Annotated in this window: 103 protein-coding genes (1 of these 103 only partly in view); 46 read left to right on the top strand and 57 right to left on the bottom strand. The window is 69.6% G+C overall.

The window, feature by feature from the left end:
• The 6 genes from ftsW to O1R50_RS00490 all read right to left on the bottom strand — a co-directional run.
• Positions 1–1,289, bottom strand: partial view of a putative lipid II flippase FtsW gene (gene ftsW / locus O1R50_RS00515; RefSeq protein ID WP_270107863.1) — the 5' portion only. The gene continues 7 nt to the left of window position 1, outside the view; only the first 1,289 of its 1,296 coding nucleotides appear in the window; it begins with the start codon at positions 1,287–1,289; the stop codon falls past the left edge of the window.
• Positions 1,286–2,650: a UDP-N-acetylmuramoyl-L-alanine--D-glutamate ligase gene (gene murD, locus O1R50_RS00510; protein WP_270107862.1), complete on the bottom strand. Its 1,365-nt coding sequence runs from the start codon at positions 2,648–2,650 to the stop codon at positions 1,286–1,288. Before murD ends, ftsW begins: the two co-directional genes overlap by 4 nt.
• Before the next feature lie 3 nt (positions 2,651–2,653).
• Positions 2,654–3,778, bottom strand: coding sequence for a phospho-N-acetylmuramoyl-pentapeptide-transferase (gene mraY, locus O1R50_RS00505; RefSeq protein ID WP_270107861.1), 1,125 nt, complete (start codon positions 3,776–3,778; stop codon positions 2,654–2,656).
• Positions 3,775–5,145 carry a UDP-N-acetylmuramoyl-tripeptide--D-alanyl-D-alanine ligase gene (locus O1R50_RS00500; RefSeq protein ID WP_408612556.1) on the bottom strand — a complete coding sequence of 457 codons (1,371 nt, stop codon included), beginning with the start codon at positions 5,143–5,145 and terminating at the stop codon, positions 3,775–3,777. The genes mraY and O1R50_RS00500 overlap by 4 nt, the downstream gene beginning before the upstream one ends.
• A 45-nt stretch (positions 5,146–5,190) precedes the next feature.
• Positions 5,191–6,693: a UDP-N-acetylmuramoyl-L-alanyl-D-glutamate--2,6-diaminopimelate ligase gene (locus tag O1R50_RS00495; RefSeq protein WP_270107860.1), complete on the bottom strand. Its 1,503-nt coding sequence runs from the start codon at positions 6,691–6,693 to the stop codon at positions 5,191–5,193.
• 65 nt (positions 6,694–6,758) lie between these two features.
• Complete coding sequence (locus tag O1R50_RS00490) at positions 6,759–7,277, bottom strand: MarR family winged helix-turn-helix transcriptional regulator (protein WP_270107859.1); 519 nt, start codon at positions 7,275–7,277, stop codon at positions 6,759–6,761.
• Positions 7,278–7,528: 251 nt separating this feature from the next.
• Here O1R50_RS00490 and O1R50_RS00485 point away from each other — a divergent pair, with 251 nt between their 5' ends.
• Together O1R50_RS00485 and O1R50_RS00480 are read left to right on the top strand one after the other, a co-directional pair.
• Positions 7,529–8,557, top strand: a complete 1,029-nt coding sequence (locus tag O1R50_RS00485) for a hypothetical protein (protein WP_270107858.1) — start codon at positions 7,529–7,531, stop codon at positions 8,555–8,557.
• An 88-nt stretch (positions 8,558–8,645) separates the two neighbouring features.
• Positions 8,646–9,863 (top strand): L,D-transpeptidase, encoded by a 1,218-nt coding sequence (locus O1R50_RS00480; RefSeq protein WP_270107857.1) that lies wholly within the window; start codon positions 8,646–8,648, stop codon positions 9,861–9,863.
• A 55-nt stretch (positions 9,864–9,918) separates the two neighbouring features.
• Here the strand turns inward: O1R50_RS00480 and O1R50_RS00475 are convergent, their stop codons facing one another.
• Both O1R50_RS00475 and O1R50_RS00470 read right to left on the bottom strand, forming a co-directional pair.
• Positions 9,919–10,263 (bottom strand): DUF3817 domain-containing protein, encoded by a 345-nt coding sequence (locus O1R50_RS00475; protein WP_270107856.1) that lies wholly within the window; start codon positions 10,261–10,263, stop codon positions 9,919–9,921.
• The gene (locus O1R50_RS00470; RefSeq protein WP_270107855.1) at positions 10,260–10,589 is read right to left on the bottom strand and encodes a hypothetical protein; all 330 of its coding nucleotides are present in this window, start codon (positions 10,587–10,589) and stop codon (positions 10,260–10,262) included. Before O1R50_RS00470 ends, O1R50_RS00475 begins: the two co-directional genes overlap by 4 nt.
• A gap of 66 nt (positions 10,590–10,655) precedes the next feature.
• Between O1R50_RS00470 and O1R50_RS00465 the strand changes: the two genes are divergently transcribed.
• Positions 10,656–11,564: an acyltransferase domain-containing protein gene (locus O1R50_RS00465; RefSeq protein WP_270107854.1), complete on the top strand. Its 909-nt coding sequence runs from the start codon at positions 10,656–10,658 to the stop codon at positions 11,562–11,564.
• A gap of 74 nt (positions 11,565–11,638) precedes the next feature.
• On the opposite strand, the gene O1R50_RS00460 is transcribed toward O1R50_RS00465, so the two are convergent.
• Complete coding sequence (locus O1R50_RS00460; protein WP_270107853.1) at positions 11,639–12,130, bottom strand: cupin domain-containing protein; 492 nt, start codon at positions 12,128–12,130, stop codon at positions 11,639–11,641.
• A gap of 131 nt (positions 12,131–12,261) precedes the next feature.
• On the opposite strand from O1R50_RS00460, the gene O1R50_RS00455 reads away from it, so the two are divergent.
• The 6 genes from O1R50_RS00455 to O1R50_RS00430 all read left to right on the top strand — a co-directional run bounded on the left by O1R50_RS00455 (position 12,262) and on the right by O1R50_RS00430 (position 16,472).
• Positions 12,262–12,750 (top strand): RrF2 family transcriptional regulator, encoded by a 489-nt coding sequence (locus tag O1R50_RS00455; RefSeq protein ID WP_270107852.1) that lies wholly within the window; start codon positions 12,262–12,264, stop codon positions 12,748–12,750.
• A 9-nt stretch (positions 12,751–12,759) separates the two neighbouring features.
• Positions 12,760–13,653, top strand: a complete 894-nt coding sequence (locus tag O1R50_RS00450) for a TIGR01777 family oxidoreductase (protein WP_270107851.1) — start codon at positions 12,760–12,762, stop codon at positions 13,651–13,653.
• Positions 13,654–14,081: 428 nt separating this feature from the next.
• The gene (locus O1R50_RS00445) at positions 14,082–14,612 is read left to right on the top strand and encodes a hypothetical protein (RefSeq protein WP_270107850.1); all 531 of its coding nucleotides are present in this window, start codon (positions 14,082–14,084) and stop codon (positions 14,610–14,612) included.
• 198 nt (positions 14,613–14,810) lie between these two features.
• On the top strand, positions 14,811–15,323 hold the full coding sequence (locus O1R50_RS00440) for a hypothetical protein (RefSeq protein WP_270107849.1): 513 nt from the start codon (positions 14,811–14,813) through the stop codon (positions 15,321–15,323).
• A 4-nt stretch (positions 15,324–15,327) separates the two neighbouring features.
• Positions 15,328–15,819: a hypothetical protein gene (locus O1R50_RS00435; protein ID WP_270107848.1), complete on the top strand. Its 492-nt coding sequence runs from the start codon at positions 15,328–15,330 to the stop codon at positions 15,817–15,819.
• Positions 15,820–15,884: 65 nt separating this feature from the next.
• Entirely contained in the window at positions 15,885–16,472 is a 588-nt protein-coding gene (locus O1R50_RS00430; protein ID WP_270107847.1) for a hypothetical protein, read from the top strand.
• On the opposite strand, the gene O1R50_RS00425 is transcribed toward O1R50_RS00430, so the two are convergent.
• Both O1R50_RS00425 and O1R50_RS00420 read right to left on the bottom strand, forming a co-directional pair.
• Positions 16,420–17,451, bottom strand: coding sequence for an LLM class flavin-dependent oxidoreductase (locus tag O1R50_RS00425; protein WP_270107846.1), 1,032 nt, complete (start codon positions 17,449–17,451; stop codon positions 16,420–16,422). The genes O1R50_RS00430 and O1R50_RS00425 overlap by 53 nt on opposite strands.
• A 38-nt stretch (positions 17,452–17,489) precedes the next feature.
• Positions 17,490–18,851 (bottom strand): class II 3-deoxy-7-phosphoheptulonate synthase, encoded by a 1,362-nt coding sequence (locus O1R50_RS00420; RefSeq protein ID WP_408612563.1) that lies wholly within the window; start codon positions 18,849–18,851, stop codon positions 17,490–17,492.
• A 169-nt stretch (positions 18,852–19,020) separates the two neighbouring features.
• On the opposite strand from O1R50_RS00420, the gene O1R50_RS00415 reads away from it, so the two are divergent.
• The 3 genes from O1R50_RS00415 (at position 19,021) to O1R50_RS00405 (ending at position 21,276) form a co-directional block, all read left to right on the top strand.
• On the top strand, positions 19,021–19,644 hold the full coding sequence (locus O1R50_RS00415; protein WP_205323992.1) for a cyclodeaminase/cyclohydrolase family protein: 624 nt from the start codon (positions 19,021–19,023) through the stop codon (positions 19,642–19,644).
• Positions 19,641–20,489 (top strand): bifunctional 5,10-methylenetetrahydrofolate dehydrogenase/5,10-methenyltetrahydrofolate cyclohydrolase, encoded by an 849-nt coding sequence (locus O1R50_RS00410; protein WP_270107844.1) that lies wholly within the window; start codon positions 19,641–19,643, stop codon positions 20,487–20,489. Before O1R50_RS00415 ends, O1R50_RS00410 begins: the two co-directional genes overlap by 4 nt.
• A 190-nt stretch (positions 20,490–20,679) precedes the next feature.
• Positions 20,680–21,276 carry a hypothetical protein gene (locus tag O1R50_RS00405; protein ID WP_270107843.1) on the top strand — a complete coding sequence of 199 codons (597 nt, stop codon included), beginning with the start codon at positions 20,680–20,682 and terminating at the stop codon, positions 21,274–21,276.
• 5 nt (positions 21,277–21,281) lie between these two features.
• On the opposite strand, the gene O1R50_RS00400 is transcribed toward O1R50_RS00405, so the two are convergent.
• Positions 21,282–22,043 (bottom strand): hypothetical protein, encoded by a 762-nt coding sequence (locus O1R50_RS00400; protein ID WP_270107842.1) that lies wholly within the window; start codon positions 22,041–22,043, stop codon positions 21,282–21,284.
• Between the two features lie 213 nt (positions 22,044–22,256).
• On the opposite strand from O1R50_RS00400, the gene O1R50_RS00395 reads away from it, so the two are divergent.
• Together O1R50_RS00395 and O1R50_RS00390 are read left to right on the top strand one after the other, a co-directional pair.
• Entirely contained in the window at positions 22,257–22,661 is a 405-nt protein-coding gene (locus O1R50_RS00395) for a hypothetical protein (protein ID WP_270107841.1), read from the top strand.
• A gap of 117 nt (positions 22,662–22,778) precedes the next feature.
• Positions 22,779–23,186, top strand: a complete 408-nt coding sequence (locus O1R50_RS00390; RefSeq protein ID WP_270107840.1) for a hypothetical protein — start codon at positions 22,779–22,781, stop codon at positions 23,184–23,186.
• Here the strand turns inward: O1R50_RS00390 and O1R50_RS00385 are convergent.
• Complete coding sequence (locus O1R50_RS00385; protein ID WP_270107838.1) at positions 23,153–24,178, bottom strand: 6-phosphofructokinase; 1,026 nt, start codon at positions 24,176–24,178, stop codon at positions 23,153–23,155. The two genes, O1R50_RS00390 and O1R50_RS00385, sit on opposite strands and share 34 nt — an antisense overlap.
• A 109-nt stretch (positions 24,179–24,287) precedes the next feature.
• Positions 24,288–24,842 (bottom strand): polyadenylate-specific 3'-exoribonuclease AS, encoded by a 555-nt coding sequence (locus tag O1R50_RS00380; RefSeq protein WP_270107837.1) that lies wholly within the window; start codon positions 24,840–24,842, stop codon positions 24,288–24,290.
• A gap of 370 nt (positions 24,843–25,212) precedes the next feature.
• Here O1R50_RS00380 and O1R50_RS00375 point away from each other — a divergent pair, with 370 nt between their 5' ends.
• On the top strand, positions 25,213–25,860 hold the full coding sequence (locus O1R50_RS00375; protein WP_133884518.1) for a Crp/Fnr family transcriptional regulator: 648 nt from the start codon (positions 25,213–25,215) through the stop codon (positions 25,858–25,860).
• Between the two features lie 175 nt (positions 25,861–26,035).
• On the opposite strand, the gene O1R50_RS00370 is transcribed toward O1R50_RS00375, so the two are convergent.
• Positions 26,036–26,710 (bottom strand): lysophospholipid acyltransferase family protein, encoded by a 675-nt coding sequence (locus O1R50_RS00370; protein WP_270107835.1) that lies wholly within the window; start codon positions 26,708–26,710, stop codon positions 26,036–26,038.
• 225 nt (positions 26,711–26,935) lie between these two features.
• Between O1R50_RS00370 and O1R50_RS00365 the strand changes: the two genes are divergently transcribed.
• Both O1R50_RS00365 and O1R50_RS00360 read left to right on the top strand, forming a co-directional pair.
• On the top strand, positions 26,936–27,706 hold the full coding sequence (locus tag O1R50_RS00365; RefSeq protein WP_270107834.1) for an alpha/beta hydrolase: 771 nt from the start codon (positions 26,936–26,938) through the stop codon (positions 27,704–27,706).
• A complete protein-coding gene (locus tag O1R50_RS00360; protein WP_270107833.1) occupies positions 27,699–28,208 on the top strand; it encodes a DUF308 domain-containing protein in 510 nt (169 codons plus the stop codon). Before O1R50_RS00365 ends, O1R50_RS00360 begins: the two co-directional genes overlap by 8 nt.
• Positions 28,209–28,319: 111 nt before the next feature.
• On the opposite strand, the gene O1R50_RS00355 is transcribed toward O1R50_RS00360, so the two are convergent.
• Both O1R50_RS00355 and O1R50_RS00350 read right to left on the bottom strand, forming a co-directional pair.
• The gene (locus tag O1R50_RS00355; RefSeq protein ID WP_270107832.1) at positions 28,320–28,952 is read right to left on the bottom strand and encodes an alpha/beta fold hydrolase; all 633 of its coding nucleotides are present in this window, start codon (positions 28,950–28,952) and stop codon (positions 28,320–28,322) included.
• Complete coding sequence (locus O1R50_RS00350) at positions 28,949–30,304, bottom strand: flavin-containing monooxygenase (protein WP_270107831.1); 1,356 nt, start codon at positions 30,302–30,304, stop codon at positions 28,949–28,951. The genes O1R50_RS00355 and O1R50_RS00350 overlap by 4 nt, the downstream gene beginning before the upstream one ends.
• Before the next feature lie 153 nt (positions 30,305–30,457).
• Here O1R50_RS00350 and O1R50_RS00345 point away from each other — a divergent pair, with 153 nt between their 5' ends.
• Positions 30,458–31,582 carry a cytochrome P450 gene (locus tag O1R50_RS00345; RefSeq protein ID WP_270107830.1) on the top strand — a complete coding sequence of 375 codons (1,125 nt, stop codon included), beginning with the start codon at positions 30,458–30,460 and terminating at the stop codon, positions 31,580–31,582.
• Positions 31,583–31,622: 40 nt separating this feature from the next.
• Positions 31,623–32,114, top strand: coding sequence for an NUDIX domain-containing protein (locus tag O1R50_RS00340; RefSeq protein WP_270107829.1), 492 nt, complete (start codon positions 31,623–31,625; stop codon positions 32,112–32,114).
• Between the two features lie 233 nt (positions 32,115–32,347).
• Here O1R50_RS00340 and bioD read toward each other — a convergent pair whose 3' ends face one another.
• The 3 genes from bioD to bioA all read right to left on the bottom strand — a co-directional run bounded on the left by bioD (position 32,348) and on the right by bioA (position 36,301).
• Positions 32,348–33,001, bottom strand: coding sequence for a dethiobiotin synthase (gene bioD / locus O1R50_RS00335; RefSeq protein ID WP_408612562.1), 654 nt, complete (start codon positions 32,999–33,001; stop codon positions 32,348–32,350).
• Positions 33,002–33,863: 862 nt separating this feature from the next.
• Entirely contained in the window at positions 33,864–34,982 is a 1,119-nt protein-coding gene (locus O1R50_RS00330; RefSeq protein ID WP_270107827.1) for an aminotransferase class I/II-fold pyridoxal phosphate-dependent enzyme, read from the bottom strand.
• Positions 34,979–36,301 carry an adenosylmethionine--8-amino-7-oxononanoate transaminase gene (bioA, locus tag O1R50_RS00325; protein WP_270107826.1) on the bottom strand — a complete coding sequence of 441 codons (1,323 nt, stop codon included), beginning with the start codon at positions 36,299–36,301 and terminating at the stop codon, positions 34,979–34,981. Before bioA ends, O1R50_RS00330 begins: the two co-directional genes overlap by 4 nt.
• Before the next feature lie 487 nt (positions 36,302–36,788).
• On the opposite strand from bioA, the gene O1R50_RS00320 reads away from it, so the two are divergent.
• The 4 genes from O1R50_RS00320 to O1R50_RS00305 all read left to right on the top strand — a co-directional run bounded on the left by O1R50_RS00320 (position 36,789) and on the right by O1R50_RS00305 (position 43,934).
• The gene (locus tag O1R50_RS00320; protein ID WP_270107825.1) at positions 36,789–38,090 is read left to right on the top strand and encodes an MFS transporter; all 1,302 of its coding nucleotides are present in this window, start codon (positions 36,789–36,791) and stop codon (positions 38,088–38,090) included.
• 87 nt (positions 38,091–38,177) lie between these two features.
• Positions 38,178–39,422, top strand: a complete 1,245-nt coding sequence (locus O1R50_RS00315) for an ornithine cyclodeaminase, nickel-pincer nucleotide-dependent (RefSeq protein ID WP_270107824.1) — start codon at positions 38,178–38,180, stop codon at positions 39,420–39,422.
• 327 nt (positions 39,423–39,749) lie between these two features.
• Positions 39,750–42,461 (top strand): cellulose binding domain-containing protein, encoded by a 2,712-nt coding sequence (locus O1R50_RS00310; RefSeq protein ID WP_270107823.1) that lies wholly within the window; start codon positions 39,750–39,752, stop codon positions 42,459–42,461.
• Between the two features lie 330 nt (positions 42,462–42,791).
• Positions 42,792–43,934, top strand: a complete 1,143-nt coding sequence (locus tag O1R50_RS00305) for a right-handed parallel beta-helix repeat-containing protein (RefSeq protein WP_270107822.1) — start codon at positions 42,792–42,794, stop codon at positions 43,932–43,934.
• 79 nt (positions 43,935–44,013) lie between these two features.
• On the opposite strand, the gene O1R50_RS00300 is transcribed toward O1R50_RS00305, so the two are convergent.
• Positions 44,014–44,973, bottom strand: a complete 960-nt coding sequence (locus tag O1R50_RS00300; RefSeq protein ID WP_270107821.1) for an ROK family glucokinase — start codon at positions 44,971–44,973, stop codon at positions 44,014–44,016.
• A gap of 330 nt (positions 44,974–45,303) precedes the next feature.
• On the opposite strand from O1R50_RS00300, the gene O1R50_RS00295 reads away from it, so the two are divergent.
• From O1R50_RS00295 to O1R50_RS00285, 3 genes are read left to right on the top strand one after another with little or no spacing between them, the layout of a single operon-like run.
• Positions 45,304–47,118, top strand: a complete 1,815-nt coding sequence (locus O1R50_RS00295; protein WP_270107820.1) for an AMP-dependent synthetase/ligase — start codon at positions 45,304–45,306, stop codon at positions 47,116–47,118.
• Between the two features lie 13 nt (positions 47,119–47,131).
• Positions 47,132–48,880 carry a sensor histidine kinase gene (locus O1R50_RS00290; RefSeq protein WP_270107819.1) on the top strand — a complete coding sequence of 583 codons (1,749 nt, stop codon included), beginning with the start codon at positions 47,132–47,134 and terminating at the stop codon, positions 48,878–48,880.
• A gap of 55 nt (positions 48,881–48,935) precedes the next feature.
• A complete protein-coding gene (locus tag O1R50_RS00285) occupies positions 48,936–49,607 on the top strand; it encodes a response regulator transcription factor (protein WP_205324017.1) in 672 nt (223 codons plus the stop codon).
• A 245-nt stretch (positions 49,608–49,852) separates the two neighbouring features.
• On the opposite strand, the gene O1R50_RS00280 is transcribed toward O1R50_RS00285, so the two are convergent.
• On the bottom strand, positions 49,853–50,989 hold the full coding sequence (locus O1R50_RS00280) for a glycosyltransferase family 4 protein (RefSeq protein ID WP_408612561.1): 1,137 nt from the start codon (positions 50,987–50,989) through the stop codon (positions 49,853–49,855).
• Between the two features lie 130 nt (positions 50,990–51,119).
• On the opposite strand from O1R50_RS00280, the gene O1R50_RS00275 reads away from it, so the two are divergent.
• Positions 51,120–52,550: an NYN domain-containing protein gene (locus tag O1R50_RS00275; protein ID WP_270107816.1), complete on the top strand. Its 1,431-nt coding sequence runs from the start codon at positions 51,120–51,122 to the stop codon at positions 52,548–52,550.
• Between the two features lie 14 nt (positions 52,551–52,564).
• Here O1R50_RS00275 and O1R50_RS00270 read toward each other — a convergent pair whose 3' ends face one another.
• Positions 52,565–52,999, bottom strand: coding sequence for an RDD family protein (locus O1R50_RS00270; protein ID WP_270107815.1), 435 nt, complete (start codon positions 52,997–52,999; stop codon positions 52,565–52,567).
• A 278-nt stretch (positions 53,000–53,277) separates the two neighbouring features.
• On the opposite strand from O1R50_RS00270, the gene glnA reads away from it, so the two are divergent.
• The 3 genes from glnA (at position 53,278) to O1R50_RS00255 (ending at position 55,829) form a co-directional block, all read left to right on the top strand.
• Positions 53,278–54,702: a type I glutamate--ammonia ligase gene (glnA, locus tag O1R50_RS00265; protein WP_270107814.1), complete on the top strand. Its 1,425-nt coding sequence runs from the start codon at positions 53,278–53,280 to the stop codon at positions 54,700–54,702.
• 126 nt (positions 54,703–54,828) lie between these two features.
• Positions 54,829–55,524: an AzlC family ABC transporter permease gene (locus tag O1R50_RS00260; RefSeq protein ID WP_270107813.1), complete on the top strand. Its 696-nt coding sequence runs from the start codon at positions 54,829–54,831 to the stop codon at positions 55,522–55,524.
• Complete coding sequence (locus tag O1R50_RS00255) at positions 55,521–55,829, top strand: AzlD domain-containing protein (RefSeq protein WP_270107812.1); 309 nt, start codon at positions 55,521–55,523, stop codon at positions 55,827–55,829. The genes O1R50_RS00260 and O1R50_RS00255 overlap by 4 nt, the downstream gene beginning before the upstream one ends.
• A gap of 84 nt (positions 55,830–55,913) precedes the next feature.
• Here the strand turns inward: O1R50_RS00255 and O1R50_RS00250 are convergent, their stop codons facing one another.
• Positions 55,914–57,002, bottom strand: a complete 1,089-nt coding sequence (locus tag O1R50_RS00250; protein ID WP_270107811.1) for an LPXTG cell wall anchor domain-containing protein — start codon at positions 57,000–57,002, stop codon at positions 55,914–55,916.
• Between the two features lie 242 nt (positions 57,003–57,244).
• Positions 57,245–58,348: a substrate-binding domain-containing protein gene (locus O1R50_RS00245; protein ID WP_270107810.1), complete on the bottom strand. Its 1,104-nt coding sequence runs from the start codon at positions 58,346–58,348 to the stop codon at positions 57,245–57,247.
• A 327-nt stretch (positions 58,349–58,675) separates the two neighbouring features.
• Between O1R50_RS00245 and O1R50_RS00240 the strand changes: the two genes are divergently transcribed.
• Positions 58,676–59,584, top strand: coding sequence for an MBL fold metallo-hydrolase (locus O1R50_RS00240; RefSeq protein WP_270107809.1), 909 nt, complete (start codon positions 58,676–58,678; stop codon positions 59,582–59,584).
• A 31-nt stretch (positions 59,585–59,615) separates the two neighbouring features.
• Here O1R50_RS00240 and O1R50_RS00235 read toward each other — a convergent pair whose 3' ends face one another.
• Complete coding sequence (locus tag O1R50_RS00235; protein ID WP_270107808.1) at positions 59,616–60,119, bottom strand: MarR family winged helix-turn-helix transcriptional regulator; 504 nt, start codon at positions 60,117–60,119, stop codon at positions 59,616–59,618.
• A 131-nt stretch (positions 60,120–60,250) separates the two neighbouring features.
• Between O1R50_RS00235 and O1R50_RS00230 the strand changes: the two genes are divergently transcribed.
• Positions 60,251–61,159 (top strand): EamA family transporter, encoded by a 909-nt coding sequence (locus O1R50_RS00230; protein ID WP_270107807.1) that lies wholly within the window; start codon positions 60,251–60,253, stop codon positions 61,157–61,159.
• 186 nt (positions 61,160–61,345) lie between these two features.
• Here O1R50_RS00230 and O1R50_RS00225 read toward each other — a convergent pair whose 3' ends face one another.
• The 9 genes from O1R50_RS00225 to O1R50_RS00185 form a co-directional block, all read right to left on the bottom strand.
• Entirely contained in the window at positions 61,346–62,008 is a 663-nt protein-coding gene (locus O1R50_RS00225; RefSeq protein WP_270107806.1) for a hypothetical protein, read from the bottom strand.
• An 80-nt stretch (positions 62,009–62,088) separates the two neighbouring features.
• Positions 62,089–62,454 (bottom strand): DUF5655 domain-containing protein, encoded by a 366-nt coding sequence (locus O1R50_RS00220; protein ID WP_270107805.1) that lies wholly within the window; start codon positions 62,452–62,454, stop codon positions 62,089–62,091.
• A 33-nt stretch (positions 62,455–62,487) separates the two neighbouring features.
• Positions 62,488–63,291, bottom strand: coding sequence for an ABC transporter permease (locus tag O1R50_RS00215; protein ID WP_270107804.1), 804 nt, complete (start codon positions 63,289–63,291; stop codon positions 62,488–62,490).
• Positions 63,288–64,265, bottom strand: a complete 978-nt coding sequence (locus O1R50_RS00210; protein ID WP_270107803.1) for an ATP-binding cassette domain-containing protein — start codon at positions 64,263–64,265, stop codon at positions 63,288–63,290. Before O1R50_RS00210 ends, O1R50_RS00215 begins: the two co-directional genes overlap by 4 nt.
• Before the next feature lie 186 nt (positions 64,266–64,451).
• Positions 64,452–68,345 (bottom strand): ATP-dependent RNA helicase HrpA, encoded by a 3,894-nt coding sequence (gene hrpA, locus O1R50_RS00205; RefSeq protein WP_270107802.1) that lies wholly within the window; start codon positions 68,343–68,345, stop codon positions 64,452–64,454.
• 71 nt (positions 68,346–68,416) lie between these two features.
• Complete coding sequence (locus O1R50_RS00200) at positions 68,417–68,923, bottom strand: hypothetical protein (protein ID WP_270107801.1); 507 nt, start codon at positions 68,921–68,923, stop codon at positions 68,417–68,419.
• Between the two features lie 99 nt (positions 68,924–69,022).
• The gene (locus O1R50_RS00195) at positions 69,023–70,618 is read right to left on the bottom strand and encodes an ABC-F family ATP-binding cassette domain-containing protein (protein WP_270107800.1); all 1,596 of its coding nucleotides are present in this window, start codon (positions 70,616–70,618) and stop codon (positions 69,023–69,025) included.
• 420 nt (positions 70,619–71,038) lie between these two features.
• The gene (locus O1R50_RS00190) at positions 71,039–71,149 is read right to left on the bottom strand and encodes a methionine/alanine import family NSS transporter small subunit (protein ID WP_270107799.1); all 111 of its coding nucleotides are present in this window, start codon (positions 71,147–71,149) and stop codon (positions 71,039–71,041) included.
• Complete coding sequence (locus O1R50_RS00185) at positions 71,146–72,711, bottom strand: sodium-dependent transporter (protein ID WP_270107798.1); 1,566 nt, start codon at positions 72,709–72,711, stop codon at positions 71,146–71,148. Before O1R50_RS00185 ends, O1R50_RS00190 begins: the two co-directional genes overlap by 4 nt.
• Positions 72,712–72,983: 272 nt before the next feature.
• On the opposite strand from O1R50_RS00185, the gene O1R50_RS00180 reads away from it, so the two are divergent.
• Entirely contained in the window at positions 72,984–75,197 is a 2,214-nt protein-coding gene (locus tag O1R50_RS00180; protein ID WP_270107797.1) for a HelD family protein, read from the top strand.
• 81 nt (positions 75,198–75,278) lie between these two features.
• The gene (locus O1R50_RS00175) at positions 75,279–77,078 is read left to right on the top strand and encodes a Stk1 family PASTA domain-containing Ser/Thr kinase (protein ID WP_270107795.1); all 1,800 of its coding nucleotides are present in this window, start codon (positions 75,279–75,281) and stop codon (positions 77,076–77,078) included.
• A 54-nt stretch (positions 77,079–77,132) separates the two neighbouring features.
• Here O1R50_RS00175 and pyrE read toward each other — a convergent pair whose 3' ends face one another.
• The 6 genes from pyrE to O1R50_RS00145 form a co-directional block, all read right to left on the bottom strand.
• A complete protein-coding gene (pyrE, locus tag O1R50_RS00170; RefSeq protein WP_270107794.1) occupies positions 77,133–77,669 on the bottom strand; it encodes an orotate phosphoribosyltransferase in 537 nt (178 codons plus the stop codon).
• Positions 77,670–77,695: 26 nt separating this feature from the next.
• A complete protein-coding gene (locus O1R50_RS00165; RefSeq protein ID WP_270107792.1) occupies positions 77,696–78,574 on the bottom strand; it encodes a phytanoyl-CoA dioxygenase family protein in 879 nt (292 codons plus the stop codon).
• 220 nt (positions 78,575–78,794) lie between these two features.
• The gene (locus O1R50_RS00160; RefSeq protein ID WP_270107791.1) at positions 78,795–80,465 is read right to left on the bottom strand and encodes a serine/threonine protein kinase; all 1,671 of its coding nucleotides are present in this window, start codon (positions 80,463–80,465) and stop codon (positions 78,795–78,797) included.
• Between the two features lie 167 nt (positions 80,466–80,632).
• Positions 80,633–81,064 (bottom strand): hypothetical protein, encoded by a 432-nt coding sequence (locus O1R50_RS00155; RefSeq protein WP_270107790.1) that lies wholly within the window; start codon positions 81,062–81,064, stop codon positions 80,633–80,635.
• 120 nt (positions 81,065–81,184) lie between these two features.
• Positions 81,185–81,652 (bottom strand): ribose-5-phosphate isomerase, encoded by a 468-nt coding sequence (locus tag O1R50_RS00150; RefSeq protein ID WP_270107789.1) that lies wholly within the window; start codon positions 81,650–81,652, stop codon positions 81,185–81,187.
• 9 nt (positions 81,653–81,661) lie between these two features.
• Positions 81,662–82,867, bottom strand: a complete 1,206-nt coding sequence (locus O1R50_RS00145; RefSeq protein ID WP_270107788.1) for a DUF1015 family protein — start codon at positions 82,865–82,867, stop codon at positions 81,662–81,664.
• Positions 82,868–83,187: 320 nt separating this feature from the next.
• Here O1R50_RS00145 and pepN point away from each other — a divergent pair, with 320 nt between their 5' ends.
• Both pepN and O1R50_RS00135 read left to right on the top strand, forming a co-directional pair.
• On the top strand, positions 83,188–85,728 hold the full coding sequence (gene pepN, locus O1R50_RS00140; RefSeq protein ID WP_270107787.1) for an aminopeptidase N: 2,541 nt from the start codon (positions 83,188–83,190) through the stop codon (positions 85,726–85,728).
• A 179-nt stretch (positions 85,729–85,907) separates the two neighbouring features.
• A complete protein-coding gene (locus tag O1R50_RS00135; RefSeq protein ID WP_270107786.1) occupies positions 85,908–86,840 on the top strand; it encodes a hypothetical protein in 933 nt (310 codons plus the stop codon).
• A gap of 53 nt (positions 86,841–86,893) precedes the next feature.
• Here the strand turns inward: O1R50_RS00135 and O1R50_RS00130 are convergent, their stop codons facing one another.
• The 3 genes from O1R50_RS00130 to O1R50_RS00120 all read right to left on the bottom strand — a co-directional run bounded on the left by O1R50_RS00130 (position 86,894) and on the right by O1R50_RS00120 (position 88,371).
• The gene (locus tag O1R50_RS00130; protein WP_408612560.1) at positions 86,894–87,259 is read right to left on the bottom strand and encodes a DUF5130 family protein; all 366 of its coding nucleotides are present in this window, start codon (positions 87,257–87,259) and stop codon (positions 86,894–86,896) included.
• Between the two features lie 55 nt (positions 87,260–87,314).
• Positions 87,315–87,575, bottom strand: a complete 261-nt coding sequence (gene ctaJ / locus O1R50_RS00125; protein ID WP_270107784.1) for an aa3-type cytochrome oxidase subunit CtaJ — start codon at positions 87,573–87,575, stop codon at positions 87,315–87,317.
• A 274-nt stretch (positions 87,576–87,849) separates the two neighbouring features.
• Entirely contained in the window at positions 87,850–88,371 is a 522-nt protein-coding gene (locus O1R50_RS00120; protein WP_344469212.1) for an HNH endonuclease, read from the bottom strand.
• 293 nt (positions 88,372–88,664) lie between these two features.
• Here O1R50_RS00120 and O1R50_RS00115 point away from each other — a divergent pair, with 293 nt between their 5' ends.
• Both O1R50_RS00115 and O1R50_RS00110 read left to right on the top strand, forming a co-directional pair.
• A complete protein-coding gene (locus tag O1R50_RS00115; protein ID WP_270107782.1) occupies positions 88,665–89,696 on the top strand; it encodes a mechanosensitive ion channel family protein in 1,032 nt (343 codons plus the stop codon).
• Positions 89,697–89,772: 76 nt separating this feature from the next.
• Positions 89,773–90,201 (top strand): globin, encoded by a 429-nt coding sequence (locus O1R50_RS00110; protein ID WP_270107781.1) that lies wholly within the window; start codon positions 89,773–89,775, stop codon positions 90,199–90,201.
• 259 nt (positions 90,202–90,460) lie between these two features.
• Here the strand turns inward: O1R50_RS00110 and O1R50_RS00105 are convergent, their stop codons facing one another.
• From O1R50_RS00105 to ettA, 5 genes are all read right to left on the bottom strand, one after another.
• The gene (locus O1R50_RS00105) at positions 90,461–91,366 is read right to left on the bottom strand and encodes a hypothetical protein (protein WP_270107780.1); all 906 of its coding nucleotides are present in this window, start codon (positions 91,364–91,366) and stop codon (positions 90,461–90,463) included.
• 138 nt (positions 91,367–91,504) lie between these two features.
• A complete protein-coding gene (locus tag O1R50_RS00100) occupies positions 91,505–92,302 on the bottom strand; it encodes a type III secretion system chaperone family protein (RefSeq protein ID WP_270107779.1) in 798 nt (265 codons plus the stop codon).
• A gap of 341 nt (positions 92,303–92,643) precedes the next feature.
• Positions 92,644–93,207 (bottom strand): hypothetical protein, encoded by a 564-nt coding sequence (locus O1R50_RS00095; RefSeq protein WP_270107778.1) that lies wholly within the window; start codon positions 93,205–93,207, stop codon positions 92,644–92,646.
• 7 nt (positions 93,208–93,214) lie between these two features.
• A complete protein-coding gene (locus O1R50_RS00090; RefSeq protein ID WP_270107777.1) occupies positions 93,215–93,616 on the bottom strand; it encodes an acyl-CoA thioesterase in 402 nt (133 codons plus the stop codon).
• Between the two features lie 2 nt (positions 93,617–93,618).
• Positions 93,619–95,298 carry an energy-dependent translational throttle protein EttA gene (gene ettA, locus O1R50_RS00085; protein ID WP_270107776.1) on the bottom strand — a complete coding sequence of 560 codons (1,680 nt, stop codon included), beginning with the start codon at positions 95,296–95,298 and terminating at the stop codon, positions 93,619–93,621.
• 162 nt (positions 95,299–95,460) lie between these two features.
• Here ettA and O1R50_RS00080 point away from each other — a divergent pair, with 162 nt between their 5' ends.
• From O1R50_RS00080 to O1R50_RS00070, 3 genes are all read left to right on the top strand, one after another.
• Positions 95,461–96,891 (top strand): alpha,alpha-trehalose-phosphate synthase (UDP-forming), encoded by a 1,431-nt coding sequence (locus O1R50_RS00080; protein WP_270107775.1) that lies wholly within the window; start codon positions 95,461–95,463, stop codon positions 96,889–96,891.
• Positions 96,892–96,956: 65 nt separating this feature from the next.
• A complete protein-coding gene (gene otsB, locus O1R50_RS00075; protein WP_270107774.1) occupies positions 96,957–99,551 on the top strand; it encodes a trehalose-phosphatase in 2,595 nt (864 codons plus the stop codon).
• Between the two features lie 67 nt (positions 99,552–99,618).
• Positions 99,619–101,451: a protein kinase domain-containing protein gene (locus O1R50_RS00070; RefSeq protein ID WP_270107773.1), complete on the top strand. Its 1,833-nt coding sequence runs from the start codon at positions 99,619–99,621 to the stop codon at positions 101,449–101,451.
• Positions 101,452–101,660: 209 nt separating this feature from the next.
• Here O1R50_RS00070 and O1R50_RS00065 read toward each other — a convergent pair whose 3' ends face one another.
• Positions 101,661–102,008, bottom strand: coding sequence for a hypothetical protein (locus O1R50_RS00065; RefSeq protein ID WP_205327699.1), 348 nt, complete (start codon positions 102,006–102,008; stop codon positions 101,661–101,663).
• Between the two features lie 394 nt (positions 102,009–102,402).
• Here O1R50_RS00065 and O1R50_RS00060 point away from each other — a divergent pair, with 394 nt between their 5' ends.
• Positions 102,403–102,915 carry a DUF3145 domain-containing protein gene (locus O1R50_RS00060; protein ID WP_270107772.1) on the top strand — a complete coding sequence of 171 codons (513 nt, stop codon included), beginning with the start codon at positions 102,403–102,405 and terminating at the stop codon, positions 102,913–102,915.
• A 113-nt stretch (positions 102,916–103,028) separates the two neighbouring features.
• On the opposite strand, the gene O1R50_RS00055 is transcribed toward O1R50_RS00060, so the two are convergent.
• Entirely contained in the window at positions 103,029–103,676 is a 648-nt protein-coding gene (locus O1R50_RS00055; RefSeq protein ID WP_270107771.1) for a mycothiol-dependent nitroreductase Rv2466c family protein, read from the bottom strand.
• Positions 103,677–103,778: 102 nt separating this feature from the next.
• Here O1R50_RS00055 and O1R50_RS00050 point away from each other — a divergent pair, with 102 nt between their 5' ends.
• Complete coding sequence (locus tag O1R50_RS00050) at positions 103,779–104,672, top strand: helix-turn-helix domain-containing protein (RefSeq protein ID WP_270107770.1); 894 nt, start codon at positions 103,779–103,781, stop codon at positions 104,670–104,672.
• A 248-nt stretch (positions 104,673–104,920) separates the two neighbouring features.
• Here O1R50_RS00050 and truB read toward each other — a convergent pair whose 3' ends face one another.
• The 4 genes from truB to O1R50_RS00030 form a co-directional block, all read right to left on the bottom strand.
• Positions 104,921–105,853 (bottom strand): tRNA pseudouridine(55) synthase TruB, encoded by a 933-nt coding sequence (gene truB / locus O1R50_RS00045; RefSeq protein WP_270107769.1) that lies wholly within the window; start codon positions 105,851–105,853, stop codon positions 104,921–104,923.
• A 228-nt stretch (positions 105,854–106,081) separates the two neighbouring features.
• Complete coding sequence (locus O1R50_RS00040; RefSeq protein WP_270107768.1) at positions 106,082–107,407, bottom strand: MATE family efflux transporter; 1,326 nt, start codon at positions 107,405–107,407, stop codon at positions 106,082–106,084.
• Positions 107,404–107,850 (bottom strand): 30S ribosome-binding factor RbfA, encoded by a 447-nt coding sequence (rbfA, locus tag O1R50_RS00035; RefSeq protein WP_270107767.1) that lies wholly within the window; start codon positions 107,848–107,850, stop codon positions 107,404–107,406. The genes O1R50_RS00040 and rbfA overlap by 4 nt, the downstream gene beginning before the upstream one ends.
• Positions 107,851–107,986: 136 nt before the next feature.
• Complete coding sequence (locus O1R50_RS00030) at positions 107,987–108,283, bottom strand: DUF503 domain-containing protein (protein ID WP_270107766.1); 297 nt, start codon at positions 108,281–108,283, stop codon at positions 107,987–107,989.
• 154 nt (positions 108,284–108,437) lie between these two features.
• Between O1R50_RS00030 and O1R50_RS00025 the strand changes: the two genes are divergently transcribed.
• From O1R50_RS00025 to O1R50_RS00015, 3 genes are all read left to right on the top strand, one after another.
• Positions 108,438–108,962, top strand: coding sequence for a DUF6069 family protein (locus O1R50_RS00025; protein WP_270107765.1), 525 nt, complete (start codon positions 108,438–108,440; stop codon positions 108,960–108,962).
• 75 nt (positions 108,963–109,037) lie between these two features.
• Entirely contained in the window at positions 109,038–110,303 is a 1,266-nt protein-coding gene (locus tag O1R50_RS00020; RefSeq protein ID WP_270107764.1) for a sensor histidine kinase, read from the top strand.
• A complete protein-coding gene (locus O1R50_RS00015) occupies positions 110,294–110,941 on the top strand; it encodes a response regulator (protein WP_270107763.1) in 648 nt (215 codons plus the stop codon). The genes O1R50_RS00020 and O1R50_RS00015 overlap by 10 nt, the downstream gene beginning before the upstream one ends.
• Positions 110,942–110,966: 25 nt before the next feature.
• Here the strand turns inward: O1R50_RS00015 and O1R50_RS00010 are convergent, their stop codons facing one another.
• A complete protein-coding gene (locus O1R50_RS00010) occupies positions 110,967–112,397 on the bottom strand; it encodes a DUF7782 domain-containing protein (protein WP_270107762.1) in 1,431 nt (476 codons plus the stop codon).
• Positions 112,398–114,519 (bottom strand): translation initiation factor IF-2 (infB, locus tag O1R50_RS00005; RefSeq protein WP_270107760.1); only part of this gene is annotated, 2,122 nt, incomplete at its 5' end.

The raw sequence follows: 114,519 nt of genomic DNA, 5'->3' as shown, positions 1-114,519 counted from the left end.
TTTCTGGTCGTAGTTTTCTTCTTGGTGGGCTCCGAGTCGGACTCGGAGCGGGGTGCGGGCGGCAGGGGGGCCCACAGCAAGCGTACGAGACGCGAGGGATTGCGAGCCCGCAGCGCCGTGGCTGCGTCGGGTTCGGCACGCGCGAACCCGGCGAGCATCCCGACCGCCGCGAGGATGACGACCAGCGCCGTGCCGCCGTCGGAGATGAACGGCAGCGGCACCCCGGTCATGGGGATGAGGCCGAGCACGCCGCCGATGTTGATGAAGGCCTGGCCCGCGATCCAGATGGTGACGCCCGCGGCGACGAGCGCCCGGAACGGGTCGTCGGAGCGCCGCGCGATGCGGAAGCCGGTGTAGACGAGCACGGCGAACAGCGCCAGGATCACCAGGCACCCGACGACGCCGAGCTCCTCGGCGATGAGCGCGAAGATGAAGTCGTTGTGGCCGTTGGGGAGCCAGTCCCATTTCTGGCGGCTCTCGCCGAGGCCGAGGCCGAACCAGCCGCCGTCGGCGATCGCGTAGTAGCCCTGGATGGCCTGGTAGCCCCAGCTGTCGGCGAAGTCCTCGGGCCGCGAGAACGAGATGATGCGCTGCATCCGGTAGCCCTCGAACGCGATGAGGACCGCGGAGCCGAGCAGGCCCATGGCGACGAGCACGCCGAGGATGCGCAGCGGCACCCCCGAGGCCCACAGGAGGCCGAGGAACATCGCCAGGATGATGAGCATCGTGCCGAGGTCGGCGTAGCCGATGATGATGAGCAGGAGCCCGGCGATGGGGAACATCGGGATCGCGAGATCGCGCCAGGACGCGATGCGCGGGCCGAGGCGCACCAGCGAATCGGCGGCCCACAGGAGCAGCGCGAACTTGGCGATCTCGGCGGGCTGGAACTGGAAGGGCCCCAGGTCGATCCACAACTGGTCGGTGGCGAGGCCGCCGGTGGAGTCGCCTCCGGCGGCCTCCTGCTGCTTCTGGCGGATCGACATGACGACCAGGACGAGGCCGAGCAGGATCGCCACGACCAGGAGCGGGCGCGACACGGCCCGGTAGGTGCGCGAGGGGAGGCGCTGGGCGACCCAGAAGCAGACGAGGCCGACCACGGCCCAGACGACCTGCTGGAGGATCACCGCGAACGCGTTCCCGGTCGCCTCGTAGGACTCGACCATGGTGGCCGAGAAGACCATCACGAGGCCGATGGTGAGCAGCAGTGCCGAGGAGGAGAGCAGCAGGTAGTACGAGGCCAGCGGCCGGTCGAGCAGACCGCGCAGCAGCTCGGTGAACCCGCTCCTCACTCGGCCTCACCCTCGATCAGGGCGCGTGCGGCGGCGGCGAACGCGTCGCCGCGGTGCGCGTAGGAGGTGAACATGTCGTAGGAGGCCCCGGCCGGGGAGAGCAGCACCGTGTCCCCCGGTTCGGCCAGTGCCGCGGCGTGCGAGGCGACTTCGGTCATCACCGCATCGTCCCGGCCGTCGAGCACGACCACGGGGAGGCCGGGGGCGTGTCGCGCCAGCGCGTCGGCCACGAGGGCGCGGTCCTGTCCGATGAGGACGGCGCCGCGCATCTTCGGGGCGTACTGGGCGACGAGGCCGTCGACGTCGACCCCTTTGAGCTGGCCGCCCGCGACCCACACGATCGAGTCGTAGGAGGCGAGCGCGGCCGCCGCGGCGTGCGGGTTGGTGGCCTTGGAGTCGTCGACCCAGGTGACGCCGCCGTGCTCGACCAGCGTGACGTTGCGGTGCGGTTCGGGCACGTACTTGCGCAGGGCGTCGCCGATGTCGGCGTGGGCGACCCCGACCTGGCGGGCGAGCGCCGCCGCCGCGAGGGCGTTGGCGACGTTGTGCCACCCGGCGGGGTGCACGTCGTCGACCGAGCAGATCTGCACCGGCTCGGGGCCGGTGTAGTCGACCAGGAATCCCAGGGCCACCCCGAACTGCCCGCGCTCGGGGTGGTTGAGGGTGAACCCGGTGGCCTCGGCGTCGGTGTGCTTGGCGAGGGCGACCACGGACGGGTCGTCGAGGTTGACGACGGCCTGCCCGCCTCGCCAGACCGCGGCCTTGGCCTCGGCGTAGGCGTCGAAGCTGCCGTGCCAGTCGAGGTGGTCGGGCGCGAGGTTGAGCACCGCCCCGGCGGTCGGGGCGAGCTCGGAGGACCAGTGGAGCTGGTAGCTGGAGAGCTCGACGGCGATCACGTCGAAGGGGCCGTTGGCGGCGTGCACGAGCGGGACGCCGATGTTGCCGAGCGCGGCGGTGCGAAGACCGGCGGTCTCGAGCATCGCGGCGAGCATCGTGGTGGTCGTGGTCTTGCCGTTGGTGCCGGTGACGGCGAGCCAGCGGGCGGCGCCGGGTCCGCGCAGCCGCCAGGCGAGTTCGGGTTCGGAGAACGTCTCGATCCCGGCTTCCCCTGCGGCCTTGGCGATCGGGTGGTGCGGCGGGAAGCCCGGGGAGAGCACCACCTGCTCGACGCCCGCGAGGAGCGCGGGGTCGAACTCGTCGGCGACCACGCACCTCGCGCCGCGCGCGGCGAGCTCGCGCATCCGCTCGGAGTCGGTTCGGTCGTAGACGGTGACCGTGGCGCCGCGGTCGAGCAGCACGTCGGCGCAGGCGGCACCGGCGACGCGGGCGCCCGCGACGAGTACGTTGTCGGCGATCCTCACCCGCTACCCCGCGATCCGCAGGAAGTCGGCGAAGAAGAAGCCGAGGGCGATGGCGACGCCGATGCCGGCGATGATCCAGAACCGGACGACGATGGTCACTTCCGACCACCCGGCGAGCTCGAAGTGGTGCTGGATCGGCGACATGCGGAAGACTCTTCGGCCCGTGAGCTTGAACGAGGTCACCTGGATCATGACGCTGGCGGTCGTGATGACGAACAGGGCGCCGATGATCGGCAGGAGCAGGATCGTCTTGGAGGCGAAGGCGAGTCCGGCGATGAGCGCGCCGAGGCTGAGCGAACCGGAGTCGCCCATGAAGATCTGGGCGGGCGAGGTGTTCCACCAGAGGAACCCGAACATGGCCCCGGCGGCGGCCCCGGCGATGAGGGCGAGCTCGAGCGGGTCGCGGACGTCGTAGCAGAGGTTGTCGGCGGGCTGGGCGCCGCCGCACCAGTGGCGGTACTCCCAGAAGCCGATGATCATGAACGCCAGGAAGGCCATCATGGAGGCGCCGGTGGCGAGGCCGTCGAGGCCGTCGGTGAGGTTGACGCCGTTGGCGGTGGCGTTGACGAGGAGGACGATCAGCAGGACCATGCCGACCTTGGTGAGGTTCGGGCCGATGTCGCTGGTGAAGGAGAGGTACGGGGTGGCGACGGTCTCGGAGATCTCCTTGGAGTCGATCGAGCCGGTGTAGTAGACGGCGAGGATGCCGAAGATCGTGGCGGCGATGGAGAGGCCGACGACCTTGGCCCGGCCGGAGATGCCGCCGGAGTGCTTGCGGCGGATCTTGAGCCAGTCGTCGATGAAGCCGACGAAGCCGCAGGCGACGAAGAGTCCGATGAGGACGATGCCGGTGGCGGTGAAGCCGGTGGGGCGGTTGAAGGTGACGCCGTTGACCCGCTCGGGCAGGGCCATGAGGACCAGGTGGCCGCTGATGTAGGCGAGCACGGTGGTGAAGATGAAGACGACGCCGCCCATGGTGGGGGTGCCGGCCTTGGCGAGGTGGGTCTGGGGGCCGTCGGAGCGGATGGGCTGCCCCGCCTTCAAGCGGCGGAACAGCCTCGCCGCGAGCGGCGTGAGCGCCATGGTGAGCGCGAACGCCACGAAAGCGGCGACGATTACGGCTCTCACTGGTCTTTGTCCTCCTTGGCGCGCAGGTAGTCGGCGACGTCCCAGGTCCGGTATCGGGAACCCTTCACCAGGACGGCGTCGCCGGGGCGCAGCCGGCTTTGCAGCAGCGCGATGGCCGCCGCTTGATCGGGTACGTGGGTTGCGGTGACGCCTTCGGCACCTTCGATGATGGGTTCGGTGCCTTCGGCTACGGCGATGACCTCGTCGATGCCGGCTTCGCGGACCTGTTCGCCGAGGCGGCGGTGGCAGGTCTCGCTCTGCTCTTCGAGGTCGGCCATGAGTCCGAGGACCGCGATGCGGCGGCCCTCGGTGGGGAGCTGCCCGAGGGTGCGGACGGCCGCGCCCATCGAGGCGGGGTTGGCGTTGTAGGAGTCGTCGATGACGGTGGTGCCGTCGGGTCGGGTGAAGACGTCCATGCGGCGCTCGGAGAGGCGACCGGCGCGGGACAGTCCCTCGGCGATCTTCTCGGTGGTCTGGCCGAGCTTCCAGAGGACGCCGGCGGCTGCCAGCGCGTTGTAGACGTGGTGGTCGCCCCACAGGCCCAGTCGGACGCGGGCCTCGCCGTCGGGTGTGACGAGGGTGAAGGCGTGGCGGCCGTCGCCGGGGTCGATGTCGGCGGCGGTGATCTCGGCGGGTTCGCGGATGCCGTACCGCCACCCGGTGGCCGCGGAGACGGCCTCCATGTCGGCGACGCGCGGGTCGTCGGCGTTGAGGAACAGGTGGTCTTCGGCGCCGAGGAACTGCGGCAGTTCGCTCTTGGCCTTCGCGGTGGTCTCGATCGAGCCGAAGCCGTCGAGGTGGGAGATGCCGACGTTGAGGACCACGCCGATCGTGGGCGGGGCGATCTCGCAGAGCTGGGTGATGTGCCCGAGCCCGCGCGCGGCCAACTCGAGGACCAGGTACTCGGTGTCGGGTTCGACGCGGCAGACCGTGTACGGGTGCCCGAGTTCGTTGTTGAAGTTGCCTTCGGTGGCCACGGTGGGACCGAGGTCGGCGCAGAGCTGGCCGATCAGGTCCTTGGTGGAGGTCTTGCCGTTGGAGCCGGTGACGCCGATGATCCGCGCATTGGAAGCGGCGGCGACGTGCTTGGCGAGCTTCGTGAGGGCGTCGATCCCGTTGTCCACGTATATCGCGGGCGTCTCGATCGGGCGGGTCGCGATGGTCGCGACCGCACCCTGGGCGGCGGCTTTCGCGGCGAAGTCGTGGCCGTCGACCTTGTCGCCGGGGATCGCCAGGAACAGTCCGCCGGGCCCGGCCTTGCGGGAGTCGAACTCGACGCCGCCGGTGACGACCGCTTCAGGATCGGCGGTCTCGCTGAGCTTGCCGTCCATGACGGCGGCGACCTGGGCCAGGCTCATGGGGATCACGCGGCGGTCTCCTCCTGTTGTGGGTGCGTTCGCTTTACGGGACTATCACGCTTCAAGGTCGTGCGCCGGTTTCACCCTCGCGGCATCGCGTAGCGCACGGGCGAGCAGTTCCCGGTCGTCGCTGGCGACGAGTCCTGCGGCGGTCTCGGTGGCCGTCTCGTGGCCCTTGCCGAGGAGGGCGATCGTGTCACCGGGGACGGCCAGCGCGGCGGCCTCGTGGACGGCGGCCTCCCGTCCGGCGATATTACGGCAGGGGACGCCCTGGACGGCGGCCGCCACCTCGTCGCGGATGCGGGCCGGGTCCTCGGTGCGCGGGTTGTCGTCGGTGACGATGACCAGGTCGGCGGCGCGCGCGGCGGCCGCGCCCATGAGGGGGCGCTTGGAGCGGTCGCGGTCGCCGCCGGCGCCGAGGATGGCGATGACCTTGCCGGGGGTGGAGTCGCGGAGCGCTTCGAGGACGGCGGTGATGGCCTCGGGCTTGTGGGCGTAGTCGACGACGCCTCTGACCGGGTTGTCGCGGGAGACGAGCTCCATGCGGCCGGGCACGCCGGTGCAGGAGGAGACCCCGGCCAGGGCGGTTTCGGTGCTGAGGCCGACCGATTCGAGGAGCGCTACGGCGAGTGCGGCATTGGCGACGTTGTGGCGGCCGGGCATGTTGACCAGGCCGTCGCCGGCGCCGTGCGGGCTCTCGAGGTGGAATCGCTGTGTGAAGCCGTCAGTGGTGATGTCGGAGGCGTAATAGTCGGCGCTGGAGTCGGTGAGGGAGAAGACGAGGTTGTCGTCGTTGGCGAGGGTTGCGACGCGCTTGTCGTCGTCGTTGAGGATCTCGATGTCGGCGCGGCCGTCGAAGAGGCGGGCCTTGGCGTTGAAGTAGTCGTCGAGGTCGGCGTGGAAGTCGAGGTGGTCGGTGCCGAACATGGTGAACCCGGCGGCGCGGAAGCGGCAGCCTTCGACGCGGCCGAGCACGAGGGCGTGGCTGGAGACCTCCATGACCACGTCCGTGACGCCCTTCTCCAGGGCGACGGCGAGGAGTGCCTGGAGCTCGGGGGCTTCGGGGGTGGTGCGGGCCGACTCGATGCGCTCGCCCGCGATGCGGGTCTCGACCGTGCCGATGATCCCGGTGGTGTGTCCGGCGTAGGAGAGCCCGGCCTCGACCAGGTAAGCGGTGGAGGTCTTGCCATTGGTGCCGGTGATGCCGAGGAGGTTGAGGTGCTCGGAGGGGCGGCCCCAGACGCGGGCGGCGATCTCGCCGGTGAGGGTGCGGGGGTCTTCGGTGACGAGGACCGGCAGCGCTCCTTCGACGAGTTCGGCGCCGCGGGCGTCGGTGAGGACGGCGACCGCGCCGCGCTCGGCGGCCTGGGCGCAGAATTCGGCGCCGTGGCGGTTGGCGCCGGGGAGGGCCGCGAAGAGGTCGCCCGGTTCCACGGCGTCGGCGGCGAGACTCACCCCGGTGACGTCGAAGCCCAGCTCCTTGGCCTCGGGGAGGAGGTCGGCGAGGCCGTCGATTCGGTAGGGGACGGTCGTCTCAGGACGCGGAAAGCTCGGCACGGCCTGACCCTACACCGGTACGCACCGTCTGCGAGTCTTACACCGGCGGGGCGCACCGAAAGCGTTTACGCGGCTTGCGGGCCCGCGTGCTCGGGAGGGCCGATCGGGTTGCGGTCGTGCTCGTCGAGGTTGTCCGACCACGTGCCGAGGAGCTTGTCGAGCTCGGCGGCCTGGTCGCAGTTGATCGCGTCGAGGAACAGCTCCCGCACCAGCGAGAGGATGCAGGGCGCGGCGTGCTCGAGGCGTTCGGCGCCGTCCTCGGTGAGGTGCACCCAGATGCCGCGGTTGTCGCGGCCGCACTTCTTGCGCGAGACCAGGCCCATCTCGGAGAGCTTGTTGATCTGGTAGGTGACGGCGCTCTTGGCGGTCACGATGCTCTCGGCGAGGTCGCTCATGCGCATCGCGCGCTCGTCGCTGTCGGCCAGGCGCACCAGGATCTCGTACTGGGTGTGGGTGATGCCGTGCTGCTCCTGGAGCCGCCGGTCGATGTGGTGCTCGAGGCGGTGGGTGACATGGAGGAACCGGGTCCACACGGCGTTCACGTCAGGTGCGAGCCAGCGGCTCTCGTAATCTCCCGCGCTCATCGGCGGCCCTCCTTCCTCGGTTTCGGCACCCGCCCGGACGGCTGGTTCGAATTCGAACAATCCTATCAGGCGGAACGAGGATGAACAGCCGATGAGTTACCCACGCCATAGCCCGTATCGGCACTTCGTAGCGCCGCGACTACCAGTGGTTACGCAGAACGGCCCGTTGCATTCGAGGAATCCTTCCGTTCTAGGCTGTACGCCGACCATCCCGTCCAATCGGCTCCGAGCAACCGAAGGACCCCCAAGTCTTGAACGCCGGCAGTTCCTCCCCCGCGCGAGCCCGCGGCACGCGACCGTTCCTCAGCGGCGCCAAGCGCCTGCTCTCGCTCCCCATCGTGGCGCTCGCCGGCGTGGTCTTCCTGGTCGCGCCCGCCTCGCAGTCCTCTGCGCAGGAGGAGGAGGGGAACGTCTCGGAAAAGCTCAGCGAGGCCATCTCGGCCTACCTCGACGCGAAGGACGAACTGGCCGCGCTCAAGCAGCAGCAGGAGGACCTCGAGCAGGAGCTCGACGACTCTGAGGCCGAGTCCGCCGAACTCCAGGCCGAACTGGAGAAGTACGCGTACGTCGCGTCCACGACCTCCGACTTCCAGTCCACGGCCGCCCTCATGGCCTCGGGCGACCCGCAGGACGCCATCGCCGCCATGGAGCTGCTGCAGTTCCTCGGCGAATCCCGCGCCGACCGGTTGAACGAGCTCGTCACCCGACTCGCGGAGATCGAGGCGACCCGCGAGACGCTCGCGGACAACATCGAGCAGCAGGAAGACGCCACCGAGGAGATGGAAGCGGCCCGCGACGCGGCCGCCCGCGAACTCGCGGCCTCGGGCGGCGACGACGCCGTGGGCCCCACGGCCTCGGACGCGCCCGCGGCCGAGCCCTTCGAAGGCGAGAGCAACGGCTGCACCGAGGACGATCCGACCAACCCCGGCTGCCTCACCCCGCGCACGCTCCATGCCCTGGAACAGGCCCAGATCGTCGGCTTCACCCGGTATGTGAAGTGCTACCGGCCGTCCTCGTTCGGCGAGCACGGCAAGGGCCGGGCCTGCGACTTCGCCGCCCAGCCCGACGGGTTCGGCGGCGACGCCGGCGGTGACGACTACGACTACGGGCAGAACCTCGCGGCCTGGTTCGTCGAGAACGCCGACGCGCTCGGTGTGCAGTACGTCATCTGGTACCGCCAGATCTGGATGCCCAGCAGCGGCTGGAAGTCCTACTCAGGCGCGTACGGCGACCCGAACACCGACCACACGAACCACGTGCATCTGAGCATTCGCTCCTGACCGCCGCTCGGGTCGACTTGAGCTGGGGCCGGACAGGTCACAGGTGCGAAGTAGACGACGTGTCGCCGCCCCTGTGTACCGTGGTGCCATGAGTTTCGGACCGTCCTCCCTCTCCCGCCGCGGCGCCCTGACCGCCGGAGGCCTCGCCGTGGTGGGCCTCGCCGCCGCGGCCTGCACGAAGGAATCGGGCACCATCGGCGAAGGCGACGGCGACGCCTCCTCCGAGGCGCCGCAGAGCGCCGCGAAGGTGCAGATCACGCCTGCCGACGGCGCCACGGACGCGACCGCCGCCACCGAGATCTCCTGGACCGTCGAAGCCGGCGAGTTCAAGGAGTTCAAGCTCACCGACGCCTCCGGCGCCGAGGTCGAGGGGGCCATGCACCCCGACGGGACCACCTGGGTCCCCTCCAGCCCGCTCGAATGGGAGGGCACCTACACGGCCACGGTCACCGCCGACGACGCGGAAGGCCTCACCGCCACCGCGACCTCGACGTTCACCACGATCGCCTCCCCGGGCAACCGGGTCTCCATCGAGAACTACCTGCCGAACCCGGACGCGGTGGTCGGCATGGGCGCGATCCTCGCGTTCCGCTTCTCCGACTACGAGATCCCCGAAGACCTGCGGGCCTCGGTCGAGCGGCGCCTCTTCGTCACCTCCGAACCGGCCCAGGAAGGCTCCTGGCACTGGATCACCGGGCGCGCCCTGGAGTACCGGCCGAAGGAGTTCTGGCAGCCCGACACCAGCATCACGGTGCGCCTCGCCCTCGGCGGGCTCGACATCGGCGACGGCCGCTACGGCGAGTTCGACGCCGAGACCAGCTTCACGACCGACCCCGAGTCGCGGTACCTGGAAGCGGACGACAACACCAAGCAGATGCGGGCCTTCCGCGACGGCTCCATCGTGCAGACCATCCCGATCTCCTTGGGCGCCAACGAGATCGACGGAAACGACGCGCGGTCGTTCTCGGGCACCATGACGATCATGAGCCGCGAGGAGGAGTCGACCTTCGTCTCCGACCTCTACGACTACGAGACCGACGTCAAGTGGGCGATGCGCCTGACCTTCTCGGGCCAGTTCATCCACGGCGCGCCCTGGGCGGCCGACCGGCTCGGCAAGTCCAACGGCTCCCACGGCTGCATCAACGTCTCCGACGAGATGGGCGAGTGGATCTACAACTTCGTGCGCTGGGGCGACCCGGTGATCGTGAAGAACACCGGCCTCGACGTGCCGCAGGGCGACGGCTTCACCGGCTGGAGCCTCGACTGGGAAACGTTCAAGGCAGGGTCGTACCTGCAGGAGTCCTGAGCGAACGCGAAAAGCCCGGCGAGCCGAAGCTCGCCGGGCTTTTCCGATGCCTGGATCAGACCGGCTCTTCGGTGCGGACCTTCGGATCGGCGGCCTGCGGGTGCTCCGCGAGGATGCGGCGGTGCGCCCAGCGCTCCACGAAGAACGAGCCGACCGGGATCGTGCCGCCGAGCATGAGGCCCACCGTCTGCGGCCAGAACTTCCAGCCCGCCTGCTGGGCGAGGTGGAAGGCGAGCACCAGGTAGACCATGTAGCAGAGTCCGTGGATCGGGCTGATCGCCGTCACCAGGAAGTCGTTGTCGCCGAAGTACTTGAGCGGCATCGCCACGAACATGAGCAGGATCAGGAACGTGCCGACGATCCAGGCGACGATCCGGAAGCGTTTCAGAGCGGCGTTCATGCATGGCTCCCATGGGACGGTTCGATATCGGTCTGCCGGGCTTTCAGGATGTCCGACTCAAAAGGCGAGGTCATCGGGGGCGGCTCGGGCTTCACGCGACCAGACCCCTCGGGGAGGTCCTTGCGCAGTTCCAGGCGCATCTGCCGGATCCACAGCGCGAGCGTGAAGAGCGCGAACAGCGGCCACTCGAAGGCGTAACCCCAGCTGATGGCGTTGCCGCCCTGGGCGCGGGAGAGCTGCCACCAGCCGAGCAGCCCGAAAGCGACCGTCAACACCACCGCGAAGCAGTGGAGGACGATCCAGGGAGGCGTCAGCAACCGTCGCACAAAGCCCAGACTAGGGTGACCGACCCGATGTTGCCGCCGGGGGGCCGGGCGTGGTGACATAGGCCGGTGACTCAGGATCTGCCGCTCCCCGGCGCCGTGAAGGCTTACCGCGAACCCGACGCCGACGAGGTGCGCGAACTCCTCCTCGACTGGTGCGGCGCCGATGCCGAGGACGCCGACGACGCCGTGAAGGCCCTCGGCGCGCTCGACTCCGCTGCGCGACTGGCTGCCGACCGCCTCTACCAGTCCATCGCCGCCGACATGGGCGGGCGCAAATGGCTGTCGTGGCCCAGAGTCACCGGGCCGCACCCGCTGATCGGCCTGTACCCGCTGCTCGCGGCTGTCCCGGACATGCTCGCCTACCACCGCGACCACGGCGTCGATGAAGAGCTCTCGCGGCGGCTGCTGCTCGACGTGGGCGAGAAGCTGCGGCTCAACCGGCGGATCTACGGCAGGGCCGGCCTCGACGTCGCCAACTGGTTCACCGGGCATGTGCGCGGATCGCTCTACCAGCTCGGGCGGCTCCAGTTCTGCGTCGAGGGCGAGGGCCCGAACCCGTTCGTGGGCATGCACATCCGCGGCGAAGGCGGGCCGCTCACGCTCGACGCCGTGCGCGACTCGGTCGAATGGGCCCTGGAGTTCTTCCCGGCGGTCTTCCCTGAGCGCTACGACGGCCCCGAGGACATGGTGTTCAAGTGCGATTCGTGGCTGCTCGACCCGCAGCTGCGCGACTGGCTGCCCGAGCGGTCGAACATCACCGGTTTCGGCGCCCTCTTCGACCTCGAAGGCCCGGGCGGGCCAGCCGGCAACCGCACCGACCTGTGGCGCTTCGTCTTCGCCCGCACCGAGGACACTCCGGTCGAGGAGCTGCCGCAGGACAACACCCTCCAGCGCTCGGTGCTCGCCGGGATCAAGGCGGAGGTGCCGTGGCGCAGCCGCGTCGGACGCCTGAACCTCGCCAAGCTCGGCCTCTGAACCGACTCCAACGGCCGCGGCACACTGCGCCCGACTCGCAAGAGTCGTCGTGAGTGTGTTGCGGCCGTTGGCATCTACTCCCCCGAACGGGCCTGCTGCCAGGCCTCGCTCGCCACATAGTGGTTGTCGTACCGCTCGCCCGAAGCGGGAATCTCGGCCGGGTCCGCTTCGCCGGCGACGACACGTTCAAGGAGCCGGTAGTAGTCGAAGCGGTCGGCGGCCGGAGTGAAGACGGCCAGGACGTCGGCGTCGTGCCCGGCGGCGGCGCCGAACGCGTGCGGCAGGCCCGGCGGGATCGTCACGAAATCCCCGGCCTCCAGGACGATGACCTCGTCGCCGGTCAGGACCTGCAACCTGCCCGAGATGACGAACAGCGATTCGCTGGTGCCGGTGTGGAAGTGCGAGGGCGCGCCGTCGCCGCCGTCCGGGAAGGTCGAGCGATGGACCGAGAGGGCCCCGCCGGTCTGCGAGGAGTCGGCGAGCAGGGTCATGACCGAGTGCTGGGCGTGGGCGAGCCGCTCGGCGGTGGCGGCGCGGGCGACGACGGGTGCGGGGACGGTGTCCATGGGTGCTCCTCCGGTAAGTGTTCCGGCCCTCGCCGGAACTCATATCTAGATACTACATGTCTAGATAAAGATCCGCAACCGCGGCCCTCAACCTCATCAGGCCACCGAACCAGGACAGCTAAGATCGAGGTATGAAGATCAGCGAAGGCGTCGAATGGGCCGCGCACTGCTGCCTCCTCCTCGACTGGATGGGCGTCGACGAGCCCGTGTCCACCGCCCGGCTCGCCGCCGGATACGGGCTCCCGCCCGCCTACCTCAACAAGCAGCTCCAACCGCTCGTCAAGGCCGGCATCCTCACCTCCACCGCGGGCAAGAAGGGCGGCTTCCGTCTTGCCAAGAGCCTCAAGGACATCACGCTCATGGACGTCCTGACCGCCATCGAGGGTCCCGCTGAGGCGTTCCAGTGCAAGGAGATCCGCCAGCACGGCGTCTGGGGCGACGAGCCCGCCTCGGTCTTCCGAGCGCCCTGCGCGATCGACACCGCCATGCGCGGCGCCGAACTCGAATGGCGGCGGGCCCTCGCCGCCCAGAGCCTCGCGGCGATCCAGCAGAACGCCGAACTGCAGGCCCCGCGACTCCGCGCCCAGGTTCAAGACTGGTACCGCGAGCCGAGGCCATAGGCTGTCGGTATGCGGATCGTCATCGCCGGGTCGAGCGGCTATCTCGGCAAGCCCCTGATGGAAGCCCTCGAAAGCGTCGGCGAAGGGCACGACCTCGTGCGGCTGGTGCGGCACAGGCCCGACGAGGAGAACGAGATCCGCTGGGACCCGTACCAGGGGCCTCTGGACCCGCAGATCCTCGACGGCGTCGACGTCGTCGTGAACCTGAGCGGCGTGAACGTGGGCAGCCAGCGCTGGAACGCCGCGTTCAAGAAGCGCATCGAGGCGAGCCGCGTGATCCCGACGAAGGTCCTGGCCGAAGCGGTGGCGGCGGCCAAGGTCCCGGCGATGGTGAACGCCTCGGCCGCGGGGTGGTACGGCGACCGCGCCGACGTCGAGGTGGACGAGTCGACCCCGGCGGCGGCCGACTTCCTCGGGCGCCTCTGCCTCAAGTGGGAGTCGGCGACGGCCCCCGCGGAAGCGGCGGGCGCACGGGTCGTCAGGCTGCGAACCGGCCATGTGTTGGGGCCCGACAGCGTCCTGCTCGATCGTTTCGTGCCCGCATGGAAGTGGTTCCTGGGGGGCCGCTTCGGCAGCGGCAAGCAGTACCTGCCCTGGATCTCCTTGCGCGACTGGGTGGGCGCGGCCGTGACCGCGATCGAGGACGAATCAGTGCGCGGCCCGGTCAACATGGTCGGCCCGAACCCGACGACGAACCGCGAGTTCACGAAGGCACTGGGCGCGGCGGTCCACCGCCCGACCCCGTGGATCATCCCCGGCTGGGCGGTCAAACTCGTCGCCGGAGAAGCCGCAGTAGAGCTGCTGCGCGGTGCCAAGATCAAGCCGGGGGCCTTGCAGGCCAACGGATACGAGTACCAGGACCAGACGGTCTTCGAAGCCTTGAGGTACGCCCTCAACTCCTGATCACCGCACCACCCGAACGGCTCCGCCCATGCGCGGGGCCGTTTTTCCGCGTGCCCTCCAAGAGGCGGGCGCAGCTCACAGCGTCCCGCCCTTCCACAAAGGGGCCGGCACGAGTTAAGTTGAACATGTTCAATCTTGAACACGTTCAATTAGTTCTTCTGAACGGATCCCCCCATGGAACCTATGCCCCCTGCCCCGGGCCCCGCACCCGGCACGGTCATCACCGCTCAATTGCGACGCTGGGCGCGTACGGCGACACTCGTGTTCAACGGCATCTGGATCGCCCTCGCCCTGATCAGCTTGATCACCGCCCTCGCATTGGCTCCGGCTGCCGCCATTCAGCCTGTGCTCGCCATCGGGTACGAGGGATCCCGTGGCGACTCGGCAATCCCTCTCGTGGCGGCCCAAGCCGAAGGAAGGAGCTGACGATGCCTTCTCAAGATCCGATCGACCCCGACAGCCAGCCAGAAACGGCCGCATCCGCTCCCGAGATGCCGATCCTGGTTCGCCCCATTCCCCGCCCCAAGCGGCCGAAGGTCATCAGCACCGTGCGGATCCTCACCGGGGTACAGGTCGCGCTGGTCATGGTCACCGGGAATTGCTCATTCGGGATTCCGCTCGCCGGCGCGATCGCCTGGCCCGCCGAGCGATTCAACTGGCATGAAGATCCCGGCGGGATCGCGATTCTCTGGGCCTGGGTCATCGGTTTCGCCGCGATCTTCACTTACGCCTGCTTCACCAACCGCTGGGCGGGCGAGGCGGATCGCCGAGCGCGGACCACGATCATCATCGGAACAGCGGTGCTGGTCGGCCTCACCGCTTTGACCATTCCGATCATGGTGTGGGAACCGGCTCTGACAACCATCATCCTCATCGCTGCCGCACCGTCCCTTATCCTCCAGGCAATCGTTCTGCGGTGCGCCTACGGCCCGCAAGGCCGCCGCTGGTTCAACGGATGACCGTTCCTGCGCAGAAGAGCGCGGCGGCTTGGAGGCCGACAAACATGCTGCGGCACGTTGCCCGTGTTCGCCTGGTGGCCCGCGTTCATGGCGGCCGTCGCGTACTACCTGCCCGGTCTCGGCGGGTTGGATTCCCGACCAGAACCCTTAGGCGTCGCATCACATCAGGCACTTCAATCTCGAAGGAGCACTTGCATCATGGCCCCTATTGACCGCATTCCTCCGGTGGAGACTTCACACGGCCCGGATCGACCGCAGACGATCAAAGTTGCGCAGCGGCTGGTAGTGGCCCAGGCGGTCGTCTCGCTCTTCTGCGGTTTCAACCCGTTCTACATAATGATCTACTCGTTCGGTTTTCCAATCGTGTGGCTGTTCTCGGTGCCCACCGGCGACATCGGGATCGGCTTCCTCGCGACGTTGGTGGTCGCTCCCGCTTGCGGGATTGCGTACGCGACAGTCCTCTACCGTTGGATCGGCTGTGCGGATCGTCGCGCCCACCCGGCCGTGGTGGTGGGAACGGTGGTGCTCGTCGCGCTCGTGGCAAGCTACCCGATGGTGATGGGCTGGCAGTTCCTCGAAATCGCTCTCTTCACCGGTGCTCCGTCGCTCGTCATGCAGGCGGTCCTGCTGTACCAGGTATTCGGGCCCGCGGGCCGACGCTGGTTCGGCAGCGGCGGTGTCCCCGCTTCGTCGACTTCTGCGGGAGACTGAGTCGATGGACCCCTCATCCAGCCCCGCCGGTGACCCGGTTCCGCCGCCGCGCGGTGGGGAGCCCCGGTCGATTCGGATCGCGAAGACTGCGATCTGGCTCCAGTTCGTCTACTTCGTCTGCGGCGGCCTGCTGCCGTTCATCATGCTGCTCTTCCCGTTCGGTGTGCTCATGATCGGCGTCCCGGCCATGATCGTCGGCGATTGGATCCTGTGGCCGCTGCTGTTCGTGTTCACCATCGGGCTCGCCCTCGGTGCAGCGTGGCTCTCGCTCCGGATAAGCGAAGGCGATCCGTCGGGGCGCACTGGCGCAACAGTCGCGTCACTGGCGCTCGCGGCATACGCGGTCGCGGTCGGTTTCACCTCACCGTTCCCGGAGATCACGCTCGGCACCGCCGCGCCCTGGATCGCGATCCAGGTCGTGACCCTGGTCAACCTCCATACGCCGGAGGCCGATCGGTGGTTCCGGAACGACAGCGATGCGGGCGACTCCATCTGATCCACGCCCCGATGCCCTGGCGGGGCCTGCTTACACTTGGTGGCCCCGCCCTCGGAGGACTGCCCATGTACACGCCGCCTGCCACGCCGCCCTCGACGCCGCTGCCTCCTGAGTTGCTGCGCCGAAAGCCGGGGACGGTGACCACGGCCCAGGTGATGCTCTGGCTGCAGTTCTCGTTCCTGATCTGTTGCGGGGCCGGCGGCGGGTTGACCGCGTTGTTCTGGTCGGAGGCGTTGGATTTCAGCGATTTCGAGTTCGAGGACGACCTGTCTCAGGGCTTCGAGGACCTGGCGGCGGTCGTCACCGTCGTCATCGCCGTGACGATCGCGCTCGTGGTCCTCTTCGGCGTGCTCGCGGTCAAGATCGGCGTCGGCCGCCGGTGGGCGCAGGTGACGACGATCGCGATCATGCTGCTGGCCTTCGTGTCCGGCTTCATCGGGATCTACACCGGGTTCGAGACGGCCGGCCAGGCGGGTGCGCCCGCCGACGGTTCGCGGTTGATCTGGACGCTGCTCAGCCTCGCGATGCCGCTGGTCACTCTCATCTGCCTGTTCACGGGCTCGGCGAACCAGTGGTTCCGCCAGCGCGGGCGGGATCCGCTCAGGGGGCTGCCGCCGCAGAGCCCTCCGGCACCGCAGTACCGGTCCTACTGAGGACGTCGCCGAGGGCGGCGATGTTGTCCCCCACCGCGTTCGGGTCTCCGGTGCCCTCGACCATGAGCAGCTGTCGGCGGACGCCGGTCTTCTCGGCGGACTGAGCCAGCCGCTCCGCCACGTGGTCGGCGGGTCCGACCGCGTGGCGTTCGATCATCCAGTCGACGTAGGCGGCGTGGTCGCGAGTGCCCCGGCCCGGTTTGAGGCTCACGTATTGGCCGACGCCCCTGGTGAGCAGTTCGGTGAGTGACGACCGCAGCAGGTCGATCATGGCGGGCCGGTCGGCGATCTGCGCGAGGTGGGTCGAGACGTGTTCGGCCGCATCCGGGTCGAATCCGGCGGCTTCGGCTTCGCGCCGCCAGGCCTCGAGGAGCGCGACGTGGTCCTCGTCGGGGGCGTGCATGCCGAGCAGGAGCGGGAGGCCGAGCCGTCCGGCGAGTCGGGCGGTGCCTTCGCCGGTGGCGGCGACCCAGACGGGCCGTCCGGTGCCTGGGGGCATGACGCGCACGGGCAGGACGTCGAAGAACTCGCCCGCGTGGGCGACTTCGGTGTCGCCGGAGAGCCAGCGCGTGAGGAGCCCGAGTCCTTCTTCGAAGCCGCGTTCGTAGCGGTCGAGGCTGGAGCCGAACACGTCGAGGTCGATCCAGGGCCCGCCGCGGCCGACGCCGAGGCGGAAGCGTCCGGGTGCCAAAGCGTCAAGGGTGGCGGCCTCCTCCCCGAGGGCGACGGGGTGCCGGTTGGAGAGGACCGCGACGGCGGTGCCGATCTGGAGGCGTTCGGTGGCGGCCAGGAGGTGGGCCGCCATGAGCGTCGCGGAGGGGCTCGCGCCGTATTCGATGAAATGGTGCTCGGCGGTCCACACGCCGTCGAGTCCGGCCGCTTCCGCTTGCCGCGCATAGGAGACGACTCGGCGGAGTGCCGCCGCCGGCGCGATGCCGGGGAACACTCCACCGAGGAGGAAGAGATCGTGTGCGCTCATGCGCTCACTCTATGGGCCGAACCGCTTGGAAGGCACCGCTAGTGGCGCAGCATCTCCGCGACGAGGAACGCGAGCTCGAGCGACTGCTGCGTGTTCAGGCGCGGGTCGCAGGCGGTCTCGTAGCGGTCGGAGAGCTGGTCGTCGCGGATCTCCTGGGCGCCGCCGACGCATTCGGTGACATCCTCGCCGGTGAGCTCGATGTGGATGCCGCCCGGGTGGGTCCCGGTCTGGCGGTGCACTTCGAAGAAGCCGAGGACCTCGTCTACGACCTGGTCGAACGCGCGGGTCTTGTAGCCCGAGGCGGACTCGTAGGTGTTGCCGTGCATCGGGTCGCACTGCCACACGACCTTGCACCCGGCGGCCTGGACCTTCTCGACGATCGGCGGCAGGACGGTGCGGACGTTCTTGTGGCCCATGCGGGTGATGACAACGAGTTTCCCGGGGGCGTTGTCCGGGTTGAGCTTCTGGCACATCTCTACCACGCCCTCGGGCGTGGCGGTCGGGCCGATCTTGCAGCCGACCGGGTTCGCGACGCGGGAGAGGAAGTCGATGTGGGCGCCGCCGAGCTGGCGGGTGCGCTCGCCGTTCCAGAGCATGTGGCCGGAGAGCGCGTAGGCCTTGCCGTTGAAGATGCGGGTGAGCGCCCGGTCGTATTCGATGGCGAGCATCTCGTGGGAGGCGAAGACCTCGGCGGTGTGGAGGTTCTCGTCCTCGACGCCGCAGGCGGCCATGAAGCGCACGGCGCGGTCGATCTCGCGGCCGATAGCCTCGTAGCGCTCGCCGGCCGGGGAGGTGCGGACGAAGTCCTTGTTCCAGTCGTGCACGGCCATGAGGTCGGCGAGGCCGCCGCGCAGGTAGGCGCGGAGCATGTTCATGGTGGCGGCGGAGTTCGCGTAGGCGCGGATCATCCGCTGCGGGTCGCAGACGCGGGCCTCTTCGGTCGCTTCGAGCGAGTTGAACATGTCGCCGCGGTAGACGGGCAGGCCGAGCGAGTCGAGCGCGGCCGAGCGCGGCTTCGAGTACTGGCCGGCGACGCGGCCGACCTTGACGACCGGGAGCGAGGCGCCGTAGGTGAGCACGACCGCCATCTGCAGGAGCGTGCGCATGTTGGCGAGCACGTGGTGCTCGGTGTTGTCGATGAACGTCTCGGCGCAGTCGCCGCCCTGCATGAGGAAGGCGCGGCCTTCGCAGACCTCGGCGAGGAGCTCGCGGAGGTGCTCGACCTCGTAGGGCGCGACGATCGGCGGGACCCCGGCGAGCACACCGGCCACGTCTTCGACCTCGGCGTAGTCGTCCCAGGGGGGAACCTGCTCGCGGGGCAGGTTCCGCCAGGCGTCGAGCTGATAGCGCTCGGCTTCCTCCGCGTCGGCGACGACGGGAACGAGGCCAGGGTTTCGCAGATCATGCCATTGGCGGTTCACGCGGTAATGGTACGTGGCGGCGGGGCGAGGGGACCACGCTGATTTGCGTGTCTCAATGGGTGAACCCTCACAGGCGCGGGGCGGGCGGCGCGACACACCGGGACCGGCGAAGACATCCCACCTTTGGGGTCGCGTCTAGGCTGGCCGGGTGCGCAAGACGACTATTGAAGACTGGCTGACCGATCTCGCTTCGGAGCTTCCGGCGCCTGGCGGCGGCGCGGCGGCGGGGATGAGCGCGGCCATGGCCGCCGCCCTGGTGTCCATGGTGTGCAACCTGACCATCGGCAAGCCGAAGTTCGCCGAACACGAGGCGGTGATGCGGGAGGCCCTGGCCGAGGCCGAGCGGCTGCGGCTGGAGGCGCTGCAGCTCGCCGAGGACGACGCGGAGGCCTTCTCGGGCGTCGTCGCCGCTTACAAGCTGCCGAAGTCCTCGGATGAGGAGAAGGCGGCGCGGACCGCGGCGATCCAGGCGGGCCTGGTCGAGGCGGCGGCGGTGCCGCTCGCGGTGGCGCGGGTGTCGGCCGAGGTGATCAAGCTGTCGGGACGGATCCTGGAGGGTTCGAACCCGAACGTGGTCTCGGATGTGGCAGTGGCGGCGTCGGCGGCGAAGTCGGCACTGGAGTCGGCGGCGCTGAACGTGGACATCAACGTGGTCGCGATCAAGGACCCGGCCGAGCGGGAGCGGCTCGCGAGCACGCTCAACGAGGCGCTCCAGGCGAAGGTGCAGGCTGAGGCGATCATGCAGATCGTGGCGAAGAGGATTCGGGCATGAGTGACATCGACGGGCGCGCGGTCGCCGCGGCACTGCGCGCGGAGGTCGCCGCCGACGCGGCGCGGCTGCGCGAGGAGGGCATCGTGCCGACGCTGGCGGTCGTGGTGCCGACTGACGACGAGGGCACGGCCTGGTACGTGCGCTCGATCGGGAAGGCCGCCGAGAAAGAGGGCATCGACTGCAGGATCGAGCACCTCAAGGACCCCGGCAGGGACGAGATCGTCGCGAAGCTGCAGGAGCTCTCCGCGGATCCCGCGGTGCACGGCGTCATCTGCCAGACGCCGCTGCCGGAGGGCGTGACGCTCTCGCAGGTGGGCGGATACATCAGCCCGTACAAGGACGTCGACGGCGCGAACTCGGAGAGCCTCGGCCGGTTGGCCGCGGGCCTGCGGACGTTCCCTCCGGCGACGGCCGCGGCGGTGCTGGAGCTGCTCAAGCGCGAGGACCTGGTCCTCGATGGCGCGAAGGCAGTCGTGGTCGGCCGGTCCACCGTGGTGGGCAAGCCCGCGGCGCTGCTGCTGCTGAACGAGTCGGCGACGGTGACGGTGTGCCACTCGCGCACCAAGGAGCTGGCGGCGGTCTGCCGCGAAGCCGACGTGCTGGTCGCGGCCGTGGGCCGCGCCGGAATGATCAACGCGGACTTCGTGAAGCCCGGCGCCACGGTGATCGACGTGGGCACCAACCCGACCGCGGACGGCGGCCTGGTCGGCGACGTCGACTACGCGTCGGTCGCCCCGATCGCCGGAAGACTGACCCCGGTGCCGCGAGGCGTCGGACCGGTGACCACGGCGATCCTGCTGCGCCACACGGTCATCGCCGCTGAACTGACGAAGACCCACGGCTGACCGTCACGAGGACTTCGAACGGCCGATCGCCCATGATGGGCGGTCGGCCGTTTCGCCGCCTCGGGAACTGTCGGTTTCCCGACAACGTGCGTTCCCGATCGCGATCTTCATGGGAATTGCCCGGAAACGCCGGAAGCCGACGAGCCGATCGATGCCCTGGTCAACGCCCTGACCTCGATAAACTCTGCCCATGAACGACTCCTCCGCGAAGAACTTCTGGGCCGCCGTGAGCGCCATCGCGGCCGTGGCCGGCGTCCTGGTCACCATCCTGATCTGGCGGAGCCAAGGCCCCGCGGACGGCTCCGGCGCCGAGCAGAGCGCCTCCCCGGAAGCCGACGGGGGCGGGGACGGCACCTGGCAGGAGTCCGACGCCTATACCGTCCGGCTGCCCGCGACCTTCCAAGGGGACGACTGCTGGGACCGGCACGTAGACCTGGACGAGCAGGGCGAGAGCGACGCCTTCCACGGCGACAGCGCCCCCGCCGAATGGGCGGACCTCATCTGGTACTCGTGCGGCACCTGGCAGACCGGCTACCTCTACAGCCCCATCAGCGCCTCCGGGACCGCGGCGCTCGGCGAAGACCTCGAACCCGGCGGCTGCGCCTCCGCGACCAGCGGCGAAACGTCATTCGGGATGGAGGTCGACCCCGACGCCCCGCCGACCGGGCACGGGTGCCTCATCACCACCTCCGGCGCACTCGCCGGAGTCTCGCTCACCGCACTCGAATGGGTCGGCGAGGCGGCCGAAGCCGAACTGACCGTGGTCCTCTGGAACCGCCGCGAATAGCGGCCTCAGCCGAGCGCCGCCTTGTCGAGGCAGTCGGCGAGGGCCGGAAGGAAATCCATGAAGCGGGCGCGCTGGAGGTGGGTGTCGGCGCCGTTGCCGTCGCTCTTCCACACCGCGAGCCAGCCGTCCTTCGCGGCCCACGACCAGCGGAACAGATCCAGGCCCGCGGCTTCCGCGGTCGCGGCCACCTTCGCCGCGTACGCCGGGTCGTCGGTGTGGAGCTGCCGGGGCACCGGCCGGAAGAACCGGTCCAGCGCATCGGCGGTGAACCGCCCGATGCGGCCGCGCGGGCGCGCTTGCGGGCGCGGCAGATCGGGCAGGACGAGCGTCGTGTAGCGCGCCCGGTTCGGATGCCAGTTCCCGGCCATGGAGGCATCGCCGTCGAGGAGCCGGTGCTGCACCACGTCGGGCCCGAGGCGCCGCAGCCGCATCGCGTTGCACCGCAGCTGGTAGATCGAGCCCGCCGCGGTCGCGTCGAGCGCGCTGAACCCGAAGCTCGGCCGGCCGCCCCACGCCCCGTACATCCACCCGCGCACCCGCGCGACCGGGATGCCCAGGCGTCCGAGGGAGTCCAGCACTTCCGCGGTCTCGCCGCCGAGGTCCTCGGACTGGAGTTCGGCGCGGAACGCCAGCCGGTACTTGCGGGCGAACTGCTGCCAGCCCGCGAGCGCCGCGCGGGCCTCGCGTTCGGCCGCCGGATCGAGCCCGCTCGCGGACTCGATCGCGGCGCCCGCCCAGCCGGTGCCGCTTTGGCCGACCTGACCCACCACAGGTTCCTCCCACTGTCGATTCACGAGCACTGTATGGCGGCGCGGCAAGGCCGTCCTCCCCCAAACCGCGCCGCGTCGCACCCCCCTCGGCCACCGCCTCCTGAGTTCAGGCCTGTGGCCTCGGAAAATAACTCCAAGTGGCGGATACCCGACAGACACGAACGGTTACCGGACGTAGCGTTAAGGCTTCCTACGCAGAGGAGGTTGCGTATGACACGTCGTCTCGCATTCGTGGCGACCGCCGCCGCCATGATCGTCTCGATCTCGAGTCCGGCGATGGCGTTCCAGCATGACAGGGTACAGAACCCGTTGGTGCACTGGGCAATCGACATCGCGATCCTCGCCATTGTGGTCGCTCCGATCTGGACGGCGCTGCTCTGGGGCAAGGGACGCAGCAAATGGCTGCTGGCCGGCCTGATCGCCTTCGTGCAGCTGCCCGTGGCGGTCCTGGGCTTCTCACCGAGCGCCTCGGCACTGTTCGCCGGCAGCGGCCTGTTCCTCGGCCTCGCGGTCACGACCGCCGCGATCGTCTACACCCGCAGCGTGACCCGTCAAGAGCGGGCCCGGGCCGCCGAAGCCGCGGCTCAGGAAGAACTGCCGGGCGAGGCCGCCTGAGCCGAGCGCGAAACCTGAGAGCCGACCGCCTTCGCGCAGCAGTCGGAGCTCGGGGCAGCCTCGGAAGGGGCCGTCGAACCCGCCGGTGACAGGGTTCCGGTAAGCGTGCCAGGAGCAGTGCTCCTCGCCGACCCAGCCCCAGGCCCGGTGCGTCTCGGCCCCGCCGAAGCGGTACACGCCGACACTGAGCGTCCGGCCGCCGACCGGGCGCCGGTAGAAGTCGGCGTCGAGACCCGGAACGGGGATCGACTCGAAGTCGATGTCCGGCAGGGTCTTGTGATACGTGAAATCGGCGAGATGCGGGATCTCGCCGATTTCCTCCAGATAAGCCACGGGCACACCTGGTCTAACGACCGGGCGTGCCCGTGGTTGCGCTATGAGAGTGCTTTACGGCCGGTCCGGCTTCAGCTCCCCTTCAGGTTTTCCCAACTACTGTGGAAAGCCGGGGGCCCTAACCCAACCGACGACACCGCTGTCGGAGTGCCCGTCGGCTACACGCCGAAGAACACCTCGGCGTCGGCATAGCGCTCGACCGGAACGGTCTTGAGCACGTCGGTGCCTTCGTTGATCGGGATGCGCACGACGTTGGTGCCCTGGAGCGCCATCATCTTGCCGAAGTCGCCCTCGTTGACGGCCGCGGCGGCCTCGAGGCCCAGACGGGTGGCGAGCACGCGGTCGAACGCGGTCGGGGTGCCGCCGCGCTGCAGGTGGCCGAGGATGATCGCGCGAGTCTCGATGTCCGCGCGCTCCTTGATCTCCTTGGCGACCCAGTCGCCGACGCCGCCGAGCTTGACGTGGCCGAACGCGTCGACCTCGCCGTCCTTGAGGACCATGCCCTCCTGGGCGTGCGCGCCCTCGGAGACGGCGACGATGGTGGCCTTGCCGGCCTCCTTGCGCTCCTTGACGAAGTTCGCGACCTTCTCGATGTCGAAGGCGACCTCGGGAATGAGGGTCACGTTCGCGCCGCCGGCGATGCCCGCGTGGAGCGTCATCCAGCCGGCGTGGCGGCCCATGATCTCGACGACGATGCAGCGGTCGTGCGAGTCGGCGGTCGTCCACAGGCGGTCGATGGCCTCGGTCGCGATGTTCACCGCGGTGTCGAAGCCGAAGGTGTAGTCGGTGCCCGAGAGGTCGTTGTCGATCGTCTTCGGCACGCCGACGCAGTTGACGCCGTCGGCGGTCAGCTTCGTGGCGACACCCAGGGTGTCCTCGCCGCCGATCGCGATGAGCGCGTCGACGCCCAGCGCGGCCATGTTCTTCTTGATGGCCTCGACGCCGCCCTCGATCTTGTAAGGGTTGGTGCGCGAGGAGTGGAGGATCGTGCCGCCCTGGTCGAGGATGTTCTCGACCGAGTCCCAGTCCAGGGGCTGGGTGATGCCCTCGATCGGGCCCCGCCAGCCGTAGCGGAAGCCCACGAACTCGTGGCCGTATTCCTTGCTGCCCTTGCGGACCGCGGCACGAATGACCGCGTTGAGACCGGGGCAGTCACCGCCGCCGGTGAGCACGCCAATGCGCATGTGTCTTACTCCCTGGAGTGAGGACTGTTAACTGGGCGGCCCCATTGCCGAAACACGCCCAGCCTATATCGGGACCATGGGTCGGCGACCAGGGGTTCGGCAGGTCGGTCTAGTGGTGGGATTCGACCGGGCCGTACGCGGCGCGCTGGGCGCGGAACGATTCGAGCGCCTTCCAGCGGGCGAGGTTGAGCTTCGCGTCGGTGAGGGCGTCGTGCATGTCGGCGTCGGGCGTGGTCGGCAGTTCGGGGCGGCCGAGGTCCTCCCAGCGCTGGCGCAGGTCCTTGGTCATGCGCGGCAGCGCCCGCGGCAGGTCGGGCATCGTGCCCCACAGCTGCGCGAGCACGACGTGGTCGTACGCGCCGATCCAGGCCCAGAGCTCGATGCGCTCCCCCGGGTGCGAGCCGGATTTGCGGCGCACCGGGGCGACGAGGAACTCGTAGAGCTCGTCGCGGATCGTGGCGCGGTCCTTCCACAGGGAGCTCGCCGGCGGGGGGAGCTTGTCGAGGACGTTGCGGCGTACCCAGTCGATGGCGCGGGACGGGTCGAACTCGGTCGACACGGCGTAGTACTCGCGTCCTTGCTCGTCGACGACGGCGATCGAGACCAGGTCGATCGTGCGACCGTCCTCGATGAACTCGGTGTCGTAGAAGTAGCGGTACGCCACGCATCGGCCTTTCGTATGATCTCGAGCGGTCGTTTCGGCCGTTCTTGAGCCGCACCCGTATGTCGCCGGACTGGAGTCGACGCTACGCCATACGATCAGGCAGCCCGAATCTGACCTCGCGTCCGGCACGCGAGCCACGTGATACCGGACAATCAACGCGAAAGCACGTAGAGTTGATCGTACACTCGGTCGAGTGACAAGTGCGCCGTCTGGACACACGACCCAACGGAGCGTGAAGTTTCCGACACTGGGCTCTGTACAACGACGGAAAAGACAGCGATCATCGGAGGGAACCCGCGGACCCGGGACCCACCGAAGGGGGAGAAACATGGGTGTGAGCCCATCTGAAGACCCGCTTGCAGGCGTCGCCATGTTCGCCGGCCTCGACCCGCAGGCACGGCGGCAGATCGCCGGGGTGGCGGTACAACGCCACTACCGGCGTGGGCACCTCCTGTTCTTCGAAGGCGAGCCGGGCGAATCGCTCATCATGATCCGGTCGGGTGCGGTGAGCGTCTTCCGGACGGCGGCCACCGGCGAGCGCGCAATGCTCCACGTAGCCCGCGCCCCCGAGGTGCTCGGCGAGGTCTCCCTGCTGGACGGATCGCCCCGGTCGGCCAGTGCGGAGGCGCTCGAGGACACGTCGGCGCTGGCACTGGCGCGGTCGTCGTTCCTCGAACTGGTGCACGGGAACCCGAAGATGCTCGACGCGGTACTGCGGTCGATGGGCATGATCGTGCGGCGGTTGACGGAGCAGTCCTCCGACCACGTGTTCCTGGATCTGCCGGGTCGGGTGGCGAAGACGCTGGTGCGGCTCGCGGAGCAGCACTCGTCGCCGATGACGACGATCGAGTTGAACCAGACGCAGTTGGCGGAGATGGCCGGGGGTTCGCGTCAGAGCGTGAACCAGGCGATCGGGATCTTCGCGAACCGGGGCTGGCTGCGTACAGAGGGCCGCAAGATCGTCGTGGTGGATCTGCCTGCGCTTCGGCGGCGGGCAGGCTTCGGCGGAGCCGAATAGGAAATACAGGGGCGGAGCCGAATAGGAAATACAGGGGCGGAGCCGAATAAGAAGCACATGGGCCGAGCCGAACAGGAAATACAGGGGCGGAAGCCGAACAGGAAGCACCGTGGCGGAATAAGAAGCTCGGTGGCGGAGCCGAAAAAGCAGCGCGGTGAAGGGCTGCCGGGCCCGGTTACTTTCCCTTGTCCTTGAACTTCGCGGCGTACTCGTCGACGTAGTCCTGGCCCGAGAGCGCCCTGAGCGCGTCCATGACCTCGTCGGTGACGGCGCGTTCGATGAAGCGGTCCCCCACGAGATCGCGGTAGCGGTTGAAGTCGAGCGAGGGCCCGAACCTGATCTTGACGCGGCCGATGCGCGGGATGCGCCGCCCGATCGGCTGCAGCTCACCGGTGTTGAGCATGGCGACGGGCACGACCGGGGATCCGGTCTGGAGCGCGAGGCGGGCGACGCCGGTCTTGCCGCGGTAGAGGCGGCCGTCGGGCGAGCGGGTGCCCTCGGGGTAGATGCCGAAGAGGCGGCCTTCAGAGAGGACGCGCTTGCCGGTGTCGAGCGAGGCGCTGGCGGCGTCGCCGCCGGCCCGGTCGACGGGGATGGCGCCGACGGCGTTCATGAAGGTGCGTACGAACCAGCCTTTGAAGCCGGTACCGGTGAAGTACTCCTCTTTCGCGATGAACGTGACCCGGCGTTTGACCACGAGTGGCATGAAGAAGGAGTCGGTGACGGCGAGGTGGTTGGAGGCCAGGATCGCCGGGCCGTCCTCGGGCACGTGTTCGAGCCCTTCGACCTGTGGCCGGTAGACGACCCACAGCAGCGAGCCCAGCGTCGCCTTCAGCACCCAGTAGATCACGCGTTCAAGGGTATCGGTACCGGTCGATCCGCTTCGAATCGAAGGCTCTCGGGGCGGGAATGGGTGCGGTGGGGTGCTCCCGCGCGGTGGCGGCGGTCGGCGGACGCGTGCGAGAATGGGCAAGCGGCGCGAAACGGGACCGCCCGGCCGCCGGTTCGACCGGCGGGCCGTGCATGAGCCCTGCCGATTCCCCGCGACCCGTCATTCAGCGACCCGGGAGGCGACGTGACGAACGATTCCGAGGAGTTCACGTTCGACCTCGGCTCCGACGCCAAGGCCACGATGGTGCTGTGCCACGGCTTCACCTCCGATCCAGCGAGCATGCGCCCGTGGGGCGAGTACCTGCGGGACGAGGGCTTCAACGTGGTCTCGCCGCTGCTGCCGGGCCATGGCGACACGTGGCAGGTGCTGGCGAAGGCGACGTGGCAGCAGTGGTACCGGCGGCTCGAGGAAGCGCTGGACGAGGCGATGGCACTGGGCCGTCCAGTGTTCGCGGGCGGTCTGTCGATGGGCGGGTCGCTGTGTCTGCGGCTGGCGGAGCAGCGCGGTGCCGACCTGTCGGGGCTGGTGCTGGTGAATCCGGCGATCTTCGACGACAAGCCGCAGGGGTTCCTGGCGCCGATGCTGCGGTACGTGATGCCGAGCGTGTCGTCGATCGGCTCCGACGTGAACAAGCCGGATGTGCGGGAGAAGACGACGTCGCGGACGCCGGTGGCGGCCTATGCGTCGCTGCGGCGGTTGTGGCAGGTGACGCGGCCCGAGCTGGCGCGGGTGACGGTGCCGCTGCGGATCTTCACGAGCGCGGAGGACCATGTCGTGAGTCCGCGGAACAGTGCGGTGATCCGGGCGGGCGTACGTTCGAAGGAAGTCGAGTCGACGGTGCTGCCGCGGAGCTTCCATGTGGCGACGCTCGACTACGACGCTGAGACGATCTTCTCCGGGAGTGTCGAGTTCATGAACCGGCAGCTGGTCAAGACCCGAGGTGTCCATGACTGACCGCAGTGAGCAGGAGGGCAACGGCGAGCCCGACAGCGGCGAGCAGAAGGACGGACGTCCGGAGCTGCGTCCCGAGGACGTCGACCGGCGTTTCAACGAGCTCATCAAGGGCTTGGGGGACACCGGGACCGGGCTCGTGAAGGGGCTCGACGCCGAGGAGCACCCGACGGAGGTGGTGCCGATGACGCCTCCGGTCACGTCGTCGGACGACGAGCCGACGCTGCTGGATTTGTGGGACGCGGAACTGCCGGACGACGACGAGGACGACTACGAGCCGCCGGAGCCGCCGCCCGTGCCGTGGCCGAGCCTGCCGGCGATCGGCGGGGTGCTGCTCATCATCGGCGGCATCGCGCTGCTGGTGAATCCGAGCATCGCGCCGCTGGGGACGACCCCGGGGCGCCTGGTCGGGTTCGTAGGGTTCCTGATCGGCGTGTGGCTGCTCATCAGCCGACTGCGCCCCGACAAGGAACCGGACGACACCGACGACGGCGCGGTCGTCTGAGGCACGGCCGACCGGACCGCTCTTCAGCTCCCCTTCAGGTTCGCCCCGCTACCGTGGAAAACCGGGGAACCAAACCCAACCCGCAGCAGTGCTTTCGGCGTGCGCCGGGGATCACCGCTTCTGCGCGTCGAGCCAGGAGAGGACCGCGTCGAGGAGTCCTTCGGCCGGCGCGCCTTTGAACACGTCGTCGGGGGCGCCCGCGAAGGTCAGCGGTGTGATGCCGTACTCGTCGGCGACCGCCTGGACCTCCTTCGACTGCGTTTCGGATTCGCTCACCACCAGCAGGATCGGCGGCTCGCCCACCGGTTTCGGCAGCTGCTTCGGGAAGCGCTGCGGCGACACGAGCACCAGGCCCGCCGCGGGGTAGCGTCCAGCGGCGAGCGCGGCCCAGGCCGCGCCCTCGCCGTGTCCGATGAGGACTGTCTGCCGGGGTACGGTGACCGCGGCCTGCACCACGTCGTGGGCGCGGGCCTCCGGCCCGCCGTCGGCGGCGGGCGTGCCGCCCTGGCCGCGGACGCTCACGGCCGCCGCGTACCTGCCCGACGAAGCGATTCGCTTGAGCCACAAGGCATTGAAAGCCGCCGCTCCGGCCGAGTCGCCGGTGCAGCACAGCACCGGGTTCGTCTCGGGGTTGTCCTTGATCTCGATGTCGAAGAGGTCGGCGGGCTCGAAGACGGCGATCTCGCGCCGGACCGGCACCGGCTCGGGGGTGCGGGCGCGCCGGATCCAGGCGGTGAGGCTCATTTGGCGGGCTCCTGTTCGAGGGTGTCGATGATGCGGCCCAGGCTGGCCAGGTACTCCTCGGCGTCCACGACGAGCCGACGGCGCGGGGAATCGTCGGCCGCACTCACCGCGTTGTGGCTGGATTCGGCGTTGACCTGCAGCTTGAAGCTCTCGGCGCGTTCGGGGTCGCTCTTGCGGACCTGGAGCCAGCGCGCGATCGCGTGGGTCTGCCAGTGGACGATCGGCAGCACGCCGACACCGGGTTCGACGAGCCCGGCGACGGCCAGGGTCTGCGCCTTCGGGGAGAACATGCGCGCGAACAGCTTCGGGGCGGGCTGGTCGCGGGTGCCGCCGAGCAGTTCGGGTGCGACGCAGGCGATCTTCGGCTGGTAGCCGGTGGCGAGGACGACGAGGTCGGGGCGGATCTCGGTGCCGTCGGCGAACGCGACGTCGTATCCGTCGAAGCGGGCGACCTCGCCGCGGCGCTTGATGGAGCCGTCGCCGACGTGCTCGAGGTAGCGGCCGTTGCGCACCGGCTCTTCGTCACCGGGGCCGTGGCCGGGCGTCTCGATGCCCATGCGCTGGGCGAGTCGCTTGGGGCCCTTGAGGATGCGGTCAGTGAGGAAGCGCCGCAGGAGCTTCGGGCGTGAGGCGAGCCGCGCGAGCGCGTAGTCGGAGGGTTCACCGCCGAGGTATTTCGGCAGGTGCCAGGAGCCGCGGCGCACGGAGTGGACGCAGCTGGCGGCGTTCACGGCGGCCTCGCAGGCGATGTCGACGCCGGAGTTGCCGCCGCCGATGACCAGGACGTGCTTGCCGCGCAGGCGAGACGGGTCCTTGAGCTGCGAGGAGTGCATCACGGTGCCGCGGAAGTCGTCGAGGCCCGGGTAGGAGGGCAGGTTCGGGGCCCAGTGGTGGCCGGTCGCGATGATGACCGCGCCGTAGCGCAGGCGGCGGGCGGCGCTCCCGGCGGCGGGTTTGACGACGACCTCGAAGCGGGCGCCTTCGACCGTTTCGAGATGGGAGATCTCGGAGCCGTACCAGATGTGCTCGGAGAGCCCGAAGTGCTTCGCGTACGAGGTCAGGTACTCGAGCATCTGGGCCGCGGACGGGTAGTCCGGCCAGTCGTCGGGCATCGGGAAGTCGGGGATCTCGGTCTGGGACCGGGAGGTCACGAGGTGGGTGTTGGGGTAGAGCGGGCTGTGCTGGTTCTGCGGGTTCCACAGGCCGCCGAGCACGGTGTCGCGCTCGTAGCAGTCCACTTCGAAGCCGTTCTCGCGGAGGTTCTTGACAGCGATGAGGCCGGACGCTCCGGCGCCGATCACGCAGACGGCCTCGCCGCGGTCGTAGGCGGCCTGGGAGGAGTACTCCTGCAAAGGACTGGCTCCTTACGGTGGGCATGCAGTCAGGTGCCGGACGGCGGCCCCGCGGGGTGCCCGCCGGGGCGGGACTGGATGCGGGGCGCCGAAAGACTGAGAGCAGATTACCGTGAACGGGACTCGTACTTTCGGGGGAGGTAGGCTGCGCGCGTGCTCTTCGAGCTGTGGAAACATCCCCGCCCCGACGCCCCGGTCCTCCGCCGCGACGGCCAGGTGGTGGTGTCCTCGCACCGTCTCGCCAGGCAGGTGCTGGCCGACCGCGAACGGTTCTCGGCCGCGAACGCGCTCGACGCGGTCACCCCGATCCCCGTTGACGCCCTGCGGGAGCTGACGCGGCACCGGTTCCGGCTGCCCGCGACCCTCGCGAACAACGACACCGAATCGCACGAGCGGATCCGCGCGGCCTTCGGTGCGGTCTTCGCGCCCGCGAACGTGGAGGCGCTGCGCCCCTGGCTGACCGGTCTCACCCGCCGGACCGCGGCCCAGGTCGCCTGGCGGCTGCGGACGGGCGAGACCGTGGACGTCGACGCGGCCGTCTCGTCGGAGATCCCGCTGGCGGCGCTGGCGCGGCTCCTCGGCCTGGAGGTCGAGGCGACCTTGGAGGTCAAGCACTTCAGCCGTGCCGCGCTCGAGCTGTTCTGGGGCGACCCCACCGTGGAACGCCAGCGCGAGCTGGCCGGGGTGGTGGGGCCTTTCCATGCGCTGCTGCGGGGTTGGACGGCCGGGTCGACGGGTGCGACACGGGAGCTCTTGGACGAGTACGGCGAGGACGCGGCGACGGCGGCACTGTTCTTCCTGCTGGTGGCGGGTCAGGAGACGACGTCGCAGTTCCTGACGCTGCTGCTGCACCGCCTGATCGAGGAGCCGGGGCTGCTGGAGTCGGCGCCGGCGGCGATCGTGGAGGAGGGCCTGCGGCTGCTGCCGCCGATCACGTCGTGGCGGCGGGTCGCGAAGCGGGACACGGAGCTCGGCGGTCTGGAGGTGCGCGCGGGCGAGTCGGTGCTGGTGTGGCTGGGGGCCGCGGGCACGGATGAGGACGTGGCCGAGTGCCCTATGAGGATGGTGCCGGGGCAGCGGGGTTCGCGGCGGCACTTGGCGTTCGGGGCGGGGGCGCACCGCTGCTTGGGGAGCCAGTTGTCGCGGATGGAGGCCGAGGTGGTGGTGGCGGAGTTCGCGCCGCTGCTCCCCCGGCTCCGGGTGGCGGCCGCCCCGGTGAGCGAGCCGAATCTGTCGTTCCGGATGCCGAGTCCGCTGGTGGTGCGGTTGGCCGTTTAACGCCTTGCGGTGCGGCGCATGCGCTTGCCAAGCTGTCGGGATGCCTGAATTCCTGGAGTTCCGCCAACGCGGGACCGCTTACGTCCTCCGCGACCTGCCCGAACGGCCCGGCCTCGAGGTGCTCGTGATGCTGCACCGGGACCAGCCGGAGGCCGGGGTGCAAGTGCCCGGCGGCGGGGCGCGGCCCGGGGAGACGCCGGGCGAGACGGCGATGCGCGAGGCGGTCGAGGAGACCGGCGTGCGCGGCCTCGTGTTCGGGGAGGTGCTGGGCAGCAAGCTGATGGCGGTGCCGGACTGGCGCGACCACGACTACCAGGTGACCACGTACTCGTGGATGGTCACGGAGGACCCGCGGGACGCGTGGGACCACACGGTGGCCGAGACGGGCGACGAGGACGACGGGATCCGGATGCGGTGCGAGTTCAGGCCGGTCGAGGCGTCGGGCATCGACTGGGGGCTGGACTTCCTGCTGGGCCTCGCCATTCCGAGGTTCGAGGCGCGGCGCGGGGCCGGGCTCGGCGTGCCCGCTTAGCGTGGCCCGCCGGGCTGGCGCTCGGGGCGACGGCTTTGGTGCGATGCGGGCGCCGGGGGTAGAGGCGCCCGCATCGCACTGATTCGGCACCTATTGGGCCGGTTCGCTGCCAAGGTACTGCGTGGCGTCAAGGCTGGTGGGAGCGAGCGCCATGACTGTGACGGACCGGGTCCGTCACGCGGGCAGGGGGAACCGCGCCGCGGGCGGAATGCCGGGCGGCCGGGCGGTTTGCGTTAGGCGTCGGTGCCGAAGCGGCGGAGGTCGCCTTCGAGGTCGAACCATTCGGAGGCGCTGAGGCGGAAGACCTCGGGGTCGAGCCCGGCGGCGTCGGCGGGGATCCAGCCGAGGCGGCGGCCGGGGAGGTCCTTCAGGTTCTCGTGCTCGGCGAGGCCCGGCTCGAGCGGCCACGATCCGATGAGGACGGACGCTTCGATGCCGCGCCGCGCCAGCGCCTCCAGTGTGAGGGCGGTGTGGTTGAGCGTGCCGAGTCCGGCGCGCGCGACGACGACAGCGGGGCAGCCGAGCTCGACGGCCAGGTCACGGGCGGTCCAGCCGCCGGCGCCGAGCTGCACGAGCAGGCCACCGGCGCCTTCGAGGAGGACGACTTCGGATTTCGCTTCGAGGACCGTCTCGGCGACGTCGTGCAGTTCGAGCATCGGAAGGCCGCTGCGGCGCGCTGCGGCGAAGGGCGCCAACGGATCCGGGTACGAGGCGAGCGCCCGGGCCGGGGCGCCCGAAAGCCGGGTGACCTCGGCGGCGTCATCGTCGTCGCCGGTCTGCGCGATCTTGACGACCTCGACACTGCGGCCCTGCCGCATGAGGAACGCCGCCAGCGCTGCAGTGGCGACGGTCTTGCCGACCCCGGTGTCGGTGCCGGTGACGAGCACGGGTCCTTCGAAGGCGATCACCCCGACAACATAGTGGGGGACGCCGACCGCCCACCGATCGGCCGGGCGCTCCGGTCTCGGGCGGCTGGCGCTCAAACCGCTCAGCGACGGCGCGAGCGGATCGGGGGATGCGGGGCCAGGCGCCCGGCTTTCGGGTTCGTGCGGCTGACCGCGCGTGGCGGCGCTGTCGGACCCTTCGGGAGGGTTGTATCGCGGGCCTGGACGGGCGACGCTCCCGACCGCGGGGGCGGGGCGGCCGGGTTGCGTTGCGGTGCAAGCGGTTCGATGCGGAACGTGAAGGTTCTATCCCCGTATGGGTGTTGCCGGTCGTTCCGTTTGGCGGATCATTGAGGTACGCACAAGGGTAGGGAATCCGTACAGGAGTCTGGTAGGTGCAAGCAGACTACGCCAAGCCTATGGCCGACCGGCTGACCTGACGGTTCCGAGCACACCGCCCCTATTGACTGGAGCGGGGGTCTCGCCCCTGGGTGCTATCGGGTCCCGCAGCGAACCGACCCCCTTCTCTTGGGGGTCCTTGGGTGGGAGACGGATCGGTCGGAATCACCTCGACCGGACCGCGAGTGTCCTGAACGAGGCGCATCATGTCCAGATGGATGCAACGCCGACCATAGCGGGAGTCCGGACATCACCAGGCCACGTTGGTGAACGTAGCGGCAAGGACCGCCCAAGCGAGGGCGGCAACCGTGTGCACGCCGATCAGCCGCACTCCCACCCGGCAGCCACGCCTAATACGGGCGCCTGCCCCGACGCAGAAAGGAGCACCAGCCAGCGCCTCCCGCCGGCCGGACACCGCACCGGGAAGGGGACTCCGTCCTCGAGCGAACCGTATTGGGCTCATGGACTAGCGAGTCTTCCGCACCACCGCGATCGCCCGGTCGAAATCCTCCGCAGGCACACCTGTATTGATCGTGATCCGCAAGCGTGAGCGATGATCCGGTGTGGATGGGGGACGGAAGCAGCCGACCGCCACACCTTCTTCGGCGCATCTGGCGGCCCAAGCCGTCGCCGCGTGGGCGTCGCCGGCCGGGGGCGATAGCACTCCCGCCGCCGGGACCGGCATCTCCAGCGCCTCGGCCGCCAGCGTGGCCCGGCGTGCGAGCTCAGCCCTCGCCGCGTCGGATTCGCGTGCGACCGCCAGGGCCGCGCTCGCACCCGACACCACTGCGGGCGGTGGCGCTGTGTCGAAGATGAAGGTGCGGCCCGTGTCGTGGAGGTGCCGCCGGAGGACCGCCGGTCCGGCGATCACTCCCCCGGCCGCGCCGAGCGCTTTCGAGAGCGTCGCCGTCAGCACGACTCCCGGGTCTCCGGCGAGTCCGGCCGCAGGCACGCCGCCCGATCCGGCGTCGCCGATCGTGCCGATCGCGTGGGCCTCGTCGACGAGCAGCAATGCGCCGTGCGCACTCGTGAGTGCGTGGATCTCGCGCAGCGGCGCCGCGTCGCCGAGGACGGAGTAGACCGACTCGACGGCGACGAGCGAGGGCCGAACTTCCCTCAGCTGGCGTTCGAGGTCGTCGAGGTCGTTGTGCGCGAAGGTTTCCGAGGGCCGCCCGGCCAGGCGGGCCGCGTCGTGGAGCGACGCGTGGGCGTGGGCGTCGAGCAGGACCGGGCCGGCGAGTGCGGCGACGGCGCCGAGGTTGGCCATGTAGCCGGAGGAGTAGAGGACGGCGGTCTCGGTGCCGGTGTGGCGGGCGAAGTCGGTTTCGAAGGCCTCGTGGATCTCGGTCGTGCCGCGCACGAGGCGCGAGCCGCTGGCGCCGAGTCCGTGCTCGGTGAGCGCGGCGGCCGCAGCGGCCAGGACGGCGGGGTGGCGGGAGAGCCCGAGGTAGTCGTTGCCGGCGAGGTCGATCGCGTCGGTGCGGGTCCGGACCGTGCGGGTGAGCCCGGCTTTGGCGCGGAGGTCCGCTTTGCGGCCCAGGCGGTTCCACAGGTCGGCGGTGTCGGCGAGCACTGCGTCGCTCATGCGAGGACCTCGTCGACCGCTTCGGTGAGGGCGTCCACGAGCAGGTCGGTCTCGGCTTCGCCGAGGTTCAGCGGCGGCATCAGGACCACGGTGTCGCCGAGCGGGCGCAGCCACACGCCCCGTTCGCGCGCGGCCTGGCAGACCGCGAAACCCGTGCGCTCACCGACAGAGGCGACCTCGACGCCGATCATCGTCCCCAGCTGGCGGATCTCGAGCACGCCTTCCTTGGCGCCCAATGGTTCCAGCAGTTTCGCGAGCCGTTCGCCGAGTCTGGCGGCCTGGCCGATCACGTCCTGCTCCCCCATCACCCGCAGGTTCGCCAGCGCCGCGGCGCAGCACAGCGGGTTCGCGGTGTAGGTGTGGCCGTGGAAGAAGGTGCGCGGGGCGGTGTCGCCGGGGCGGGTCAGGAAGGCCTCGTAGACGTGTTCGGCGGCGAGCACCGCCGAGAGCGGCAGGTACCCGCCGGTGATGCCTTTACCGCAGGTGAGGAGGTCGGGGACGACGCCGGCGTGCTCGGCGGCCCACATCTCGCCGGTGCGGCCGAAACCGGTCGCGACCTCGTCGAAGATGAGGAGGGCGCCGTTGGCGTCGGCGAGTTCCCTTGCGGTGCGCAGGAACTCGGGGCCGTAGTCGAGCATCCCGGCCGCGCCCTGGATCATCGGCTCGACGATGATCGCGCACACCTGGTCGCCCTGGTCGTTCATGGCGGCGTGCAGTTCGGCGATGGCGACGGCTTCGCGGTCGCTCCCGTTGGCGCGGTTGCCCGGTGAGGCCACGCCGATGGTGTCGAGCAGCAGGGGCTTGTAGGCCTGGTGGAAGAGGTCGTGGCCGCCGACGGCGACGGCGCCGAGGGTGTCGCCGTGGTAGGCCTGGTCGAGGCGGACGAACTTGGGGCGGGAGCGGCCGGTCTGGGTCGAGTACTGGTAGGCGATCTTGAGGGCGGCCTCGACCGCCGAGGAGCCGTCGCCCGCGTAGAAGACCTTGGTCAGCGGCGGTCCGTCTCCCTTGGGGGCCGAGTCCACGAGGACTTCGGAGAGTTCGATGCCGGGGGTGTGGGTGGTGCCGAGGAACGTGGAGTGGTCGAGCTTCGCGAGCTGGGCGGTGATGGCGGCGTTGATGTCGGGGTGGCCGTGCCCGAGGGTGGTGGTCCACAGTGAGGAGACGCCGTCGAGGTAGCGGCGGCCGTCGACGTCGATGAGCCAGGGGCCTTCGGCGCGGTCGACGACGACGGGCCGGTCGCCGGTCCATTGGGTGTGCTGCGTGAAGGGGTGCCACACGGTCGACGCGTCGCGGGCGGTCCATTCGGCGCTGGCGGTCATCGCTCGACTCCCTAGATGGTTCCTACAAGGCGTATTGGAGGATACCGCCGGGGCGGTTCGGCGGGGAAGGGGCGCGCGATCGTTTCCCTTTCGGCGGTGCCGCCGGGCGATCCTCTTGACTCCACCGTTATCGAACCGAGGCCGCCGCCGTCCTCTTGAGGCACGGGGCGTAGTTTTGGGCGGTCATAACGGACCCTCCGGCTCCGTCCGGGTTTTTACACTTTGAACACAGTGGGACGCTTGACAACCACATGCGCCACGGGCAGACTAGTGACACTTGCGGCAATCGCGGAGGATTGTCACTTACCGCCCTTCAGGTATCACTGCACTCCAGGGGCGGAGGCTCGGCGAATCCCTGCGCCGACACACGGCCCCTACCGTGTCCGACGCCGGCGGCGCCGCATCACGACCCCGCGGCGGCCAGCTGCAACGGTGGAGACCGGCGCCCGAGGCCGACGCTCGCGGAGCCGAGAACGAGGAAGGCCCTGTGTCGAACCAGAACCCCCCGCCGGCTCCGGCCGGACCCGCCGACGAGGCGCCGGAATCCGACCGCAGGCCATCGTTCTCCCAGGTCTTCGGCGACCGCGAGGCCGCGGCGTTCCTCCTCGCGTTCTGCATCTCCAACGCCGGCGCGATGCTCAACCGGGTCGCCGTCACCTTCCTCGTGTGGCAGCAGACCGAGTCCTCGGCGCTCGCCGCCGCCTCGTTCGCCATCAGCTTCGCGCCCTACCTCGGCCTCGCCCAGGTCCTCGGGGCCATTGTGGACCGCTACTCGTACCGCAACGTCATGATCGTGTGCGACGTGCTGCGCGCCGGCCTCATCGCGCTGCTGCTCATCCCGGGACTCCCGATCGCGGTGATGATCGCGATCGTCTTCGCCGTCGCCGCCGTCCAGCCCGCCTACAACGCCGCCCGCGTCGCGACCCTCGCCCAGATCCTCACCGGCGACGCCCTGTCGGTCGCCATCGCACTCACCTTCAGCGCCGCCGCGACCGCCCAGATCATCGGCTACCTCGCCGGAGGCCTGCTCGCGGCGCTCGACCCGCACACCGCACTGGCGATCAACGCCGGGCTCTTCGTGGTCAGCGCGATCGCGATCTCCATGCTCGTGCGGTACCGGCCCCCGGTCAACAAGCGCGAAGAGCGCCGCCACGTGCTCGTCGAGACCGCCGACGGCCTGCGGATGCTGCGCGACAACAAGGTCCTGCGCACCGTCTCCTTCGGCATCTGGGGCCTGTTCGCGCTCACCGCCGTCCCCGAGGGCGTCGCGGTCCTGTGGTCGGTGCACCTCAACGGCGACTCCAGGACGCAGGGCCTCATCATGGCGGTCGACGCGGCCGCCGCGGTCGTCGCGACCCTCCTGTTCACGCGGTTCGTACGGCCCTCGGTGCGCGACAAGCTCATCCGGCCGCTCGCGTTCATCGGCCCCGTGGTCCTGACGACCGCGCTCCTCGACCCGCCGCTGGCCGGGGTGCTCCTCATCGCCATGGGCGCGGGCGTCGCGAACATGATCATGGCCCCGATGAACGCGACCCTCGCCCACTGCATCCCCGACGGCTGGCGCGGCCGGGTGGTCGCCGCCGCCAACTCCGGACTGCAGCTGAGCCAGGGCATCGCCATCGCCGGGATCGGCCTCATCGTCGAGTTCGGCGCGACCCTGCCGTACGTGGTCGGCGCCTGGGGCCTCTGCGGGTTCCTGATCCAGTACCTGGTCACCCGCAACTGGCCCGCACCCGCGGAGATCGAGGCCGCCAAGGCCGCCGCCGCACCGCCGCCCGCCGCGGTCTGACCCCGAGGAGCCTGCCGCCGCGCCCCCGCGCCGAGAGCTAGGCTCGTCTCGGCACACTCGAGGCCGGAAGCAACAGGAGCACCAAACGTGGAACACGCAAAGACCGTCGAGCTGCGCGGACACCTCATCGACCAGGGCGTCTTCGCCCGCGTCATGGACGACGTCCTCGAATACTCGGGGGCCTACACGATCGACCGCTTCGACGTGGGACGCCACCACACCGACGAGTCCTACGTCCAGCTCACCGTCTCCGCCGAGACGCCCGAGCAGGTCGAACGCATCATCATGCGCCTCCAGACGCACGGCGCGAACCCGCTCGACCCCGGCATCGCGGTGCTCAAGCCGGCCCCGCGCGACGGCGTCTTCCCCGAGGACTTCTACTCGACCACCAACTTCGACACCCAGATCCGCCTCAACGGCAACTGGATGGACGTCGAGAACTCCGAAATGGACTGCGGCATCATCGTCACCGAGGACCGCTCCAGTGCCAAGACCCTCCCGGTCTCCGACGTCAAGGAGGGCGAGCTGGTCGTCTGCGGCGGCGAAGGCGTGAAGGTCCTCCCGCTGCCCGAGCCCGAGCGCAAGAGCCCCGAGTCCTCGAACTTCGAGTTCATGAGCGGCGGCGTCTCCTCCGAACGGCCCCAAGCGCTCCAGGTGCGCCAGATCGCCGAGCGGATGCGCGAGGTCAAGGCCCGCGGCGAGAAGATCCTGTGGGTCGGCGGCCCCGCCATCGTCCACACCGGAGCCGGGAAGGCCCTCGAAGCGCTCATCAACGAGGGCTACGCCGACGTCGTCTTCGCCGGGAACGCCCTTGCCGCGCATGACATCGAGTCGAACCTGTTCGGCACCTCGCTGGGCGTGGACCTCGACAAGGGACACGGCGTCCCGCACGGTCACGAGCACCACATCCGGGCCATCAACAAGATCCGCACCTGCGGGTCGATCGCCGAGGCCGTAGAGCAGGGCGTCCTCAAGGGCGGCATCATGCACGCACTGGTCAAGAACAAGAAGGACTTCGTGCTCGTCGGCTCCGTGCGCGACGACGGCCCGCTGCCCGACGTCTACACCGACGTCATCGAAGGCCAGCGCGCCATGCGCGCCGCGCTGCCGGGTGTGGGCTTCGCGATCATGGTCGCGACGATGCTGCACTCGATCGCGACCGGCAACATCCTGCCCGCGAAGGTGCCGCTCGTGAGCGTGGACATCAACCCCGCGACGGTCACGAAACTCGCCGACCGGGGTTCGGCGCAGGCCATCGGCGTGATCACCGACATCGGCCTGTTCTGCGAGCAGCTCGCCGGCGAGCTCGTGGTCGGCTACAAGCGCGATTAAGACTCGGTCGCACCAGGCGACATATGACATGTGATATGCCACTGGCATGTCGAGGAGGGCGGTCGACGCGGTCGGCCGCCCTTTCGCGCTGGTGGCGATTGACATCACATTGATGGACGTTTATATTTTGACGACCAACCAATTCCGGCATCCCTTCGGCGACTTCGGTTCTCGGCGCACCGGCGCCTTGGCGTTCTCGGGCGCCTCGGATCGGTCGGCGCTCCTTCTTCCCCGCCTTCGATGCCCCCTCGGCGACGCCCTCGAGCCGCACGCCGGCCCAGGGCGACGCGATCGCGCCATGCATTGGCGCAGAAGGAAAGCAGTCCCATGAAACGAACCAGAGCCATCGGCCTCCTCACGGTGGGAGCGGTTACATTGGCGACCGCGGCCGTCGCCACCGTGACCGCCCACTCCCAAGACCTCGAAGCGCAAGCCGAGACCTACACCTGGAGCAACGCCCAGGTCGCCGGCGGCGGCTTCGTCCCCGGCATCGTCTTCAACGAGACCGAGCCCGACCTCATCTACGCCCGCACCGACATCGGCGGCCTCTACCGCTGGCAGCAGAGCAGCGCGACCTGGAAGCCCCTCCTCGACTGGGTCGGCTGGGACGACTGGGGTTACACCGGCGTCGTCTCCGTCGCCACGGACCCCGTCGAACCCGAGCGCGTCTACGCGGCCGTCGGCACCTACACCAACGACTGGGACCCCGGCAGCGGCGCGATCCTCTACTCCGACGACTACGGCGAGACCTGGGGCGTCGCCGAACTCCCCTTCAAGCAGGGCGGCAACATGCCCGGCCGCGGCATGGGCGAGCGCCTCGCGATCGACCCCGCCGACAACTCCACCCTCTACCTCGGCACGCCCAGCGGCAACGGCCTCTGGCGCTCCACCGACTACGGCCGCACCTGGGCCGAAGTCCAGAGCTTCCCCAACCCCGGGAACTTCGTCGTCACCCCCGGCGACTCCTACCTCGGCGACAACCAGGGCGTGCTCTGGACCGAGTTCTACGGGGACGACATCTATGTGGGCGTGGCCGATCCGGCCAATCCCGTCTACGTCTCCACGAACGACGGCGCCACCTGGTCGCCGCTCCCCGGTGCTTCCCAGATCGGCACCGTGGACGGCTACGACAACGTGCCGAAGCAGGCCGCGATCGACGCCGTGAACGGCTACATGTACGTCATCACCTCATGGGATCCCGGTCCCTACAACGGGAACCCGGCCGAAGGCGCGCGCGGCGGCTCGGTGTGGCGGTACGCGATCGCCGCCGGCACCTGGACCGAGATCCACCCCGGCCCGAACGGCGCCTCCTACGAGGGCTTCGGCTTCGGCGGCCTGACCCTGGACGCGCAGGACCCCGGCACCCTCATGGTCACCAGCGTCAACGCCTGGTGGCCCGAGGAGACCACCTACCGCTCCACCGACTCAGGCGCGACGTGGACCCAGTCCTGGACCTTCGAGGGCTGGCCGAACCGCGTCGACCGCTTCGCCATCGACCACTCGTCAGTGGGCTGGCTCGACTGGGGCGTCACCAACCCGGCGCAGGGCGAGAAGAGCCCCAAGTACGGCTGGATGATCGACTCGATGGCCATCGACCCGCACGACTCGGACCGGGTCATGTGGGGCACCGGTGCGACCATCTACGGCTCGGAGAACCTCACCGATTGGGACGCGGGCCAGACCTTCACCGTGACCCCGATGGTCCACGGCCTCGAGGAGACCTCCGTGCAGGACCTCGCCGCGCCGCCCACCGGGCCCGAGCTGTACAGCGCCCTCGGCGACATCGGCGGGTTCGCGCACACCGACCTCGACGCGGTGCCCGACTCGTTCTTCACCGCCCCGACCATGACGACCGCCCGCTCGATCGACTTCGCCGAGCTCAACTCGAGCGTGGTCGTGCGGGTCGGCGAACTCGACGGCACGGTGAACATGGGGATCTCCTCCAACAGCGGCGGCTCCTGGTGGGCCGGGCAGCTGCCGAGCGGCGCTACCGGCGGCGGCACCGTGGCCGTCACCGCGAACGCGGGCGCGATCGTCTGGGCCCCTGACGGTCTCGCTCCGCAGCGCTCCACTACCTACGGTTCATCGTGGACGGTGGTGGCGGGCCTGCCGACCGGCGCGCGCGTCGAATCCGACCGCGCCGACGCGAACCGGGTCTACGGCTTCGCGGCCGGGAAGTTCTACACCAGCACGGACGGGGGTGCGAGCTTCACCGCCGCCTCGTACGCGGGCTTCCCGGCGAGCGGCAACGTGCGGTTCGGGGCCGTCCCCGGCAAAGCCGGGCACGTGTGGCTCGCCGGCGGCGCCGACGACGGCACGTACGGGATGTGGCGCTCCACCGACGGGGGCGCCACCTGGTCGCAGGTCGGCGGGTTCGACGCGGCCGACACCGTGGGCTTCGGCGCCGCGGCCCCCGGCCAGAGCTACCCGGCGATCTACGCCAGCGCCTCGCGCGGCGGTGAACGCGGGATCTGGCGCTCGGTCGACCAGGGTGCGACCTGGACGCGGATCAATGACGATGCGCACCAGTGGGGTTGGACCGGCTCGGCGATCACGGGCGACCCGAACGTGTTCGGGCGCGTCTACATCGGCACGAACGGGCGCGGCGTGATCGTGGGCGAGTCCTCGGACTACGTGCCTACCGATCCGACGAGTTCGGCCACGGTCTCGCCGACCGGGTCGGCGACGCCCAGTGAGACCCCGAGCGAGACGCCCACGGAGGGGCCGACGACGGGCGGCTGCACGGCGACGTGGTCGTCGACGAACGCGTGGCCCGGCGGCTACCAGGGCAGCGTGGTCGTCAAGAACGACTCGGGCTCGGCGAAGTCCGGGTGGACCCTCACGTGGACGTTCCCGGGCGGCGAGCAGGTCGGAAGCCTGTGGGGCGGCAGGTGGTCGCAGACGGGGGCTCAGGTGACGGTGGCCAACGAGAACTGGAACGGGTCGCTGGCGAGCGGCGCGTCGGTCACGGTGGGCTACACGGCGACGATGTCGGGGAGCGCCCCGGCGAGGCTGACGCCGACGTGCACGCTGCGGTGACGGCGGTGAGCCGGTGGCCGCGGCGGAAAGCGTTGCGGCCCTGGTGAACCGGTGCGCGGGGCCGGGGGATGTTCGACCTCCGGCCCCGTTACACCGTCGGCCGTCCACAAGCCCCCACCCACCACGAGAGGGGAAAGGACTGTAGGGACCAGCGTCCCGCGCGGGTCCGACAAGAACCGCCCCGCTCGGGCCCCGTGTCACCCGAAAGTGGTCGGATTGGGACGGGGTAGCGCTTTCCAAACCGTGATCCGCCCGCTATGATCCCAATAAATCGATTCATATCGATATCTCAATTGAATCGTTTCACCGGAACCACTCTCAGGAGTACCCATGTCCCTCGCACCGAAGCGAAGACTCCGCACTCTCCTCGCGACCGCCGCCGCCTGCATCGCGGGCGCCGCAAGCGCCGTCACCTTCCCCGTGCTCGACGTCGTCGTCGAACCCGGTGCCGCCGTCGCCCAGACCGCGTGCGGCGCCAACTCCCCCCACGCCACCGTCACCGGATCCAGCGGCGCCTACGTCACCAGGGAAGGCTCCACCACCGTCTACTCCGGCGGCGACTACCGCGCGGCCGTGCAGGCGGGCGTCGACACCATCTCCAGCGGCCAGCGCGTCGCCGTCATGGCCTCCGGCTCGATCGGCGCGAGCACCATCACCATCCAGAGCGGCAAGACCTTCGAAGGCTGCGGCACCATCAACGTGGGCAACCGCTCCGGCCGCGGCGCGATCGAGGCGATCAACACCACCGACGTCAACATCGCGTTCCTGAAGATGACCGGCAACCCGTACTTCGGGCTGCGGTTCTCCGGGACCAACGGCCTCAAGCTCGGCGACATCGACCTGAACCTGAGCGGCGGCCTGGGCATCCGCTTCGACCGCGACGCCGCCTGGAACTACAACGTGACCATGAACGACATCTACGTGTCGGGCGCGGGCTCCCACGCCGTCGAGACCTGGAACATCGACGGCTTCAACATCACCAAGGTGACGGCGCGGAACGTCGGCGAGTCGGGCCTGCTGATCCAGAACTCGCGGAACGGCTGGGTCGGCACGGTCGACGGCAACAACGTCGGCGCGGGCACCGGTTACGCGACCTTCCGGATGGCGAACACCAACGGCAAGACCGCGAGCGGCGGCTACGCCACCAACATCTGGGTCGACAACGTGATCTCCCGCGGCGGCGGGCGCGGCGTCTTCTGCGTCTCCCAGTCGGGCGGCGTGGTCATCAAGAACGTGGACCTGGCGAGCAATGGGAACAACGCGATCCTGATCGAGAACTGCTACAACGTGTCGATCAGGGGCGGGACGGTCAACGGCGGCGGCGAGGTGCGCCTCGCGGCCCGCACGGAGTTCGCCAACAACAAGGACATCTGGATCACCTTGAGGGTCGACAACACATCGGTGCGCGAGTCGCCGTGCGGCGAGAACACCAACTGGACCCTGAGCGGCAACGGCGCGCGGAACATCTGCTGACGCGCTGATCGAGGACGACCGACAAGCGCATAGGGAAAGGGCCGGAGCACCAGCTCCGGCCCTGCCCATGTCGGTGTCCCTAGGGGACGATCTCGCGGTGGCGGGCGAGGTCGGCCGCGCCGATGACGCCGGCCTTGGAGCCGAGTTCGGCGGCGCGGACCTCGGCCACGGGCACCTGGGCCCGGTTGCCGAGGGCCTCCTGGTAGTGCTTGCGGATCGGGTCGAGGAGCAGGTCGCCCGCGTCCACGACGCCGCCGGCGACGAGGATGACGCCGGGGTCGATCAGGTTGACCATGTCCGCGGCGGAGTTGCCGAGGTAGTAGCCGATGAAGTCGAAGGCGCCCAAGGCGACCTCGTCGCCCTGGCGGGCGGCCTCGGTGACCTGGCGGCCGGTGATCGACTCGGGGTCGCCGCCGGCGAGCTTGAGGAGGATCGCGGCCTTTTCGGGGTGCTCGGCGGCGCCTTCCTGGGCGGCGCGGGTCAGGGCCCGGCCGGAGGCGTACTGCTCGAGGCAGCCGGTGCGGCCGCAGCCGCACTGGCGGCCGTCGGGCATCACGGAGCGGGTGTGGCCGATCTCGGCCGCGACACCGTTGGTGCCGCGGAGGAGGTTGTCCTTGACGACGATGCCGCCGCCGACGCCGGTGCCGATCGTGTAGAGCACGGAGGAGCGGTGGCGCTTGGCGGCGCCGAACTTGTGCTCGCCCCAGATGGCGACGTTGGCGTCGTTCTCGACGACGACGGGGAGGTCGATGGCCTCGGCGACCTTGTCGCGCAGGGGCTCGTTCTTCCAGGAGAGGTTGGGGGCGAGCATCACCGTGGAGCGGTCGGAGGAGATCCAGCCCGCCGCGCCGATGCCGACGGCCTCGATGTCGTGGCTTTGGCGCAGCTCCTCGACGACTTCCTTGACGGCCTGGATGACGCCTGGCGTGTCGTCCGCTGGGGTGGGGCGCCGGGTCGTGGCGAGGACGTTGCCGTTCTCGTCGACGACGCCGCCGCCGACTTTGGTGCCCCCGATGTCGACTCCGATAGTCAGACTCACTGCTGTACCCTCCAGCGGATCACGGTTTGAGGCGTGGGATGCCGCGCGACGCTGCGGGCCACCGAGGACTTTACAGCGCGATGACCTGGAGATGAAATCGGCCGTTCCGTCCCACTCGGCGAAGGTATCACCGAGCGGAATCTTCGACGGCCGCTTGGGTGACTGTCCGCAGCCGTCATTCGACGCTCCGGGCCCTGCTCCGCTAAGCTGCCCTTAGCATCATGGTCTGCCTCACAGTCCCTCTTCCGAAGGAAGTTGACCCACCGGTAACATGATCTGTGAGCCACTTTACAAAGCCGTGAACATGGCGTCTTGAACGGAGCCCTATCCATGCGCGAGTTCGCCGTCCCCCCCGTGGTGACTGTGCCCGACGAAGACAACACCCTCACCGCGCTGTGGGACGCGGCCGAGAACCACCCCGCCTCCATCCTCTTCATGCGCACCTTCGACGGGGGCGCCACCTGGCGGGACGTCACGTCCGTCGAATTCCGCGCTCAGGTCATCGCCGCCGCGAAGGGCCTGGCCGCGGCCGGGATCCAGCCCGGCGACCGCGTCGCCATCATGTCGGCCACCCGCTACGAGTGGACCCTCCTCGACTACGCGATCTGGGCCGCCGGCGGCGTCACCGTCACCATCTACGAGACCTCCTCCGCCGACCAGGCGAAGTTCATCCTCGAAGACTCCGGCGCGGTCGCCGTCATCGTCGAGGACGCCGAGATGACCGCGATGGTCGAAAGCCTCGGCACGCAGGTCAAGCACGTGTGGACCATCGACGCCGAGCACGGCGCGATCGACGCCCTGAACGAGCTCGGCGCCGGCGCCGACGTGGACATCGAGGAGCGCCGCACCTCCCGCAGGGCCGACGACCTGGCCACGATCGTCTACACCTCCGGCACCACCGGCCGCCCCAAGGGCTGCATGCTCACCCACCGGAACCTCCTCGCCGACATCCGCAACGTCATCCCCGAGGTGCCCGGCGTCCTCTTCGACGGCGCCCGGATGCTGCTGTTCCTGTCCCTCGCGCACGTGCTGGCCCGCATCCTCCAGCTCGCCGGCATCGAATCGCGCACCACCATCGCGCACGCCGACCGCACCAAGCTCACCAAGATCATGCCCGTGGTCAAGCCGACCACCCTGCTCGCGATCCCCCGCGTCTTCGAGAAGGTCTACGCCGGGGCCTACCAGAAGGCCGTCGACGGCGGCAAGGGCGCGATCTTCGAGAAGGCGGCGGCCTGCGCCAAGGAGTACAGCCGCGCCCTCGACAAGCCCGGCGGGCCCGGCCTCGCCCTCAAGCTCCGCCACAAGCTGTTCGACCTGCTCGTCTACGGCAAGATCCGGGCCGCGATCGGCGGCGAGTGCAACTCCGCCGTCTCCGGCGGCGCGGCCCTCGGCCCCGAGCTCGGCCACTTCTTCCGCGGCATCGGCGTCACCATCTACGAGGGCTACGGCCTCACCGAGACCTCCCCCGTGCTCTCGCTCAACCTCCAGACCGCCATCAAGGTCGGCTCGATCGGCCGCCCCACCCCCGGCACCGCGCTGCGCGTCGCCGACGACGGCGAACTCCAGGCCAAGGGCCCGCAGGTCTTCCCCGGGTACTGGAACAACGACGCCGCCACCGCCGAGGTCCTCGACGCCGACGGCTGGTTCTCCACCGGCGACATCGCCGAGATCGACGACGACGGGTACGTCACCATCACCGGCCGCAAGAAGGACATCATCGTCACCGCGGGCGGCAAGAACGTCGCCCCCGGACCGCTCGAGAAGATCCTCGACGCGCACCCGCTCATCGCGTACGCCATGGTCGTGGGCGAGGGCCGCCCCTACATCGGCTGCCTCATCTCCCTCGACGGCGAGATGCTCCGCGACTGGCTCACCCGCCACGGCAAGGACGCGGACACCCCGATCAGCGCCCTCACCGAGGACCCCGAGCTGCTCACCGAGCTGCAGGCGAAGGTCGACGAGGCCAACCGGACGGTCTCCAAGGCCGAGCAGATCAAGCAGTTCAGGGTCATGCCGGTCGAACTGAGCGAGGACGCCGGGGAAATCACCCCGTCAGTCAAGGTCAAACGTCACGTCGTCATGGAAAAATACTCAAGCGAGATCAACGCGCTCTACGACACGGCGAAGGCGCGACGAAACGAGTAAGCGAGGTGCCCGCATGGGCGATGAGGCGGTGCTGGAGCGCCAGTGGCGACTGCCCGCCGTCGCGCTGCGGGGCGTGCTGTTCGCGCTGGTCGCGGTCTTCGGCTGGGCTTCGGAAGGGCTCGCCGACGCCCTGACGTGGTGCGGCATCCTGGCCCTCGCGGCGCTGCCCGGCGTCGTCCTCCCCCGCCACCGGCTCCTGGCCCCCGCCGGGCAGCTCGCCGAGGTCGCCGTCGTCGTGCTCGGCACGCTCGCCACCGACGGGCTGCCCGCGTGGATGCTGCCCTACCTGATCGCGCCGTTCGCCACGGCCGCGTTCGACGCGGCCGACCCGACCGGCGAGGACGACCGCTACGGCCGCCTGCGCAGCTGGGTCCCGCCCGTGCTCGTCGCCGTCGCCGCGATCGGCCTCATCGCGCAGACTCCGCGGATCTCCGCGTACGACCGCGGCACCTACGTGACCACGGTCGCCGTGGCGCTCGCCTTCGGGCTCGCCTCGGCCGTCGGCGCCTGGTGGCTGCGCCGCTCCCGCTCCTCGGACATGCACCACTCGCAGCTGCCGTACGCGGAAGCGGCCGCGCTGCTCACGCAGCTGCGCGTCGTGGCACGTCAACTGCCGGGGTCCACACTGGACCCGGGCGGGATCGCGACCGAGATCGTCGACACCGCCTCCCGCATCCCCGGCGTGGCCCGAGCCGCCGTGCTCTCCGCGGCCTCCGGCAGGCGGCTCGTCGTGCTCGCCCAGCACGCCGACGAACGCGTCGACTGGGAGACCTCCCCCCAGTTGAACTCGCTCCTCGCCGACGCGTGGGCCGGGCAGAAGCCCCAAGCCGGGCAGGTACCGCTGTCGCGCTCGACCCAAGGACCCGTCGCGTCCCTGGTCATCCCGCTGGTTGCCGAAGGCCGCACGGTGGGTCTCGTCGCCATAGAATCCGACGACCCGGCCGCGTTCGGCCCCGAGGCCATCACCGCCGCCGAGGACCGCACCAAGGGCGCGGCCCTGCGCCTGGAGACCGCGCTGCTGTTCGAGGACGTGCGGTCCATGGCCACCACAGAGGAGCGGCAGCGCCTCGCCCGCGAGATCCACGACGGCATCGCCCAGGAGCTGGCGATGCTCGGGTACGGGATCGACAACGCCATGGCGATCCTGCCGCCCGATGCCGGGGAGGCCAAGGGCGAGCTGGAGGACCTCCGCTCGGAGGTGACGCGGCTCGTGACCGAGCTGCGGTTCTCCCTCTTCGAACTGCGTTCGAACGTCGACCGTCAGGGCGGGCTGGCCTCCGCAATTGCGGACTATGCTCGTACTGTGGGCGCTTCCGCCGGCCTCAGAGTGCATTTGTCGCTCGACGAGGGCGGCGCGAGGCTCCCCGCGAGTACCGAAGCGGAGTTGCTGCGGATCGCGCAGGAGGCGATCACCAACGCCCGTAAGCACGCCCGGGCCGAGAATCTGTGGGTGACGTGCGAGGTAGACCCGCCTTACACGCGCATCGAGGTGACCGATGACGGCCAGGGCCTCTCCGGCGAGGCTCCGGAGGGACGCTACGGGCTCGCGATCATGAGCGAGCGGGCGGAGCGGATCCGCGGATCTCTGGAGATCCGGCCGCACCAGCCGCACGGTACGACGGTGGCGGTGGTGCTCAACGCCGGCGCACGGCCGACGCCCCGCGCCGAGACCCCTCGCCCGGGCTCCGCGGCCTGGGCCGCCGCCGACCGCACGTCGACAACTGAACAGCCGGCCCGACGGCCCGACCACGACAACAATTGAAGGCTCGCAAGCTGCGCCTTGAGTGGCCGGGGCAGCCAATGAGGAGAGAGACGACATGAACGCTGAGGCGCAGGAGACGACCGGTCAGACGACCGTGCTCATCGTCGACGACCACGACCTGATCCGCAAGGGTCTCCGGCATGCCTTCGACCGCGACCCCGAGTTCGAGGTGGTCGGCGAGGCCGACACTGCCGCGGACGCCCTCCGGCACGCCGCTTCCCTCATGCCTTCGGTGGTGATCATGGACCTGCGCCTGCCCGACGGCTCGGGCCTGGACGCGACCCGGAAGCTGCGCAAGGCGCACCCGAACATGGGGATCGTGGTGCTGACGATGTACGCGGGCGACGACCAGCTGTTCGGTGCGCTCGACGCGGGCGCTTCGGCGTTCGTGCCGAAGTCGGCCCCGGCGAACGACGTGGTCTCGGCGGCGCGGCACGCGGCGGCGAACCCGACGGCGTTCAGCGCCGCGGACCTGGCCGAGGCGATGCAGCGGCGGCTCACGCCTACGGGACCGCAGCTCTCCCCGCGCGAATCGCAGGTGCTGAAGCTCCTCGCCGACGGCCTCTCGGTGGCGGGGATCGCGAAGCAGCTGTACGTCTCGGAGTCGACCGCGAAGACGCACATCTCGAAGCTCTACGAGAAGCTCGGCGCGGGCAACCGCGCCCAGGCCCTCATGACCGCCCTGAAGCTCGGCCTCCTGGAAGCCCCCGACCAGCCGAAGTTCTAGGCGAAACGGCCCCGGGCAACCTCGATCGCCATCCTCGGGCGGCTCGCACGAGCCGCCCGCAGCGTATGCCCCCGCCCCGCCGAAGTCGGCGCGACTCGCCGCTCCTCAGGCCGCTGACCTGCCGAAACGCTCGAGTGTCGGACCCTTGTGGGAGAGTGGTCCTTTTCGGTTGGTCGGAGGTGGCTGCGGGTGGGTACGGGGCATCCCCTACGCCCGCCGCGCAGCGGCCGCCGCGCCCGCCCCGCTCAGACCGTCTCGCCGTACAGCATGCCCTCGAGCCTCTCGGCCTGGCGGTCCCAGGTCCATTCGCTCAGGGCCCATTCGCGACTGGCCTCGCCGAGCTTTCGCGCCAGCGAAGGGTCGGCGAGGACCTGCGAGAGCCGGAACGTGATCTCGCCGAGGTCGCGGCCGTCGACCACCCACCCGGACTGGTCGTGCAGGACCGTGTCCGGCGCCCCGCCCGAATCCCCGGCGATCACCGGCAGCCCGCACGCAGCCGCCTCCAGGAACACCGCGCCGAGCCCTTCCACGTCGAGGCCGCGGCGCCGCGTCCGGCACGGCATCGCGAACACGTCCCCGGCCGCGAAGTGCGCGGCCAGTTCGTGTTCGGGCACGCCGCCGGTGAACACCACCTGCCGTTCCACGCCGTGCGACCGCGCGAGCGCGCGCAGCCGGGCCTCGTAGGGGCCCTGGCCGACGATGAGCAGCCGCACGTCCTGCCCCACCTGGTCGCGGACGTGAGGGAGGGCCGCGATGAGCATGTCCTGGCCCTTGCGCGGCACGAGCCGCGAAACGCACACGATCACCGGCAGGCCCTCGAGGCCGTACCGCTCGCGCACGAGGTTGCCGTCGACGCCGGGGTGGAACATCTCGGTGTCGATGCCGAACGTCAACTGCTCCAGGCGGGTCAGGTGCCCGGCGACCGGCGCGATCCGCCGGTGCGTGTAGTCGCCCAGGTAGGTCATGACGTCGAGCGATCCGGCGATGCGCCGCAGGGCGCCGCGGGTGCCGGGCATCATCGCCCAGCCGACCTCGTGTCCATGGGTGAGGGCGATGGCGCGTTCGATCCCGGTGTCGTGCTTGAGTCCCGCGGCGAGCAGGCCGAGCGGGGCGGCGGCGCCGAACCAGACGCGGTCACAGCGGTGCTCGCGGGCGAGGTCGGTGACGGCGCGGGCGACCCGGGGCGTGGGCAGCAGCATCGCGGTGCGGTCGCGCACCACGGTGAAGGGCTGGGCCGCGTCGAACTCGGCCCAGCCGGGCGACGTCGAGGTGTATACGACCAGGTCATCGGAGGGCAATCGCAGGGCCATGCCGTGCACAAAGGTCTGTATGCCGCCCCGGCGGGGCGGGAAGTCGTTCGTCACCAGCAGCGTCCGGCTCATCATGACCCCCTTCATGATCCGACCAGTCTGTCACGCCTGCCCGGACGTGCGCGGGGATCCGGGATGACCCGGGGGTGAAGAGCAGCGGTCGGCACTTCCTGCCTGTGACGGCGGTGGCACACTGGTGCCTATGTTGAGCGGCCAGGAAAGCGGCGACGAAGGCCCTGAACCGACGGCCTCCGGAGACGGCGGCAGCGGGGACGGAACGTCCGAAGAGGACCCCGCCGAACCGGGGGCCGGGGTCCCCGGCGACGCGGCCGAGGAGGGCGACGGTCCGGCCGTGTTCCTCACAGAGCCGGTGCGGCGCAGGGCCGTCGAGATCGCCGCGGTGGCCATGCCCGGGCTCGGCCCGGGAAAGGTCCCGGCCAGGCTCCGCCGCTTTCTCAAGTTCAGTCCGGTCAAGCGCGCGAAGCTCGCGAAGTCCGAGCTCGTGGTGGCCCTGGCCTCCGACACCGCGTTCCGCGAGGACCTCGCCGAGGTGCTCACGTCCACCGATTCGCCGCTCATCGGGGCCATCGCCACCGGCGGGGAGGTCTCGCCGATGGCCGACCCGGCCGAGGTCGCCGCGCTCGCCTACCTGCTCCGGCCCGAGGGCTGGAGGGAGCTCATCGCCACCGCGACGCAGGCCGTGCCAGAGACCGCGGAGGCCCCGGTCGCCGAGAGGGCGCCGGAGGGCGACCCGAAGCGGTTGGCGGCGCTGGAGAAGGAGAACGGGAAGCTCCGCGGGGCACTCGCCGAGCAGCGTTCGGCCGCCTCGGTCCTGCAGGAGGAGCTGCGGCGGATGCGCCGCGAGTTGAAGGACGCCGAGGACCGGGCCGCCAAGGCTGCCGGGGACCTCGCGGCCGAGCGCGGCCGGCTCAAGCACCTCGACACCGAGCGCCGCTCCGAGCGCCGCCGCTTGGAGTCCGAAGTGGAGTCGATGAAGACGCAGCTCGAGCGGGTTCGCAAAGCCGACAGGGAGCACGAGCGCCTCACGTCGGCGCGGCTGTGGCTGCTCATGGAGACCCTCTCGGGCACGGCCACCGGCCTGCGCCGCGAACTCGGGCTCGAACCGGTCGGGGACCGCCCGGCCGACTACATCGCCGACGAGCTCTGCGCCGAACCCGAAGAGCGCACCGCCGAGGGCTCGCGGGGCCTCGACCAGACCGACCCGCAGCGCCTCGACCACCTGCTGTCGCTGCCGAACCCGCACCTCATCGTCGACGGCTACAACGTCACCATCTCGGCCTGGGGTGAGACGCTGACCCTCGAGCAGCAGCGCAACCGGCTCGTGCAGGGCCTCGGCGCGGTCGCGGCGCAGACGAACGCCGAGATCACCGTCGTCTTCGACGGGGCCGACGCGATCTTCGGCGCCAAGCCGAGCGCCCGCGGCGTGCGGGTCCTGTTCAGCGCCAAGGGGCAGATCGCCGACGACGTGGTGGTCGAACTCGCCCGGGTCGAGCCCGAAGGCAGGCCGGTCATCGTCGTGTCCTCGGACCAGGAGGTCGCGATGCGCGTGCGGCGCGAGGGCGCTTACCCGGTGCCGTCACCGCTGCTCGTCCGGTGGCTGCAGCGGAGTTGAGGTCGACCGCGGGCCTATGCCCGCCGCGGGGGCACCTTCAGCACCACCGAGGCGGCGGCGAGGTCGTGGAGGCCCCGTCGGTACGGGTGGGCCAGCGCGGTCAGTGCCGGGAGCGCGAGTGAGAGCAGGATCGCGCGGACGAGGGAGCGCAGGGGTCCTATCGGCCCGCCGTGATCCGCAGAGACGCAGGCGATGCGCATGAGCATCATGCCGAGCGTCTGGGTGCCGAAGGCGAGCAGGGCCGTGCAGTACGCGGCGAAGAGCACTGCGCGCACCAGGGCTTGGCCGAAGGGGTCTGCCGTGACGAGGTCGAGCCAGCTCAGCGCGATGGCGACGACCGTGCAGGCGATCCAGTCGATGAACAGCGCCACGAACCGGGAGCCGAAGGTCGCCAGGTCCTGGCCGGAGCCGGTGGTTTCGGGGGTGTTCGCACCGCGTTCGCTCGTCATGGCGCGAGTCTACTGGTGGGCCCGAATGGCGGCTTCTGCGCCGCCGTGAGCAGTGGTTTCTGTCAATGTGGAACAGGCTTGAACAACGCAAGTAACACGTACGAAACATTTGATTTACGGTGGGGCAACTGATCGCGGTTAGCGTTTCGCCTAATAAGCTTAGACGTCGACAGCGAGGTCGGCCTGCCTGGCGAAGCTTCGCGAGCCGGCACTGAGTACGGGATCGGGGGAACCGGCCACGGGCCCTCCGGCACTCACCTACCGAGAGGAATACCTTCGTGTTCTCCAGCCCTGAAGAGCTCCTCGGCTACGTCCGCGACAACGACGTGAAGTTCATCGACGTCCGCTTCTGCGACCTGCCCGGCGTCATGCAGCACTTCAACATCCCGGCCGAGTCCTTCGACGACGACCTCCTCGAGGAGGGCCTCGCCTTCGACGGCTCCTCGATCCGCGGGTTCCAAGAGATCCACGAGTCGGACATGCTGCTGCTGCCCGACGTGGCGACCGCGTTCATCGACCCGTTCCGCGAGCAGAAGACGCTCGCCCTGAACTTCTTCGTCCACGACCCCTTCACCCGCGAGGCCTACAGCCGCGACCCCCGCAACGTCGCCAAGAAGGCGGAGCAGTACCTGGCCGGGTCCGGCATCGCCGACACCGCCTACTTCGGGGCCGAGGCCGAGTTCTACATCTTCGACTCGATCCGCTTCGACCAGACCGCCAACCAGGCGTTCTACGAGATCGACTCGGTCGAGGGCGCCTGGAACACCGGCGCCGACGAGCCCGGCGGGAACCTCGGCTACAAGCCGCGCCACAAGGGCGGGTACTTCCCGGTCGGCCCCGTCGACCACTTCGCCGACCTGCGCGACCGCATGGTCACCAACCTCATCGAGGGCGGCCTCACCATCGAGCGCGCCCACCACGAGGTCGGCACCGCGGGCCAGTCCGAGATCAACTACCGCTTCGACACGCTGCTGCACTCCGGCGACGACGTCCAGAAGTTCAAGTACATCATCAAGAACACCGCCACCCAGGCCGGCAAGACGGTGACGTTCATGCCGAAGCCGCTGTTCGGCGACAACGGCTCGGGCATGCACACCCACCAGTCGCTGTGGGCGAACGGCGACCCGCTGTTCTACGACGAGACCGGTTACGCCGGCCTCTCGGACACCGCCCGCTTCTACATCGGCGGCCTGCTCAAGCACGCCCCGAGCCTCCTCGCCTTCACCAACCCGTCGGTGAACTCCTACCGCCGCCTGGTGCCGGGCTTCGAAGCGCCGGTCAACCTGGTCTACTCGCAGCGCAACCGCTCCGCGTGCACCCGCATCCCGGTGACCGGTTCGAACGCGAAGGCCAAGCGCGTCGAGTTCCGCGTGCCGGACCCGTCGAGCAACCCCTACCTGGCGTTCTCGGCCATGCTCATGGCGGGTCTGGACGGCATCAAGAACAAGATCGAGCCGCCGGCGCCGGTCGACAAGGACCTGTACGAGCTCGGCCCGGAGGAGTACGGCGACATCCAGCAGGTCCCCGGCTCGCTCGACCAGGTCCTCGACCACCTCGAGAAGGACCACGACTTCCTCACCGAGGGCGGCGTGTTCACGCCCGACCTCATCGAGACGTGGATCCAGTACAAGCGCGAGAACGAGATCGACCCGATCCGTCTCCGTCCGACCCCGCACGAGTTCGACTTGTACTACGAAGTGTAACGAGTAGTACCAAAAGGTCCGGCCTACGAGGTCTGACGGGCGCAGGGGGCGCGGCGGGTGTGTGATGCACCTGCCGCGCCCCTTGAACGTTTGTTCACCGCATCGGCCGCGGGGGATACTCGCCCGGTGCCTCCCCGCTTCCTCCCCGAACGCGACCGGGACGTCTTCCGCGACGCCCTGGCGATGTCGATCGGCATCGGCATTGTCGGCGTCTCCTTCGGCGCCCTGGCCACCTCGGCCGGGCTGCCCTGGTGGATCCCGGTCGCCATGTCGTTCCTGACCTTCGCGGCCACCTCCCAGTTCGCGATGCTCGCCGTCGTCATGGCCGGAGGCGGCGTCCTTGCCGGACTCGCCGCGGGCGTGCTCGTCCACCTGCGGCACATCCCCTACGGCCTCGCCGTCGGCAACCTCTACTGGGACAAGTGGTGGACGCGGTTCCTCGGCACGTTCATGCTCATCGACCAGTCGACCGCGTTCGCCCTCGCGGCCGGTGACGACCGGCGGCGCGCCAAGGCCGCCTACTGGATCACCACCTCGATCATGTTCGTGGCGTGGAACGTCGGCACCGTGGTCGGCGTCCTCGCGGGCGGCTTCATCCCCGACCCGAACGTGTTCGGCCTCGACGCCGCGTTCCCCGCGCTCCTGCTCGCACTGGTGATGCCCGCCCTGAAGGACCGCGACACGCTCCTCGCCGCCCTGGTCGGCGCCGCGATCGCCGCGGCGACCGCGCCGTTCCTGCCCACCGGCATCCCGGTCCTGCTGGCCCTCGTCGGGCTCCTCGCGACCTGGCCGCGCCGCAAGCCGAAGGAGGACGCGGCATGACCATGACCGCCGTGCTCGCCCTCGCCGTGGGCGTCTTCCTGGTCCGGCTCGCCGGGCCGCTCATGCGCAGCCGCATCAACGTCTCCGAGCGCACCGAGACCCTCATGAAGCGCGGCGCGATCGTGGTCCTCGCGGCCCTTGTGATCACCGGCGCGCTGTTCGCCGACGGCGGCTTCGCGGGCTGGGCCCTCCCGGCCGGCGTCCTCGTCGGCGGGCTGCTCGCCTGGCGCAGGGCCCCGATCCTGGTCGTCGTCATCGCCGCCGCCGCGACCACGGCGCTGCTGCGACTGGGCGGCATCGCCTGAGGGGCAAGCGAAAGGGCCGCACAGTGCGAACTGTGCGGCCCTTCCTCTATGCGGTCGGGCTCAGCGCCCTGAACCGCGTGGTGTCTACCAGTCCTGCGCGGCGCGGCGGCGGCGCATGATCAGGAAGATGGCGGCGGCGGCCACGATGAGCGCGGCGGCCGAGCCGATCATGATCGTCATCGAGCTACCGGTGGTGGGCAGCTGCGGCTGAGCGGACGGGGTGTCACTCGGCGAGGGGGTCTCCTCGTCGCACGGGATCCAGGAGACGCCACCGCTGGTGGAGTCCTTGGGTCCCTCGATGTAGTAGTCGACCCAGAGTTCCTCGTCGCCTTCGGCCTTGAACGTGAACGTCGCCGACTCGCCTTCGGCGAGCTCGACCTCGGTCGGCTCTTCGCTGAGGCTGGTCCAGAGGACGAACAAGGTCTCCTCGCCGTCCTGGGGAACGGTCAGTGTAAAGATCAGGCCCTCGCAGTCGGCCTCGACCTCGACGTAGCTGCACAGCACCTTGTCGACCCACTCGATGGTCTCGACCAGTTCCTCGCCGGCGTAGATGTCGACGACCAGTTCCTCGGCGCCATCTTCAAGAACGAAGTAGTGGCTGAACTCCTCGTCGATGCCGGGAGTACCGGAGACCTCTTCGCCAGTGCTCGAGACGAAGGTGAACTCCTGGAGGTCATCGGGGTTCTTGTTCCATGCCCGGGCCTCGATGCCGACGCAGTCGGCCTGTCCGCCGAAGCCGACCACGGGGCCTTCTTCGCCGTCGCAGCCGTCCATCGGGGGACCGACGGGGAGGCTTACGGTCGTGCCCTTGGCGCCGTTGGTCCACTCGGCGGAGACCGACAGGGTGACCTCGTCGGTCTGGTCCGCGGTGAAGCTCTGCGTGCCTTCCAGGACCTCCTCCGAGCCGTACGCCGGAAGGGCGGCGCCGACGAAGATGTCGCCGTCCTCGTCGAGATCGCCGACGACGGCGGTGATCGTGCCGGTCGCGTTCTGGGTGCCTTCCCAATCCTCGACCAGCCAAGTGACGGTCCAGCCGCCATCCTTGGCGCAGGTGCTGAAGCCCGAAACGGTCGGGTGGTGGGCTTGGGCGGCGGAAGCGAAGGTGACCGCTCCTGCGAGGCCGAGGACGACGCTGCCGCTCAGTCCCAGCACCCGCTTGAGGGTACGGTTCATGGTTCTCCTAAGGATGCTTTTGCATTGGGGGATCGGAGCCGCGCGGTCGAGGGTGTGAGGGTACGACCGGCTTTAGGCAACTTACCAAAGGAGACACGTCCCGATGCGAGGAGAGGTCGCATAACGATCGCGTAACGGAACTCCTGTGACCCACAGTGGCGCAGCGAGAACCGAAGGGACACACTGAAACGGCCGGGCGATTGCCCGGCCGTCCTCGCTGTGTCCGCTTTGGAGCGCTCAGCCTAGTCGGCGGGGGCGTTGTCGATCGCCTCTTCGGTGGCGTAGCCCGAGGCGACGACGACCTCCTTGTAGTTCTCGGCGGTCACGTCGACCGGGTCGAGGAGGTAGGAGGGGATGAACTTGAAGCCGTTGTCGTAGGTGCCGAGGTCGTTCACGTCGGGGGTGGAACCCTCGACGATCGACTTCACCATGTCGACGGCGACCTCGGCGAGCAGGCGGGTGTCCTTGAAGACCGTCTCGGTCTGACCGGTGCCCTCCTTGATCGCCTTGAGGGACCGCAACTCGGCGTCCTGGCCGGTGATGACCGGGAAGTCGTCCGAGCCGGGCTCGAAGTCGGCGGCGACGAGCGCCTCGACGATGCCGCGGCTGATGCCGTCGTAGGGCGAGAGCACGGCGTGAAGCGGCTGGTCCTGGTAGAACTCCTCGAGCAGGCCGGCCATGCGATCGCGCGCCACGTCGCGGCTCCACTTGTCCGTGGAGGTCGGCTCGAGCTCGGTCTGGTTGGAGGGGATCACGACCGAGCCGCCGTAGATGTAGGGCTCGAGGGTGTCGAGGCCGCCCTGGAAGAAGTGCTGGGAGTTGTTGTCGTCCGTCGAGCCCGAGAACAGCTCGATGTTGAACTTCTCGGTGCTGGTCTCGGTGATGCCGAGTCGCGAGATGATGTGCTTGGCCTGGAGCACGCCGACTTGGTAGTTGTTGAAGGACGCATAGTAGTCGACGTCGGGGGTCTCGAGGATGAGGCGGTCGTACGAGATGATCGTGACGCCCTTGTCCTTGGCCTTGCTGAGGACTTCACCGAGGGAGGTGTTGCCGATGGCGGCGATGATGAGGAACTCGACGCCCTGGTCGATCATCGACTGGATCTGGCTGACCTGCGTCGGGATGTCGTCCTCGCCGTTCTCGAGGATGGTCTTGTAGCCGAGGTCCTTCAGTCGCTTCTCCAGGTCGGCGCCCTCCAGCACCCACCGGTCGGAGGTCGTGGTAGGCATGGAGATGCCGGTGAATCCGCTGAGCTGCTTCGTATCCTCGCCCGCGCCGCATCCGGCGAGCGATACGGCTGCGAGCCCTGCCGTTCCGAACAGCAGGCCGCGACGACTGAGTTGCATGGGCGAGGTGCTCCTTCGTACAGGTGAGGGGTTTAATTCATCTTCGAAAACTTACACCAGTGGAAAGCTCGCTAAACCGGGTCATTCCGTGATCGAATCGTGTCCGTGAAGGAGGGACGAAACAGGATTCGGCGGCTCATCGCGCCGCATTCCCCCGCTGCGTTCAAGGACCGTGATCGACGATTTCGGCGCCTCCCTAACGAACGTAGAACCTGCCGGAAAGGCACTTCCCGGCGGCCCTCCGCAAAGCGACGCGCCTCGCTCCCCCCTGTGTACGCGGTGATCGGCGTCGATATGTTCGCGCATGGACCGCATACCATTGCGCCCATGAGTGATCGGTGGATCGAGGTGGCCCCGCGCGTGTGGGCGCGGCGCCTGAAGGAACTGGACCAGACGCTGGGACTGGTGATCGGCGACGACTGCTGCCTGGTGATCGACACCGGCATCAGCGCCGAGGCCGGGTTCGAGTACGCGACGGCGATCCGCGAGAAGACGGACCTGCCGTGGCAGGTGGCGTACACGCACGACCACTTCGACCACTGGTTCGGGACCTCCGCGTTCGGCGAGTCCGCGGTCTGGGCGGTGGGCGACGGCGCGCAGTACATCGGCCGGGGCGACGAGCAGCGCACGGCCTGGGCCGCGCGGTACCGGCGGGAGGGCCGCGAGGAGGACGCGCGGCGCATCGCCCGGTCGAAGCTCGTGCCGCCGAACTGCCAGGTGAAGGGCGCGATCGGGCTGAACCTGGGCGGGCGCACGGTGGTGCTGCGCCAGGTCGGCCCGGCGCACAGCGACAACGACATGGTGATCGAGGTGCCCGACGCGGGCGTCCTGTTCGCCGGGGACCTCTTGGAGAACGGGGCGGCGCCCTCGTACGACGGGGCGTTCCCGTACGAGTGGCCGCAGGCGGCCGAATACCTGCTGAGCTGGAAGCCGAAGGTGGTCGTCCCGGGCCACGGGGACCCGGCGGACTACTGGTGGGCGAGGGCGCAGGCGCGCGACCTGGCCGAGATGGCGCGGCTGTGCGCCGAGGTGGCGCAGGGGTTCCTCTCCGAGGAGGAAGCGTTGGCGCACAATCCGTTCGGTGAAGCGCAGATGCGGGCGGCGCTCGACCGCTGCAAGGCCCTCACTCCCCCGCCGCCGGAGCCGCAGGCGGCCGTCGCGGAGCCCGGTCCGAGCCTGCCGCCGCCCGTGATCGTCTACGACGTCCTGGACTACGACATCGACATGCGCCGGTGAACCGGCGGCGGCTCCGGCCGCCGCCCGGTCTCTAGCCGAAGGGCTGATCCTCGAAGTTCGCGTGCAGCTTGCGCAGGAGTGCGTCCAGTTGGCGGCGCTCGTCCGCGTTCAGGACCGAGAGCTTCTCCGAGTGGAACGCGACGCCGGCGCGCGCGGCGGCCTCGATCGCTTCTCGGCCCTGCTCGGTCATGCGGACCTTGAGGCCGCGCCGGTCGGCGGGGTCGGGCAGGCGCTCGATGAACCCGGCCGCCTCCAGCTTGTCCAGACGGCCGGTGAGGCCACCGGAGCTGAGCATCAGGGTCGCACTGATCTCCTTGGGCGACAGGGTGAACGGTTCGCCTGAGCGGCGGATGGCGGAGAGCACGTCGAATTCGTTGCGCGCGATGCCGTACTCGGCGTAGAGGCGGTGGAGCCGCTCGCCGAGCTTCGTGGAGATCCGGTGGATGCGGCCGAAGATCGCCATGGACTCGAGCGGGAGGTCGGGCAGCTCCCGATGCCACTGCTCGGTGATCCGGTCGACCGCGTCCTGCTCCATGGCCTCATTCTGCCCTGCCGGGCGCCCGGGGTCGGCGGTACCTCAACGTGAGGCAACTCAATCGGAAGTATCTTGACTTCAAGTAGCTTGAGAGTAAGCTACTTATTGACAAGCTACCCCAAGGAGCCACCATGAACCGCAGCACGAAGGACCTCCTCCTCACGGCCCTCGCCCCCGTCATGTGGGGCACCACCTACGTGGTGACCACCGAATTCCTTCCCGCCGACCGCCCGTTCCTCACCGCGATGCTCCGGGCGCTCCCCGCCGGACTCCTGCTCGTACTCCTGTCACGAAGGCTCCCAAGAGGTTCCTGGTGGTGGAAGTCGGCCGTGATCGGCACCCTGAACATCGCCGCGTTCTTCGCCCTGCTCTTCATCGCGACCTACCGCCTCCCGGGCGGCGTCGCGGCGGTGGCCGCGGCCGTCGGGCCGCTGGCGACGGCCGGGGCGACGCTGCTGATCCTGCACCAGAAGGTGCGCCTGCGCACCTGGCTGCTGGGCCTGGCCGGCGTCGGCGGCGTGGCGATGGTCGTCCTCACGGCCGAGGCGGCGCTCGACCCGATCGGCGCCGCCGCGGGCATCGGCGGCGCGGTCTCCATGGCGATCGCGGTGACCCTGACCAAGCGCTGGGGCATGCCGGAGAACGCGGGAGCGACGGCCCTGGCCGGTTGGCAGCTCACCGCGGGCGGACTGCTGCTCATCCCCCTGGCCTTCGCCGCTGAGGGGGCGATCCCCGCGCTCACCGGCACGAACCTGCTCGGCTACCTCTACCTGGGCATCGTCAACACGGCCCTGGGCTACTGGCTCTGGTTCCGCGGCATCGGCCGTCTCTCGATCGTGCCCTTGAGCTTCCTGGGCCTGCTCTCACCGCTCACCGCGGCCACCGTGGGGTGGATCGTGCTGGGCGAGACCTTCTCGGCCTGGCAGACTGCGGGCTTCGCCGTGGCCCTGGCGGCGACGGTGGCAGCCCAGCTCCAGGCGAAGCCGAAGGCGCCCGGGCTCATCGAGGCCCCGGAGCCGAAGGTCCTCGCCCGCGTATGACCCGGCAGCATCGCGGGGGGGGGGGGGGGGCGGCGGGGGGCGGGGGGCGGGGCCGGGGGCCCCTCGCGGCCCCGGACCCCACGGGCCTCGCCCGCTTAGGCCCCGGCAGCATCGCGGCCCGGCGCGAAATGCGCCGGGCCGCGATGCCGTCTGCCGAGTCCCCGCCTTGCGGCGGGATGGCGGAACCTAGGAGTCCGAGTCGTCCTTCAGCGCTTCCCAGACCGGCTCGGTGTCGAGGTCGGCGGCGAGGCCCGCGATCTGGTCGACCGTGACGTCGACTTCGTTGCCGTCCATGTCGCCCCACCACACGGTGGCGACGGAGCCGTCGGGGAAGAACGCGGCGGCCTCGATGTAGGTCGTGTCGGTCGTCCAGGCGACCACCGTTCCGTCCTCGAGCTCGACCTCGCCGCACTCGGTGTCGCTCTCGCGGCAGTGCAGGAGGTAGTGCATGTCGAAGTCGTCGCCGCCGGACACGTCCTGGATGCCGTTCGTGATCCCGCCGGGCAGGTACAGGGCGGTCTCCAGGCCCTCGCCGGTCTGGTCGACGTAGAAGTCGGCGCGGAACTTGCGCTGCACCGGCGTCTCGTTCTGGCCGTCGATGAAGTAGTTCTGGAGCCGCTTCATCGGCAGCGACGCGTCGAACGTCCAGTCCTCGAAGTGCTCGGTGAGCTGTTCCTCGGTCTCCTCGTGGGCTTCCGCGGTGAACTCGTCCTCGACGAAGTCCCACTGCTCGGAGTAGTCCCAGCCATCGGCCGGGATCCCCGGGTCCTGCGCGGCGGCCGCGGTCGCCGGGAGGAGCACCGCCGCGGCCGAGGCCGCGACGATCACGGAGCGCTTGAATGAGGCCATGATGGTCGCCTTTCGGTAGGTCCGATCACCTTGTCGCTCTCTATATGCCTTGAACCGTCCGAAAGGTTGCACCACCTGGTTCAGCCCGCCGCGCGGTAGGCGGTCTCGAGCCAGGCCCGCACTTCGGCGTCGATCGGTTCCGGCCCAAGGAGTTCGAGGTGATGCATCCAGACGTTCGGCGAAGGGTGTACCACCTCCTTGAAGCGATCGGAGTCGAGGCGTTCGGGAAGCGCGATCGACAGCACGGCCGGCACCGTCGAGTCGAGGTACCGCCCGGGCCGCCATACGAACGCGAAGGACTTGCGGCGACGGAACGCGATCTGGCTCTTGCCGGTCCGAACTTCGACCTCGCCGAACGCGGCCACCGTTTCGGCGACGTCCTCATAGAGCGCGAGACCCTCGGGGTGTCCCTCGAAGAGGTCGCCCGGACGCCACTCTCCGGTCATCTCGCGCCGCCTTCCCGGGCCGTCGCTCGCTCGTCAGACCATCTTGCGCTTGTAGGCGCGCATCGCCAGCGGTGCGGTGACGGCGAAGATCCCCGCGGCCCAGACGAACGTCCACATGAGCGGTTCGGTGATCGGCCCGAACGACAGCAGGCCCCGCATGGTGTCGGCGAGATGCGTGACCGGGTTGACCTTGGCCCAGGCCTGCATGAAGCCGGGCATCGTGTTGATGTCGACGAAGGCGCTGGACGTGAAGGTCAGCGGCATGATGATCACGAAGGCGTAGATCTGGACCTTCTCCTCCGAGTCGGCGACCACGCCCATCAGGACCGAGATCCAGGAGATGGCCAGGGCGAAGACCACGAGCACCAGGGCCGCGAGGAACGCGCCGGCGACCGTGCGCAGCTCGAAGCCCATGAGCAGGCCCAGGCCGAGCATGACCACGATGGACCAGACCTGCTTGAACATGTCGGCGAAGATCTTCCCGGCCAGCGGCGCCGAGCGCGCGATCGGCAGCGACCGGAACCGGTCGTAGACGCCCTTGCGCAGGTCGGCGTTGATGCCGGTGCCGGTGTACATGGTGAGGAAGATGGCGTTCTGGGCGATCAGACCGCCGAGGACGTACTGCAGATAGTCCGAAGTGGATCCGGCCATCTGGCCGCCGAAGACGTAGACGAACAGCAGCAGGAACATGATCGGGCTGAGGCTCAGGTCGACGAGTTCGAACGGGTTGTGCTTGATGCGGACCATCTGCCGCCAGGCCATGGAGAGGACCTGGCTGACGGTGGCGCCGAGTCCGGGCCGGTGGATCACCGGGGCTTCGATGGTTGCGGCGGTCATTTCGCGGCCTCCTCGGTCTCGTCGGCGTCGTCGGTCTCGGTGCGGCGTCCCGTGAGGGTCAGGAAGACCTCGTCGAGGCTGGAGAGGCCGAGGTGGAACTCGGTGAGCGCGATGCCGCGGTCGCGGAGGTCGGCGGCGAGGGCCGGCATGATGCCGTCGTCGTTGACGCCGATGGTGATCGCTCCGGCCTCGACCACCGGTTCGAGGTCGGGGAAGCGCGCGGCCACGAGGTCGCGCACCGTGTCGAGCTGGCCGTGCTCCTCGGGTTGGATGCGCAGGCTCTGTCCGCCGATCTTGGCCTTGAGCTGCGTCGGCGTGCCGGTGGCGATGACCTTGCCGTGGTCGATGACGGCGATCTCGTGGGCGAGCTGGTCGGCCTCTTCGAGGTACTGCGTGGTGAGCAGGACGGTGGTGCCGTCGGCGACGAGGCCGCGCACGAGTCCCCAGAGTTCGCCGCGGGCGCGCGGGTCCAAGCCCGTGGTGGGCTCGTCGAGGAAGAGGATGCGCGGGCGGCCGACGAGGCTCGCGGCCAGGTCGAGGCGGCGCCGCATGCCGCCGGAGTAGGCCTTCGCGGGCTTCTCGGCGGCGTCGGAGAGGTTGAACTGGGCGAGCAGTTCACGCGCGCGGGCCTTGGCGTCCCGCGTGGGCATGCCGAGGAGGCGTCCGATGAACCGCAGGTTCTCCTCGCCGGTGAGCAGTTCGTCGACGCCGGCGAACTGGCCGGTGAGGCCGATGAACGTGCGCACCTGCGCGCCGTCCTTGACGATGTCGTAGCCGCCGACGCGGGCGGTGCCGGCCGTGGGCTCGGAGAGGGTGGCGAGCATGCGGACCATGGTGGTCTTGCCCGCGCCGTTGGGGCCGAGGACGCCGAGCACGGTTCCCGTGCGGGCCGCCAGGTCGACGTGGTCGAGGGCGACGAGGTCGCCGAAGTGCTTGGTCAGGCCCTCGGTTTCGATGGCGTTGTCTTGCGACACTTCGTCCTCCTTCGGAGTGGTGTCGGGTGGAAGGGTTCTGGCTTCCGGGCGTGCACCCGGAATCATGATGTCATCTTGACGCGTGTTTGACATCCCCGTTGTGGTGGCGATGCGCCGTACCGTGCGCGGCGTACGCCGGAGTTCGATCATGCACCCGAGGTGTGACATCCCGCGAGCGAATGCCCTTTAGAGCGTCTGGAGGAGCTTCCGGATGCGCTTCTCGCTCACCTGGTAGCGGGTGCCGAGCTGCTGGGCGAAGAAGCTGACGCGCAGCTCCTCGAGCATCCAGCGGACCTCGCGGCCCTCGCCCGAGCGCAGGGCGGCGGGCCGGGCGCGCGCGAGCGCGTCCCGTTCGGCCTCAAGGGACTGGATCACGGCCATCTTGCCCTGGTCCCCCGCGACGTCGGCCACCGCGCGCTTGGCGCGGAAGCCGATGGCCCTCACGTAGCGCAGCAGGTCGTCGAGCCGCCACCAGCCGGTCGCGCCCACGAAGCCGTCCGCACCCACGAGCCCTTCGAGCTGGCGGCGCATGTCGCTCAACGCGGGAAGCACGTTCAGGGCGAACTTGCCCTCGAGGAGGCGGGACGCCTCCCGCGCCTCGGTCAGCACCGCCGCGGCCTTGCGGGTCACAGCGGCGGACTCCCCCGCGACCTCGGGCTTCGCACGCTTCAGCAGCGCCTCGAAACCCTCGCGGTCCCAAGCCGGGCCGCCGCCTTCGATGAGCACCTTGTCGAGCACCGTCCGCACGCAGTCGGCGAGCAGCGCATCCACGTTCGCGTACGGGCCGGTCGCCAGCGCGAGCTGCTCATTGCGGGTGAGCACGGTCTTCAGGCGCGGGTCGGGGCAGTTGAGGCGCAGCAGCCTGCGCGTGCCGGCCCACATGTTCGCGGCCTGCGTCGCGGGGTCGGGGAAGGCCTTGACGCCGACGCTGCCGCCTTCGTCGACGAGCGCGGGGTAGGCCTTCGCTGTGTAGCCCTTGCGCGGGGTCTCGTGGAGCTTCGGCAGCGCCTCGAAGTCCCAGGTCTTGAGGCCGGTGCGTTCGAGGTCGAAGGCCTCGGACGCGGCCTCCTGGGTCTTGGGGGCGAGCTGGCGCTGGAGGGCGCCGAGTTCCTTGCCTTCGGCGAGGACCTTGCCTTCCTCGTCCTTGACCTGGAAGGTGACGAGGAGGTGCCCGGGGACCTTGGTGAGGTCGAAGGCGTCCTCGGGGACGTGCACGTTCGTCATCGACTTGAGGGTGTCGGCGAGCGCGCGCATCATCGGCCGGCCGGGGGCGGGGGCCATGCGGGCGACGGCGGCCTTCGCGAAGTCGGGGGCGGGGACGAAGCTGCGGCGCAGGGACTTGGGGAGGCTCTTGATGAGCGCTTCGGCGAAATCGGCGCGCAGGCCGGGGACCTGCCAGGTGAAGGCGTCCTGGTCGAGCTGCTGGAGGGCGGGAAGGGGGACGGCGACGGTGACGCCGTCGCGGGCGGAGCCGGGTTCGAACTCGTAGTCGAGTTCGAGGTCGGCGCCTTCGGAGGTCCAGACCTCGGGGTAGGAGTCGGCGGCGACGCTCTCGGCGCGGTCGCCGAGGAGGAGCTGCTCGTCGAAGTCGAGGAGGGTCTTGTCCTTCTCCTTCTTCCACCAGGCGTCGAAGTGGCGGCCGGAGACGATGTCGGCGGGGAGGCGTTCGTCGTAGAAGTCGAAGAGGGTCTGCTCGTCGGCGAGGAGGCCCCGCTGGCGCACCCGGTTCTCGAGCTCTTCGACCTCGCTGATCTTGGCGAGGTTCCGCGCCAGGAACTTGTGGTGGGTGTCCCATTCGGCTTGGACGAGGGCGTGGCGGATGAAGAGTTCGCGGCTGACCGGGACGTCGATGCGTCCGAAGTTGACCTTGCGGCGGGCGACGATCGGGACGCCGTAGAGCGTGACGCGCTCGAACGCGAGCACGGCTCCGGCCTTCTTCGACCAGTGCGGTTCCGAGTAGGTGCGCTTGCTGAGGTGCTCGGCGAGCGGTTCGACCCATTCGGGTTCGATCTTGGCGCACACGCGGCCCCAGAGGCGGCTCGTCTCGACGAGCTCTCCGGCGACGACCCAGCGCGGCTGCTTCTTGGCGAGGCCGGAGCCGGGGAAGATCGCGAACTTGGCGTTGCGGCCGCCGAGGTATTCGCGGGTGTCGGCCTCTTTGACGCCGATGTGGGAGAGGAGCCCGGCGAGGAGGGCGGTGTGGACGCGCTTGGGGTCGGGGGTGGCGTCGGGGGATTCGATGGGGATCTTGAGGCTCTTGAGGACGCCGAGGATCTGGCGCACCAGGTCCTGCCATTCGCGGATGCGCAGGTAGTGCAGGTATTCCTGTTTGCACATGCGCCGGAAGGAGCTGGAGGAGCGGGTCTTGCGCTCGTCTTCGAGGTAGCGCCAGAGGTTCAGGTACGCCGAGAAGTCGGAGTCGGGGTCGTTGAAGCGCGCGTGGGACTGGTCGGCCTGGGCGCGCTTGTCGGCCGGGCGCTCCTTCGGGTCCTGGATGGACATCGCGGCGGTGATGACGGCGACGGCGTGGACGCAGCCTTCGTGCTGAGCCTGGAGGATCATGCGGGCCAGGCGCGGGTCGATGGGCAGGCGCGCGATGTCGCGCCCGGCCTTCGTGAGGCGCCGCTCGCCGCTGCGCACGTCCTCGAGCGCGCCGAGTTCCACCAGGAGGTCCATGCCGTCCTTGATGTTCCGCGAGTCGGGGGCGTCGACGAACGGGAAGGTCTCCACGCGGCCGAGTTTCGCGGCGGTCATCTGGAGGATGACGCTGGCGAGGTTGGTGCGCAGGATCTCTGCGTCGGTGAACTCGGGCCGCGAGTTGAAGTCGTCCTCGGAGTAGAGGCGGATGCAGATGCCTTCAGCGACGCGGCCGCAGCGGCCCGCGCGCTGGTTGGCGCTGGCCTGGCTGATCGCCTCGATGGGGAGGCGTTGGACCTTGGTGCGGGCGGAGTAGCGGGAGATGCGCGCGTACCCGGCGTCGATGACGTAGCGGATGCCCGGCACGGTGAGCGAGGTCTCGGCGACGTTGGTGGAGAGGATGATGCGGCGGCCGGTGTGGGAGGAGAAGACGCGGTGCTGCTCCTGCGCGGAGAGGCGCGCGTAGAGCGGGACGACCTCGGTGTGGCGGAGTTTGGCCTTCTCGAGGGCGTCGGCGGTGTCGCGGATCTCCTGCTCGCCGGAGAGGAAGACGAGGATGTCGCCGTCGCCGACGCGGCCGAGTTCGTTGACGGCGTCGAGGATGCCGTCGGTCTGGTCGCGCTGCTCTTCGCCGTCTTCGTCGCGGAGGGGCCGGTAGCGGATCTCGACGGGGTAGGTGCGGCCGGAGACTTCGAGGATCGGGGCCGGGCCGCTGTCACCCGCGAAGTGGTTCGAGAAGCGTTCGGGGTCGATGGTCGCGGAGGTGACGATGATCTTGAGGTCCGGGCGTTTCGGGAGGATCTGCCGCAGGCAGCCGAGGATGAAGTCGATGTTGAGGCTGCGCTCGTGCGCCTCGTCGATGATGATCGTGTCGTAGGCGCTCAGGAGCCGGTCGTGCTGGATCTCGGTGAGCAGGATGCCGTCCGTCATCAGTTTGACGTAGCTGTTGTCCGACACCTGGTCGGTGAAGCGGACCTTCCAGCCGACGGCCTCTCCGAGCGGCGAACCCAGTTCGTCGGCGATGCGCTCGGCCACCGCGCGGGCGGCGATCCGCCGCGGCTGCGTATGGCCGATCATGCCGCGGACCCCGCGGCCGAGTTCGAGGCAGATCTTGGGGATCTGCGTGGTCTTGCCCGAGCCGGTCTCACCGGCGATGATCACGACCTGGTTGTCGCGGATCGCCTCGAGGATGTCGTCCTTGCGCTGCGACACCGGCAGCGCTTCGGGATAGACGATCTTCGGCACGCCCGCCGCGCGGGCCGCCAGCGCCGCCTCTTTCCGCTCGACCTCGGCCTCGAGCTTCGCGAAGGCCTCGGTCCGGGCCGGGCCTTCGAGTTCGCGGGCCTCGCGCAGTCGGCGGCGCAGCGCACGCTGATCGGCCGTACGCAGGGCGAAGACGCGCTCGCGCAGGCTGGTGCGGGTTTCAGGGACGCTGCTGGGCATGACGATCGTCAAGGATACGCGGAGGGCCCGCCCGGGCGCCATCCATTAAGCCGCGCAGTGACCGAGGCCGGTCAGTCGGCGTCGAGGTTCCCGCACAGCACCCGGTCGGCGTCCGCGCCCTCGGACGAGGTGAGGGCTTCCGGGGCGTGGACGACGACGCTCCGGGCCCGTTCGTCGAGGATGAGGTCGCTCGAGACGGTGGCCGAGCCGACGCCGGTGTCCGAGGTGGTGAATGACAGCTCGATGATGTTCCCGGCCGCGTCCTCGCCGTCGGGGTCGGCGAGCCAGTGGCCGCCGCCGGGCGGGTCCTCGTCGCATCCGCCGTCGTGGACGTGCGACATGTACTCGGTGCCCGGAGCGAGGCCGGTGACCGCGAGCCGCACCGAGGTGCTGCCGGTGGAGGAGACGTCGGCGGTGCCGGTCGCGCGCGGGGCGATCTCGCTCCAGGCGGTCGTCACCGCGAGCGTGGCGGTCCAGGCCCCGCCCAGGTCGTCGCTTTTGGGGTCCTCGCCGCCGCAGCCCGCGAGGGCTCCGGTCAGGACGACCGCGGCGGCGGTCAGGGCTCGGATCGGCGGCATCGGCACTCCTTCGTCAGTGGCGAACCCAGTATCGGTCCGCGAGGGGCGCCGCCTCGGGATTGCGGCGGCCGTGTCCGGCGTGGACACGGCCGCCGCGGCTCACACGCCCGCCGCCACGGGCACGTCGACCGCGATCCCCTCCCCCCGCGTCAGCTCCACCCGGCGGGTCAGGCCGAGGCCGTCGAGGAACGCCTCGTCGTGGCTCACGACCACGAGGGCGCCCTGGAATGCCGTGAGCGCCTGCTGCAGCTGCCGGATCGAGCTCATGTCGAGGTTGTTCGTCGGCTCGTCGAGCAGCAGCAGCTGCGGCGCGGGCTGCGAGGACAGGACCGTGGCGAGGGCCGCCCGGAGGCGCTGGCCGCCGGAGAGGGTCGACACGAGCTGGAAGACCGAGTCGCGGCGCATCCCGAAGCGGGCCAAGCGGGTCCGCAGGAGCTTCTCGGCGGCGTCGGGGGCTTTCGCGCGCACGTTGTCGAGCACGCTCGCGTCGTCGTCGAGCAGTTCCAGCCGCTGGGTGAGGAACCCGTGCGGGACGCGGGCGGCGTCGGCGATGGCGCGCAGCAGCGTGGTCTTGCCCGCGCCGTTGTCGCCGGTGACCGCGACCCGCTCGGGTCCGCGCAGGTGCAGGCCCAGGCCCTCCCCGTACAGGTCGCTCACCTTGAGCCCCTTGAGGATCACGATGTCGCGGTGGGTGGAGACGCTGGTCTCGGGCAGGTCGATGTTGATCCCGCCGTCGTCGCGCAGGCTCTCCTCCGCCTCGTCGAGGCGGTCGCGGGCTTCGGCCACGTCCTCGAGTTTGGCGTTGAGCAGCTTCGCGGAGGACACCTCGCCGGCGTTCTTCTTGGCGTTGAGCAGTATTTTCGGCGTGCCGCCGCGAGCCTGCTCGCGACGCCATGACGAGGCGCCCTTGTCGTTCTGGGTGCGGGCGGCGATGAGCTCCTTCTTCTGGCGGGTGAGGTCCTGCCTGGCGTCGCGAACGGCGCGCGCGGCGGCCTCCTGCTCGGCCTCGATGGCCTGCTCGTACACGCTGTAGTTGCCCTCGAAGACGCGGATGCGTCCCTTGTAGAGCTCGGCTACGGCGTCGACGTGCTCCAGCAGCGCCCGGTCGTGGCTCACGACCACGAGGGTGCCGTTGAATCGCCGGATCGCCTGGTACAGGCGCTTTCTCGCCGATCCGTCGAGGTTGTTCGACGGCTCGTCCAGCAGCAGCACGTCAGGACGGCGGACGAGCCGGCCCGCCAGGCCCACGAGCATCGACTCGCCGCCGGACAGGGTGCCGACGGTGCGGTCGAAGTCCACGTGGTCGAGGCCGAGCTCGTCGAGGACCACGCGGGAGCGGTCCAGGAAGTCCCAGTCCTCGCCGATCACGTTGAAATTGGCCTCGTCCGCGTCCCCGGCCTCGATGGCGGCCAGCGCGCGGCGCTTCCCGGCGATGCCGAGCAGATCGGACACGGTGTCGCCCAAGCGGAGCGGCAGCTCCTGCGGCAGGTACTCGATGAGCCCGGAGGCCGAGATCGTGCCCGACTCGGGCTCGAGCAGACCGGCCACGAGCTTGAGCAGGGTCGATTTGCCGGTGCCGTTGTCGCCGATGAGCGCGGTGCGGCCGTCGGAGAAGACGGCGTCGAGCCCGTCGAAGACCCTTTCGCCTTCGGGCCAGAGGAAGCGGAGCTGTTGAACGTTGATATAGGTGGTCATGAGACCTCTCTCAGGTCGATGCTGAACGGAATCGAGATGAGAGACATCGCGCCGGAAACGGCGTAAAGGGAACATCCCCCCGGGAATGGGCACCCTCTTGATCGAAGACACACCGGTCACGTGCACAGAGACGTGATGGCGCGATGTCTACGACCTAGAGCTTCAAGTGAGTGCCTAACGTCGGGAACAAGGACGTCGTCAAGGGTAGGCCAGCGCCGCGGCGGCGTCAAGCGAGACGCGCGCCACGGGCCGCCCTGCGGGGCAGGCGGCCAGTGGCCATCGGGGGCGATCTTGCAGCCGGTGGACTGCCTCCACACGCCGGCGGAACCGGTGGGGGGAACCGAATTAGAAAGGAACCTGACAGTCGCGCACGTCGACAATGGCCGCACACGCTTCGTGTGCGGCCATTGTCGACGGACGTCAGTCCTCGTGCTGTTCGGGATTCCTGACGAGCGCGATGATCGAGACGAGCAGACCGCCGCCGACCACCGCGAGCGCGACGATCATCATCGCAATGGCACTGGGAGTCACAGGTCGACCTCCTTCTCGATCGATACGTACCCGGCGTCGTCGAAGACCTCTTCGGGGATGGCCGGCGGCGCCTCCTTGCGGCGCAGCACCAATGCCATGACCAGTGCGAACGCGAGCGAGCCGCCCGCGACGGCCCAACCGAACGCCTGATACTCGTGGTAGTCCGCGAGCGGGCTGTCGGGCCCGGCCGCCAGCAGATCCCGCACGTTGAAGAACAGGATGACCGCCAGCGCGAGCGGCGTGATCACGCCCAGGCAGGCGAACCAGATCGGGCCGATCTTGAACGTCGAGGTGGCGTTCGCGTCGTCGCGCAGCTCCTGCCACCGCCACAGGACCCACACCACGGCGATGATCGCCACCGGAGCGGCCACCGCGATGCCGTAGTTGTTGATGAAGTGGTCGGTCACGTCGAGCACCATGAGGCCGTTGACCGTCGGGAAGAGCACCAGCGATGCGGCGGCCATGACGCCGCCGACGATCGCGACGGCCTTCCTGCGGCCCCAGCCGAAGCGGTCCTCGAACGCCGCGACCGGGACCTCGACCACGCTGATGAGCGAGGCCCAGCCGGCGACTACCAGCGAGACGAAGAAGAGCACGCCGAACAGCCCCGCCAGGTACGGCAGCGTGTTGATGATCGCCGGGAAGGCGATGAACGCCAGGCCCACGCCCGCGTAGGACTGCTTCTCGATCGGCACTCCGGTCTCGAGCGCGAGGAAGCCCAGCACCGAGAACACCGCGATGCCGGCCAGGATCTCGCCGAACGAGTTCGACATGCCCACCGTCCACGCGGAGGTGGTGATGTCGGACTTCCGCTTGAGATACGAGCCGTAGGTGATCATGATGCCGAAGCCGACCGACAGCGTGAAGAAGATCTGCGCGTAGGCGGCGAGCCAGACCTGCGCGCCGCGGATGGCCTCCCAGTCGGGCGTGAAGAACGCGTTCAGGCCGTCGACCGCGCCGTCGAGCGTGAGCGCCTGCACCAGGAGCGCGCCGAAGAGCACCACCAGCAGCGGGATGAAGACCTTGCTGGTGGCCTCGATGCCCCTCTTGATGCCCGCGCCGATCACCGCGAGGGTGGCGAGCCACACCAGCGCCAGCGCCACGGCCAGGCCCGGGAGCCAGGTCCCGAAGTCGTAGAGCCCCCCGGCTTGGAGGAAGTCGACCATGAGGAACGTGGCGGGGTCCTCGCCCCACTGCTGGTCCAGCGAGAAGAACGCGTACCAGGCGGCCCAGGCGATGATGACCGCGTAGTAGACGCCGATGACGATCGAGATCGCCACCTGCCACCAGCCGATGAACTCGGTGTTCTTGTTGAGGCGGCGGAACGCGAGCGGGGCCGAGCCCCGGAAGCGGCGCCCGATGGTGAACTCGAGGATCAGCAGCGGGATGCCCGCCGTGCACAGCGCGACCAGATAAGGGATGAGGAACGCGCCGCCGCCGTTCTCGTAGGCGACGCCCGGGAAGCGCCAGATGTTCCCCAGCCCGAGCGCCGAACCGACGGCGGCCAGGATGAACCCGAGGCGGCTCCCCCAGTTCTCTCTGATATTCGGTTCTCTCGCCATCGGCAGTCTCTCCAGTACATCGGGGTCGGGGCGCTGATATCGGCCTATACCGTAGCGAAGTCTGCACCACTGGAGCGCGCGAGTACCCGAAGGTGATCTTCGTCAGGCGTGCGCGGGGACCGAGGACGAGACGATGCCGCCCCGCGAGCGCTAAGCTTTTTCAGTTGCGCCCGACGCTCAGCGGCACTGGCGAGCTCACCACTCTCGCAGCGCCCGGCACCTTTCGCGCACCTTCGATTTCAATCCCGTCCGCTCCGCATCCGAGGAGAGCCGTGTCCGCTGCCATCACTCCGGCCGTTCAGTTCGAGCAGCAACGCCTCGACGAGCTGTACGCGCGCCTCGACCGCCTCCGCGGCGAGGCCGACGAGCGGCTCGACGAGTCGCGGCGCAAGCACGTGGAGAACGACCAGGAGCGCTCGCAGCGCGACGCCGAGACGCACCTGTACCACCGCCGCATCGCCCAGCTCGACGCCGTCGAGGAGGGCCTGTGCTTCGGACGGCTCGACTACCTCGCCTCCGACGTGCCGATGTACCTGGGCCGCATCGGGATCCACGCCGAAGGCGGCGAGCAGATGCTCGTCGACTGGCGCAGCGAGGCCGGCCGCCGGTTCTACCTCGCCACCGCCGCCTCCCCGGCCGGGGTGCGCCGCAGGCGCCACCTCCACACCAAGGGCCGCCGCCTCCGCTCCGTGAACGACGAGGTCCTGGACCTGGACGCCGCGGGCGAAACGGGATCCACGATCGGCTCCGAAGGCGCGCTCATGGCGGCGCTCGACGCGGCCCGCACCGGCGCGATGCAGGACATCGTCGCCACGATCCAGGCCGAGCAGGACCGGATCATCCGCGCCCCGTTGGAGGGCGTCATGATCGTCGACGGCGCGCCGGGCACCGGCAAGACCGCCGTCGCGCTCCACCGCGCCGCCTACCTGCTGTACGAGCACCGCGAGAAGCTCAAGCGCCAGGGCGTGCTCATCATCGGCCCCGGCAAGCAGTTCCTCCGCTACATCTCCGAGGTCCTGCCGGGCCTGGCCGAGACCGACGTCCTGCTGCGCACACCCGCGCAGCTGTTCCCCGGCGTCGTCGCCGACCGCCCCGAGACCGAGGCCGTGGCCGCGATCAAGGGCCGGGCCGTGATGGCCGGCGTCATCGCCAGCGCGGTCGCCGACCGCCAGGTGGTGCCGCGCGAGCCCGTGCCGGTCGACTTCGAGGGCCACGAGCTGTACCTGCGGCCGGAGAAGATCACGGCGGCGCGCGATGCGGCCCGCGAGACGGGCCTGCCGCATAACGAGGCCCGCGAGACCTTCCACAAGCGCGTGATCGCCGACCTCGCGACGCAGTATGCGGACATCATCGGCGAGGACCCGCTCGGCGGGGAGAACCTGCTGGGTCTCGAGGACCGGGCGCAGTTCGCGGTCGAGATCGCCTCCGACCCGATGATCCGCGGCCAGATCGAGGTGCTGTGGCCCGAGCTGACGGCGAAGGAGCTGCTGGAGGACCTGTTCGCGTCCCGGGAGCTGATCGCGTCGGCGGCCGCGGTGCTGCGGCAGGAGGAGCGGGCGCTCCTCCTCCGGCAGCCGGGCGGCTGGAGCGCCGCGGATGTGGCGCTGCTCGATGAGGCCGCTGAGCATTTGGGCGAGATCGAGGTGAAGCAGCGGGCGGGCGAACTGACCGCCGAGCAGATCGCGTACGCGCAGGACGTGCTCACGATCGCCGCCGGTTCGGCCTCGTTCGACTTCGAGGACGAGGAGTCGGAGATCCTGCAGGCCACCGACGTGATCGACGAGTTCTGGCTCGGCGAGCGGCAGGTGGACGAGGCGTTCGTCTCCGTGGCGGAGCGGGCGGCGGCCGACCGGCGCTGGATCTTCGGGCACGTGATCGTCGACGAGGCCCAGGAATTGTCCCCTATGGAGTGGCGGGCGCTGCTGCGCCGCTGCGTGACGCGGTCCTTCACCGTCGCCGGTGACCTCGCGCAGGCCGCCGGGCCCACCGCTCCGACGAGTTGGGGCCAGGTGTTCGGGAACTCCGGGCTCACCTGGCGCGCCGAGCAGCTGACCGTGTCGTACCGGACCCCGGCCGAGATCATGGAGGTCGCCACGCGCGTGCTCGACGCGATCGACGTGGAGGCGGCGCGGCCGCGCTCCGTGCGCGAATCGGGGCACCGGCCGTGGCTGGAGATCGCCCAGGAGGATCTCGACGAGCGGGTCGAAGCACTGGTGTCGGCCGAGAAGGCCGCGGTCGGCGAGGGCAGCGTCGCGATCGTGACGACGGCCGAGCGCGCCGCGGGCCTGGCGGGCATCGCCGAGGCGTCGGTGCTCACAGTGAAGCAGGCCAAGGGACTCGAGTTCGACAGCGTGATCGTCGTCGACCCGGACGCGATCGCGGCCTCGGGGCTGCGGAACCTCTATGTGGCGCTCACCCGCGCCACGAAGCGGCTCGGCGTTGTGGCGCCGGACAAGCCCGTGTTCCCCGGCGCAGAGGTCCTGTGAGAGTCGTACGAAGCTCCTAGACTGTTCAGCAGGTGTAGGGGCACGGCGCCCGCTTGCCGCGGTATATGAGTGAGGTGCGGGTTGACAACCACGACAGGGGACCTGACCGGTGCGCGCGTCGACGGGCGGTACCGGCTCGAGCGGCTCATCGCGCGCGGCGGGATGGCCGATGTCTACGAGGCGCGGGACGAGCGCCTCGACCGCACCGTCGCGGTGAAGATCATCACCAACGCGGCGGTCGCCGGGTTCGACGTGAAGGCCTTCGCCAACGAGGCCAAGACCATCGCGCGGCTCTCGCACCCGAACGTCGTGGCCGTGTTCGACCAGGGCGTCCATGAAGGACTGCCGTACGTGGTCATGGAGTACGTCCCCGGGACCACCCTGCGCGACCTGCTCAACCGGCGTCGGCGCCTGCGTCTCGAAGAGGCCGTGGAGCTGTGCGGGCAGGTCCTCGACGGGCTCCAGGCCGCGCACGATGCCGGGCTCGTGCACCGCGACATCAAGCCCGAGAACATCCTGCTCAAGAACGGCGGCCGCGGCGACCGCGTGAAAGTGGTGGACTTCGGTCTGGCCGAGGCGGTCCACGGCGACCGCGACACCGGCGGCCCGCTCGTCGCGACCGCCGCCTATGTCGCGCCCGAGCTGGTGAACGGCAAGCCCGCCACGACCGCGAGCGACGTCTACTCCACCGCGATCCTCCTGTACGAGCTGCTGACCGGCGAGGTGCCGTTCGACGGTCCCGACTCGGGTGCGGTGGCGCGCAGGCATGTCGACGAGGACGTCCCTTCCCCGCAGGTGAAGGCGCCCGATGTGCCGGACGGGCTCGCCGAGCTCGTGACCGCCGCCGCCGCGCGGCGGCCCGGCGCGCGCCCGGTCGACGCCGGGGCGTTCCTGCGGCGGCTCCAGGCGATCGACGTGCGGCCCGCGAAGGGCAGCACCGGGAAGGTCCCGCGGCCGACGCGGGTCGTGCAGACGACGATGGTCGTGGACCCGCCGAAGGCCAAGCGGTCGTGGAAGGCGCTGTCGACACTGGGGCTCATCGCTCTGCTGCTCGTCGGCGTCGCCGCGGCCGGGTGGTGGATCGGCATCGGCAGGTACACCGCCACGCCGTCGCTGCTCGACCAGACCCGGGAGTCGGTCGCGGCGTACGCGGAGGCCGAGGGCTTCGAGGTCGAGCTCGTGGACGGCTACAGCGAGAGCGTCCCCGTCGGCGGGATCGTCTCGCAGGACCCCGGCGTGGGCGACCGCATCCGCCGCGGCGCCACCATCACCGTCGTCATCTCCCAAGGGCCCGAGCGGTACCAGGTGCCGAACCTGGCCGGGATGAGCGAGGACCAGGCCCGCGGCGAGCTCGCGAAGTTCGACGCCGACGTCAAGGTCGAGCGCGAGTACAGCGCCGACTACGCGGCCAATGAGGTCACGCGCACCGACCCGCCCGCGGGTGAAGAGGTCAAGGCCGGGACGCCCGTGACGCTCTACGTCTCCGACGGCTTCCCGCCGCTCACCGTCCCGGATGTGGTGGGCCAGACCGAGGGCGCCGCCGCGTCGAAGCTCCAGACCGAGGGCTTGGAAGTCGGCGAGGTCAGCCGCAGCTACAGCGACACCATCGACGCGGGCCTGGTCATCTCGCAGACCCCGGCCGGGCAGGAGCCGGCGGGGCCGGGCGACACCGTCGACCTCGTGGTGAGCGACGGGCCCGAACCGGTCGAGGTCCCCGACGTGGTCGGCATGGACATCGGCGACGCCACCGACAAGCTCGAAGAGCTGGGATTCACGGTGAAGACCGCGCAGATCTGGTTCACCGGCACGGTGTTCGACCAGTCCCTCGACGCGGGCACCGAGCACCCGAAGGGATCCGAGATCTGGCTCTGGGCCCGATAGCGCGCGAACGAAGCGGGGCCGGACGATCACTCGTCCGGCCCCGCTTCGCTTGCGCTAGTTCGCTCCCGCGGCTTTCAGCTCGGCCATCGTGAACAGCGGCTGCACCTCGACGCCGACATCGGTCAGGTTCTTCAACCCGCCCGCCTCGCGGTCGATGACGCACAGGCCCCGCTCGACGATCCCGCCCCGGTTCCGCAGCTCCTCGACGGCGTCGAGCACGGCGCCGCCGGAGGTGATCACGTCCTCCACGATGAACAGTCGACGGCCATCGACGTCGCCGCCCTCGGCCAGGCGGCACGTGCCGTAGGTCTTGGCCTCCTTGCGCACGAACAGGGCCGGAAGGCCCGTCACCTGCGACAGGGCGGTCACGATCGGGATGCCCCCGAGCTCCAGGCCGGCCAGCGCGTCCACGCCGTGCGCGGGCACCAGCGGTGCCAGCGCCTCGGCGATGCGCCGCAGCAGGACCGGGTCGGACTCGAACAGGTACTTGTCGAAGTACTCGTGCGCGACCACACCGGACCGGAGCGTGAACTCCCCGGTCAGGTGTGAGCGGTTGAAGATGTCGCGAGCGAGGTCGTCAGTGGTGCTCATGCCGTCAGCCTGCCACGTGCGGGCCCTTACGGGCGCAGCGGCGGGTAGTCCGGGTCGAGGAGGTCACGCTCGGCCAGCCAGTTGTACAGCGGCGTCTCCTTCGGCCAGTGGCCCCAGCCGTGGTCGCCGGTGGCCATGTGGCCGCCGAGCATCTGCTGCTGGACCGGGTCGAGGTCGTTCCACCACGGCTCCATGGGCAGGTGGTCGACGAGGTCGCGGGCGCGGATCCAGCGCGGCGTGAACCCGAAGAACGCGACCTTGCGGGTCAGGTCCGAGTAGTTGTCGCTGCGGGCGTGCCAGATGCGGCGGTCGAAGAACATGACGTCGCCGGCGTTGCCGGTGACCTCGATGGCGCCTTCGGGGTCGGGCCACTCCATGTCGCGGCGCGGCGGGCCGTCGATCTGGTTCCACTTGTGGGAGCCGGGGATGATCTTGGTGTTGCCCCGGCCCTCCTCGGAGAGGTCGGTGAAGAAGAAGGCGAGCTTGACCGAGAGGCGGGGCCGGGGGTCGGTCTCGGTCTCGCGGTTCTGGCGGCCGCCGTCCTGGTGCCATTCGAAGCGGAAGGGGCGCTTTCCGGCGATCGGCGGGTGCTTGTCCACGTGCGAGTGATAGACGTGGAAATTCCAGCCCAGGATCGACCACACATAGTGGAAGGTCTTGGGGTGGTTGAGGAGGAACGCGAGTTCCGGGCAGGAAGTGACGGCGTCGAGGCGGTGCATCGCTCCTTCGGGGCTGAGTCGCCCCGCTTCCCGCTCGATTTCGTATACGCGGTCCAGAGCGTCGGAGCAACGCTGGATCTCTTCGGCGTCGAGCGCGCCGCGGATCATCAGATAGCCGTCGCGATCGAAGGCTTCTCGCTGCTCAGGGGTGAGAGCTGCGACACCGACCGATGTCAATGCGGTCATCTCAATGCCTTTCCGGTTTCCAGGGGGTCTGTCGTCTATCTAGACGCCCGATCAACCCCTCGCGGTTGCACCGCGGGTTTGGAAAAACAAGCAAGAAACCCGCGGCGTTGATTACCGGAAAGCGTAGTTGCCACCGGTTAGTGCACGCTGGAGAAAGCCTCGAAGTCTCATCGGAAAGTCGCGGAAACGAACGTAATTCACACCATTGGGGAGCGGACCGTCATTCTCCGAAAAGATCGGTGATCCAGTCGAACCAGCCGAATTCAAGCGAAATCCAGCTCCAACTGAGTTGGTCGAGATAGCTCATGCCGACCATGAACAGGAAGAGCCCGGTGGCGAGGTGCGCGAGCCGCGCCGACTTGCGTTTCGCGTGGAGCCAACGGCCCCAGAGGATGCCGCCCGCGACGCGGATCAGGAAGAACACGCCGACGGCCACGGCGAGCACGAACAGGTAGCTGAAGACCTGGCTGCGCAGCGTCTCCATGCCCTGCTGGATCGCCCAGATGAGCCACATGATGAGCGAGAACAGCCCGCCGATCACGGAGAGCTCGAAGCCCTTCGAGAGCGACCCGGGCGGGCCGAGCAGCGGCGGCCGGTCGGCCTTGTCGAGTTCGCGTTCGCTCGGTTCCTCGGGGTCGGTGGCGAGCTTCAGCCGCGGCAGGGGGCCGCGTTCCGCGGGCGGCCCGGCGGAGCGGCCGGGCGAGTAGCCGTCGGGGCGCTCGTCCTGGCCGGGGACGCGGACGCGACCGGCGACCGGCTTGTCCTGCACCTGCTGGGACGGCACCCCGGCCGCCATGACGCGGGTGCCGTCGGCCATCACGCGGGTGCTGTCCGCCTGCGGCGCGACCTGGGTCGGCGGGGCGGCGGGCGCGGACGGGCGGTCGAGGCGGCGGGTCGCGGCGGAGTCGATGGGGGCGCCCATCGGCACCGAATGCGGGCCGCCGGTGTGCTGGGTGTTCCAGTCGACGCCGAGGTCGGGGAGGTTCGCGCGGGAGACGACGGCGCACAGCTCGCCGATCCAGCGCGGCAGCTCCTCAGTGCGGGGCCGGTTCTCCGGCTTGTCGTCGAGCGGGGCGGTCAGCAGCTCGCGCAGGCGCGGGTGCGACTCCAGGACCGGGTGCTTGCGCAGCCGCGCCCACGGCACCGTCTGCTCCTGCCCGGGCGAGTCGGTGCGGGCGCTCGCGCCGGTGACGAGGTAGAACGCGATCGAACCGAAGCCGTGCACGTCGTAGGCGGGGCCCACGTTCCCTTGGTGCGCTTCGGGACCGGCGGTCTCGCGGGTGTAGGCGATGGTGGTCAGGTGGGCCGGCGTGTAGTAGCGGGCGCCGGTGAAGTCGATGACCTTCGCCGAACCGTCGGGGCCGATGATCACGTTCGCGGGCTTGAGGTCCATGTGCAGGACCGGGTGCGCGCCCACGGGCGGATGGTGCATCGCCTGCATGACTTCGGCGACGGATTTGAGGGTCCGGGCGGCGTCCACGCGGCCGACCCGCCACTGCAGCAGCTGGCGCAGGTCGTGGCCGGGCAGGTATTCGAGCACCTGGAACGGGACGGGCTCGCCCTGCGGGGCCTGCCCGGGAGGGTGCGGCAAGCGGCCGTAGAACGCGTCGATGCGGCGGCAGATCGCGCCCACGTTCCGGCCGTGGAGGTCCATGAGGACCGCGTCGCCCTTGTCCCAGGAGCGGAACTGGTGCTCGCGGGTGTCGTGGGGGTTCAGGCGGAGGACCTTGACGCTCAAGGGCGCGGAAGCGACCCCGGCCGAGACGCGAACTGCCTGGTACACGTCGGCCTGCCCGCCCGAGCCGAGCAGGCCGGTCAGCCGGTAGCTCTGCTCTGACCCCGGCAGGGGGTCGGCCGGGCCGCAGACGAGGTCGACGGTGGCGTTCGACATGAGTGGTCCTTCGCGATGAATAACTCCGAGCCCGCCCTCGGCGACGCTTGCGAGCCGTGAATCCATATAGCGTAACGCCCGGAATCCACCTCCCACGGCCCCCAGAGCCGGTCCTGTTCGCAGCGTCTCAACGGGCAACCCGGGCCCGCCTGAACGAATCGGCAGGTTCAGCGGCCCGAGCCCCAGGGACTTCCGGCTTGCGGCGAGGAGCTCGGCGTGATACCGCCGGCGGACGGCTGGCCGTAGGAGCTGGCGGGCGGGGCCGGGGCCTGGCTCGACTGCATCGGCTCGAAGACGCCCCCGGGCTGCTGCTGCGGCTGGGACGGGACGGCCGGCGAGGGCTGCACGCGGTCGTAGGTTCCGGTGGAGGACGGCGGCGCGGCGGCCTGGCCGCGGCGCGACAGCGCCCACAGCGCGGGCGAGACCGCGATCGACAGGAGCGCGAACCCGAGGATCCACGTGTCGACGAACCGCTCTTCGGCCTCGGTCGCGCCGAAGTCCATGTAGGCCATAAGAAAGCTGAAGGCCATGAAGAGCAGGGCACCCAGGAGGAACAGCACCTGGAAGATCTGGAGGAGAACGCGAAAACCCTTAGACATGTGTCGACGCTACCAACACGCGTCCAATTACTCCAGATCCGAAATGGCGAATTCTCCGGTTTTGGCCGAACGGCGCAGGGCCCGGGCGAATGCCCGGGCCCTGCTGTGCTTCGTCGCCGATTAAGGCAGTTCGGGAAGCTCGTGAGTGGCCTCCCACTCGGTGAGCATGTCGATGCGGCGCTGGTGGCGCTCGGCCCCGGAGAAGGCCTCGTCCACGAACGCGTCGGCGAAGCTCGTGGCCTCGTCGAGCGAGTGCATGCGGCCGCCGATGGCGACCACGTTCGCGTCGTTGTGCTGGCGGCCGAGCTTCGCGGTCTCCACGCTCCAGGCCAGGGCCGCGCGGCAGCCCGGGACCTTGTTCGCGGCGATCTGCTCGCCGTTGCCGGAACCGCCGATCACGATGCCGAGGCTGCCCTTGTCCGCGACCACCCGCGAGGCGGCGTTGAGGCAGAACGGCGGGTAGTCGTCCTCGGCGTCGTACTGGTGCGGGCCCACGTCGACGACCTCGAAACCGCGGCCGCCCAGGTGCTTCACCAGGTGGTCCTTGAGTTCGAGGCCCGCGTGGTCGGAGGCGAGATAAATGCGCACGATGGGACCTTAGCCTTTCGGGAGCTCGACGATGGCGAGACCGGCGCGGGCCTTCGGCACGAACCAGGTCGATTTGCGCGGCATCTTGAGCCGCTGGAGATTCACGTCGATGAAGTCGGGGACGGTGACCGGGGCGATGAGGATCGCCAGGTCCGCCTTGCCCGCGTCGACCTGCTCGGCGAGCCACGAGGCCGGGTAGTCGCCGCCGACGTACGTGATGCGCTTGTCCCCCGCGTCCCAGCCGAGCAGGCCGGTGAAGACCTCGTTCTCGACCTGCGTGTGGTCGAGGCGGTCCACCACCGAGCCCTCGACCGCCGGGAAGGCGATCTCCCAGGTGCGGCCCTGGCCGTAGACGACCACGGTGCCGCCCTCGGACGGAGTCTCGGGCGGGCCGTCGGTCTCGATGACCGAGGCGCCGATCTGGCCGATCTGCTCCACCAGCTGCGAGGCCGAACCGGGCAGGCCCTTGACGAGGCGGTGGTAGGGGCGGATGACGACCGACTGCGGGGTGGTGATCACCGCGAGGAACCGGTCGAGCTTGCCGACCTGCGCCGCCAGCGAGCGGTGGTTGCCGTCGGCGACGATGAGGTCGCCGTCGCCCGCGAGCGCGGTCAGGGCCTCGCCGGCGTCGCCGCCGATCGCCCAGATCTCGTGCGCGCGCCCGGCCTCGTCCACGTCCTTCGCGACGGGCTCGCCCGCTTCGGCGATGGCCGCCCCGATCGCGGCGTGCAGCTCCTCGCCGCGGCTCGACTGAAGCAGCAGGACGGGGCTGAGCAGGTGGCGCAGGCGCTGGTTGAGTTCGTTGCGCTGCTTGACCTTCTCGATGAAGACGTCCTCGTTGCGGATGACCTTGCCAGGCTCCTCGGCGGAGGAGGAGATCTCGGCGGTGTCGACGAGGCAGAACACGCCGTACGCGGTGGGCTCTTCGCCTCCGGAGATCCGGTAGGCGACGGCCACGTCGCCGAACGCGGCGAAGCGCCCGGCCTCCTTGAGGGCCGCGAGGCGCTCGGCCGCGGCGGGCAGGGCCTGCTCGAACGTGAGTCCGGCGGCCACCGCCTCGGGCGTGTGCGCCGGCATCTCGACGCCCAGCATGGATGCGGGATTCGCCTCGATGATCCGCGTGATCTCGGTTTCGTCGGGGAACTCGTCGTAGTTCTTCGCGCCAGTGTTGCCGGTGGAAAGCCAGGCCTGGTCGATCGGGTGTGCAGCAGTCACGCCACGAGGGTAGTCGACCCGCTTCGCCGCCCATGTGGCCGCTTGATGAACTTCCAAGATTTGGCATCCTCCCGCTTCCTGAGAGGGATTTCCCGACTCGAGATCGCGGTCCGACTACGGGTGGCCTGCTCATGGACTCGCGCGACCTTCAAGCGGGCCTTCGTCCGGTTCGCCGAGCCCTTCACCTTCACGAGAAGGCGCGCTGCGCTCGGGCGCCCACGCAGTCGCCATGCCGGGAAGGGCGGCATCCCGCTACGGATGAGGACTTCCAGTCGGATGTGACACACTTCTTTCATATCCGAACCCTGACTGGAGGCATTGTGGCGGCAACGCACATTCTCACTCGAGACGAGGCTCAGCGGCGCGCTGAGCTGCTCCACGTCGAGTCCTACACCGTGGAGCTCGACCTCACCGGGCACGAGCAGGGCGACACCTTCGACTCGCGCACCGCCGTCAAGTTCTCCTGCACCGAACCGGGTGCGGAGACGTTCATCGAGATCGCCGCCGAGCGCATCGAAGACGCCTACCTCAACGGGGAGCCGGTCGACCTCACGGCCTTCGATCCCAAGGCCGGGCTGAAGCTCCGCGGCCTCGCGGCCGAGAACGAGCTGGTCGTCAACGCGGTCTTCGCGTACTCGACCGACGGCCAGGGTCTGCACCGCATGACCGACCCGGTCGACAAGGAGACCTACCTCTATTCGCAGTTCGAGGTGGCCGACGCGCAGCGCGTGTACGCCTGCTTCGACCAGCCCGACCTCAAGGCCGCGTTCACGTTCCAGGTGCGCACCCCGAAGCACTGGACCGTGATCTCGAACATGAAGCCTGAGTCGGAGACGGTCGTCGAGGACGTCAACCTCAAGGTGACGCTGTTCGAGCAGTCGGTGCGGATGAGCCCGTACATCACCGCGATCTGCGCGGGACCGTACGTCGGCGTCCACGAGACCCACGACGGCATCGACATGGGCCTGTACTGCCGTCAGTCCATGAAGGACTACCTTGACCCCGAGGGGGTCTTCGAGGTCACCCGCCAGGGCTTCGACCACTTCCACGCCCACTTCGGGGTGCGCTACCCGCTGGCGAAGTACGACCAGGTCTTCGCCCCGGAGTACAACTTCGGCGCGATGGAGAACTTCGGCTGCGTCACGATCGCCGAGGCCTCGTTCCTGTTCCGCAGCCAGGTCACCGACTTCGAGCTCGAGCAGCGCGCCAACGTGATCCTGCACGAGATGGCCCACATGTGGTTCGGCGACCTCGTGACCATGCGCTGGTGGGACGACCTGTGGCTCAACGAGTCCTTCGCGGAGTGGGCCAGCCACTGGGCGAACGTGGAGGCCACCCGCTTCGACGGCGCCTGGACCACGTTCCTCTCGGCCCGCAAGAACTGGGGCTACGGCGCCGACCAGCAGCCGACCACGCACCCGGTGTACACCGCCGCGGGCGACACCGAGGAGATCCAGGCCAACTTCGACGGCATCACCTACTCCAAGGGCGCCTCGATCCTCAAGCAGCTCGTCGCCTACGTCGGCATCGACCCGTTCCTGGCCGGGCTCCGCGCCTACTTCGAGAAGCACCAGTTCGGCAATGCGGTCTTCCAGGACCTCCTCGGCGAGCTGGAGACCGCGAGCGGCAAGCCGCTCCAGGACTTCGCGGACACGTGGCTGCGCACGGCCGGGGTCTCGACCCTGCGCCCTGACGTGGCGGTCGACGCCGACGGCAACTACACCAAGGTCACCGTGCTGCAGGAGGTCCCGGCCGAGCACCCGACCCACCGCACGCACCGCATCGCGATCGGCCTCTACGACCTCGAAGACGGGGTCCTGAAGCGCCGCGACCGGACCGAAGTCGACGTCGCCGGCGAGGCGACCGAGATCGCCGCGCTCGTCGGTGTCACGCAGCCGGACTTCCTGCTGCTCAACGACGACGACCTCACCTACGCGAAGCTGCGCCTGGACGAGCGGAGCCTCGCCACGGCCGTCGAGCACACCTCGGCGCTCGATGACTCGCTCGCCCGCGCGCTCATCTGGGCCGCCGCCTGGGACATGCTGCGCGACGCCGAACTGCCCGCGACCCAGTTCGTGGAGCTCGGCTGCCGCAGCCTGACCACCGAGGACGACATCAACATCGTCACCGTCGCGCAGCGGCAGGTCGGCGGGGCGCTCGCCTACGCCGACCCCGCGAACCGGGCCGCGCTGCGCGAGTCCTGGGCGCAGGCCGCGAAGGCCGCCATGGAGGCCGCCGCGCCGGGCTCGGACCCGCAGCGCTCCTGGGCGAAGGCCTACGCGTCGAACTCCAGGTCCGAGGCCGACCTGGCCCGCGTCAGCGGCTGGCTCGAGGGCCGCGAGGTCCCCGAGGGCCTGGCCGTCGACGCCGACCTGCGGTGGGCCCTGCTCACCGGGCTCGTCGGCAACGGCGCCGTCCCCGAGGACGCCATCGACGCCGAGCTCGACCGCGACTCGACCGCCGACGGCCAGCGCCTGTCGTACGTCGCCCGCGCGGTCGTCCCGAACGCCGAAGCGAAGCAGCGCGCCTGGGAGCGGATCACCGACCCGAACTCGGAGAACTGGGTCCGCCGGTCCTCCATGCTCGGCTTCGCGCCGCTCGACCAGGCCGACCTGGTGCGCCCGTACCTGCAGGCGTACCTCGACGCGGTGCCGGAGCTGTGGGAGAAGCTGGGCGCGCAGCAGGCCGTCGAATTCTCGAAGCTCGCGTTCCCGTCGAACCTGATCGAGGCCGAGACGCTCGAGCGGCTCGACGCCTGGCTCGCCGAGGAGCGTCCCGCGCCGGTCAAGCGCGGCGTGGCCGAGGGCCGGGCCGACATCGCCCGCGCCCTGAAAGGCCGGGAACTGGACAAGTCCGCTTAATTCCGGAACGAGTTCCATCGGGGCTCCGTGGTCGCCGCGCACAACGGCGGTCCCGGAGCCCCGAGCGCTTTTCGCACCGTTGATAAGCTCGCTCTGATTCACCCCTGTGCCTCCCGGACAATGCTGTGCCTTCGAAGGCCGAGCTGTAGCTCCCAAGGCAAAGAATGGAGAGAACCGTCTTGTCCGCGCTTTTGCCGGTGGCCGTTCTGAGCGCCACCCTGGTCGCGTTGTTCGGGATCGTCCTGCCGCTCCTGCTGCTCGGTCCCGTGCTCGCCTCGCGCACCCGCCCGCAGCCGCAGCAGCTGATGTTCGCCGTCGTGCTGCTCATCCCGACCGTGCTCATCGGCTCGGGATTCCTGGCTTGGTGGGCGGTGGACTGGCTGCGCCGCTACGACGTGCCCGCGCCGGAGCTGGTCGGCATCGCGCTGGTCGCATCGGCCGTGATCGGGCTGATGGCGCCGCTGCGGCTGCCGGGCGGGAACGGGCCGTTCTGGCTCAAGCCGCTCCTGGGCTTCGCCTCGGGTGTGCTCGTCCCGATGTCGATCATCTGGTCGGTCGACGCGGGCCTGCACGAGGTCGCCGCGGTCGGCATCGGCGTGCTCGTGCTGGCGGTGCTCGTGCTGCTGTTCCGGCTCGTCGCCAAGCCGCTCGCCGACCGGCGCCAGGTCAAGCAGGCGCGGAACTCGGTGCGGCGCTTCCAGGGCCAGCTGGTCGACGTCACCGACGCGGCGTGGAGCCTCTCCAGCGCGCGCGGGGACGCGAACCGGATCGTGCTCACCTACAACGGGGAGTCCGGCGGCAAGTCCGTCGGCGCGGCGCTGATGCTCAAGCGCGACATGGAGTGGGTGCCGAAGGCCAAGGAGAACGAGTCGGCGGTGTTCGAGCTCGCGAAGGGCCTCAACGGCCAGCCGACCGAGGCGGTCCTGGCGCAGAAGCAGATCGGCTCGCCCGCGACGCTGACGATGCGGATCCCGGGGACCACGATCCTGTCGATCCGCGAGACCGTGGCCGACTCGCTCTCGTGGGTCGAGTTCATCGGGAAGCTCGAGCTCACCAAGGCCGAGGACCTGTTGAAGCGGCAGTTCCCGGCAGACGCCGGAAAGGCCAAATAGACAAGGCGATGGCCCGGAAGCCGAGGCTTCCGGGCCATCGTTCTGTCTCGGGTCTAGCGGCTCGAGGCGGTCTCGGCGAGCATCCGCAGGCCGGTGATGATGCCCCCGGCGAGCTGCCCGGCGCCGAAAGCGGCTTCCATCGAGAAGACGACGAGGGCCGCGGAGCGGTCCGGGACCTTCTCCTGGGCGAGCTTGCCCGTCACGATCTCCAGCTGCCGCTGCTCGGGCGAGACGGCGATGAGGATCGAGCGGTCCGGGTCGGCGAGCTTGTCGTGCAGGGCCTCGGCCGCGCCGCGGACCGGGTCGTGCAGCGGGCCGACGAAGACGCTGTAGTGCAGGCCGCCGCCGTCGCGCTCGGCCACGGAGAGGGCCTCGTCGATGTGCAGCAGTTCGCGGGTGTCGAAGGGGCCCTCGAGCATCGCCGGCTGGACGTCTTCGGGGCTCTTGTCGACGCCCTCGATGATCGCCACCTGGTTACCACTTGCCATGCGAGCCTCCCTTGGGTCCACTGGCGACGGTCTCGGCGCCGTGGGCGCCGGACTCGAGTTCGGCCAAGCCGGACTCGCCTGCCACCGCGCCATTGCGGGCGACGAACCACACCGGTTTGAAGTTGTAGGGATCGCCCGCGCGGTAACGGGACTGCGGCCTCGGGTGGCGCAGGAAGATCACGGCGAAGACCGCGACCACAACCAGGATCGGGGCGCCGAACAGTATCAGCAAGTCCTGGAACGTCATGTTGCTCCCCTAAATACAGGTACAGGGTGACTCGGTGGGATCTACGGCTGGCAATCGGGCGTCGTCGCCCTCCTCAGTCACAGCCGGAAAAGCGGGCTCCGAGTCCGACCCTCAGACTAATCCAATTACGCCCCTCACATCGCCGCAGGTGGTAAGTCGGTGCAGCCGGTCGCACAGGGACCGAATGCGTTGGCGCGCCATGCCAAGGACACGCACAGGGCCCGTCGGCGGTCAAGCGACCGTCGACGGGCCCTGTGCGTCCGATGGAGCGGCTCTACGAGAGCCGGGCGCGCTCCTTTCCGTGGCGGGGAAGCCAGGCTTCCCACGCCGGGTCGGGGCGGCGCTGGCCGCGGAAGCCGCGCAGCTGCCAGCCCGAGGGCGGCCGGGGCACCCGGGGCAGGCGCCAGCCCAGCTCAGCGAGGGTCTTGTCGCTCTTGCGGTGGTTGCACGGGGCGCACGCCGCCACGACGTTGTCCCACGTGTGCGTCCCGCCGCGCGAGCGGGGCACCACGTGGTCGATGGTCTCGGCCGAGGCGTTGCAGTACACGCAGCGCCAGTCGTCGCGGGCGAACACGCCGCGCCGCGAGGGACTGGACCCGACCTGCCTGGGGATCGGCACATAGCGGTTGAGGCGGACCACCGACGGGACGGGGATGTGCATGGTTTCCGAGCGCAGAAAACCGTCACCAGGAGTGACGGTTTCGGCCTTCCGAGTGAGCAGCAGCACCGCCGCCCGCTTGACTGGTATCACGCACAGTGGCTCATAGCTCTGATTCAGGACGAGGGCGGAGCCCAGCGTGGCCGCGTTGTGCGTGAAGAGATTCGGGAGCACCCCTGGGGAAGGGTCATCGCTGTCGAGCGTGCTCCTATGTCGAGGACCTATCACGGTGACGTACCTCCAAGCCATCGGTCCCGTCAAGTTTGACCTAAATCTCAGAAAATTGCACCCTGGTTCCGTGGGATCTTGAATGACGCGCGAATATCGTCTGTGCGGACCCGGGACGACACCGGATCGGACGGTCGTCGGTAAGGGTGCGCGCGGGCCGTGAACATGACGACCGCACCTCGATGACCTTGAGAAGGACGAACGTGGAATTGCTTGCCGCCACCGAGGGGACCTCGCCCTGCGACCCGGGCTTCAACTCGTGCTCGCTGCTGTACAAGATCACCGGCAACGAGGAGTTCGCCCTCGACGGCGGCGTGGTGCTCGACAAGATCGGGCAGGTCCTGCTCATCGTCGTGGCGGCCTTCTTCCTCCGCTGGCTCGTCAACCGGGCCATAGGCCGCATCATCAAGCAGGTCACCTCGATCAAGGGCCCGCAGTCGATCGCTGAGCTGGCGGACAAGCTCGGCTCCGGCAATTCCCGCCGCGACGAGCTGCTCGGCGACCGCAGTGACAAGCGCGCCGAGACCCTCACCGGTGTGCTCCAGCACGTCGCCGGAATCGTGATCTTCACCATTGCGTTCATGCTCGTGCTCAGCGCCTTCAACGTCAACCTCGCGCCGATCCTCGCCAGCGCGGGCATCGCGGGCATCGCGATCGGCTTCGGCGCCCAGAACCTCGTGCAGGACTACCTGGCCGGGATCTTCATCCTCATCGAGGACCAGTACGGCGTCGGCGACGTCGTCGACGTCGGCGACGCTTCCGGCGTGGTGGTGGACATGGGCCTGCGCGTCACCACGCTCAGGTCGCTCGACGGGACACTGTGGTACGTGCGCAACGGCCAGATCCTGCGGGTCGGCAACTCGAGCCAGGGCTGGGCGTACGTGGTCGTCGACACGCCTCTGCCGCCGTCGGCGGACATCGACCGGGCCGGGGAGATCATCACGCAGGTCGCCGCGGCGTTCGTCGAGGAGGAGGAGTGGAGCACCCACATCCTCAAGGAGCCCGAGTACCTCGGGCCGATCGAGATGACGATCGACGAGATCAAGGTGCGCCTCGGCGTGCGCACGGCCTCCGACCAGCAGTGGGCGGCGGGCCGCGAGCTGCGGCTGCGCGTCACCGAGGCGCTGCGGGAGGCCGGGATCATCGACCCGGCGACGAGCGGCCGGATCTACGTGCCGCGCTCGGCCGCGGGCGGGGCCGCTGGTGCGGCGGGGGCCGCCGGGACTCCGGCTTAGGTGATGTAGGGCGCATTCGGTGTGACGCGTGCCGGATCGCCTTCCCAGTCGGTCCCGCCCTTGGCACGATTGGGAGATGCCTAGTGACAGCCCGCGGGCCGTGGTGGCCCTGACGCCGACCGGACAGCCTGCGCCCACGCAGTCCTTCTACGAGGCCGTGGGCGGCGAAGCGACCTTCGAGCGTCTGACCAGCGCGTTCTACGCGCAGGTGGCCGACGACCCGATCATGCGCCCGATGTACCCCGAAGCGGACCTGGCCCCGGCCGCCCGGCGGTTGAAGATGTTCCTCGAGCAGTACTGGGGCGGGCCGCACACGTATTCCGAGGAGCGGGGCCACCCGCGCCTGCGGATGCGCCATGCGCCTTTCACGATCGGCGAGCGCGAGCGCGACGCCTGGCTGCGCTGCATGCGCCACGCGATGGACGAGGTCGCTCTGGCGCCCGAGTACGACAAGGTCATGTGGGAGTACATGGAGCGGGCGGCGGACTTCATGCGGAACGCATGAAGCTTGAGCGCAGTATGCGGAACGCATGAAGCCCGAGCGCACCACGCCGAACGCGTGAAGCCCGAGCGCACCACGCCGAACGCGTGAAGCCCGAGCGCACCACGCGGAACGCATGAAGCCCGAGCGCACCACGCCGAACGCATGAAGCCCGAGCGCACCACGCCGAACGGGTAGCACTCGTTCTGCACCAAGGCAACTGAACATCGAAACGGAGCGGCAGGGATGACCCCGCCGCTCCGTTTTCATGTACGCGCTCAGGTCAGGCGAGGCACTGGCGCTCGACCTCGCGGTAGAGCTCGTCGTGGGCCTGGGCCCATTCCAGGTATTCGCTGCTGGCCAGGTCTTCGAGGTCGTCGATGGTGCCCGGGTACTCGTCGGCGATCAGGATTTCGAGCGCATCGGAGCAGACCTGGCGGGCCTCGGAGTCGGCCTGGAGGTTGTCGCGCTCGAGCTGGAGCGCGACGATCTCGTTCTCGAGTTCGGCCTTCGCGTCCGCGAGTTCGTCGCGCTCGGCTTCGGCTGACTCGAGCTGGCCGGCCTGTTCAGTGAAGTCGTTCGCCTTCTCCGAGTAGAGGATGCCGAAGGCCGCCGCGGCGATGAAGAGCACGATCGCGATCACCGCGAAGGCGATGGCGGCCTTGTTGCGGGGCTTGCGCGGCGCGGGGGGCAGCGGTATGGGTCCGGTCGGCATCCCGGGGGGCGGTCCGACCGGCGATCCTGCGGGCGGGCCCATCGGCGGCGGGGTCATCGCGTAGCCCTGGACGGGCGGGGCGACCGGCGACGGGAGTGTCGCCTGCGGCATGGCGCCGGGGGACGCTGCGGGTGCTGGTGCGGCCGAAGGCGCTTCCGCGACGACGGGCGCGGGCGCGAACGATGGGAAGTCCGCGGAAACGGGTGCCTGTGTCTCCGTGAGGAAGTCCTCGTCGCTGGAGGCGAAACCGGACTGGGGCGAAGCGGCGGCCGTCGGCGCCGCGGCGGGCCGCGATGCCGAGCCCGGGACCACCTTCACGGTTGCGTCTACTTCGGACTCGAAGGCCGATGGCGCGGCCTGCGCGGGGAAGTTCACCGTGGCATCTGGTTGCGGCGCTTCGGGTTCGGGGTTGGAGGCGAAGGGGGCGGGTGCGGCGGTGCCAGGGGGACGGGCGCCTTGGGGTTCGGAGGTCATGAGGTCTCCTATCCAATTTGGAGATGGGGGTTCCTCATGAGCGTACCGGTTTGAAGGGAATCTCACCTGCTCAAAGCGCCGCCCCGGGCTCCGATGGGAGCCCGGGGCGGCGGTGCACAACGGTCAGACCGGCAGGGTTTACAGCAGTTCGCCCTCGAGCCACTCGACGAATGTGCCCGAGATCGCGGTGCCGCAGTCGATGAGCTCTTCGAGCAGGGCGGTGGTGATGCCGGGGCGGACGGGGACCTGGATCTCCCCGAAGACCGGGAGCGCGCCCGATTCGGTCGGCTCGCCGAGGTAGGCCTTGAGGAAGCGTCGGGTGCGGTTCCACTCGTTCATGGCGGCGTAGCCGCGCTCGGCCCACTCGCGGGGGACGGTCTGGTAGGCGCGGGCGCGCAGGACCAGGATGTCGGCGTCGGGGCCTTCGGCGCGGACCTGGACGATGTGGCGCTCCCAGAGGGCCACGATGCCGCCGTTCTCGTCGACGAGGTAGCGGATGTCGAGGCTCTTCAGGGCCGCGATGATGCGCTCCGAGTCGAGCGGCGCGGCCTCATCGGCCTCCTGGGCCACCGCGTCGGCGGCGATCTGCTCCAGGTCGGTGACGAAGTCCGGGTCGATCTCCTCGAGATCGCGCTTGATGAGATGCCAGCGGTCGACCTCGGAGATCTGCTCCCGCTCGGGGCCGAGCAGGAGCTGCTCCGCGGTGAGCTCGTGGCGCAGCTCACGGGAGGCGAACTCGAGGTCGACCTCGAACTCCTCGGTGTCGAGTTCAGGATCCTCATGCCGCTCGGCGCGCGGGGTCGGGACCGCGCTCGGCTGGCTGCCGCGTGCCTGGGCGCGTTCGGCGGCTCCGCCGAGCTCGCTGTCGGCTTCCGCGACCGCCTCGGCGATCGATTCTTGCTGTGCGTCGCGTTTTCTGCTGCGCCACCATGCCATGGTGTTGTCCGCCTTCCCACCCAAAATGCGAATCACTGGCAGTGTTGGGTAATACGTTGGCATTCATGCTGAGCTGAACCATTGGTTGTGATTGGTTGTGCTTCGCGGGGCATAGCCAAGTTACGTCGTGTTGCAGTGAGCAGACTAGGGCTTGCCACTGACATGGCACAAGCGTCAACCAATCCTGACCAAAAGTATGAACCGTCGCGCGTTTGTTCGCAGGCACGAACGGGGTACTGTCACCGGTTTCATATGTATCAGAACGGGAAGCGCCGTCCCATCCTCCGGACGTCGGGTATCCGTCACCGAATGGTGTGACGTCACTGTGTGTTCCGAATCGGTCACAGCATCGGCAGGCCGCGGTCCCTGTCCCAGACGGTGCCGTAGGTGCCGGCGAGCCCGATGCGGCGACCGGCCTTGAGGACCTTGACCGGGTCCTCCCCGAGAAAGCCCATGCGGCACAAGGCGGCGACGAGTCGGAATTCGACCGGATAGATCCTGCCGTCGTGTTCGACGCGGAGGGTGACGTGGTCGAGCATGGCGTCGCGCAGGCGCCGGTCCCCGATGCCCTGGCCGCGCCGCTCCCGCAGGGCCTGTGCGGCCTTGCGGTCGATGTCGGCGATGTCGGCGGCCGGGACGGTCTCGACGGTCGTCCACGGCTGCTTGGGGAGGCGCCCGCGCCATTCCGCGACGGGCCGGGGCGCGGCTTCGCCGGCGACGAGGTCGCCGGCGCGGTAGAGGCCCTCGGCGAGGTCGCCGTCGGCGGCTTCGCGGACGGCGAGGACGCCGATGGGCAGTGCCGCCCAGAGGCGGCCGCCCTGCGCGAGCACGAGGGCGTCGGGGTCGAGCCTGGCGGCGCGAGCGGCGAAGGCCGCGTCGTCCCCGGCGGTCGTCGGGTCGGTCATCGGAGCGTCAGTCGGTCCACTGCTCGAGGTAGGCCCGCTCCTCCGCGGTGATGCGCCTCGGGCGCTGGGTGACGATGTCGAAGGGCACCATCACGGTCTTGGCGCGGAGCGCGAGCTTGTCGTTCGCCATGAGCTCGTAGGCGAACGAGAACGAGGAGTTCCCGATCCGCTCGACCCAGAGCTCGACCCGGGTCTCGGCGGGCACGACCACGGGCAGCAGGAAGTCCACCTCGTGGCGGGCCACGACGACGCCTTCGCGGAACCCGGGGATGCCGGATTCCGCGGCGGCGGAGAACATCATCGCGACACGGGCCTCTTCGAGCAGCACCATGAACTGGTTGTTGTTCACGTGCCCGAAGGCGTCCATGTCCGACCAGCGCAGCGGGACGTCGGTCTTGAAGCGTGCCACGGCTAGTCCCGGGTGAGCTTCCGGTGGGTGACGCGGTGCGGGTTCGCGGCGTCGGGACCGAGGCGCTCGATCTTGTTCTTCTCGTAGGAGTCGAAGTTGCCCTCGAACCAGAACCACTTCGGCAGGCCGTCCTCGCCCTCGCCCTCCCAGGCGAGGATGTGGGTCGCGACCTTGTCGAGGAAGGCTCGGTCGTGGCTGATGACCACGGCGCAGCCGGGGAACTCGAGGAGCGCGTTCTCCAGGCTGGAGAGCGTCTCGACGTCGAGGTCGTTGGTGGGCTCGTCGAGCAGGAGCACGTTGCCGCCCTGCTTGAGGGTGAGCGCCAGGTTCAGGCGGTTGCGCTCGCCGCCCGAGAGGACCTTGGTGGGCTTCTGCTGGTCCGGGCCCTTGAAGCCGAACGCGGCGATGTAAGCGCGCGAAGGCATCTCGACCTTGCCGACCATCAGGTAGTCGAGGCCGTCCGAGACGACCTGCCAGACCGACTTGTCGCCGTCGAGGCCCGACCGGTTCTGGTCCACATAGGAGATATCGACGGTGCCGCCGATGTTCACGGTGCCGGAGTCGGGCTTCTCGAGGCCGACGATGGTCTTGAACAGGGTGGTCTTGCCGACGCCGTTCGGGCCGATGATGCCGATGATGCCGTTGCGCGGCAGGTTGAAGTCCAGGCCGTTGATGAGCGTCTCGCCGTCGAAGCCCTTGACCAGGTCTTTGACCTCGATCACCGTGGAGCCGAGGCGCGGGCCCGGCGGGATCTGGATCTCTTCGAAGTCGAGCTTGCGGGTCTTCTCGGCTTCGGCGGCCATCTCCTCGTAGCGGCCGAGGCGGGCCTTGGACTTGGTCTGGCGGCCCTTGGCGTTGGAGCGGACCCACTCGAGCTCGTCCTTGAGTCGCTTCTGGAGCTTGGAGTCCTTGCGGCCCTCCACCTTCATGCGCTCGGCCTTCTTCTCCAGGTAGGTGGAGTAGTTGCCCTCGTAGGGGTAGGTGCGGCCGCGGTCGAGTTCGAGGATCCACTCGGCGACGTTGTCGAGGAAGTACCGGTCGTGGGTGATCGCGATCACCGCGCCCGCGTACGCGGCGAGGTGGCGCTCCAGCCAGAGCACGGACTCGGCGTCGAGGTGGTTGGTGGGCTCGTCGAGGAGCAGCAGGTCGGGCGCCTCGAGCAGCAGCTTGCAGAGCGCCACGCGGCGGCGCTCGCCGCCGGAGAGGTTGGTGACGGGCCAGTCGCCGGGCGGGCAGCGCAGGGCGTCCATGGCCTGTTCGAGCTTGGAGTCGAGCTCCCACGCGTTCGCGGCGTCGAGCTCCTCCTGGAGGCGGCCCATCTCGGCCATGAGCTCGTCGGTGTAGTCGGTGGCCATCTCCATGGCGACCTCGTTGAACCGGTCGAGCTTCGCCTGGATCGGCGCGACGGCCTCCTGGACGTTCTCCATGACGGTCTTCGACTCGTTCAGCGGCGGCTCCTGCGCGAGCATCCCCACGGTGGCGCCGTTGGCGAGCTTCGCCTCGCCGTTGGAGACCTGGTCCTGGCCCGCCATGATGCGCAGGAGGCTGGACTTGCCCGCGCCGTTGGGGCCGACCACGCCGATCTTCGCACCCGGGTTGAAGTACAGGGTGACGTCGTCGAGGACGACCTTGTCACCGTGCGCCTTACGCGCCTTTTCCAAGGTGTAGATGAACTGCGCCACGCTGATCCTTCGCTTTGGGACGAGCCGTACTGAACTGACCGGTCCCAATGATGTCAAGTCGCCGGGGGTATCCGCCAATCGGGCCGTCGCGGGGACCGTCTGCGTCACCGCGACCGCCGGGCACCCCGTCCCGGTAGGCTTGCGAAAAGGAGGAAATACGAATTGAGCAACGCATCCTTCATTGTCGTCGCCAACCGCCTCCCCGTCGACTCAGTGGTCGACGACGAGGGAAACCGAACCTGGCGCCGATCCCCTGGCGGCCTCGTCACCGCCCTCGAACCCGTTCTCCAGGCCAATCGCGGCACGTGGATCGGCTGGGCCGGCACCGCCGGCGAAGCCCCTGACGCCTTCGAGTCCGAAGGCGTCACCCTCATGCCGGTCCCGTTGAGCGAGAACGAAGTCCTGCGCTACTACGAGGGGTTCTCGAACGCCTCGCTGTGGCCGCTCTACCACGACGCGGTCGAACCGCGCGTCTTCCGCCGCTCCTGGTGGAAGTCCTACTACGAGGTCAACGAACGCTTCGCCGACATCTGCGCCCGCGAGGCCGCCCCCGGGGCGGTCGTGTGGGTCCAGGACTACCAGCTGCAGCTCGTCCCCGGGATGCTGCGCGAGCGGCGCCCCGACCTGCGGATCGGGTTCTTCCTGCACATCCCGTTCCCGCCCGTGGAGCTGTTCATGCAGCTCCCGCACCGCATGGAGATCCTCAACGGGCTCCTCGGCGCCGACCTGGTGGGCTTCCAGCGGCCCCTCGCGGCGCAGAACTTCCTGGCGCTCACCCGGCACCTCCTCGGCTACCGGCCGCGGGGGCACTACGTCACCGTCGACGACCGGCTCGTGCGCGCCGACGCCTTCCCCATCTCGATCGACACCGCCCACAACGAAGAGGTCGCGAACTCCGAGCGGGTCCGCCAGCGCGCCAAGGAGATCCGCATGGAGCTCGGCGAGCCGGAGACGATCATCCTCGGTGTGGACCGGCTCGACTACACCAAGGGCATCGAGCAGCGGCTCAAGGCCTTCCGGGAGCTCCTGGAGGACGGCCGCCTGCAGGTGCCGAACGCGGTGATGGTGCAGGTCGCGACCCCCAGTCGCGAACGCGTGGAGCAGTACATGAAGCTGCGCGAGCGGGTGGAGCGCCAGGTCGGGCGCATCAACGGCGAGTACGGGCAGGTCGGCCTCCCGGCCGTGCACTACCTGCACCAGAGCTTCGACCGGTACGAGCTGGCGGCGCTGTACCAGGCGGCCGATGTGATGGCGGTGACCCCGCTGCGCGACGGCATGAACCTGGTGGCGAAGGAGTACGTGGCGAGCCGGGTCGACAACCGCGGCGCGCTCGTCCTGAGCGAGTTCGCTGGTGCCGCAGGCGATCTGCGGCAGGCGTTCCTGGTCAATCCGCATGATTTGACCGATTTGAAAGACGGATTTGTGACAGCTGCGAATGCGCCTCTCGACGATAAGATGAAGAGGATGCGCGCCATGAGGCGGTATCTGCGCAAGCACGACGTGAGTCGCTGGGCGCGCAGTTTCCTCACAGCGCTAGGAGTTCCGGAGCGCAGCGCGGCGTACAATCCGGGCAGCCCGCCTGCTGAAGTCTGATACCCGGCGGTCGGGCGGCAGGCAGAGACATTTCCGCAACGACGGTGTTGGAGAGATACGCCACGATGACCGCACCACGCCCTGAGAGCCACGCGTCGGAGGACTTCAGCTCCTCCGAGGAATTGCGTTCGGCTCTCACACTGCTCGCCCGCGTTCCGCAACTGCTGATCGCGTGCGACTACGACGGCACGCTCGCGCCGATCGTCACCGATCCTTCGCAGGCCATGCCGATCCCGGAGTCGGTCTCGGCCCTGCGGACGCTGGCGAACCTGCCGCAGACGAAGGTCGCGGTCATCTCCGGCCGGGCCCTGCGGGACCTGGCGGCGCTCTCCCGCCTGCCCTCCGAGATCCACCTGGTCGGATCCCACGGGTCCGAGTTCGACGTCGGCTTCACCCGGGCGCTCTCCAGCGAGGACCAGCGATTGCGCGACAAGCTCGTAGCCGAGCTGTCGGCGATCGCCGAACGCTACGAGGGCGCCCGGGTCGAGCCCAAGCCCGCCGGCTGCGCGCTGCACGTCCGCGAGGCGTCCGAATCGGATGCGATGCGCGCCATCGAGGACGTCCGCGAAGGACCCTCCACATGGGACGGTGTGCAGACCACCGAGGGCAAGGCCGTCATCGACCTGTCCGTGGTCACCACCCACAAGGGCGACGCGCTCGACAAGCTGCGCCACCAGCTGGGGGCCTCCGCGGTCCTCTTCCTGGGCGATGACGTGACCGACGAGAATGCGTTTGCGCACCTGCACGGACCCGACGTCGGCGTCCGCGTCGGCCCCGGCCCCACCCGCGCGGCGTTCCGCATCAGCGACCCCGAGGACGTCGCGAAGCTCCTCGCCCGCCTCGTCGACACCCGCCGCGCATGGCTCCAAGGCGAATCCGCGCAGCTCATCGAGCGGCACACGATGCTCGCCGACGGCGCCAACCACGCGCTCCTCACCCCCGACGGGCGCGTCACCTGGATGTGCCACCCGCGGCCGGACTCCGGCTCGGTCTTCGCCGACCTCCTCGGCGGCGAGCACGCCGGGCACTTCAGCGTCCAGCCCGTCAACGCCGGCATCCCCCTCGGCCAGCGCTACGTGTCCGGCACGATGACCGTCGAGACCCGCTGGCCGGGCCTCGCCGTCACCGACTGGCTCGACTCGACGCCGCGGCGCCGCGGCGACCTCAACGCCACCGTCCTCGTCCGCGAGGTCACCGGCGAGGTCCCCGTCAAGATCACCTTCGCTCCGCGGCCCGAGTTCGGGCAGCTGCCGGTGCAGCTGCAGCCCGTCGGCGACGACGGCCTGCGCGTCCTCGGCGGCCGCGAACCCATCAGCCTGCGCTCCCCCGGCGTGGACTGGCACATCGAATACGACGGCCAGCACTCGCTGGCCGTCGCGGTCGTCGACCTCGCCGCCGTCGGCGGGTCCGTCGTGCTCGAGATGCGCGCGGGATCGGCGAGCCTGGACGAGTGGAAGCCGCCGGTCAACGTCCGCCGCCGCACCACCGAGGCCGGCTGGCGCAACTGGTCGGACTCGCTGCGGCTCCCCCGCGTCGAGACCGAGATGGTCTCCCGCTCCGCCTTGGCGCTCAAGGCCCTGTGCTTCCAGCCCACCGGCGCGATCCTCGCCGCGGGCACCACCTCGCTCCCCGAGGAGCTCGGCGGCGTGCGCAACTGGGACTACCGGTTCTGCTGGATCCGCGACGCCGCGATGACCGCGAACGCCCTCGTCGACCTCGGCTCCCTCCAAGAGGCCGAGTCGTACTTCGCGTGGGTCGCCGGGATCATCGAGCGCACCGCGGGCCACCCCGAGCGGCTCGCCCCGCTCTACGACATCGAGGGCATGGCCCCGAGCCCCGAGGCCATCATCGACACGCTCCCCGGTTACGCCGGGGCGCGGCCGGTGCGCATCAACAACGCCGCGTCGAACCAGGTCCAGCTGGACGTGTTCGGCCCCGTGGCGATGCTCGTCGAAGCCGTCGCGCAGCGCCGCGGGCACCTCTCGGACTTCGAGCAGCAGGTCATGGGCAGCATGGTCGAGGCCGTCGCGAAGCGCTGGCACGAACCCGACCACGGCATCTGGGAGGCCCGCCAGGCCCCGAGGCACCACGTGTACTCGAAGGTCATGTGCTGGGTCACCGTGGACCGCGCGCTCAAGGTCGCCGACCAGTTCGGCATGGAGTACGGCCCCAACTGGCACGAGCTGCGCGACCAGATCGCGAAGAACGTGCTGGAACTGGGCTGGAACGACGAGGCCGGGGCCTACACGGCCGCGTACGGGCACGACGACCTCGACGCCGCGTCCCTGTGGGTCGGCCTCTCCGGGCTGCTCCCGCCGGACGACCCGCGCTACCTCAGGACCGTGCTCAAGATCGAGGCCGGTCTGCGCTCGGGCCCGACGGTGTACCGCTACCACCGCGACGACGGCCTGCCTGGTACCGAGGGCGGGTTCATCATCTGCGCCGCGTGGCTCGCCGAGGCCTACCTGCAGGTGGGCCGCCGCACCGACGCCGAGGAGCTGTTCGAGCAGATCCTCGCGTGCGCGGGCCCCACGGGCCTCCTGCCCGAGCAGTGGGACCCGATCGCCGAACGCGGCCTGGGCAACCACCCGCAGGCGTACTCGCACCTGGGCCTCATCCGGGTCGCGAATCTGCTGAACGGGCAGAACAACCGCATCTGAGTCACCCTCAAGGCGAGGGCTACTCTGTTCAGGACTGAACCATGCCTCCTGACAGGAAGCCCTCGCCTTGAGCTCCCCCACTCCTGCCATCCCCGGCTACCGCGACTTCGAGATGGTCGCGCACGGGTCGACCGCGTTCGTCTACCGCGCCGTCCAGGAGCGCCTCGACCGCACCGTCGCTGTCAAAGTCCTGCTGGTCGACGACGACATGACCACCGCGGACTCGGTCGAGAAGGAACTCGAAGCCACCGTCGCCGTCTCGAACCACCCGCACATCGTCTCGATCATCGACACCGGCCACACCGAGGCCGCGCAGCCGTACATCGTCATGGAGTACTGCGAGGGCGGGTCCTACTCGGCGATCCTGAAGGCCAACGGGCCCTTGCCCGTCGAGGACGTGCTCGACGTGGGCGTCAAGATCGGGCAGGCCCTCCAGGCCGCCCACAACGCCGACATCCTCCACCGCGACGTCAAGCCGCAGAACATCCTCCGCGGCCAGTACGGACCCGCGCTGGCGGACTTCGGCATCGCGCGCACGCCCGCCTCGCTGGCCGCGACCGCCGCGATCGACAAGCTCACGCCGCTGCACGCCTCTCCTGAGGCGCTGCTGCGGCAGGCCCAGACCTCCGCGAGCGACCTGTTCAGCCTCGCGTCGAGCATGTGGCACCTCCTCGCCGGGTACGCGCCGTTCGCGAACCCCGAGGGCGGGACCGACCCCGACACGCACCGCGAGCGCGTCACCTCCGACGCGCCGCCGCCGAAGCTGCCGCGCGACGACGTGCCGGAGTGGCTGGAGAGCCTGCTCGTGCGCGGCCTCTCGCGCGACCCGGCCCGCCGTCCCGCCTCGGGCAAGGCGTTCGCCGAGGAGCTGCAGCGAGGCATGTACGGCGGCGGGGTCGGCAAGGCCTCCGCGCCCGCCGTGATCGGCGACGTCAGCAACGAGGAGACGGTCTACCGGCCCGAGGTCGCCTCGCGCGGCACCCGCGTGCCGCTGGACCCGTTCGCGCCCGTGCAGCCGCTGCCGCAGCCCGAACGGGGCGGCACGCTCGGCAGCGGCCTCACGGGAGGCCGCACCGGCGGGTTCGGCGGGGAACTCGGGCACGCGGTCGACCCGCGGTACGCGCAGCTCGACGGCGGTACGCAGGGAGGCCCGGTCTCGGCCGCGCCCTTCTCGGGTGCCCCGATGAGCGCCCAGCCCTTCTCGGGGGCGCCGATGAGCGCCCAGCCGTTCTCCGGCGCTCCGCAGCAGGCGGCGGCGCAACATGTCGCGCCGTACTCGGCGCCGCCGCAGGCGCCGGTGAGCATGCAGCCGCCGCCCACGCCGTGGCACCCGCAAGCCGCCCAGCAGTCGCCCCAGATGCAGCAGCAAGCGGGCCAGCAGGAGCAGGTGTTCGCGCCGCCGGTGATCGGCCGCGACGGCGCGAAGCCGCGGAAGACCAAGGCCTACAAGGCCCCCAAGCAGATCCAGCCGAAGCAGAAGGACGAGCGGAGCCTCAAGTCGTACGTGTACCTCGGGCTCGCGATCACGGTGCTGCTCGGCGGGATCATGACCGTGTGGCTGTGGCTCCTCACCCCGGACAAGACACCCGATGACTTCGACCAGGCGAACACCGGGGGCGACGCCGCTCAGGAGCTCGTGATCGAGTCGTGGAACGAAGGCGAGGTGTCGCTGACCTGGACGGCCGCTGCCGACGCCGAGGGCTTGCGGTACATCGTGTTCGCCCAGCGAGTGGGCGATGAGAAGGCCGAGGCGCTCAACCCCGACGGGACCACGGCGACCGAGTTCACCGCGGCGGGCCTCATCCCCTCGGAGGACTACTGCTTCACCGTCGGAGTGCTGCGAAGCGTCGACGAGGTGCCGATGTCCGAATCGGTCTGCACCGCGGATCTGGCGGACTGACGCGCCCACCCCATTGGGGATCGTCCGATCGGGTGAGCCGTACGCGTTCAAGGGCTTATTCGGAGTGCCTTCGATAAGCGGCGATCGGCAATTCGCATAGACGCAGTCGAACAGGCGATCGAGCAATGCAGAGGAAGCTCGAAACCCGGATGCGAAAAAGCGCTCCACGCCCTGACGGGCATGGAGCGCGAAGTTCGCGGGTGCGAAACCTAGGCGGCGACGGCCTCGGCGGCGAAGGCGTCCGCCTCTTCGAGGGTCTTGAGGGTGGTGTCCCAGCCCTGCTCCGCGGGGAGCTTGGCGGCGAGGCCCTCGATCTCGGCCTTGATCTTCGCGCCGTGACCGGCGGCGGCGAGCGCCTTGACGGCCTCGGTGAACGCCTCAGAGCCGGTGGCGAGGTGCAGGGTCTTGCCGTCGACCAGGTTGCGCAGGTACACGTGCTTCCCGTTGTTGAGCGGGATCAGGTACTTGAACTCGCCGAGGACGTTGAGTCCAGCGCCGCCCTTGGCCTGGCCGGCCTTGACGGACGCGCGTGCTGTCTTGGAAGTGTTGGCTGCCACGCCGGTCTCCTCACCATGTCGTGTAAGACGAATCTTCGGCCTGACACAGGGAGAGCAGCCCGAATCGCGGGTGCTGAACCTGGGTTGGACCACAAAAGAAAACCGACAGTGCGCCGGTCATGCGCAAGTGTAGCTCAGGCGCGGGCTGCGGCGACTAGCACACGTACCGGGTGTGACGCATCGAATGATCGAAAAAGTGAGCCCCCGGGGCGGTTTAAGCCTAGCGCGATGCTTTGGAAGCTGTCAGTATGTAACTGAGCGGAATAGCGTGCCGGGTTCGAGTTCATCCCACTCTCATCCCGGCCGATGCTCGTTGCACGACTTTAAGTCGTAGCGAAATGACCACAAGGAGTGAGCCAGTACTCAGAGACGCCGATTCCCAAGGAGGTGCGCGATGCAGACACGCGGCGTGATCTACATCCACTCCAGCCCGTCTGCGGTCTGCCCGCATGTCGAGTGGGCGATCGGCCGTGTCCTGGAGCGCTCCGGCTCTGCCGCGAGCCAGGGCGTGAAGCTGGGCTGGACCCCGCAGAACGCCGAGCGCGGCACGATGCGCGCCGAGCGCCCCTGGACCGGCTACGCCGGCATGGGCGCCGAGTTCGCGAAGGCCCTCGCGCAGTGGCCGATGCTCCGCTTCGAGATCACCGAGGACCCGAGCGCGGGCGTCGACGGCGAGCGGATCATGCACGTCCCCGGCCGCGGAATCTACCGCGCGGCGATGAGCGCCGGCGGCGAGATCATGATCGCCGAGGACCGCATCCGCGCGCTGCTGGCGACCACGACCAGCGCCGAGGCGCTGCGCAACGGACTGGACCAGCTGCTCGGCCTGGAATGGGACCGCGAACTGCGGCCCTACCGCCAGGCGGCGGGCGGCACCGAGCAGTCCTGGCTGTCCCAGGTCGGCTGAGCCGCAAGACGAACGGGACCGGGCCCCGCGCGATTCGCGCGGGGCCCGGTCCGCATTCGTGAAACGCGAACGCCCGCAACACCTTCGCGTTGCGGGCGTTGGCGTTCGTTCGCCTAGAGGTCGGCGGTGAGGTTGTCGAAGTTCGGGCCCTCAGTACGCGAGCGCTTGAGCTCGTAGAAGCCCGGTGTGGTGGCCACGGCGTAGACGCCGTCCCACAGCTTCGCGGCGGCCTCGCCCATCGGAGCGGGGGTGACCACGGGGCCGAAGAGGCCGACCTGGACGCCTTCGTCGTTCTCTACCGCGACGACCGGGGTGCCGACGTCGGTCCCGACGAGGCCGATGCCGCGGTGGTGCGAGGCCTTGAGCGCCTCGTCCCATTCCTCGGTCTTGCCGGCCTCGGCCAGCTCGAGCGGGAGGCCGACGGCCTCGAGCGCGGCGGGGATGTAGACCTCGGAGTCCTTCTCGCCGCCGAGGTGGATGCGGTTGCCGAGGGCGGTGTAGAGGCGCCCGAGGGTCTCGTTGTCGTACTGCTGGGCGACGGCCGTCGCGACGCGCACAGCCGGGACGGTCTTCGGGAGGAGGTCCTGGTAGAACTCGGGGAGCTCGTCCAGCTTCGGCTCGTTGAGCACGAAGAGGCTCATCACGTTCCACCGGACGCGGATCGGACGGAGCTTCGCGGCCTCGATGATCCAGCGGGAGGTCATCCACGCCCAGGGGCAGGCGGGGTCGAACCAGAAGTCGACGGTCTTGGTTTCAGCCATGGGCACTACACTACTTCAAATTTAAACAAGTTCCCTGGGCGGTTCGCCCCTATGATCGAGACACACTGTGGAACCACGATAAAAGGGATAAACTTGCCGTCGATGCTGGTGAATACGCGACAAGACGACATAACGGGCCGCCTTTTCGCGCCCGCCCCGGAGCCGGCCCCGCACGACGGCCCGTCGATCGAGATCCTCACGCTGTCGCGCCTGCGCGAGAGCGGCGACGCTCCCGCTCTGACTCGGCCCTTCCGGTCCGACCGGCACTGCCTCGTCACGCTCACCTCGGGCTCGATGCGGCACTCGGTCGACTTCGCGGAACACGCCGTCGCCCCGGGCCAGTGGCTGTGGGCGCGGCCCGGACAGGTGCAGCAGTGGGGCGGCCTCGAGCGGGCCGAGGGCACCGTCATCCGCTTCGCGACCGGGTTCCTGGACCCGGACACCGCGATCGGCGTGTGCGTGGACGATCCGCACGCCCCGGTGGTTCGCGTCCCGACCGCCGAGGATCACGCGCTGCTGCGCGCGGCGACCACGCAGCTGCAGTGGGAGCACTCGGCGGACCGGCTGCCGCTCGATACGCGGCTGCAGGTGCTGCGGCATCTGCTCGCGGTGCTGGTGCTGCGGGTCGCGAGCCTGCCCTCGCCGCAAGCCGGGCCGGAACCGAGCGAGGTGTACCTGGCGTTCCGCGACGCGGTGGAGCGGGACTTCGCGAACTCGCGGCGGCTCAGCGACTACGCGGAGGCGCTCGCCTACTCCCCCAGGACCCTGTCGCGGGCGACCCTGGCGACCGCGGGGATTCCGGCGAAGGAGTTCATCGACCGCCGGGTCATCCTGGAGGCCAAGCGAATGCTGGCATGCTCCCCCGTCCCGGCGGCCCGCATCGGCGAGCGCCTGGGGTTCAGCAGCGCCACGAACTTCAACAAGTTCTTCGCCCAGCGAACCGGTACCACCCCGATCGCCTTCCGCAGCGGAGCGGCCTCGCCAAGGCTCGTCTAACAAGCCCGACACAGGGGCACTGACCTCGGAAGACGCAGATGTGTCGGACCCGTATGGGAGTGTGGTCCTATTTGGTTGGCCGGAGGCGGATGCGGGTGGGAAGGGGCATGCCCTATATCGCCTGCCGAGCGCGGCAGGGCGGCCCGGAACCGCGGCTTCGCTATCCAGCAGCCTGGCCCAGTGCGCCGCTATCTGGCTACCCGACTCGCGGCACCGCCATCCGGCAACCCGACCCGCGGCGCACGGCCTCAGTTCGCGGCGGCGAAGACCGTTTCGGGCTTCGCCTTGTCGCCCTTCTCGGTCATCACCGCGAGCAGGTCGCCGTTCTCGCTGAGCACCGCGTAGCGCCCTTCGATCCCGGCCGCGTCGAGTGGCTTGCCGTATGACAGCGCCTTCGCCTCCGCTTCGGTCGCCGTGCGCGTCGGCATGAGCCGTGCGGCGGCCTCGCCCATCGTGAGCGCGCCCAGCGGTTCGCCCGCCTCCGACCGGTCGGACAGCGTCTCCAACGTCGCGGCCGTGTCGATCCCGAAGCCGCCGATCCTGGTGCGCCGCAATGCGGTCAGGTGCCCGCCGACCCCGAGCACGCTGCCGAGGTCGCGCGCGATAGCGCGAATGTAGGTGCCCGAGGAGCACGAGACGTCGACGTCCACGTCCACGAACTCGCCCTCGCGGCGGATCGCCCCGACCTCGATCGAGGCGATGGTGACCCGCCGGGCCTTCAGTTCAACCGTCTCGCCTTCGCGAACGCGCTTGTAAGCGCGCTGGCCGTCGATCTTCACCGCGCTCACGGCGCTCGGCACCTGGTCGATCTCGCCGGTCATCGCCGCGAGTCCGTCGCGGATCGCGGCGTCGGCGACCGCCGAGGCGTCGACGCTCGCGGTCACCTCGCCTTCGGCGTCGTCGGTGACCGTGGCCTGGCCGAGCCGGATCGTCGCGGCGTACGACTTGTCGAGGCCGGACACATACGTCAGCAGTTTGGTGGCCTTGCCGATCGCGACGATGAGCACGCCGGTAGCCATCGGATCGAGCGTGCCGCCATGCCCCACCTTGCGGGTGCCGCAGATGCGGCGCATCCGGGACACCACGCCGTGCGAGGTGATGCCCTGCGGCTTGTCGACGACGATGAGGCCCGGCTCGACCGGGCGGGCGGGTTTCGGGGATCTGGGCGGCACTGTGGTCACGGTCGTAGAGGCTAACCGCGCCTCGGACCGGGCCCGCCGCGCGGGTGGCTACTGGTGCCGGTCGAGCGATTCCTGAAGGGCGCGCAGTGCCTCCGCCTTCTCCTTATCCCAACTATCGGGACGGGTACGGCGCTTCCGTCGAGTCGATGAAAGAGTCTTCATGCTCGAAACCTTAACGAGGGTTCAGGAGAAATTCCGCGCACAATTCACATGGTGGGATCGGAGTTTTCAGTCGCGCTCAGCGCCGGTGACGGCCCAGTCACCCGAGCGCAGGCGCCAGAGGATCATGCCGAGGCGCACGAGCATGAACACGGCGATGCCGCCCCAGATGCCGGTGAGGCCCCACCCGAACGCGAGCGTCAGCCACGTGAACGGCAGGCCGCTCGCGATCGAGATGACGGTCATGTTCCGCATGAACCGCAGGTCGCCCGCGCCGATGAGCACGCCGTCGAGCGCGAAGACCACGCCCGCCACCGGCAGCAGGACCACCAGCCACGGCCAGATGTAGCCGAGCTGGTCGTGGACGTCGGCGGACGCCGTGAACAGGTCCGGCAGGACCGGCAGCAGCGCGAGGATCCCCAGGAGGAAGACCACGCCGTAGCCGAGGCCGACGAGCGTCAGCCGCTTCGCCGAGGCGCGCGCCGCCGCGGGCCTGCCGGCGCCGAGATCGGCGCCGATGAGCGCCTGCGCCGCGATCGCCACCGCGTCGAGCGCCAGCGCCGCGAAGAACCACAGCTGCATGCCGATCTGGTGGGCGCCGAGCGCGGCCGTGCCGACGCGGGCGGCCACCGCGGTGGCGGAGAAGGAGCTGACCTGGAAGGCGATGCCGCGGATGATCAAGTCGCCGTTGGCGACGAGCTGCTTCGACATGAGCCGCCGGTCGACGCGGAGCGGGACGCCTTCGCGCCGCAGCGCGAGTAGGAACAGCACGCCCGAGACGGCCTGCGCGACGACGTTGGCCCAGGCGGAGCCGACGAGGCCGAGCCCGACCGGGTAGACGAGGATCGGGGCGAGGGCGGCCGAGAGCAGGAACGAGGCGGTCACGAACCACATGGGGCGCTTGGTGTCCTGGACCGCACGCATCCAGCCTTGACCCGCGCCGGCGGCGAGCAGGAAAGGGGCGCCGAGGACGGCGACGCGCAGCCATTCGGCGGCCGCGGCCTCGACGGCCGGGTCGTCGCCCATGAGTCCGGCGATCGGGCCGGCGAGGAACTGGAAGGCGATGATCATCACGAGGCCGGCGGCGAGCGCGAGCCAGGTGCCTTGCACGCCTTCGGCCACCGCGCCGGGCCGGTCTCCGGCGCCGTAGCGGCGGGAGGCCCGGGCGGTGGTGCCGTAGGCGAGGACGGCGCCGATGAACGGCGCGAGGCCCATGATGACGCCGCCGAGGGCGAGTCCGCCGAGCGGAACGGCGCCGAGGTGGCCGACGACGGCCGTGTCGATCAGGAGGTAGATCGGCTCCGCGGCGAGCACGACCAGGGCCGGTATCGCGAGGGACGCGATGCGCCGGTACGAGGCCGGTCGCGGTGCGGCGTCCCGCGAGGCCGGGGTCACCGGGTGGACTCTTCCGAGTCCTCCTCTTCGTCCTTCTCTATGTACGGGTTCTCGTCCCCCGCGTAGGAGGCGCCTTCGGCGATCTTGTGGACCTCGGCGTCGGCCGCGGCGGCCTTCGCGAGGAGCTCTTCGATGCGGTTGGCCTGGTCGGGGACGGTGTCGGCCACGAAGGTGAGGGAGGGCGTGTGCCGCATCCCGAGGGCGCGCCCGACAGTGGTGCGGAGGTGCCCGGTGGCGCGCTCGAGTCCGGCCGCGGAGGCCTTGACCGCTTCGTCGTCGCCGAGGACGGTGTAGAAGACCGTCGCCTCGCGCAGGTCGGGGGTCATGCGCGCGTCGGTGATGGTGACCATGCCGACCCGGGGGTCCTTGAGCTTGCGCACCGCCTGGGCCGTGAGCTCCATGACCCGCTTGGACACCTGGGCTCGCTTCGCCGCGTCTGCCATCGCATTCCTGCCTTCCGCTTCACGCGCACCTCGGTTCGGATGCGCCATACTCATTGACGGCTCGCATGCTTCGCCGAGGCCGCTCTGCCGCGCGCATCGAGTGTGCGCCGCTACTGGTCTTGCTACTGCACCCGGGCTATTCGTCTTCTGGGCCGAAGACGCGTCGCCGGACGCTCAGGAGTTCCACTTCGGGTCGCCCCGCGATGTGGTGCTCGCAGGCGTCCAGGAGCTCCCGCACGTGCCGGTTCTCGCCCGCCACGGCTGCGACGCCGATGGTGGTGCGGCCGTGGACGTCCTGGTCGCTGACTTCGGCCACCGCCACCTCGTACTTCCGCAGCGAGGCGACGATCGGGCGCACGTAGGAGCGCTTGGCCTTCAGCGAGCGGGAGTCCGGCGGGAGGAGGAGGTCGAATTCTGCGCATCCGGTGAACACCGCTCTAGATTACGCGCCGCCCCTGACATCCCCAAGATCTTTTCAGCCGCCGGAAATCACCGGTTTCGCGACCTCCATCACGGGTTACTGCCACCATGAGGCCGAGAAGCGGGCCGTTTCGGGCGGTTCGGGGCTTCGCTGAAAAGGAGGCACCATGTCGGCACCGCAAAGCGGATGGGCCGGGAACCACGAGGAACCGACGCGGCGGTATCCGGCGGCCCAGCCGCAGTCGCAACGCCCGTCGGTGGACGCCGGGAAGCTGTGGGCGGGCGGGTTCGGCACGGCCGTGGTCGCCGCGCTGGTCGCGCTCGTGGGCATCCTGCTCGTGCGCGGGGTGTTCGGCATCAACATCCTCTCCCCCTCGGACGCGGGGGCGTACGGCGACGCGTCCACCACGACGTACGCGTTCGGCGCGTTCGGCATCGCGATCCTCGCGACGGGGGTCGTGCACATGCTGCTGCTGCTCATGCCGCGGCCGATGAGCTTCTTCATCTGGATCATGCTGCTGGTGATCGCGGTGGGCGTGCTCATCCCGTTCACCGTGGTGGCCGATCTGGAGTCGCAGATCGCGACGGCCGGGCTGAACCTGGTGATCGGGATCTGCATCCTGAGCCTGCTCAACTCGGTGGCCGGGATCGCGACGCGGGAGGCGGGCGGACCAGGAGCCGGTGTCGCCTGAGGTAGGGCTGTCCCTACCAGGAAGACGCAGGACGGCCGGGTCGCGATGGCGACTCGGCCTTTCTAGTGTTGACGCATGCGAACCACCCTGAGGCAACTGGGAGTCGACACCGGCTACCTGCTGTCGATGTTCTTCATCGCCTTGCCCGCCTTCATCATCGGTGTCACCGGCACGGTTCTCGGCGTCGGCACCGCCGTCATCTGGATCGGTGTGCCCATCGCCGCCGCCACGCTCTTCGCGATGCGCGGCATGGCGGCCGCCGGCCGGTCGATGCTCCCCTCGGTGCTGCGGCGCGAACTGCCCCGCCCCCGGTACAAGCGCGCCCGCGAGGACGCCTCCGCGCTGCGCCGGTACCTGACCGTCCTCACCGACGGGCAGTCGTGGCTCAACGTGCTGTGGGCGGTCGCGGCCCTGCCGATCGCGATCGTCGGCTTCGTGGTCGCGGTCACGTGGTGGTCGGTGACCGCCGCGACCTTGCTCTACCCCCTCTACAGCTGGATCATCGAGGCCGCGACCGGCGGCGACAGCGACGACGGCCTCCACTATGCGACCGAATGGCTCGGCTGGGGCTCGTCGTACGCGGCCCGGTCGGTCCTGGCCGTGATCGGCGGCATCGTCATGGCGCTCACGCTCATCCCGGTCCTGCGCGGCCTCGCGCTGGCCCAGGGGTACGTCGCGAAGGGGATGCTCACCTCCATCAGCGGCCTGCACGAGCGGATCGACCAGCTCGAGGAGTCCCGGAACGCGGCCACTTCGGCCGAGGCCGACGCGCTGCGCCGGATCGAGCGCGACATCCACGACGGGCCGCAGCAGCGGCTCGTCGGCCTGGGCATGGAACTGGCCCGCGTCAAGCGCCAGCTCGCGACCAATCCCGAAGCGGCGCAGGCGACCCTGGAGGCCGCGATCGCGCAGACCCGGGAGACCATCGACGAGCTCCGTTCGCTCTCGCGGGGCATCGCCCCGCCGATCCTCACCGACCGCGGCCTGGACGCGGCGCTCGCGGCCCTAGCGGCGCGCTCGCTCGTGCCGGTCGAGTTGGAGACGAACCTCAACGGCCGCTACAAGGCCAGCGTCGAGAGCACCGTCTACTTCGTGACCGCCGAGTGCCTCACGAACATCGCGAAGCACTCGCAGGCGACCAAAGCCACGGTCGCCGTCGAGGATTGGGGGGATAGGCTGGTCCTCTCGGTCGGCGACAACGGGATCGGAGGCGCGCATGTCTCGAAGGGGCACGGGCTCTCGGGTCTCACCGACCGGGTCAAAGCCGTCGAGGGCCAGTGGACCATCGACTCCCCCGACGGCGGTCCGACCGTGATCGTCGTGGAGGTTCCGTGCGTGTAGTGGTGGCCGATGACGCAGTGCTCATCCGCTCAGGGCTGGTCAGGCTCCTGGAGGAGTTCGGCTGCGAAGTGGTCGCCGAGGTCGGCGACGGGGACGCCCTCGTGAAGGCCGTCGCCGAGCACCGGCCCGACGTGTCGGTGGTGGACGTGCGGATGCCGCCGTCCTTCACCGACGAGGGGCTGCGGGCCGCGACCCGCGCCCGGGAGCTCGTGCCGGGCGCGCCGGTGCTCATCCTGAGCCAGTACGTGGAGGTCTCCTACGCGGACGACCTCCTCGCGGACGCCCGGGGCGCGGTGGGTTACCTGCTGAAGGACCGCGTGATCGACGTCGACGACTTCATGGACTCGCTGAAGCGGGTCGCCGGGGGCGGCACGGTCTTCGACCCCGAGGTCGTCTCCCAGCTCATGGTGCGCCGCAGGAAGAACGACCCGGTCGCGACCCTCACCCCGCGTGAGAAGGAGGTGCTGGGCCTCATGGCGGAGGGCCACTCCAACAAGGCGATCGGCAAGAAGCTCTTCATCTCCGACGGCGCGGTCGAGAAGCACATCCGCAACATCTTCACCAAGCTCACGCTGAGCAGCGAGGACGGCGACCACCACCGCCGCGTCAAGGCGGTCCTCGCCTATCTGCGGTCCTAGGGTCCGCCCTGGGCGCTCGGCGCCGCTAGCGGAGGAACCCGCGTTCGATGAGGTGCCTGATGAACGGGTACAGCTGGGCGTAGAGCATCGCGGGTTCGGCGCCGTACGTGTCGGCGAGGAGCTGGACCTGAAGGCGCACTTCGGATTCGCCGTTGCAGGCGCCGAGGAACGCGACGACCAGCGGGTCTATTTCCTCGGCGTAGCGCATGCCGTTCGCCTGCTGGAGCCATTGGCGGTCGACGTCCCAGCCCTCGCCGCCGAGCGCGGCGCTCTGCTGGAGCATCACGCCGTCGGCGACGCGGAGCTTCGCGTGCCACAGCGTCTCCGGCTCGAGGTCCCTGGCGCGCACCGCGAACCAGTCCTCGACGCGGTCGCGCCAAGGCGTCTCGACGGCATGCCGGGCCTCCTCGCAGACCACCTCGGTGGGGCCGTCGACGCGCCGGATGCCGATGAAGCCGAAGCCCACGCCTGCAACGGTTTTCGCCTCGAACCAGTCGAGCCAGGCCGCGGCCTGGTCGGCGTCGTCGGTCTCGCCGGAGTCGCGCTGCCAGGTGCGCACGTAGTCGAGCGGGTCGAGCCGCTCGCGTTCGACGGCCCAGACCCGGAGTCCGTCGTCCGGGAACCAGGCCGCGACGCGCTCGGCCCAGTCCTCGCCCGCGACGTGCAGCCAGTTCGCGAGGAACTGCATCGTGCCGCCCGGGTTGAGCAGGTCCGCCGCGGCTGCCGCGAGTTCGGCGGCGATGCCGTCGGCTTCGCGGCCGCCGTCCCGGTAGGTCCAGCCCGAGCCGGGCGTGGCGATCACGAACGGCGGGTTCGCGACCACCAGGTCGAAGCGGCGGCCCGCTACGGGTGCGAGCAGGTCGCCTTGCAGGAGTTCGAGTTCCACGCCGTTGACGACGGCGTTCAGCGCGGCGAAGGCCACTGCGCGTTCGCTCAGGTCGGTGGCGGTCACGGATGCCGCGTGTTCGGCCAGGCCGAGTGCCTGGACGCCGCAGCCGGTGCCGAGGTCGAGGGCGCTGCTCACGGGAGCGCGCAGCGTGGCGTCCATGAGGAGTTTCGAAGCGCCGCCGACACCGAGCACGTGCTCGCGCATACGGCCGCCCGTCGTGTTCGGAAGCTGGTCTGAGAACAGCAGCCGGTCGCCGTCGAACTGGGCGCCCCAGCCCGCCAGGTACTCGGAGTTCCCCCACACCAAGCCGCATTCGCGAGCCTCGTCGAACCCCAAGGGGGCCAGAGCACTCGCCACCTCCTCGGCCGGGACCGGCACGCCGATCACGAACAGGCGCGTCAACACGCCGAGGCGGTCGTCCTCGGCCAGGGCCAGCAGCGCCCGGTAGTCGCCGCGGTCGGCCGCGGCCATCGCTGAGTGACCGTAGACGGCCGACAGCGCGGCCCGACGGAAGCCTTGGAAGGCCTCGCCGAGCCGCGCTGCGGCTTCGGTCTCGAGGAGCCGCACTTACGCGCGCGGCTTCTCGCGCATCTCGAAGGCTTCGACGATGTCGCCCTCTTCGATGTTGTTGTAGTTCTTCAAGGTGAAACCGCACTCGAAGCCCTCGCGGACCTCGGTCGCGTCGTCCTTGAACCGGCGCAGCGACGAGATGGTCGTCTCGATGACGACGTTGCCGTCGCGCATGAGGCGGACCTTCGCGTTGCGCTTGATCGAACCGCTCGTGACCAGCGCACCGGCGATGTTGCCGAGCTTCGAGGAGCGGAACACCTCGCGGATCTCGGCGGTACCGAGCGCCACTTCCTCGTACTCGGGCTTCAGCATGCCCTTGAGCGCGGTCTCGATCTCCTCGATCGCCTGGTAGATGACCGTGTAGTACCGGACGTCCACGCCTTCGCGCTCGGCCATGTCGCGAACGCGACCCTCGGCTCGAACGTTGAAGGCGATGATCGTCGCGGACTCGCCGTCGCCCGCCGCGGCGAGGTTGACGTCGCTCTCGGTGATCGGACCGACGCCGCGGTGGATGACCTGCAGGTGCACTTCCTCGGGGATCTCCAGCGCGACCAAGGCCTCTTCGAGTGCCTCGACCGAACCGGCGCCGTCGCCCTTGATGATGAGCGAGAGCGTGGTGCGCTCGCCCTCGGCGATCTTGTCCATGAGGTTCTCGAGCGTGGTGCGCGAGACGCGGGACGCCTGCTGCGCCGCGCGGCGGCGAGCCTGCCGCTGCTCGGCGATCTGGCGGACCATCCGGTCGTCGTCAGCGGCGAGGAACACGTCGCCCGCCATTGGGACGGACGCGAGGCCCTGCACCTGCACCGGGAACGACGGGGTCGCCTCGGTGACGCGGTTGCCGTCGGCGTCGTGCATCGCACGGACGCGGCCGTGCGCGCCACCGGCGACGATCGAGTCGCCGACCCGCAGCGTGCCCTTCTGGACCAGGACGCTCGCGACCGGGCCGCGGCCCTTGTCGAGGTGCGCCTCGATCGCGATGCCCTGCGCGTTGCCCGACTCCGACGCTTCCAGTTCAAGGGAGGCGTCAGCGGTGAGCAGCACCGCTTCGAGCAGTTCCGCGATGCCGATGCGCGGCTTGGCGGCCACGTCGACGAACATGGTCTGCCCGCCGTACTCCTCGGCGACCAGGCCGTACTCGGTCAGCTGCTGGCGGACCTTGCCCGGGTTCGCGTCGGGGAGGTCGGTCTTGTTGACCGCCACCACGACGGGAGCGCCCGCGGCGCTGGCGTGGTTGAGGGCCTCGACCGTCTGCGGCATGACGCCGTCGTCGGCCGCGACCACGAGCACCACGATGTCCGTGACGTTCGCACCGCGAGCACGCATGGCGGTGAACGCCTCGTGGCCCGGGGTGTCGATGAAGGTGATCGCGCGGTCTTCGCCCTCGTGCTCGACGTGCACCTGGTACGCGCCGATGTGCTGGGTGATGCCGCCCGCTTCGCCGGCGACCACGTTGGAGCTGCGGATCGCGTCCAGCAGCTTCGTCTTACCGTGGTCGACGTGGCCCATGACCGTGACGACCGGGGGACGCGAGACGAAGGTGTCCTTGTCCTCCTCGTCCAGGTCGATGCCGAACTGCGCGAGCAGCTCGCGGTCCTCCTCCTCGGGGGACACGATCTTGATGTCCCAGTCGAGGTGGGCGCCGAGGAGCTCGAAGGTCTCCTCCGACACGGACTGCGTGGCGGTCACCATCTCGCCCAAGGAGAAGAGCTCCTGGACGAGGGTGCCCGGCAGGGTGCCGATCTTGTCGGCGAAGTCGGAGAGCGACGCGCCGCGGGCCAGGCGAATGGTCTCGCCGTTGCCGCGCGGGGCGCCCGACTGCATCCTCGGTGCTGCGAGGTTGTCGAACTCCTGGCGCCGCTGACGACGCGACTTGCGGCTCTTGCCTCGGGGGCCGCCGCGACCGAACGCACCGGCCGCACCGCCGCCGCGGGCCTTGCCGCCGCCACCCGCGCGACCGCCGCCGCCGCGGTACGGGGCCGGCGCACCGGTCGAAGGACCGGAACCGCCCGCGCCGCCGGCGCCGCCAGCGGCACCGCCGCCGGCTCCGCCGAACGTGCCGCGGTAGTTGCCGCCGCCGCCACCGGGACGACCGCCGCCGCCAGGACGACCGGCCCCCCCG

The organism is Glycomyces luteolus (assembly GCF_027622875.1).
GTDB lineage: Bacteria > Actinomycetota > Actinomycetes > Mycobacteriales > Micromonosporaceae > Glycomyces > Glycomyces luteolus.
The sequence above is the reverse complement of the archived record's forward strand: the minus strand, read 5'-3'. Positions and strand labels throughout refer to the sequence as shown.

What these genes read in the sequence shown, in the direction of transcription:
- O1R50_RS00275 (WP_270107816.1), top strand. Translation starts at nt 51,120, where the DNA reads ATGTTGAGCGGCCAGGAAAGCGGCGACGAAGGCCCTGAACCGACGGCC.
- bioA (WP_270107826.1), bottom strand. Translation starts at nt 36,301, where the DNA reads ATGACCGCCAGCGCCGAATGGACCGCCCGCGACGCGTCGACCGTGTGG.
- O1R50_RS00255 (WP_270107812.1), top strand. Translation starts at nt 55,521, where the DNA reads ATGACCATGACCGCCGTGCTCGCCCTCGCCGTGGGCGTCTTCCTGGTC.
- O1R50_RS00195 (WP_270107800.1), bottom strand. Translation starts at nt 70,618, where the DNA reads ATGACCACCTATATCAACGTTCAACAGCTCCGCTTCCTCTGGCCCGAA.
- O1R50_RS00095 (WP_270107778.1), bottom strand. Translation starts at nt 93,207, where the DNA reads ATGACCGACCCGACGACCGCCGGGGACGACGCGGCCTTCGCCGCTCGC.
- O1R50_RS00270 (WP_270107815.1), bottom strand. Translation starts at nt 52,999, where the DNA reads ATGACGAGCGAACGCGGTGCGAACACCCCCGAAACCACCGGCTCCGGC.
- O1R50_RS00405 (WP_270107843.1), top strand. Translation starts at nt 20,680, where the DNA reads ATGAACGACTCCTCCGCGAAGAACTTCTGGGCCGCCGTGAGCGCCATC.
- O1R50_RS00250 (WP_270107811.1), bottom strand. Translation starts at nt 57,002, where the DNA reads ATGAACCGTACCCTCAAGCGGGTGCTGGGACTGAGCGGCAGCGTCGTC.
- O1R50_RS00410 (WP_270107844.1), top strand. Translation starts at nt 19,641, where the DNA reads ATGAGTGACATCGACGGGCGCGCGGTCGCCGCGGCACTGCGCGCGGAG.
- O1R50_RS00295 (WP_270107820.1), top strand. Translation starts at nt 45,304, where the DNA reads ATGCGCGAGTTCGCCGTCCCCCCCGTGGTGACTGTGCCCGACGAAGAC.
- O1R50_RS00225 (WP_270107806.1), bottom strand. Translation starts at nt 62,008, where the DNA reads ATGGCCTCATTCAAGCGCTCCGTGATCGTCGCGGCCTCGGCCGCGGCG.
- O1R50_RS00155 (WP_270107790.1), bottom strand. Translation starts at nt 81,064, where the DNA reads ATGTCTAAGGGTTTTCGCGTTCTCCTCCAGATCTTCCAGGTGCTGTTC.
- O1R50_RS00235 (WP_270107808.1), bottom strand. Translation starts at nt 60,119, where the DNA reads ATGGAGCAGGACGCGGTCGACCGGATCACCGAGCAGTGGCATCGGGAG.
- O1R50_RS00290 (WP_270107819.1), top strand. Translation starts at nt 47,132, where the DNA reads ATGGGCGATGAGGCGGTGCTGGAGCGCCAGTGGCGACTGCCCGCCGTC.
- O1R50_RS00185 (WP_270107798.1), bottom strand. Translation starts at nt 72,711, where the DNA reads ATGGCGAGAGAACCGAATATCAGAGAGAACTGGGGGAGCCGCCTCGGG.
- hrpA (WP_270107802.1), bottom strand. Translation starts at nt 68,345, where the DNA reads ATGCCCAGCAGCGTCCCTGAAACCCGCACCAGCCTGCGCGAGCGCGTC.
- O1R50_RS00425 (WP_270107846.1), bottom strand. Translation starts at nt 17,451, where the DNA reads ATGAGCGCACACGATCTCTTCCTCCTCGGTGGAGTGTTCCCCGGCATC.
- O1R50_RS00305 (WP_270107822.1), top strand. Translation starts at nt 42,792, where the DNA reads ATGTCCCTCGCACCGAAGCGAAGACTCCGCACTCTCCTCGCGACCGCC.
- O1R50_RS00280 (WP_408612561.1), bottom strand. Translation starts at nt 50,989, where the DNA reads ATGAGCCGGACGCTGCTGGTGACGAACGACTTCCCGCCCCGCCGGGGC.
- O1R50_RS00310 (WP_270107823.1), top strand. Translation starts at nt 39,750, where the DNA reads ATGAAACGAACCAGAGCCATCGGCCTCCTCACGGTGGGAGCGGTTACA.
- O1R50_RS00220 (WP_270107805.1), bottom strand. Translation starts at nt 62,454, where the DNA reads ATGACCGGAGAGTGGCGTCCGGGCGACCTCTTCGAGGGACACCCCGAG.
- O1R50_RS00130 (WP_408612560.1), bottom strand. Translation starts at nt 87,259, where the DNA reads ATGCTCGAGGGCCCCTTCGACACCCGCGAACTGCTGCACATCGACGAG.
- O1R50_RS00450 (WP_270107851.1), top strand. Translation starts at nt 12,760, where the DNA reads ATGCGGATCGTCATCGCCGGGTCGAGCGGCTATCTCGGCAAGCCCCTG.
- O1R50_RS00020 (WP_270107764.1), top strand. Translation starts at nt 109,038, where the DNA reads ATGCGAACCACCCTGAGGCAACTGGGAGTCGACACCGGCTACCTGCTG.
- O1R50_RS00355 (WP_270107832.1), bottom strand. Translation starts at nt 28,952, where the DNA reads ATGAGCCTCACCGCCTGGATCCGGCGCGCCCGCACCCCCGAGCCGGTG.
- O1R50_RS00375 (WP_133884518.1), top strand. Translation starts at nt 25,213, where the DNA reads ATGTTCGCCGGCCTCGACCCGCAGGCACGGCGGCAGATCGCCGGGGTG.
- pyrE (WP_270107794.1), bottom strand. Translation starts at nt 77,669, where the DNA reads ATGAGCACCACTGACGACCTCGCTCGCGACATCTTCAACCGCTCACAC.
- O1R50_RS00245 (WP_270107810.1), bottom strand. Translation starts at nt 58,348, where the DNA reads ATGCAACTCAGTCGTCGCGGCCTGCTGTTCGGAACGGCAGGGCTCGCA.
- O1R50_RS00480 (WP_270107857.1), top strand. Translation starts at nt 8,646, where the DNA reads ATGAGTTTCGGACCGTCCTCCCTCTCCCGCCGCGGCGCCCTGACCGCC.
- O1R50_RS00025 (WP_270107765.1), top strand. Translation starts at nt 108,438, where the DNA reads ATGTCGGCACCGCAAAGCGGATGGGCCGGGAACCACGAGGAACCGACG.
- O1R50_RS00395 (WP_270107841.1), top strand. Translation starts at nt 22,257, where the DNA reads ATGACACGTCGTCTCGCATTCGTGGCGACCGCCGCCGCCATGATCGTC.
- ctaJ (WP_270107784.1), bottom strand. Translation starts at nt 87,575, where the DNA reads ATGACGTTCCAGGACTTGCTGATACTGTTCGGCGCCCCGATCCTGGTT.
- O1R50_RS00285 (WP_205324017.1), top strand. Translation starts at nt 48,936, where the DNA reads ATGAACGCTGAGGCGCAGGAGACGACCGGTCAGACGACCGTGCTCATC.
- O1R50_RS00360 (WP_270107833.1), top strand. Translation starts at nt 27,699, where the DNA reads ATGACTGACCGCAGTGAGCAGGAGGGCAACGGCGAGCCCGACAGCGGC.
- O1R50_RS00340 (WP_270107829.1), top strand. Translation starts at nt 31,623, where the DNA reads ATGCCTGAATTCCTGGAGTTCCGCCAACGCGGGACCGCTTACGTCCTC.
- O1R50_RS00105 (WP_270107780.1), bottom strand. Translation starts at nt 91,366, where the DNA reads ATGACCTCCGAACCCCAAGGCGCCCGTCCCCCTGGCACCGCCGCACCC.
- O1R50_RS00055 (WP_270107771.1), bottom strand. Translation starts at nt 103,676, where the DNA reads ATGGCTGAAACCAAGACCGTCGACTTCTGGTTCGACCCCGCCTGCCCC.
- O1R50_RS00215 (WP_270107804.1), bottom strand. Translation starts at nt 63,291, where the DNA reads ATGACCGCCGCAACCATCGAAGCCCCGGTGATCCACCGGCCCGGACTC.
- O1R50_RS00475 (WP_270107856.1), bottom strand. Translation starts at nt 10,263, where the DNA reads ATGAACGCCGCTCTGAAACGCTTCCGGATCGTCGCCTGGATCGTCGGC.
- O1R50_RS00160 (WP_270107791.1), bottom strand. Translation starts at nt 80,465, where the DNA reads ATGTCGAACGCCACCGTCGACCTCGTCTGCGGCCCGGCCGACCCCCTG.
- O1R50_RS00240 (WP_270107809.1), top strand. Translation starts at nt 58,676, where the DNA reads ATGAGTGATCGGTGGATCGAGGTGGCCCCGCGCGTGTGGGCGCGGCGC.
- O1R50_RS00060 (WP_270107772.1), top strand. Translation starts at nt 102,403, where the DNA reads ATGCAGACACGCGGCGTGATCTACATCCACTCCAGCCCGTCTGCGGTC.
- O1R50_RS00460 (WP_270107853.1), bottom strand. Translation starts at nt 12,130, where the DNA reads ATGGACACCGTCCCCGCACCCGTCGTCGCCCGCGCCGCCACCGCCGAG.
- O1R50_RS00440 (WP_270107849.1), top strand. Translation starts at nt 14,811, where the DNA reads ATGGCCCCTATTGACCGCATTCCTCCGGTGGAGACTTCACACGGCCCG.
- O1R50_RS00445 (WP_270107850.1), top strand. Translation starts at nt 14,082, where the DNA reads ATGCCTTCTCAAGATCCGATCGACCCCGACAGCCAGCCAGAAACGGCC.
- otsB (WP_270107774.1), top strand. Translation starts at nt 96,957, where the DNA reads ATGACCGCACCACGCCCTGAGAGCCACGCGTCGGAGGACTTCAGCTCC.
- O1R50_RS00200 (WP_270107801.1), bottom strand. Translation starts at nt 68,923, where the DNA reads ATGCCGCCGATCCGAGCCCTGACCGCCGCCGCGGTCGTCCTGACCGGA.
- O1R50_RS00330 (WP_270107827.1), bottom strand. Translation starts at nt 34,982, where the DNA reads ATGAGCGACGCAGTGCTCGCCGACACCGCCGACCTGTGGAACCGCCTG.
- O1R50_RS00385 (WP_270107838.1), bottom strand. Translation starts at nt 24,178, where the DNA reads ATGCGCATTGGCGTGCTCACCGGCGGCGGTGACTGCCCCGGTCTCAAC.
- O1R50_RS00100 (WP_270107779.1), bottom strand. Translation starts at nt 92,302, where the DNA reads ATGGCATGGTGGCGCAGCAGAAAACGCGACGCACAGCAAGAATCGATC.
- rbfA (WP_270107767.1), bottom strand. Translation starts at nt 107,850, where the DNA reads ATGGCAGACGCGGCGAAGCGAGCCCAGGTGTCCAAGCGGGTCATGGAG.
- O1R50_RS00165 (WP_270107792.1), bottom strand. Translation starts at nt 78,574, where the DNA reads ATGACCGCATTGACATCGGTCGGTGTCGCAGCTCTCACCCCTGAGCAG.
- O1R50_RS00110 (WP_270107781.1), top strand. Translation starts at nt 89,773, where the DNA reads ATGCCTAGTGACAGCCCGCGGGCCGTGGTGGCCCTGACGCCGACCGGA.
- O1R50_RS00430 (WP_270107847.1), top strand. Translation starts at nt 15,885, where the DNA reads ATGTACACGCCGCCTGCCACGCCGCCCTCGACGCCGCTGCCTCCTGAG.
- O1R50_RS00455 (WP_270107852.1), top strand. Translation starts at nt 12,262, where the DNA reads ATGAAGATCAGCGAAGGCGTCGAATGGGCCGCGCACTGCTGCCTCCTC.
- O1R50_RS00230 (WP_270107807.1), top strand. Translation starts at nt 60,251, where the DNA reads ATGAACCGCAGCACGAAGGACCTCCTCCTCACGGCCCTCGCCCCCGTC.
- O1R50_RS00435 (WP_270107848.1), top strand. Translation starts at nt 15,328, where the DNA reads ATGGACCCCTCATCCAGCCCCGCCGGTGACCCGGTTCCGCCGCCGCGC.
- O1R50_RS00050 (WP_270107770.1), top strand. Translation starts at nt 103,779, where the DNA reads ATGCTGGTGAATACGCGACAAGACGACATAACGGGCCGCCTTTTCGCG.
- O1R50_RS00490 (WP_270107859.1), bottom strand. Translation starts at nt 7,277, where the DNA reads ATGAGCGCGGGAGATTACGAGAGCCGCTGGCTCGCACCTGACGTGAAC.